The sequence below is a fragment of the Pseudomonas sp. NFACC43 genome (genome assembly GCF_900119645.1).
In the GTDB taxonomy this organism is placed as follows: Bacteria; Pseudomonadota; Gammaproteobacteria; order Pseudomonadales; family Pseudomonadaceae; genus Aquipseudomonas.
Map to the genome: position 1 here is coordinate 284346 of NZ_FPKK01000004.1, position 114298 is coordinate 398643.

General features: G+C 61.8%; 92 protein-coding genes, 3 tRNA genes and 4 pseudogenes (1 of these 99 running past the window's edge). 34 read left to right on the top strand and 65 right to left on the bottom strand.

The window, feature by feature from the left end:
- The 3 genes from BT179_RS10015 to pmbA all read right to left on the bottom strand — a co-directional run.
- Positions 1-1173 carry the 5' portion of a class II fumarate hydratase gene (locus tag BT179_RS10015; RefSeq protein ID WP_072430760.1) on the bottom strand. Its footprint begins 204 nt before the window's first position, so the window shows 1173 of its 1377 coding nt (coding positions 1-1173); the start codon lies at positions 1171-1173; its stop codon lies beyond the left edge, outside the window.
- The gene (locus tag BT179_RS10020) at positions 1166-1561 is read right to left on the bottom strand and encodes a FagA protein (RefSeq protein WP_072388402.1); all 396 of its coding nucleotides are present in this window, start codon (positions 1559-1561) and stop codon (positions 1166-1168) included. Before BT179_RS10020 ends, BT179_RS10015 begins: the two co-directional genes overlap by 8 nt.
- A gap of 182 nt (positions 1562-1743) precedes the next feature.
- A complete protein-coding gene (gene pmbA / locus BT179_RS10025; RefSeq protein ID WP_072388404.1) occupies positions 1744-3090 on the bottom strand; it encodes a metalloprotease PmbA in 1347 nt (448 codons plus the stop codon).
- Between the two features lie 152 nt (positions 3091-3242).
- Here pmbA and yjgA point away from each other — a divergent pair, with 152 nt between their 5' ends.
- Positions 3243-3767 carry a ribosome biogenesis factor YjgA gene (gene yjgA / locus BT179_RS10030; RefSeq protein ID WP_072388406.1) on the top strand — a complete coding sequence of 175 codons (525 nt, stop codon included), beginning with the start codon at positions 3243-3245 and terminating at the stop codon, positions 3765-3767.
- 44 nt (positions 3768-3811) lie between these two features.
- On the opposite strand, the gene tldD is transcribed toward yjgA, so the two are convergent.
- The 8 genes from tldD to mreB all read right to left on the bottom strand — a co-directional run bounded on the left by tldD (position 3812) and on the right by mreB (position 14961).
- Positions 3812-5254: a metalloprotease TldD gene (tldD, locus tag BT179_RS10035; protein ID WP_072388408.1), complete on the bottom strand. Its 1443-nt coding sequence runs from the start codon at positions 5252-5254 to the stop codon at positions 3812-3814.
- A 5-nt stretch (positions 5255-5259) separates the two neighbouring features.
- The gene (locus tag BT179_RS10040) at positions 5260-6123 is read right to left on the bottom strand and encodes a carbon-nitrogen hydrolase family protein (protein ID WP_072430759.1); all 864 of its coding nucleotides are present in this window, start codon (positions 6121-6123) and stop codon (positions 5260-5262) included.
- 78 nt (positions 6124-6201) lie between these two features.
- Positions 6202-10005 carry a YhdP family protein gene (locus BT179_RS10045; RefSeq protein ID WP_072430758.1) on the bottom strand — a complete coding sequence of 1268 codons (3804 nt, stop codon included), beginning with the start codon at positions 10003-10005 and terminating at the stop codon, positions 6202-6204.
- A 61-nt stretch (positions 10006-10066) separates the two neighbouring features.
- On the bottom strand, positions 10067-11524 hold the full coding sequence (gene rng, locus BT179_RS10050) for a ribonuclease G (RefSeq protein WP_072388413.1): 1458 nt from the start codon (positions 11522-11524) through the stop codon (positions 10067-10069).
- A gap of 56 nt (positions 11525-11580) precedes the next feature.
- The gene (locus tag BT179_RS10055; RefSeq protein ID WP_072430757.1) at positions 11581-12177 is read right to left on the bottom strand and encodes a Maf family protein; all 597 of its coding nucleotides are present in this window, start codon (positions 12175-12177) and stop codon (positions 11581-11583) included.
- A 32-nt stretch (positions 12178-12209) separates the two neighbouring features.
- Positions 12210-12698 carry a rod shape-determining protein MreD gene (gene mreD / locus BT179_RS10060; RefSeq protein ID WP_072388417.1) on the bottom strand — a complete coding sequence of 163 codons (489 nt, stop codon included), beginning with the start codon at positions 12696-12698 and terminating at the stop codon, positions 12210-12212.
- Positions 12695-13783 carry a rod shape-determining protein MreC gene (gene mreC, locus BT179_RS10065; RefSeq protein ID WP_072430756.1) on the bottom strand — a complete coding sequence of 363 codons (1089 nt, stop codon included), beginning with the start codon at positions 13781-13783 and terminating at the stop codon, positions 12695-12697. Before mreC ends, mreD begins: the two co-directional genes overlap by 4 nt.
- A 140-nt stretch (positions 13784-13923) precedes the next feature.
- Positions 13924-14961 (bottom strand): rod shape-determining protein MreB, encoded by a 1038-nt coding sequence (gene mreB / locus BT179_RS10070; protein WP_002555108.1) that lies wholly within the window; start codon positions 14959-14961, stop codon positions 13924-13926.
- Between the two features lie 371 nt (positions 14962-15332).
- Between mreB and gatC the strand changes: the two genes are divergently transcribed.
- The 6 genes from gatC to BT179_RS10100 all read left to right on the top strand — a co-directional run bounded on the left by gatC (position 15333) and on the right by BT179_RS10100 (position 20559).
- Positions 15333-15620, top strand: a complete 288-nt coding sequence (gene gatC / locus BT179_RS10075) for an Asp-tRNA(Asn)/Glu-tRNA(Gln) amidotransferase subunit GatC (RefSeq protein ID WP_072388421.1) — start codon at positions 15333-15335, stop codon at positions 15618-15620.
- 16 nt (positions 15621-15636) lie between these two features.
- A complete protein-coding gene (gatA, locus tag BT179_RS10080) occupies positions 15637-17088 on the top strand; it encodes an Asp-tRNA(Asn)/Glu-tRNA(Gln) amidotransferase subunit GatA (RefSeq protein ID WP_072388423.1) in 1452 nt (483 codons plus the stop codon).
- 10 nt (positions 17089-17098) lie between these two features.
- Positions 17099-18544 (top strand): Asp-tRNA(Asn)/Glu-tRNA(Gln) amidotransferase subunit GatB, encoded by a 1446-nt coding sequence (gene gatB, locus BT179_RS10085; RefSeq protein WP_072388425.1) that lies wholly within the window; start codon positions 17099-17101, stop codon positions 18542-18544.
- Between the two features lie 149 nt (positions 18545-18693).
- On the top strand, positions 18694-19071 hold the full coding sequence (locus tag BT179_RS10090) for a septal ring lytic transglycosylase RlpA family protein (protein WP_072388427.1): 378 nt from the start codon (positions 18694-18696) through the stop codon (positions 19069-19071).
- Between the two features lie 49 nt (positions 19072-19120).
- On the top strand, positions 19121-20182 hold the full coding sequence (locus BT179_RS10095) for a calcium/sodium antiporter (protein ID WP_072430850.1): 1062 nt from the start codon (positions 19121-19123) through the stop codon (positions 20180-20182).
- Positions 20179-20559, top strand: a complete 381-nt coding sequence (locus tag BT179_RS10100; RefSeq protein ID WP_072430755.1) for a carboxymuconolactone decarboxylase family protein — start codon at positions 20179-20181, stop codon at positions 20557-20559. The genes BT179_RS10095 and BT179_RS10100 overlap by 4 nt, the downstream gene beginning before the upstream one ends.
- Before the next feature lie 135 nt (positions 20560-20694).
- Here BT179_RS10100 and BT179_RS10105 read toward each other — a convergent pair whose 3' ends face one another.
- The 5 genes from BT179_RS10105 to kdgD form a co-directional block, all read right to left on the bottom strand.
- The gene (locus BT179_RS10105; protein WP_072430754.1) at positions 20695-21636 is read right to left on the bottom strand and encodes an AEC family transporter; all 942 of its coding nucleotides are present in this window, start codon (positions 21634-21636) and stop codon (positions 20695-20697) included.
- A 258-nt stretch (positions 21637-21894) separates the two neighbouring features.
- Positions 21895-23448: a galactarate dehydratase gene (gene garD / locus BT179_RS10110; RefSeq protein ID WP_072430753.1), complete on the bottom strand. Its 1554-nt coding sequence runs from the start codon at positions 23446-23448 to the stop codon at positions 21895-21897.
- Positions 23449-23461: 13 nt separating this feature from the next.
- Complete coding sequence (locus tag BT179_RS10115; protein ID WP_072430752.1) at positions 23462-24832, bottom strand: MFS transporter; 1371 nt, start codon at positions 24830-24832, stop codon at positions 23462-23464.
- A gap of 84 nt (positions 24833-24916) precedes the next feature.
- Complete coding sequence (locus BT179_RS10120; protein WP_072430751.1) at positions 24917-26362, bottom strand: aldehyde dehydrogenase family protein; 1446 nt, start codon at positions 26360-26362, stop codon at positions 24917-24919.
- Between the two features lie 127 nt (positions 26363-26489).
- Positions 26490-27401: a 5-dehydro-4-deoxyglucarate dehydratase gene (gene kdgD, locus BT179_RS10125; protein WP_072430750.1), complete on the bottom strand. Its 912-nt coding sequence runs from the start codon at positions 27399-27401 to the stop codon at positions 26490-26492.
- Positions 27402-27850: 449 nt separating this feature from the next.
- Here kdgD and BT179_RS10130 point away from each other — a divergent pair, with 449 nt between their 5' ends.
- On the top strand, positions 27851-28282 hold the full coding sequence (locus BT179_RS10130; protein WP_072388449.1) for a hypothetical protein: 432 nt from the start codon (positions 27851-27853) through the stop codon (positions 28280-28282).
- A gap of 49 nt (positions 28283-28331) precedes the next feature.
- Positions 28332-28682, top strand: coding sequence for a hypothetical protein (locus BT179_RS10135; RefSeq protein WP_072430749.1), 351 nt, complete (start codon positions 28332-28334; stop codon positions 28680-28682).
- Between the two features lie 203 nt (positions 28683-28885).
- Here the strand turns inward: BT179_RS10135 and BT179_RS10140 are convergent, their stop codons facing one another.
- The 4 genes from BT179_RS10140 to BT179_RS10155 all read right to left on the bottom strand — a co-directional run bounded on the left by BT179_RS10140 (position 28886) and on the right by BT179_RS10155 (position 33507).
- Positions 28886-29632, bottom strand: coding sequence for a FadR/GntR family transcriptional regulator (locus BT179_RS10140; protein ID WP_072388453.1), 747 nt, complete (start codon positions 29630-29632; stop codon positions 28886-28888).
- Positions 29633-29875: 243 nt separating this feature from the next.
- Positions 29876-31603 carry an ABC transporter ATP-binding protein/permease gene (locus BT179_RS10145; protein ID WP_072388455.1) on the bottom strand — a complete coding sequence of 576 codons (1728 nt, stop codon included), beginning with the start codon at positions 31601-31603 and terminating at the stop codon, positions 29876-29878.
- Between the two features lie 88 nt (positions 31604-31691).
- A complete protein-coding gene (locus tag BT179_RS10150; protein WP_025211826.1) occupies positions 31692-32252 on the bottom strand; it encodes a response regulator transcription factor in 561 nt (186 codons plus the stop codon).
- Entirely contained in the window at positions 32245-33507 is a 1263-nt protein-coding gene (locus BT179_RS10155; RefSeq protein WP_072388458.1) for an ATP-binding protein, read from the bottom strand. Before BT179_RS10155 ends, BT179_RS10150 begins: the two co-directional genes overlap by 8 nt.
- A gap of 227 nt (positions 33508-33734) precedes the next feature.
- Between BT179_RS10155 and BT179_RS10160 the strand changes: the two genes are divergently transcribed.
- Positions 33735-34451, top strand: coding sequence for an SIMPL domain-containing protein (locus BT179_RS10160; RefSeq protein ID WP_072430748.1), 717 nt, complete (start codon positions 33735-33737; stop codon positions 34449-34451).
- 188 nt (positions 34452-34639) lie between these two features.
- Here BT179_RS10160 and BT179_RS10165 read toward each other — a convergent pair whose 3' ends face one another.
- Both BT179_RS10165 and BT179_RS10170 read right to left on the bottom strand, forming a co-directional pair.
- Positions 34640-34948 (bottom strand): Txe/YoeB family addiction module toxin, encoded by a 309-nt coding sequence (locus BT179_RS10165; protein ID WP_072388462.1) that lies wholly within the window; start codon positions 34946-34948, stop codon positions 34640-34642.
- Positions 34914-35198, bottom strand: a complete 285-nt coding sequence (locus BT179_RS10170) for a type II toxin-antitoxin system Phd/YefM family antitoxin (RefSeq protein WP_072388464.1) — start codon at positions 35196-35198, stop codon at positions 34914-34916. The genes BT179_RS10165 and BT179_RS10170 overlap by 35 nt, the downstream gene beginning before the upstream one ends.
- Positions 35199-35597: 399 nt before the next feature.
- Between BT179_RS10170 and BT179_RS10175 the strand changes: the two are divergent.
- The 9 genes and pseudogenes from BT179_RS10175 to BT179_RS10215 all read left to right on the top strand — a co-directional run bounded on the left by BT179_RS10175 (position 35598) and on the right by BT179_RS10215 (position 48223).
- Positions 35598-37199, top strand: a pseudogene (locus BT179_RS10175) (ABC transporter substrate-binding protein).
- Positions 37200-37454: 255 nt separating this feature from the next.
- Positions 37455-39080, top strand: coding sequence for an ABC transporter substrate-binding protein (locus tag BT179_RS10180; protein WP_072388468.1), 1626 nt, complete (start codon positions 37455-37457; stop codon positions 39078-39080).
- Between the two features lie 316 nt (positions 39081-39396).
- Positions 39397-40998: an ABC transporter substrate-binding protein gene (locus tag BT179_RS10185; protein WP_072430747.1), complete on the top strand. Its 1602-nt coding sequence runs from the start codon at positions 39397-39399 to the stop codon at positions 40996-40998.
- 171 nt (positions 40999-41169) lie between these two features.
- Positions 41170-42585, top strand: a complete 1416-nt coding sequence (locus BT179_RS10190; RefSeq protein ID WP_072388472.1) for an OprD family porin — start codon at positions 41170-41172, stop codon at positions 42583-42585.
- A gap of 75 nt (positions 42586-42660) precedes the next feature.
- A complete protein-coding gene (locus BT179_RS10195; protein WP_072430746.1) occupies positions 42661-44256 on the top strand; it encodes an ABC transporter substrate-binding protein in 1596 nt (531 codons plus the stop codon).
- Between the two features lie 75 nt (positions 44257-44331).
- Positions 44332-45342 (top strand): ABC transporter permease subunit, encoded by a 1011-nt coding sequence (locus BT179_RS10200; RefSeq protein ID WP_072388476.1) that lies wholly within the window; start codon positions 44332-44334, stop codon positions 45340-45342.
- A gap of 10 nt (positions 45343-45352) precedes the next feature.
- Positions 45353-46264, top strand: a complete 912-nt coding sequence (locus tag BT179_RS10205) for an ABC transporter permease subunit (protein WP_072430745.1) — start codon at positions 45353-45355, stop codon at positions 46262-46264.
- 10 nt (positions 46265-46274) lie between these two features.
- Positions 46275-47243 (top strand): ABC transporter ATP-binding protein, encoded by a 969-nt coding sequence (locus BT179_RS10210; protein ID WP_072388480.1) that lies wholly within the window; start codon positions 46275-46277, stop codon positions 47241-47243.
- Positions 47243-48223 carry a peptide ABC transporter ATP-binding protein gene (locus tag BT179_RS10215; RefSeq protein WP_072388482.1) on the top strand — a complete coding sequence of 327 codons (981 nt, stop codon included), beginning with the start codon at positions 47243-47245 and terminating at the stop codon, positions 48221-48223. Before BT179_RS10210 ends, BT179_RS10215 begins: the two co-directional genes overlap by 1 nt.
- A gap of 186 nt (positions 48224-48409) precedes the next feature.
- On the opposite strand, the gene BT179_RS10220 is transcribed toward BT179_RS10215, so the two are convergent.
- The 6 genes from BT179_RS10220 to BT179_RS10245 form a co-directional block, all read right to left on the bottom strand.
- Positions 48410-48871, bottom strand: coding sequence for a hypothetical protein (locus BT179_RS10220; RefSeq protein WP_072388484.1), 462 nt, complete (start codon positions 48869-48871; stop codon positions 48410-48412).
- A gap of 170 nt (positions 48872-49041) precedes the next feature.
- Positions 49042-49269 (bottom strand): hypothetical protein, encoded by a 228-nt coding sequence (locus tag BT179_RS10225; protein WP_072388486.1) that lies wholly within the window; start codon positions 49267-49269, stop codon positions 49042-49044.
- 200 nt (positions 49270-49469) lie between these two features.
- Positions 49470-50753, bottom strand: coding sequence for a C4-dicarboxylate TRAP transporter large permease protein DctM (gene dctM / locus BT179_RS10230; RefSeq protein WP_072388488.1), 1284 nt, complete (start codon positions 50751-50753; stop codon positions 49470-49472).
- Complete coding sequence (locus BT179_RS10235) at positions 50750-51382, bottom strand: TRAP transporter small permease (RefSeq protein ID WP_072388490.1); 633 nt, start codon at positions 51380-51382, stop codon at positions 50750-50752. Before BT179_RS10235 ends, dctM begins: the two co-directional genes overlap by 4 nt.
- A 66-nt stretch (positions 51383-51448) precedes the next feature.
- Positions 51449-52444: a TRAP transporter substrate-binding protein gene (locus tag BT179_RS10240; RefSeq protein WP_072430744.1), complete on the bottom strand. Its 996-nt coding sequence runs from the start codon at positions 52442-52444 to the stop codon at positions 51449-51451.
- Positions 52445-52729: 285 nt separating this feature from the next.
- A complete protein-coding gene (locus BT179_RS10245) occupies positions 52730-54313 on the bottom strand; it encodes a peptide chain release factor 3 (protein WP_072388494.1) in 1584 nt (527 codons plus the stop codon).
- Between the two features lie 351 nt (positions 54314-54664).
- Here BT179_RS10245 and BT179_RS10250 point away from each other — a divergent pair, with 351 nt between their 5' ends.
- The 5 genes from BT179_RS10250 (at position 54665) to BT179_RS10270 (ending at position 59861) form a co-directional block, all read left to right on the top strand.
- Positions 54665-55381 (top strand): ABC transporter permease, encoded by a 717-nt coding sequence (locus BT179_RS10250; RefSeq protein ID WP_072388496.1) that lies wholly within the window; start codon positions 54665-54667, stop codon positions 55379-55381.
- Positions 55382-55405: 24 nt separating this feature from the next.
- Entirely contained in the window at positions 55406-56299 is an 894-nt protein-coding gene (locus BT179_RS10255; RefSeq protein WP_072388498.1) for a glycine betaine ABC transporter substrate-binding protein, read from the top strand.
- Positions 56300-56311: 12 nt separating this feature from the next.
- Positions 56312-57004 (top strand): ABC transporter permease, encoded by a 693-nt coding sequence (locus BT179_RS10260; RefSeq protein ID WP_072388500.1) that lies wholly within the window; start codon positions 56312-56314, stop codon positions 57002-57004.
- Positions 57005-57127: 123 nt separating this feature from the next.
- The gene (locus BT179_RS10265; RefSeq protein WP_072388502.1) at positions 57128-58285 is read left to right on the top strand and encodes an osmoprotectant ABC transporter ATP-binding protein OsmV; all 1158 of its coding nucleotides are present in this window, start codon (positions 57128-57130) and stop codon (positions 58283-58285) included.
- 412 nt (positions 58286-58697) lie between these two features.
- A complete protein-coding gene (locus BT179_RS10270) occupies positions 58698-59861 on the top strand; it encodes a type III PLP-dependent enzyme (RefSeq protein WP_072388504.1) in 1164 nt (387 codons plus the stop codon).
- A gap of 88 nt (positions 59862-59949) precedes the next feature.
- On the opposite strand, the gene BT179_RS10275 is transcribed toward BT179_RS10270, so the two are convergent.
- The gene (locus BT179_RS10275) at positions 59950-60714 is read right to left on the bottom strand and encodes a tetratricopeptide repeat protein (RefSeq protein WP_072430743.1); all 765 of its coding nucleotides are present in this window, start codon (positions 60712-60714) and stop codon (positions 59950-59952) included.
- 3 nt (positions 60715-60717) lie between these two features.
- Complete coding sequence (locus tag BT179_RS10280; RefSeq protein ID WP_072430742.1) at positions 60718-61398, bottom strand: Fe2+-dependent dioxygenase; 681 nt, start codon at positions 61396-61398, stop codon at positions 60718-60720.
- Positions 61399-61607: 209 nt separating this feature from the next.
- Here BT179_RS10280 and BT179_RS10285 point away from each other — a divergent pair, with 209 nt between their 5' ends.
- The gene (locus tag BT179_RS10285) at positions 61608-63926 is read left to right on the top strand and encodes a TonB-dependent receptor (protein WP_072388510.1); all 2319 of its coding nucleotides are present in this window, start codon (positions 61608-61610) and stop codon (positions 63924-63926) included.
- A 190-nt stretch (positions 63927-64116) separates the two neighbouring features.
- Entirely contained in the window at positions 64117-66642 is a 2526-nt protein-coding gene (locus BT179_RS10290; protein ID WP_177305106.1) for a PepSY domain-containing protein, read from the top strand.
- 132 nt (positions 66643-66774) lie between these two features.
- On the opposite strand, the gene BT179_RS10295 is transcribed toward BT179_RS10290, so the two are convergent.
- From BT179_RS10295 to ptsP, 4 genes are all read right to left on the bottom strand, one after another.
- On the bottom strand, positions 66775-68316 hold the full coding sequence (locus tag BT179_RS10295) for an alkaline phosphatase D family protein (protein ID WP_072430740.1): 1542 nt from the start codon (positions 68314-68316) through the stop codon (positions 66775-66777).
- A 202-nt stretch (positions 68317-68518) separates the two neighbouring features.
- Positions 68519-70261, bottom strand: coding sequence for a PTS fructose-like transporter subunit IIB (locus tag BT179_RS10300; protein ID WP_072430739.1), 1743 nt, complete (start codon positions 70259-70261; stop codon positions 68519-68521).
- A 14-nt stretch (positions 70262-70275) separates the two neighbouring features.
- The gene (gene pfkB, locus BT179_RS10305) at positions 70276-71217 is read right to left on the bottom strand and encodes a 1-phosphofructokinase (protein ID WP_072388519.1); all 942 of its coding nucleotides are present in this window, start codon (positions 71215-71217) and stop codon (positions 70276-70278) included.
- Positions 71217-74081, bottom strand: a complete 2865-nt coding sequence (ptsP, locus tag BT179_RS10310) for a phosphoenolpyruvate--protein phosphotransferase (protein ID WP_072388521.1) — start codon at positions 74079-74081, stop codon at positions 71217-71219. The genes pfkB and ptsP overlap by 1 nt, the downstream gene beginning before the upstream one ends.
- 292 nt (positions 74082-74373) lie before the next feature.
- On the opposite strand from ptsP, the gene cra reads away from it, so the two are divergent.
- Both cra and BT179_RS10320 read left to right on the top strand, forming a co-directional pair.
- Positions 74374-75369: a catabolite repressor/activator gene (cra, locus tag BT179_RS10315; RefSeq protein WP_072388523.1), complete on the top strand. Its 996-nt coding sequence runs from the start codon at positions 74374-74376 to the stop codon at positions 75367-75369.
- An 18-nt stretch (positions 75370-75387) separates the two neighbouring features.
- Complete coding sequence (locus tag BT179_RS10320; RefSeq protein WP_072388525.1) at positions 75388-76164, top strand: TatD family hydrolase; 777 nt, start codon at positions 75388-75390, stop codon at positions 76162-76164.
- 37 nt (positions 76165-76201) lie between these two features.
- Here BT179_RS10320 and BT179_RS27190 read toward each other — a convergent pair.
- From BT179_RS27190 to BT179_RS10340, 5 genes and pseudogenes are all read right to left on the bottom strand, one after another.
- A pseudogene (locus tag BT179_RS27190) lies at positions 76202-76774 on the bottom strand (methyl-accepting chemotaxis protein); the annotation flags it as partial.
- A gap of 333 nt (positions 76775-77107) precedes the next feature.
- Positions 77108-78199: pseudogene (locus tag BT179_RS27195) on the bottom strand (methyl-accepting chemotaxis protein); the annotation flags it as partial.
- Between the two features lie 324 nt (positions 78200-78523).
- Positions 78524-79360, bottom strand: coding sequence for a regulatory signaling modulator protein AmpE (ampE, locus tag BT179_RS10330; protein ID WP_072430737.1), 837 nt, complete (start codon positions 79358-79360; stop codon positions 78524-78526).
- Positions 79357-79917, bottom strand: coding sequence for a 1,6-anhydro-N-acetylmuramyl-L-alanine amidase AmpD (gene ampD / locus BT179_RS10335; RefSeq protein ID WP_072430736.1), 561 nt, complete (start codon positions 79915-79917; stop codon positions 79357-79359). Before ampD ends, ampE begins: the two co-directional genes overlap by 4 nt.
- A gap of 64 nt (positions 79918-79981) precedes the next feature.
- A complete protein-coding gene (locus BT179_RS10340; protein WP_072388533.1) occupies positions 79982-82186 on the bottom strand; it encodes a DUF1631 domain-containing protein in 2205 nt (734 codons plus the stop codon).
- Between the two features lie 292 nt (positions 82187-82478).
- Between BT179_RS10340 and nadC the strand changes: the two genes are divergently transcribed.
- Positions 82479-83327, top strand: a complete 849-nt coding sequence (nadC, locus tag BT179_RS10345) for a carboxylating nicotinate-nucleotide diphosphorylase (RefSeq protein WP_072388535.1) — start codon at positions 82479-82481, stop codon at positions 83325-83327.
- Positions 83328-83366: 39 nt separating this feature from the next.
- Here the strand turns inward: nadC and BT179_RS10350 are convergent, their stop codons facing one another.
- On the bottom strand, positions 83367-83672 hold the full coding sequence (locus tag BT179_RS10350; protein WP_072388537.1) for a DUF6388 family protein: 306 nt from the start codon (positions 83670-83672) through the stop codon (positions 83367-83369).
- Between the two features lie 300 nt (positions 83673-83972).
- Here BT179_RS10350 and BT179_RS10355 point away from each other — a divergent pair, with 300 nt between their 5' ends.
- Positions 83973-84521, top strand: coding sequence for a hypothetical protein (locus BT179_RS10355; RefSeq protein WP_072388539.1), 549 nt, complete (start codon positions 83973-83975; stop codon positions 84519-84521).
- 11 nt (positions 84522-84532) lie between these two features.
- Here the strand turns inward: BT179_RS10355 and BT179_RS10360 are convergent.
- The 16 genes from BT179_RS10360 to rlmE form a co-directional block, all read right to left on the bottom strand.
- Positions 84533-84608, bottom strand: a tRNA-Thr gene (locus BT179_RS10360).
- Positions 84609-84733: 125 nt separating this feature from the next.
- Positions 84734-86839: a polyribonucleotide nucleotidyltransferase gene (gene pnp / locus BT179_RS10365; RefSeq protein ID WP_072430735.1), complete on the bottom strand. Its 2106-nt coding sequence runs from the start codon at positions 86837-86839 to the stop codon at positions 84734-84736.
- A 175-nt stretch (positions 86840-87014) separates the two neighbouring features.
- Positions 87015-87284: a 30S ribosomal protein S15 gene (gene rpsO / locus BT179_RS10370; protein WP_039592311.1), complete on the bottom strand. Its 270-nt coding sequence runs from the start codon at positions 87282-87284 to the stop codon at positions 87015-87017.
- 144 nt (positions 87285-87428) lie between these two features.
- Positions 87429-88346, bottom strand: a complete 918-nt coding sequence (gene truB / locus BT179_RS10375) for a tRNA pseudouridine(55) synthase TruB (protein ID WP_072388543.1) — start codon at positions 88344-88346, stop codon at positions 87429-87431.
- A 3-nt stretch (positions 88347-88349) separates the two neighbouring features.
- The gene (gene rbfA, locus BT179_RS10380; RefSeq protein WP_072388545.1) at positions 88350-88745 is read right to left on the bottom strand and encodes a 30S ribosome-binding factor RbfA; all 396 of its coding nucleotides are present in this window, start codon (positions 88743-88745) and stop codon (positions 88350-88352) included.
- Between the two features lie 160 nt (positions 88746-88905).
- Entirely contained in the window at positions 88906-91425 is a 2520-nt protein-coding gene (gene infB / locus BT179_RS10385; protein ID WP_072388547.1) for a translation initiation factor IF-2, read from the bottom strand.
- Between the two features lie 27 nt (positions 91426-91452).
- Positions 91453-92934 (bottom strand): transcription termination factor NusA, encoded by a 1482-nt coding sequence (gene nusA, locus BT179_RS10390; RefSeq protein WP_072388549.1) that lies wholly within the window; start codon positions 92932-92934, stop codon positions 91453-91455.
- A 59-nt stretch (positions 92935-92993) separates the two neighbouring features.
- On the bottom strand, positions 92994-93452 hold the full coding sequence (rimP, locus tag BT179_RS10395) for a ribosome maturation factor RimP (protein WP_072388755.1): 459 nt from the start codon (positions 93450-93452) through the stop codon (positions 92994-92996).
- A 139-nt stretch (positions 93453-93591) separates the two neighbouring features.
- Positions 93592-93668 (bottom strand) — tRNA-Met (locus BT179_RS10400).
- A gap of 97 nt (positions 93669-93765) precedes the next feature.
- Positions 93766-93851, bottom strand: a tRNA-Leu gene (locus BT179_RS10405).
- A 22-nt stretch (positions 93852-93873) separates the two neighbouring features.
- Positions 93874-94257 carry a preprotein translocase subunit SecG gene (secG, locus tag BT179_RS10410; RefSeq protein WP_072388551.1) on the bottom strand — a complete coding sequence of 128 codons (384 nt, stop codon included), beginning with the start codon at positions 94255-94257 and terminating at the stop codon, positions 93874-93876.
- Between the two features lie 4 nt (positions 94258-94261).
- Positions 94262-95017, bottom strand: coding sequence for a triose-phosphate isomerase (gene tpiA, locus BT179_RS10415; RefSeq protein WP_072388553.1), 756 nt, complete (start codon positions 95015-95017; stop codon positions 94262-94264).
- Positions 95018-95083: 66 nt separating this feature from the next.
- The gene (gene glmM / locus BT179_RS10420; protein ID WP_072388555.1) at positions 95084-96421 is read right to left on the bottom strand and encodes a phosphoglucosamine mutase; all 1338 of its coding nucleotides are present in this window, start codon (positions 96419-96421) and stop codon (positions 95084-95086) included.
- A 16-nt stretch (positions 96422-96437) separates the two neighbouring features.
- Positions 96438-97289, bottom strand: a complete 852-nt coding sequence (gene folP, locus BT179_RS10425) for a dihydropteroate synthase (protein WP_072430734.1) — start codon at positions 97287-97289, stop codon at positions 96438-96440.
- An 8-nt stretch (positions 97290-97297) separates the two neighbouring features.
- Positions 97298-99208, bottom strand: a complete 1911-nt coding sequence (gene ftsH / locus BT179_RS10430) for an ATP-dependent zinc metalloprotease FtsH (protein WP_072388559.1) — start codon at positions 99206-99208, stop codon at positions 97298-97300.
- 191 nt (positions 99209-99399) lie between these two features.
- Positions 99400-100050 (bottom strand): 23S rRNA (uridine(2552)-2'-O)-methyltransferase RlmE, encoded by a 651-nt coding sequence (gene rlmE / locus BT179_RS10435; RefSeq protein ID WP_053152126.1) that lies wholly within the window; start codon positions 100048-100050, stop codon positions 99400-99402.
- Between the two features lie 106 nt (positions 100051-100156).
- On the opposite strand from rlmE, the gene BT179_RS10440 reads away from it, so the two are divergent.
- Positions 100157-100465 (top strand): YhbY family RNA-binding protein, encoded by a 309-nt coding sequence (locus BT179_RS10440; RefSeq protein WP_072388561.1) that lies wholly within the window; start codon positions 100157-100159, stop codon positions 100463-100465.
- 13 nt (positions 100466-100478) lie between these two features.
- Here the strand turns inward: BT179_RS10440 and BT179_RS10445 are convergent, their stop codons facing one another.
- The 8 genes from BT179_RS10445 to grpE form a co-directional block, all read right to left on the bottom strand.
- Positions 100479-100883: an MFS transporter gene (locus BT179_RS10445; RefSeq protein WP_072430733.1), complete on the bottom strand. Its 405-nt coding sequence runs from the start codon at positions 100881-100883 to the stop codon at positions 100479-100481.
- A gap of 28 nt (positions 100884-100911) precedes the next feature.
- Positions 100912-101388, bottom strand: coding sequence for a transcription elongation factor GreA (greA, locus tag BT179_RS10450; protein ID WP_072388757.1), 477 nt, complete (start codon positions 101386-101388; stop codon positions 100912-100914).
- A gap of 2 nt (positions 101389-101390) precedes the next feature.
- Positions 101391-104612, bottom strand: a complete 3222-nt coding sequence (carB, locus tag BT179_RS10455) for a carbamoyl-phosphate synthase large subunit (protein WP_072388565.1) — start codon at positions 104610-104612, stop codon at positions 101391-101393.
- A gap of 105 nt (positions 104613-104717) precedes the next feature.
- A complete protein-coding gene (gene carA, locus BT179_RS10460; RefSeq protein WP_072430732.1) occupies positions 104718-105854 on the bottom strand; it encodes a glutamine-hydrolyzing carbamoyl-phosphate synthase small subunit in 1137 nt (378 codons plus the stop codon).
- Positions 105855-106110: 256 nt separating this feature from the next.
- On the bottom strand, positions 106111-106917 hold the full coding sequence (dapB, locus tag BT179_RS10465; protein ID WP_072388569.1) for a 4-hydroxy-tetrahydrodipicolinate reductase: 807 nt from the start codon (positions 106915-106917) through the stop codon (positions 106111-106113).
- A 9-nt stretch (positions 106918-106926) separates the two neighbouring features.
- Complete coding sequence (gene dnaJ / locus BT179_RS10470) at positions 106927-108051, bottom strand: molecular chaperone DnaJ (protein WP_072388571.1); 1125 nt, start codon at positions 108049-108051, stop codon at positions 106927-106929.
- A 319-nt stretch (positions 108052-108370) separates the two neighbouring features.
- On the bottom strand, positions 108371-110287 hold the full coding sequence (dnaK, locus tag BT179_RS10475; RefSeq protein ID WP_072388573.1) for a molecular chaperone DnaK: 1917 nt from the start codon (positions 110285-110287) through the stop codon (positions 108371-108373).
- 102 nt (positions 110288-110389) lie between these two features.
- Positions 110390-110956 (bottom strand): nucleotide exchange factor GrpE, encoded by a 567-nt coding sequence (gene grpE, locus BT179_RS10480; RefSeq protein WP_072388575.1) that lies wholly within the window; start codon positions 110954-110956, stop codon positions 110390-110392.
- Positions 110957-111199: 243 nt separating this feature from the next.
- Here grpE and recN point away from each other — a divergent pair, with 243 nt between their 5' ends.
- Positions 111200-112873 carry a DNA repair protein RecN gene (recN, locus tag BT179_RS10485; protein ID WP_072430731.1) on the top strand — a complete coding sequence of 558 codons (1674 nt, stop codon included), beginning with the start codon at positions 111200-111202 and terminating at the stop codon, positions 112871-112873.
- 54 nt (positions 112874-112927) lie between these two features.
- On the opposite strand, the gene fur is transcribed toward recN, so the two are convergent.
- The gene (gene fur / locus BT179_RS10490; protein ID WP_072388579.1) at positions 112928-113332 is read right to left on the bottom strand and encodes a ferric iron uptake transcriptional regulator; all 405 of its coding nucleotides are present in this window, start codon (positions 113330-113332) and stop codon (positions 112928-112930) included.
- A gap of 97 nt (positions 113333-113429) precedes the next feature.
- Between fur and BT179_RS10495 the strand changes: the two genes are divergently transcribed.
- Entirely contained in the window at positions 113430-113957 is a 528-nt protein-coding gene (locus BT179_RS10495) for an outer membrane protein assembly factor BamE (RefSeq protein WP_072388581.1), read from the top strand.
- Between the two features lie 116 nt (positions 113958-114073).
- Positions 114074-114298 (top strand): annotated as a pseudogene (locus BT179_RS10500) (IS110 family transposase); the annotation flags it as partial.

Consider the following 114298-nt stretch of genomic DNA (forward strand, 5'->3'; position numbering starts at 1 on the left):
CCTGGCCTCGTTGACCTTGAAGGTGGCAATGGCCTTGTCCGCCAGCAACCGGCTGACATTGGCCATCAAGGCGATGCTGCTCAGCAGGTTCTGAGCGATGATCGGCAACATCACATTCAGTTCGAAGTTGCCCGACTGGCCGGCCACGGTGATCACCGTGTCGTTGCCGATCACCTGGGTCGCGACCATCGCGGTGGCTTCCGCAATCACCGGGTTGACCTTGCCGGGCATGATAGAGGAGCCCAGCTGCAAGCCCTCCAGTTCGATCTCGCCCAGGCCAGCCAGGGGCCCGGAATTCATCCAGCGCAAGTCGTTGGCGATTTTCATCAACGACACCGCCGTGGTCTTGAGTTGCCCGGAAACCGCCACCGCGGTGTCCTGGGAACCGATCAGGGCGAACAGGTTCTTGCCAGGAGTGAATTGCACCTGGGTCAGCAAGGTCAGCTGCTGGCTGAACAGCTCGGCGAAGCGAGGGTGGGCATTGACCCCGGTCCCCACCGCAGTGCCCCCCTGGGCCAGGGCCTGCAGGCTTGGCAGCAGGTCCTGCAGATGGCCGATATTGGCTTTCAACTGCTGCGCCCATCCCTCCAGCACCTGGCTCAGGCGGACCGGCATCGCATCCATCAGGTGGGTGCGACCGGTCTTGATGAACGGATGAACCGCCACCGCCTTGCGCTCGATCACCTGGACAAGATGTGTCAGCGCCGGCAACAACTGCTCATGCAAGGCCAGTGCGGCGCTGACATGAATGCAGGTGGGAATGATGTCGTTACTGCTCTGCCCGCAGTTGACGTGGTCGTTAGGATTGACCGTCTCTCCCAGCAGCCGGCTGGCGAGGGTGGCGATCACTTCGTTGGCGTTCATGTTGGAACTGGTGCCGGAGCCGGTCTGGAAGATATCCACCGGGAAGTGATCCATGAAATGACCTTCGAGCAACCCTTGGGCCGCATCGACGATGGCTTTGCCCTGGGCCGCGCTGATCTGTCCCAGCTCCACGTTGGCCCGGGCGGCGGCGGCCTTGGCCAGGATCAGTGCGCGAATGAACGCCGCCGGCATGCGCTGGCCACTGATGGGGAAGTTATCCACGGCACGCTGGGTCTGCGCGCCGTACAGGGCATCTGCCGGGACATGGAGCTCGCCCATGCTGTCGCGTTCGATACGGGTATTACTCATCGGGAAATCCTTGTACCGGTTCATTGAGAGAGAGGGAGGGTGCCAGGACACAGGTCGCCAGCGCCCAGGCATGGCTCTGCCAACGCCTCAGGCGACATTGGCAGAGTGATTGGCGTTCGAGATCGCGCAATGGCCGCCAGGCCTGGTCAAGACAGAGCGCCCGCCAGTGCCAGGGCAGCGCGATATCCGAGGCGGTGTCGAGCAGCAAGCGAAAGGCCGTTTCGCCGATCATCCATGGCGAAGTGGCGGTACAACAGGCCAGATAGCGCCCCTCAGCCAGGTAATGCTCAATCAACCGCGGTTCGTCCGGGTTCATCGCGCAACGGATCTGGCGACTCATCCAGCGCCAGCTTTCAAGGTAAGGCTGTTCGTGCAAGGCAGGACTCATGACCGGGGCTCAATCGGCAAATGAGATTCATTATTAGATGATAATAAGAAGCAACACAAGTCTGGAAAGGAACAGATTGTGCCATCGGGAGCCCATGTCCTTGGGCCAGATAGGGTCAAGCGGACACAAAAAAAGGCGCGTCACCCGCTAGGATGACGCGCCGTCCTTATTGCGATGGCAGGTCAGCTGCCCGCCACCGTCATCCGTTCGATCAGCACGGAACCGGTGCGGATGTTGCTGCGCAGTTCCAGGTCGTTCCCCACGGCGAGGATCTGCTTGAACATGTCGCGCATGTTGCCGGCGATGGTCACTTCCTGGACCGGGAACTGGATCTCGCCATTTTCGACCCAGAACCCCGCCGCCCCCCGGGAGTAATCCCCAGTCACCATGTTCAGGCCGTGGCCCATCAGTTCGGTCACCAGCAACCCACGTCCCATGCGGCGCAGCAAGGCCGCCTGGTCCTCTTCGCCATGGCTGACGAACAGGTTGTGCACGCCACCGGCATTGGCGGTACTCGGCATACCGAGCTTACGGCCCGAATAGGTGCCCAGGATGTAGGACACCAGCTCGCCCTTCTCCACGAACGGCTTGGCATAGGTCGCCAGCCCATCGCCGTCGAAGGCCGAACTGCCCATGGCTCGCATCAGGTGCGGCCGCTCATCGATCGTCATCCATTCCGGAAACAGTTTCTGCCCCAGCGCGCCTTCGAGGAACGAAGACTTGCGATACAGATTGCCGCCGGACACTGCCGACAGGAAACTGCCGAACAGCCCACCGGCCAGTTCGGCGGCAAACAGCACCGGCACTTCGCAGGTCGGCACCGGCCGCGCGCCCAGGCGGCTGGCCGCCCGCTGTGCGGCTTTCTGGCCGATGCTCACCGGGTCCGCCAGCAGGTTGCCCTGACGGTTCACGTCGTACCAGTAGTCGCGCTGCATCTGCCCGTCGGCCTCGGCAATCATCACGCAGCTGAGGCTGTGACGGGTCGAGGCGTAGCCACCAATGAATCCGTGACTGTTGCCGTAGACCCGGCAGCCCTGGTGGGTATTGAGCGTCGTACCGTCGGCGTTCCGGATCCGGCTGTCGGCATCGAACGCCGCCGCCTCGCAGCGCAACGCCTGTTCGATGGCCTGCTCGGGCGTGATATCCCAGGCGTGAAACAGGTCGAAATCAGGTTGTTCCTTGCACATCAGCGCCGCATCGGCCAACCCCGAGGCTTCGTCTTCGGACGTGTGCCTGGCAATCGCCAGTGCCGCGGCGACGGTTTCGCGGATGGCATCAGGACCACTGGCCGAAGTGCTGGCCGAGCCCTTGCGCTGGCCCACGTACAAGGTGATACCGAAACCCTGGTCGCGGTTGAACTCGACGGTCTCCACCTCCCGCTGGCGCACCGACGTCGACAGTCCCTGCTCCAGGGACACAGCCACTTCGCAGGCGCTGGCGCCCTGTCGCCGGGCTTCGGCGAGGATCTGCTCGACTTGTTCCTGCAGTGCCGGCAATGCTTGCGGACCGACGCTTTGAACTGCACTCATGGTGTTCTCCACTCAAATTCTGCTTTCGGTCGGGGCCTGCGGGAAAAGTGCCTGCGCGACTTTTCATACAAACCCGAGGCCTTCGAGCGACCGGGCCGGACAAGCGGCCCCCGACTGGTTATCATGGCGGCGTTTCTTTGCGGACTGCCACCATGGTTGATTCTTACGACGACTCCCTCTACGAGGGCGAAAAAAGCAAATCCCAGGTCAAACGCGAGCTGCATGCTCTGGTTGACCTCGGCGAGCGCCTCACGACACTCAAGCCCGACTTGCTGGCCAAACTGCCCCTGACCGACGCCCTGCGCCGGGCCCTGGCCGATGCGCCCAAGCACACCGCGAACATCGCGCGTAAACGGCACCTGCAGTTCATCGGCAAACTGATGCGAGATCAGGACACCAGCGCCATCCTGGTCCTGCTCGATCAACTCGATGCCTCCACCCGGCAATACAACGAACGCTTCCATAACCTGGAGCGCTGGCGTGATCGCCTGATCGCGGGCGACGACGGCACCCTGGAAAAATTCGTCATCGAGTACCCGGAGGCCGATCGCCAGCAATTGCGCTCCCTGATCCGTCAGGCCCAGCACGAACTGGCGCAGAACAAGCCACCGGCCTCGAGCCGTAAAATCTTCAAGTACATCCGTGAGCTGGACGAGACTCAACGCGGTTTGCGCTGAGTCGCGCCACGGGTGGAGGCCTTGCACTCCACCCGACGCTCCCATCATGCGCCCGTGCCACCCACGGTAATCGCATCGATCTTCAGGGTCGGCTGCCCGACACCCACTGGCACCGATTGCCCATCCTTGCCACATGTACCCACGCCGCTGTCCAGCGCCAGGTCGTTACCCACCATCGACACCTTGCTCATCGCCTCCGGTCCGTTGCCGATCAGCGTCGCGCCCTTGACTGGCGCGGTGATCTTGCCGTCTTCGATCAGGTAGGCCTCGCTGGTGGAGAACACAAACTTGCCGCTGGTGATGTCTACCTGGCCGCCGCCGAGGTTGGCGCAGTAGATGCCTTTCTTCACCGAAGCGATGATCTCAGCCGGGTCGCTCTGGCCACCCAGCATGTAAGTGTTGGTCATGCGCGGCATGGGCAGGTGCGCGTAGGATTCCCGGCGCCCGTTGCCGGTGCGGGCCACGCCCATGAGCCGGGCGTTGAGCTTGTCCTGCATGTAACCCTTGAGCACGCCGTTTTCGATCAGCGTGGTGCATTCGGTCGGGGTGCCTTCGTCATCGACGCTCAATGAACCGCGCCGTCCGGCCAGGGTGCCATCATCGACAATGGTGCAGAGTTTCGAGGCGACCATCTCGCCCATGCGTCCGCTATAGGCCGAACTGCCCTTGCGGTTGAAATCCCCTTCCAGGCCATGGCCCACCGCTTCATGCAGCAGCACGCCGGACCAGCCGGACCCCAGCACCACTGGCAACGTGCCAGCCGGCGCCGGAATCGCTTCCAGGTTGACCAGGGCCTGGCGCAACGCCTCGCGGGCGTAGCCCATGGCGCGGTCTTCGCTGAGGAAATAACGGTAGTCGGTACGTCCGCCACCGCCGTGGCCGCCACGCTCGCGGCGACCGTTCTGCTCGACGATCACGCTGACGTTGAAACGCACCAGTGGCCGTACGTCCGCCGCCAGGCCGCCATCGGTGGAGGCCACCAGGATCCGCTCCCAGACCCCGGCCATGCTCACCGACACCTGCTGGATACGTGGGTCCAGGGCACGGGTGGCGACGTCGATACGCTTGAGCAGCTCGACCTTTTCGGCGCGGCTCATCACCTCAAGCGGGTTGTCCGGCGCATACAACTGCGCGACGTCCTGGCGGGTGAATGTCTGGACCTTGCCGTTCTGCCCGGCACGGGAAATCGAGCGGGCCGCGCGGGCGGCAGCTGCGAGGGCTTCCAGGGTGATGGCGTTGCTGTAGGCAAAACCGGTCTTTTCCCCGGACTGGGCCCGTACACCCACCCCCTGGTCAAGGTTGAAACTGCCTTCCTTGACGATACCGTCTTCCAGGGACCAGGACTCGGAAATCTGCCCCTGGAAATACAGGTCGGCTGCATCGATGCCCGGGCCGGCCAGGTCGCCCAGCACGCTCTGCAGGCTTTCCAGGGTCACGCCGCCGGGGGCTAAAAGGTGTTCGCTGACTGAGGACAACAACCCGCTCATATGTTCTACGCCTTGAATTCGTCGTCTTGGACAGGCCGCTGTCGAGCGCCCTGCGAGAAAAAGCGCCGATGGCTTGCCACCGGCATGCGCGCCCTGATGGACGCCTGTTCGCTGCTGTCCAACTCGGCCAGCAGCACGGCTTCGCCTTGATCCTGGTGCGCCAGCACCCGCCCCCACGGGTCGACGATGGCGGCGTGGCCAAAGGTTTCACGTGGCCCCGGATGCACGCCACCCTGTGCGGCCGCCAGCACGTAGCACTGGGTTTCAATGGCCCGGGCGCGAATCAACACCTCCCAATGAGCGGCACCGGTGACCGCCGTGAACGCCGAGGGCGCGGTGATCAGCTCGGCCCCGGCAGCCCGGAGCTCGCTATAGAGTTCCGGAAAACGCAAGTCATAGCAGACCGTCAGGCCCACACGCCCTACGGGCGTATCGGCGACCACCACGTTACCGCCATAAGCATAGTCATCCGACTCACGATAGCGTCCCCGATTGTCCGCCACGTCCACGTCGAACAGGTGCAGCTTGTCGTAGCGCGCCACCACCTGGCCCTGATCGTCCATCAACAGCGAACAGGCATGGGCCTTGGCCTCGGGCCGATCCACCGGCGGCAAGGGCAACGTCCCGGCCACGATCCATAACCTGAGGTCGCGGGCGACCTGTTTCAACCAGGGCAGGATCGGCCCCTGACCAAAGGCTTCGGCGCGACCGATGTCGGCAATGTCACGCCGTCCCATGGCCGCGAAATTCTCGGGCAGTACCGCCAGTCTCGCGCCGCCGGCAGCGGCCTGCTCCAGCAGTACCCGGGCGCGGGCCAGATTGGAGAGCACATCGCTCTGGCTGACCATTTGAATCACGGCGACTGGCATGGTGTTTCCCTCATTTTCTGCATCATTCTCCTGTGGGGGCGAGCAAGCTCGCTCCCACGGGAGTTATCCCATCGTCCATCAGAACGGCTTGTCGAAGGTGATCTTCGGCTCCTTCCAAGGCCCTTTGACGTCGTATCTTACGCTGGCGAACCGCGCCACGCGGTCGCCGATCAGTTTATCGATCAGAAACAATGCGCCTCCCACCGCCGGTGCGCCGACAATCAGCGCGGCAATCGGCAGGTTATTGGTCACCGGCAGCGTCACCAGCAGCTTGGCGTCGACCCGGTCGCCCACCATGTCCAGCGTTCCGTTGAGTTCCAGGTTGCTCGACGGCCCCGTCAGCGTAATGGGTTCACGGGTCACGTAGACACCATCGCTGGCCACCAGCAGCCCCTTGACCCGGTCATAGCTCAGGCCCTTGCCGAACAGATCGGAGAAATCCAGGCGCAGCCGTCGGCCGATGGAGTTGAAGTTCAGCAAACCGAATACCCTCAGCGCCTGGGCGCTGCCTTCGATCTCGACGAACTGGCCCTTGCTCAGCGAGGCATCGAGGCTGCCGGAAAAGCGCTTGGTGGCGACCCACGCCGGCGAGCCGGGCCAACGGCCATCGACATCCAGGCGGAATTCCTGGCTGGTCACGCTGGGGGCGAAGCCCCAACCCTTGAGCACGTCGGCCAGGTTCTTGCCGCTGATGCGTCCCTTGTACCAACTGCTGGTGGCGCCTGGCGCACCTTCCCAACCGCCGCTGCCGTTCAAGACCATGCCCTTGAGCCCCATGTCCAGGTTGCTCAGCGCGATGCCCTTGGCAGTCGGCCGTACTTTCAGAGACCACGCGCCGATCAGGTCAGTGCCCTGGAACAATTGGCCGATGGCGATATCCATGGCCGGGATCCGGGTGGGATCGACCGATGCCAACGGGTCTGGGGCATTTTCGTCGGCCTGTACCGTCGGGTCCGCAGCCGGCAGGCGGACATAATCCAGCTTGATGCCGATGGGCGCGGCCTTGGCGTCCGGCAGGCTGACATTGCCCTTGGCCTGCTGGCTGTCGAGGCGCAAGGCCCAGGCGTCCGGCTTGCGGTCGAGCTGCAGCGCCACCTGGTCCAGGGTCGTGCCCATGGCCGTGAGCTTGCCCACCTTCAGGTCGGCGCCGCTGAGCAGTTGCCTGGCGCTGCCGCCCGGGTCGTGACCTGCGTATTTGTTCACCAGTTCCTGCCAGGGCTCCACGTCCAGCTCAGGCAGCGAGCCTCGCAGCCGTATGCCCTTGGCGCCCGGCAACACGGCATCGCCATCCCCCAGCAGCAGCTCGCCACGCCCTTCGGCCACCTTGCCGCTCGGTGCCGCATAGGTGAAATTGGCCACATCGCCGTAGTCCACCCAATAGCGTCGCTCCGCGCCTTGCAGCGTCATGCGAAACACCGTGTCACGGCCGACATCGGCTGCCAGGCCAAAAGGCGCGGGCAGGTTCACGGCCACGCCCTTGAGATTGGAGTTGACCGACAACTGGCTGTCGGCGCCGTCCAGGATGACTTGCAACTGATACGGAATCACCCCGGATACGGGCAACGCCTGGGTGACGCCCAGCCAGTCGGTGAGCTTCTTGGTCTCCACCCGTCCGGACGCCGTTATCCGGGTATTGAGCGCACCGGCACGGCCTTCGGCAAAGATCTGCGCCGTCACGGGCCGGTCGAATGCCTGGGCGGAAATGTTCTTGCCGCTCAGCCCCTTGCTGCTGTCGAAGCGCAAGTCGCCTTTGAGCTGGGTCAACTCCAGCGCCGGCTCGCTGAGCTTGAGCCGGGCCTTGTCGGTATTGAAGTCCACGAGAATCTTGGGCTGCTCGCCCTTGACCAGGGGAATGTCCAGCTTCACATTGCCTTGCAGGCTCCCCTCGCCTTCCCATCCGGCGAACGTCTCGGCGGTGCCGATCGGTGCCGTCTGGAGGATTTTCAGACCGTCTCCCAGGCCGCCAGCGAACCCGCCGTCCAACAGCAGATGCGAAGGTTGCCCGCTCGGGGCATGGGGAATTTCCACCGTGACGTCCTTGACCTGCGTGTCCAGCAACTGGCCCTGGCTGGCATAGATGCGCACGCCGCTGTCCTCGACGAAGACGTCGCCACTGACCTTGCTGACCGAAGGCCAGCCCGGCTGGAACGCCAGTTCGGCGTCATGAACCTTGAAAAACAGGCTGATGCTGCGGGCCGCGTCTCCGGCACCGTGGTTAAGCGAGCCTTGGTACTGGAAAAAACCCTGGTCTACCGCCCCTTTGACGATGGCCGTACGCAGCCACTCGTCCAGGGCCGGGCTCAGGACCGCCGGCAGATACTTGGCGGTGTAGCGACCGTCGCCATCCACCAGGCCCACTCGCAGGTCCATGTAGTCTTCCTGGCTGTGGTCCAGGTGCAGGCGAATCAGGAAATCGCCGGCGATCCTGCCCTCTTCTCCCAGTACCTTCAGGTAGGGCGCGATCAGGGTGAAGCTTTGCTTGTCCAGTTTCCAGGTCAACCGTGCGTTGGCCTGCAGGTACTGCCACGGCTTGGCGAAGATCGGGTCCAGGTGCAGGACGAAATCCTTGCTGTCCATGCGCAGCTCACCGCCACCGAGGTCGCCACTGAGGCTGCCCGAGACGTTGCGCGCCGCCGGTGCGCCGCGATAGGCATCGAACCCGACGGTATCCAGGTTGGTGGCGAAGCTGACCTTGCGGTCGCCAGCGTTCTGTGGACGGTAGTCCAGCAGCACGTTGCGCAAGGCGCCGGTCACCTTGAGCCGGTCGATCGCCGTCGCGACGCCTTCGGGCAACGGTGCCAGGGAATGGAGCAGGGGCGTGAGCGGGGTCAGGTCGAGGCGGTCGGCCTGCAGGTGCCAGAGTTCTTCGGCCTTCTCGGTGGCGGCACTCTGTTGCAATTGCAGGCGCGACTCCCAGCGGGTTTCCCCCAGGCTCATCGCCAGGGAGTCGAACGTCGCGGTAAAACCGTCCGCGCCACGCTGGAAATACCCATCGAGCGCCAGGTTGCGGACCTGCACCGGCTTGCGCTCGGCATAGGCCCCCGTGAGCTGCGGCGCATTCAAGCGTACGGCCGCACTTTGCAGCGTCCCCGCGCCCCAGCTCAACCAGAGTTCACCGCCCGCCTTGATCTGGGAGAAATGCCATTGTCGGGTCAGGCCTTTGGGCAGCCATTTCGACCAGTCACTCTGGGGCAGGCTCAGGTAGGCTTCGGCCTGACCGTTCTTCCAATCGCTGGCTCGGATGCGGGTGCGCAGGTTGAGCGCCACCGGTTGGCCGTCGGGCAGGGTCAGGCGGGCATCCAGGCGCTGACGGGTGGCCCCGGTCTTCAGGCTCAGGCCGACATAGGTCAGGGTCAGCGGCGATTGTTCCAGGGGTTGCAAGGTGACCTGGCTGTCGAGGATCGAAAGCCTGGAGATCATCTGCATGCGCTCCAGCAACTGCTGCGGATCCAGGGGCTGGTCGTCCTTCACCGGCAGGCCTTCCAGGGCCCACTGGCCGTCCGCGCCTTCCTTGAGGCTGACTTTCAGGCCGCCAAGCTCCAGATGAGCGATGCGCACCTGACGCGCCAGCAGGCTGCCCCACAAGTCGGGTACGGCCCGCACCTGGTCCAGGTGCAGGGCATTGGCGCCGTCTCCCACCGTCACGTCGTGGGCCGACAGGATCGGCGCCAATGCGCTCCAGCCACCCTCCAGGCTGCCAATGTGCACGGGCATGCCCAAAGCATCGCCGGCCCGGGTCTCGACCTCTGCGCGATACTCCGCCACCAGGGGCGCCAGCTCCCGGCCAAGGCTGACATACAATGCCAGCAGTACCAACAGCAGCGCGCACAGACCCAGCCCCCAACGGGTCAGCGTGGCCAAAATGCGTATCAAACGCTCCATGTCAGCAGACTCCCCTGGCAATGGTGTTCAAATCAGCGAGATCGCTGTTTCAGGAGCCACGTCAGAGCAGCACAACGTCGTATTGTTCCTGGGAATACATGGTTTCGACCTGGAAGCGAATCGTTCGCCCGATAAAGGCCTCCAACTCCGCGACATTACCCGATTCCTCGTCGAGCAGGCGGTCCACCACTTTCTGGTTAGCCAACACTCTATAGCCGGTGGCCTGGTAGGCGCGCGCTTCCCGGAGAATTTCCCGGAAGATTTCGTAACACACGGTTTCCGGGGTCTTGAGCTTGCCCCGTCCCTGGCAGCTGCTGCATGGTTCGCACAGCACTTGCTCGAGGCTTTCACGAGTGCGCTTGCGGGTCATCTGCACCAGGCCCAGCTCGGTGATACCGATGATGTTGGTCTTGGCGTGATCGCGCTCGAGTTGTTTCTCCAGCGTCCTCAACACCTGGCGCTGATGCTCTTCGTCTTCCATGTCGATGAAGTCGATGATGATGATCCCGCCCAGGTTGCGCAGGCGCAATTGCCGGGCAATGGCCGTGGCCGCCTCGAGGTTGGTCTTGAAGATGGTTTCTTCGAGGTTGCGGTGGCCGACGAAGGCACCGGTATTGACGTCGATGGTGCTCATGGCTTCGGCCGGGTCCACCACCAGGTACCCGCCGGACTTGAGCGGCACCTTGCGCTCGAGGGCTTTCTGGATCTCGTCCTCGACGCCGTACAGGTCGAATATCGGCCGCTCGCCGGGGTAATGCTCGAGACGGTCGGCGATTTCCGGCATCAGCTCGGCCACGAACTGAGTGGTCTTCTGGAAGGTTTCCCGGGAATCGATGCGGATTTTCTCGATCTTGGGGCTGACCAGGTCCCGCAGGGTCCGCAGTGCCAGGCCCAGATCCTCGTAGATCACGCTGGGAGTGGCGATGGTCTTGATCTGGGCGGCAATCTGGTCCCAGAGCCTGCGCAGGTAGCGGATATCCATGAGGATCTCATCGGCCCCGGCCCCTTCGGCGGCGGTGCGCAGGATAAAGCCGCCGGTCTCCTTGATGCCTTCTTTTTCCACACAGTCGCTGACCACCTGCTTGAGGCGCTCGCGCTCGGCTTCGTCCTCGATCTTCAGGGAAATCCCGACGTGGGCGGTACGCGGCATGTACACCAGGTAGCGCGACGGAATGGACAGTTGCGTGGTCAGGCGCGCGCCCTTGGAGCCGATGGGGTCCTTGGTGACCTGCACCACCAGGCTCTGGCCTTCATGGACCAGGGCGCCGATGCTTTCCACCGCCGGCCCCTCGCGCATGGAGATTTCCGAGGCATGGATGAACGCCGCGCGGTCCAGGCCGATATCGACGAATGCCGCCTGCATGCCCGGCAACACCCGCACCACCTTGCCCTTGTAGATATTGCCGACAATGCCGCGCTTCTGCGTACGCTCGACATGAACCTCTTGCAACACACCGTTTTCAACCACCGCCACGCGCGATTCCATCGGCGTGATGTTGATCAGGATCTCTTCACTCATGGCAGGGTCTCGTTCAGGCATGTTCACGATAATGGCCGCATCAGGTCGGACGGCGCTCAACGCGCATTGAAGGTTTGCCAACAGGGTATGCCGAAATGGCCCAACAGTTCTGCGGTTTCGCACAGCGGCAGGCCGACCACCGCCGAATAGCTGCCCTCGAGCCCGGCGACGAACACCGCTCCCAGCCCCTGGATACCATAGCTGCCGGCCTTGTCCCGGGGTTCACCGCTGGCCCAATAGGCAAGGGCCTCCCGTTCAGTGATCGTGCGAAAACGCACCCGACTGCCGACGACACGAGACTCGCAGCGCTGCCCGTCCAGCACGGCGATGGCCGTCAACACCTGGTGGTCGCGACCGGACAAGGCCATCAGCATGGCCAGGGAATCCGCCTGATCCAGCGGTTTGCCGAGGATCCGCCCATCCAGTACCACGGCGGTATCGGCTCCCAGCACACAGCCGTCATCGCCGACGGGCATGGCCCGCCGCCCGGCCTCGGCCTTGCCGCGCGCAAGGCGTTCGACATAGGCCGATGGGCTTTCGTTGTCCTGGGGAGTTTCGTCGATATCCGCTGCGATAGCGGTAAAAGTCACGCCGATCTGCGTGAGCAGTTCACGTCGGCGCGGTGAGCCGGAGGCGAGGTAAAGCGATTTCATCAAGACACTTTCCTCTCAAATGCCCGAACGAATCAGTTGATTTTGAAACGCAGGCGCAGGCCGCGCAAACCGAAGCTGATCCATGGCCAGAGCAACGCACTGACCAGGGCGGGCAATACCAGCGCCAGGGTCGGCTGGCGATTGCCGGTCAGGGCGCTGAGCCATAGTTGCACCAGTTGCGCCAGGCCGAAGATCACCAGGATCACCAGGCTTTGCTGCCACATCGGGAACATCCGCAGGCGTTGCTGCAACGACAGCACCAGAAAGGTGATCAGGGTGAGGATCAGCGCGTTCTGGCCCAGCAGCGTGCCGTAGAGCACATCCTCGGCCAGCCCCAGGCACCAGGCGGTGACCATGCCCACCTTGTGCGGCAGCGCCAGGGCCCAGAAGGCCAGCAGCAGCGCCAGCCACAGCGGGCGCAGGATTTCCATGAACTGCGGCAAGGGCGAAACGCTGAGCAACAGGCCGAGGGCAAAGGTCAGCCAGACCATCCAGCCGTTACCGGATTGAGTACTGCTCATTCTTCTCGTGCTCCCCTGGTGGCCGGCGTGGCGGCAGGTGGCTTGGTCGCGGGACGGGGCGCCGGCGCATGGGCGGCAGGCCTGGCCGGTGTGGCCGCGGGTGCAGCGGCCGGTGGGGTTGGCGAGGCAGGCGCGGCTGGTGCGGGTGTCGATGGGCTCGGCGTCGCGGCCGGGGTCGCGCCGCCAGGAGTCGCGGCGTCACCACCCTGCCGGTCCTGGGCTTCCTGGGCCACGGCAGCGTCGTTGGCGCGCTCTTCCGGCGTACGGTTGTCGCTGAACACCAGCAGCAGGTAGCGACTGCGGTTCAGCGCGGCCGTCGGTACCGCACGAACGATGGCGAATGGCTGGCCGGAGTCATGGATGACTTCCTTGACCGTCGCCACCGGATAACCGGCCGGGAACCGCTGGCCGAGGCCGGAGCTGACCAGCAGGTCGCCTTCCTTGATATCGGCGGTATCAGCCACGTGCCGCAACTCCAGTCGCTCGGGGTTGCCGGTGCCGCTGGCAATCGCCCGCAAGCCGTTGCGGTTGACCTGCACGGGAATGCTGTGGGTGGTGTCGGTCAGCAGCAGTACACGGGATGTGTAGGGCATCAACTCCACCACCTGGCCCATCAGGCCACGGGCGTCGAGCACCGGCTGGCCAAGGACCACGCCGTCGCGCTCACCCTTGTTGATGATGATGCGATGGGTGAAGGGGTTGGGGTCCATGCCGATCAACTCGGCCACTTCGACCTTTTCGTTGACCAACGCGGAAGAATTGAGCAACTCGCGCAGCCGCACGTTCTGCTCGGTGAGGGCTGCCAGCTTTTGCATGCGCCCCTGCAGCAGCAGGTTTTCAGTCTTGAGTTTCTCGTTTTCGGCGACCAGCTCGGTGCGGCTGCCGAACTGGCTGGCCACACCTTGCCACAACCGTTGCGGCAGGTCGGTGATCCAGTACGACTCCATCAGGACCAGGGACATCTGGCTGCGCACGGGCTTGAGCAGCGTGAAGCGGGCATCGACCACCATCAGCGCGACCGATAGCACGGCCAGCACCAGCAGGCGCACACCCAGCGAGGGGCCTTTGGCAAAAAGCGGTTTAATAAGCCGCTCCTCCCAGGCAAACGTTCTCTTTATTCATACGGTATCGAACCGGCCTGGATACGAATGACAGAAGATAAACGCCAACAGGCAGCACTGCAAAGTGCTGCCTGTGCGCGCCCCCATGTAACGCAATCCGGCGATTATTCGCTGGAGAGCAGGTCCATGGTGTGCTTGTCCATCATCTCCAAGGCACGGCCACCGCCGCGGGCAACGCAAGTCAGCGGGTCTTCGGCCACGATCACCGGCAGGCCTGTTTCCTGGGCCAGCAGCTTGTCGAGGTCACGCAGCAGCGCACCACCACCGGTCAGCACCAGGCCGCGCTCGGCGATGTCCGACGCCAGTTCCGGCGGCGACTGCTCCAGGGCGCTCTTGACGGCCTGAACGATAGTGGCCAGGGATTCCTGCAGCGCTTCCAGAACTTCGTTGGAGTTCAGGGTGAAGGCCCGTGGAACGCCTTCGGCCAGGTTACGGCCACGAACGTCGACTTCGCGAACTTCGCCGCCCGGGTAGGCCGTACCGATTTCCTGCTTGATGCGCTCGGCGGTGGACTCACCGATCAGGCTGCCGTAGTTGCGACGCACGTAGGTGATGATCGCTTCGTCGAAACGGTCGCCGCCCACACGCACGGATTCGGCGTAGACCACCCCGTTGAGGGAGATCAACGCGATTTCGGTGGTACCGCCGCCGATGTCGACGACCATCGAACCACGGGCCTCTTCCACCGGCAGGCCGGCACCGATGGCCGCGGCCATCGGTTCTTCGATCAGGAACACTTCGCGGGCACCGGCGCCGAGGGCCGACTCACGGATGGCCCGACGCTCTACCTGGGTAGACTTGCATGGAACGCAGATCAGCACACGAGGGCTGGGCTGCAGAAAACTGTTTTCGTGAACCTTGTTGATGAAATACTGCAGCATCTTTTCGCAGACGCTGAAATCGGCGATCACGCCGTCTTTCATGGGACGAATGGCTGCGATGTTGCCCGGTGTACGGCCCAGCATGCGCTTGGCTTCCGTACCGACAGCCACGACACTCTTCTGGTTGCCGTGGGTGCGGATAGCCACGACCGAGGGTTCATTCAGGACGATACCGCGCTCGCGCACGTAAATAAGGGTGTTGGCAGTGCCCAGGTCGATGGAGAGATCGCTGGAAAACATGCCACGCAGTTTCTTGAACATGGGAAAGGGACCCTAGGCAACGCGTGGGTAAAAAAGTGCGGCAAACTCTAACAACGACAGGGATTTTGGGCAAGGCGCCAATATGTTAAATTGGCCGCTTTTCTATGCACCAAACCCCACGATCGCGGCCAGTGCCCTGTTTTGCAGATACGTTCCTTTTTGACGAGCGGCTATTGTCGGCAGGCAAGACGCCGCGAAGAGTCATCGCCCGCCAAGGCGAGAAGCGGCAACGCAGCATGATGGCAACAGACGCCGTCAGAAAAGGGACAGAATTCGTGATACAGGGCACTGGACCGTAGAAATGCGGTAGTGTTCCGACAATCTAACACACGGACAGACTGCGTCCGTTTTGTTTTCCACTGGAGAAACCCATGGCGCTTGAACGCTCCGACGTGGAAAAAATCGCTCATCTGGCCTGCCTGGGCCTCAATGAAGCCGATCTTCCACACATCACTTCCGCCCTGAACAGCATTCTGGGGCTGGTCGACGAGATGCAGGCCGTCGATACCGACGGTATCGAACCCCTGGCCCATCCACTGGAAGCCAGCCAGCGCCTGCGCGCCGACGTCGTGACCGAATCCGATAACCGCGAGGCCTATCAGTCCATCGCACCAGCGGTCGAAAACGGCCTGTACCTGGTTCCGAAAGTCATCGACTAAAGGGAAAGAGCCTCTCATGCATCACATGACACTGGCCGAGATCGCCCGCGGACTCGCCGATAAAAAGTTTTCCTCCGAAGAGCTGACCAAGGCCCTGCTGGCGCGTATCGCCCAGCTCGACCCACAGATCAACAGCTTCATCAGCCTTACCGAAGAATTGGCCTTGAGCCAGGCCAAGGCCGCCGATGCCCGTCGCGCCAACGGTGAAAGCGGTGCCCTGCTCGGCGCGCCGATTGCCCACAAGGACCTGTTCTGCACCCAGGGCATCCGCACCAGCTGCGGCTCGAAGATGCTGGACAACTTCAAGGCGCCCTATGACGCCACCGTGGTCGCGAAGCTGGCCGCCGCCGGGGCCGTGACCCTGGGCAAGACCAACATGGACGAATTCGCCATGGGCTCGGCCAACGAGTCGAGCCACTACGGCGCCGTGAAGAACCCGTGGAACCTGGAACACGTGCCGGGCGGTTCATCCGGTGGTTCCGCCGCCGCCGTGGCCGCGCGCCTGCTGCCGGCCGCCACCGCCACCGACACCGGCGGCTCGATTCGCCAACCTGCGGCCTTCACCAACCTCACCGGCCTCAAGCCCACCTACGGCCGGGTTTCGCGCTGGGGCATGATCGCCTACGCTTCCAGCCTCGACCAGGGCGGCCCGCTGGCCCGTACCGCCGAAGACTGCGCGATCCTGCTGCAAGGCATGGCCGGCTTCGACCCGAACGATTCCACCAGCATCGATGAGCCAGTGCCCGACTACAGCGCCAGCCTCAACGGCTCGCTGCAAGGCCTGCGCATCGGCGTGCCGAAGGAATACTTCGGCGCCGGCCTCGACCCGCGCATCGCCGAGCTGATCCACAACAGCATCAAGGAACTGGAAAAGCTCGGCGCGGTGGTCAAGCAAATCAGCCTGCCGAACATGCAGCACGCCATTCCTGCCTACTATGTCATCGCCCCGGCGGAAGCCTCCTCGAACCTGTCGCGCTTCGACGGCGTGCGTTTCGGCTACCGCTGCGAGAACCCGCAGAACCTGGTGGACCTGTACAAGCGCTCCCGTGGCGAAGGCTTCGGCGCCGAAGTGCAGCGCCGGATCATGGTCGGCACCTACGCGCTGTCCGCTGGCTACTACGACGCCTACTACCTCAAGGCGCAGAAAATCCGCCGCCTGGTGAAAAACGACTTCATGGCCGCCTTCGACGAAGTCGACGTCATCCTCGGCCCGACCACGCCGAACCCGGCCTGGAAACTCGGCGCCAAGAACAGCGACCCGGTCGCCGCGTACCTGGAAGACGTCTACACCATCACTGCCAACCTCGCCGGTTTGCCGGGCCTGTCCATGCCGGCCGGCTTCGTCGATGGCCTGCCGGTGGGCGTGCAACTGCTCGCGCCGTATTTCCAGGAAGGTCGCCTGCTCAATGTGGCGCACCAGTACCAGCTCAATACCGACTGGCACACCCGCACCCCAACCGGCTTCTGAGGAGAAACACATGCAATGGGAAGTCGTGATCGGGCTGGAGATTCATACCCAGCTCGCCACCCGATCGAAAATCTTTTCCGGTAGCGCCACCACGTTCGGCTCCGAGCCCAACACCCAGGCCAGCCTGGTCGACCTGGGCATGCCCGGCGTACTGCCGGTGCTCAACGCTGAAGCGGTGCGCATGGCGGTGATGTTCGGCCTGGCCATTGACGCCGAGATCGGCCAGCACAACGTGTTTGCCCGCAAGAACTACTTCTACCCGGACCTGCCCAAGGGCTACCAGATCAGCCAGATGGAGCTGCCGATTGTCGGCAAGGGCCACCTGGATATCGCCCTGGAAGACGGCACGGTCAAGCGCGTCGGCATCACCCGTGCCCACCTGGAAGAAGACGCCGGCAAGAGCCTGCACGAGGAATTCAACGGCGCTTCCGGCATCGACCTGAACCGTGCCGGCACCCCGCTGCTGGAAATCGTTTCCGAGCCGGACATGCGCAGCGCCAAGGAAGCCGTGGCCTACGTCAAGGCGATCCATGCACTGGTACGCTACCTGGGCATCTGCGACGGCAACATGGCCGAAGGCTCGTTGCGCTGCGACTGCAACGTGTCGGTCCGCCCCAAGGGCCAGGTCGAGTTCGGCACGCGCTGCGAGATCAAGAACGTCAACTCGTTCCGCTTCATCGAGAAGGCGATCAACAGCGAGATCCAACGCCAGATCGAACTGATCGAGGACGGCGGCAAGGTCATCCAGCAGACCCGCCTGTACGATCCGAACAAGGACGAGACCCGTCCGATGCGCAGCAAAGAGGAAGCCAACGACTACCGTTACTTCCCCGACCCGGACCTGTTGCCGGTGGTCATTGAGGACTCGTTCCTCAACGACGTGCGCGCCACCCTGCCGGAACTGCCACCCCAGAAGCGCGAGCGCTTCCAGGCGCAGTTCGGGTTGTCGAGCTATGACGCCAATGTCCTGGCCAGCAGCCGCGAGCAGGCCGACTACTTCGAGAAAGTCGTGAGCATCGGTGGCGACGCCAAGCTGGCGGCCAACTGGGTGATGGTCGAACTGGGCAGCCTGTTGAACAAGCAGGGGCTGGAGATCGACGAGTCGCCGGTCTCGGCCGAGCAACTGGGCGGCATGCTGCTGCGGATCAAGGACAACACCATTTCCGGCAAGATCGCCAAGATGGTCTTCGAAGCCATGGCCAATGGTGAAGGCAGCGCCGACGAGATCATCGAGAAGCGCGGCTTGAAGCAGGTCACCGATACCGGCGCCATCTCTGCCGTGCTCGATGAAATGCTCGCGGCCAATGCCGAGCAGGTCGAACAGTACCGTGCGGCGGACGAAGCCAAGCGCGCCAAGATGTTCGGCTTCTTCGTCGGCCAGGCCATGAAAGCCTCCAAGGGCAAGGCCAACCCGCAACAGGTCAACGAACTGCTGAAAAGCAAGCTCGAGGGCTGATGGACATGGAGCCAGTCTTGCTGTCTGGCTCAATTCCCTGTGGGAGCGAGCTGGCGCGCGATAGCGGCATGACAGTCAACACCGATGTTGAATGTGATGCCGCTATCGCGAGCCAGCTTGCTCCCACATCTGGATCTGGAAAACCCTACATGAAGCGTCTCCTCGGCGCCTGCGCGCTGCTGTCCCTGCTGGCCGGCTGTGCCAGCCAGAGCGGGACGGTCGATCCACACGGCTACGACCAGACCGGCGTTGCCTCTTATTACGGTGCTCGCCACCATGGCAAACGCACCGCCAGCGGCGAGCGTTTCGACCAGCATGGCCTGACCGCCGCCCATCGCCAGTTGCCGTTCGGCACACGGGTGAAAATCACCAACCTGGGTAACAACGACAGCGTCGTGGTGCGTATCAACGACCGTGGTCCGTATTCCCGCGGGCGCCTGATCGACGTATCCCGCGCAGCGGCCGAGCAACTGGGCATGCTGCGCAGCGGTACCGCACGGGTGCGTGTGCAAGCCCTCGACGATTGATAGACGGAGCCTGGCCATTTCCCTACTGACTGCCCTGCCCCTGCTCAGCCTGCTCGAACTGTCCGGTGGCTTGCTGTTGCTGATCACCGGCGCCGAGCTGCTGGTGCGAGCCGCCGTCGGCCTGGCGGCACGCCTGCAAGTGCGTCCACTGATCATCGGCCTGACGGTCGTCGCCTTCGGCAGCAGCGCGCCGCAGATGGCCGTCAGCCTGCAGGCGACCCTGGCGCAGAACGCCGATATCGCCGTGGGCAGCGTGATCGGCAGCGGCATCTTCAATATTCTCGTTACCCTCGGGCTGTCGGCGCTGATCATTCCGCTGCGCGTCTCGCGCCAGTTGGTGCGCCTGGATATTCCATTGATGATCGGCGCCAGCCTGCTGGTCTTCGTGCTGGCGTGGAACGAGACACTGACGCAGCTGGACGGCGTCCTGCTGCTGGCGGCCCTGGCGATCTATCTCGGCCTGCTGTTGCGCCAGTCACGGCATTCGGGGCGCCCCCATGCGGTGGCGGTCGATGTGACCCCGGCGTCCTGGTTCAAGAGCCTGTCGATGATCGTGCTGGGGCTGGCCATGTTGATCTTCGCCGGGCACCTGCTACTGGGCGCGGCGGTGGAAGTGGCCACCGATCTCGGGCTGTCGGAACGCATCATCGGCCTGACCATCGTGGCCGTCAGCACCTCGTTGCCGGAGCTCGCCACTTCGCTGATCGCCGCCCTGCGGGGCCAGCGGGACATCGCCGTGGGCAACGTGATCGGCAGCAACCTGTTCAACCTGCTGGGGGTCCTGGGGGTGACGGCCCTCGTCGCGCCCTCGCCGCTTTCGGTCTCCCCCAACGCCCTGGACTTCGACCTGCCAGTGATGCTCGGCGTGGCAGTGCTGTGCCTGCCGGTGTTCTATTCCGGCTACCGCGTCACCCGCGCCGAAGGCCTGTTGTTCCTGGGCCTGTATCTGGCCTATGGGCTGCACGTGGTGTCGTTCACTACCGGCATGCCCCTGGCCGGCCAGCTGGAACGCTTGATGCTGTTCCATGTCCTGCCGGCGCTGCTCGCCTTTTTGCTCTACACCTCCGTGCGCGCCTGGCGCCGCCAACACCACAAGAGGGATTTGCCATGACCGACACTCCAAAGACTGGCCTGGACATGCGACGCCAGGTGATGGGCGACGCATTCGTCGACCGCGCCCTGGGCAATGCCACCGAATTCACCCAGCCGCTGCAAGACTTCGTCAACGAACATGCCTGGGGCAGCGTCTGGAGCCGCGAAGGCCTGCCGCTGAAAACCCGCAGCCTGATCACCCTCGCCGCCCTCACCGCTCTCAAGTGCCCGCAGGAACTCAAGGGGCATGTTCGCGGCGCGCTGAACAACGGCTGTACGGTGCAAGAGATTCGCGAGGCATTGCTGCATTGCGCGGTGTACGCCGGCGTGCCGGCGGCGATCGATGCGTTTCGGGCGGCGCAGGAAGTGATCGATAGTTATCAAAAACCGGAGTGACCGTCAGATCGCTATCGCGAGCAAGCTCGCCCCCACAGGAGGTTCGTGGCGTACACACATTTTGTGTTCAGCGCCGGTCAACTGTGGGAACGAGCTTGCTCGCGATTGGACCTCAAGAGCACCGCAAGCCCAAGGCTAGATCCACCCCCCCCACTGCAACACAAAGATCCCCAGGTTGGTGGTAATCGCTGCCATCAAAGTGGTGATGACGATGATTGCCGCCGCCAGTTCATGGTTGCCGTCGGCGGCCCGGGCCATGACGAAGCTGGCGGCCGCGGTGGGGCTGCCGAAGTACAGGAACAGGATCCCCAGTTCCGCGCCGCGAAAGCCCCAGAGCCAGGCCCCGAGGGTGGTCACCAGCGGTAGGCCGACCATCTTCACCAGGCTCGAACTCAGGGCCATCTTGCCGCTCTTGCGCAGGGCCGCCAGCGATAGCGTGCCGCCGATGCAAATCAGCGCCAGGGGCAAGGTCATTTGCGACAGGTATTTGGCCGAGGTCTCGAACCAGTTCGGCACGCCGATCTGCCAATAGGCGAACGGCGCGGCGACGATCACGCTGATGATCAGCGGATTGCTGATCACGCTCTTGCAGATGCTCCACGGATCGGACTTGATCACCGGGCTGTAGACCGCCAGCACGATGGTCGACAGGGTGTTGTAGAACAGGATCACCAGCGCCGCGAGGATCGCGCCCAGGGAAATCCCGTAGTCGCCGTACATGCTCGCCGCCAGCGCCAGGCCGATGACACCGTTGTTGCCGCGAAATGCACCCTGGGTGTAGATGCCGCGATCTTCCCGCGGGCAACGCCAGATCGCCCAGCCCCAGGCCATCGCGAAACTCAACAGGGTCGCGATGCAAAAGTAGATCAACAGATCCGGCTGCAGCGCTGCATGCAGATCCGCGTGCAGGATGCCGAGAAACAACAGCGCCGGCATGGTGACGTTGAATACCAGGGACGAGGCGATGTGGATGAAATTGTCGTTGATCCAGTCGATGCGCTTGAGCAACACCCCCAGAAACAGCATGGCGAACACCGGCGCGGTGACGTTCAGGGTTTCGAGGAAAATTGCCAGCATGCCGGGGGACCTTGAGAGGGGTGTCGTTAGGAGGCTAATGATAAGCCACTAACGACGTTGGCGTCTGGTGAAGCGCTATCGCGAGCAGGCTCGCTTCCCTGTTTTTGGGTGAATACAGAACCTGCATTCGCCACAAATCCCCTGTGGGCGCGAGCTTGCTCGCGATAGCGGTGTTTCAGCTTGCACAAATATCGAATGTGCCACCGCCATCGCGAGCAAGCTCGCTCCCACACCGGGTCTGCGGCGATCACCAAATCATCAGGTAATCGGCGCCGGGTTGAACAAGGTAATGTCGTTGTACAGCTTGTGCCGCTCGGCCCAGGTCTGCTTCTTGCCGCTGGCCACGTCCAGGTAGTAGTGGAACAGCTCCCACCCCAGCTCTTCGATGGAGGCCCGGCCGGTGGCGATCCGTCCGGCATCGATGTCGATCAGGTCCGGCCAGCGCTGGGCCAGTTCGGTGCGGGTCGAGACCTTCACCACGGGGGCCATGGCCAAGCCGTATGGCGTGCCCCGGCCGGTGGTGAACACATGCAGGTTCATCCCCGCCGCCAGTTGCAAGGTACCACAGACAAAATCACTGGCCGGTGTGGCACAGAAGATCAGGCCCTTTTGCTTGAAGCGCTCGCCCGGGCCGAGCACGCCGTTGATCGCACTGCTGCCGGACTTGACGATCGACCCCAGGGATTTCTCGACGATGTTCGACAACCCGCCCTTCTTGTTCCCCGGCGTGGTGTTGGCACTGCGGTCGGCCTCGCCCTTGGCCAGGTAACGGTCGTACCAGTCCATTTCCCGCACCAGCTCTTGAGCAACTTCCCGGGTCTGCGCCCGGGAGGTCAGCAGGTAGATCGCATCGCGCACTTCGGTGACTTCGGAAAACATCACCGTCGCCCCAGCACGCAGCAGCAGGTCCGAGGCATAGCCCAGCGCGGGGTTGGCGGTGATGCCGGAAAACGCATCGCTGCCGCCGCACTGCATTCCCAGGATCAGCTCCGAAGCCGGCACGGTCTCGCGACGGCGCTGGTCGAGTTTTTTCAGGCGGGTCTCGGCCAGTTCCATGATCTGCTCGATCATTTCGGTGAAGCCGTGGCTGGAATCCTGCAGGCGATACAACCACGGCTCGCTCAAGTCCACCGAAGTGTCGTTCTCGTGCATCACCTGCCCGGCCTGCAATTTCTCGCAGCCCAGGCTGATCACCAGCGCTTCTCCCCCCAGGTTCGGGTTGCGTGCCAGGTTGCGCACGGTACGAATCGGGATGTAAGCGTCGGTGGCGGTGATCGCCACGCCACAGCCGTAGCTGTGGGTCAGCGCCACCACGTCATCGACGTTCGGGTACTTGGGCAGCAGCTCATCCTTGATGCGCTTGACCGCATGGTCCAGCACCCCGGTCACGCACTGCACGGTGGTGGTGATGCCCAGGATGTTGCGCGTGCCGACGGTACCGTCGGCGTTGCGATAACCCTCGAAGGTATAGCCTTGCAGTGGCGCATCGGCCGCCGGCACGTCGGTGGACAGCGGCAGGCTGTCCAGCGGCGGCGCGGTGGGCATGCGCAGCTGGTCTTCCTTGACCCAGCTGCCACGGGGGATCGGTTGCAGCGCATAGCCAATCACCTGGCCGTAGCGGATCACCTCGCCACCCTCGGGGATGTCCTCCAGGGTGACCTTGTGGCTCTGGGGCACGAAGTCCACGGTAACCAGGCCGTCCGGGAACTCGGTCCCGGCCGGTACGCCCTGGTCGTTGACGACGATTACCACGTTGTCCCGCTCATGCAGGCGGATGTAACGAGGCGAGTCGGCATGTTCAATCAGTTGCATCGACACGGCTCCTTCAGGATTTGGCTTCGGACAGACTGGAAAGGCCGGCATCCTTGGCAGCAGGCTCCTTGAGCACCACGCGCTTGATCGGCCCGACGATGACCAGGTAGCTGAAGACTGCCATCAGCGCGTTGCAACCCACGAACACCAGCGCCCACTTGAACGAACCGGTGGAGCTGATGATGTAGCCGATGACGATCGGCGTGGTGATCGATGCCAGGTTACCGAAGGTATTGAACAGGCCACCGCTCAAGCCGGCAATCTGCTTGGGCGATGTGTCGGACACTACGGCCCAGCCCAGCGCGCCGACGCCTTTGCCGAAGAAGGCCAGCGCCATGAACCCCACCACCATCCATTCGATGTCCACGTAGTTGCACGCCACGATGCTGCTGGACACCAGCAGGCCGGCGATGATCGGCGTCTTGCGGGCGAAGGTCAGCGAGTGCCCCTTGCGCAGCAGGTAATCGGAAATCACCCCACCCAGCACACCACCGATGAAACCGCAGATGGCCGGCAAGGAGGCGATGAAACCGGCCTTGAGGATGGTCATGCCACGCTCTTGAACCAGGTACACCGGGAACCAGGTGAGGAAGAAGTAGGTGATGCCGTTGATGCAGTACTGGCCCAGGTACACGCCAAGCATCATGCGGTTGGTCAGCAGTTGGCGGATGTAGTCCCACTTCGGGCCTTCGGTTTTCTTGTCCTTGCCCTTGTCCTGGTCCTGGTCCATGTCGACCATCGCCCCATTGGATGCGATGTGATTGAACTCGGCTTCGTTGATCATCGGGTGCTGGCGCGGGCTGTAGATCACTTTCAGCCAGATCAGCGAGAACACGATGCCAATCAGGCCCATCACGATGAACACGTGCTGCCAGCCGAAGCGATAGACGATCCAGCCCATCAGCGGCGCGAACAGTACGGTGGCGAAGTATTGGGCCGAGTTGAAGATCGCCGATGCCGTACCGCGCTCGGCGGTAGGGAACCAGGCCGCGACAATGCGCGCGTTCCCCGGGAACGATGGGGCTTCGGCCAGTCCTACCAGGAAGCGCAGCATGAACAGGGCGACCACGGCGGTGGAGAGGCCGAATTCACCGACGTAGCCTTGCAGCACGGTGAACAGCGACCAGGTGAAGATGCTCAGGGCATAGACTTTCTTCGACCCGAACCGGTCGAGCAGCCAGCCGCCGGGGATCTGCCCGGCCACGTAGGCCCAGCCGAAAGCGGAGAAGATATAACCGAGGGTGACGGCATCGATGCCGAGGTCTTTCTGCAGGCTGGAGCCTGCAATGGCGATGGTGGCACGGTCGGCATAGTTGATCGTCGTCACCAGGAACAGCATGAGCAGGATCAAATAGCGGACGTGTGTCGGCTTGGTCGCTTGCATCTAGAGGTACTCCCACTATTTATTTTTATGCGGGTCAGCAGATTGTACGTCCGGGCTGGAAGACCAGCCCGGACGGTGTTGCAGTCAGGAACCGATGTATGAAGTTTTCACCACGGTGTAGAACTCTTGCGCATAGCGACCCTGCTCGCGCGAACCATAGGACGACCCTTTGCGCCCGCCGAACGGCACGTGGTAATCCACGCCGGCGGTTGGCAGGTTGACCATCACCATGCCCGCCTGGGAATGGCGCTTGAAGTGATTGGCGTATTTCAACGACGTGGTGGCGATACCCGCCGATAGGCCGAACTCGGTGTCATTGGCCATGGCCAGCGCCGCCTCGTAATCCGCCACACGCACAACGTTGGCCACCGGGCCAAAGATTTCTTCACGGCTGATGCGCATCGAGGCCTCGCTGTCGGCAAACAGCGTCGGCGCCAGGAAATAACCTTCGGTGTCGCAGGTTACCAGGCCGCCGCCGCTGACCAGCCGCGCACCTTCGCTCTGGCCGATGTCGATGTATTTCAGGTCCTGGCTGAGCTGGGCTTCGGAAACCACCGGGCCGATATCGGTGCCGGCCTTCAACGCATGGCCAACCTTGATCGACTGCATGCGCTCGGCCATGGCCGCGACGAACTTGTCGTGGATGCCGGCGGTGACGATCAGGCGGCTCGAGGCGGTGCAACGCTGGCCGGTGGAGTAGAACGCGCTCTGCACCGCCAGTTCGACAGCCTGCTTGAGGTCGGCATCGTCGAGGATGATCTGCGGGTTCTTGCCGCCCATTTCCAACTGCACCTTGGCCTGGCGCGATACACAGTTGACCGCGATCTGCCGACCTACGCCCACGGAACCGGTGAAGCTGATGCCATCGACTTTCGGGCTGTTGACCAGGACGTCGCCGACTACGCGACCGCTGCCCATCACCAGGTTGAACACACCGGCAGGGAAGCCGGCGCGGGAAATGATTTCGGCCAGGGCCCAGGCACATCCTGGCACCAGTTCGGCGGGCTTGATCACCACGCAGTTGCCGTAGGCCAGGGCGGGGGCGATTTTCCAGGCCGGAATCGCGATCGGGAAGTTCCACGGGGTGATCAGGCCGACCACACCGAGGGCCTCACGGGTGACTTCGACGTTGACGCCCGGACGCACCGACGGCAGGTAATCGCCGGACAGGCGCAGGCATTCACCGGCGAAGAATTTGAAGATATTGCCGGCGCGAGTCACCTCGCCGATGGCTTCGGGCAGGGTCTTGCCCTCCTCCCGGGCCAGCAATTGGCCGAGTTCCTCACGGCGGGCGAGGATCTCGGTGCCGACCTTGTCCAGCGCATCGTGACGCGCCTGGATACCCGAAGTCGACCAGGCCGGGAATGCGGCGCGTGCCGCGTCGATGGCGGCGTTGACTTGGGCGGCGTCAGCCTTGGCGTATTCACCGATGACATCGGACAGGTCGGACGGGTTGATGTTGGCGCAATAGTCGGCACCGGCTACCCACTGACCGTTGATGTAGTGATCGAAACGCTTTGAATCTGCCACGTAGCTACTCCTCTTACAAAGCTGTCTGGGAACGCAGAGCGTCCCTGGCTGCACTCCCACGCCGGGCATGGGAACGCTCAAGCCTTACGCAAAAAGCCGCTGATTGCTCAGCGGCCTTGTCGGTCTGTTATTGCTTGCCTTGCTTGTCGATCAGCGCGGCCAGGGCTTCGTATTCTTCTGGCAGCAGGTCGGTCAGCGGCGTGCGCACAGGGCCCGCGTCGTGGCCAACGATCTTCGCGCCGGCCTTGACGATGCTCACTGCGTAACCGGCCTTGCGGTTGCGGATGTCCAGGTAAGGCAGGAAGAAGTCGTCGATGATCTTGCCAACAGTTGCGTGATCATCACGAGCGATGGCGTTGTAGAAGTCCATGGCGGTCTTCGGAATGAAGTTGAACACCGCCGAGGAATAGACCGGCACGCCCAGGGCCTTGTAGGCCGCGGCGTAGACTTCGGCGGTCGGCAGGCCGCCCAGGTAGCTGAAACGGTCGCCCAGGCGACGACGGATCGACACCATCAACTCGATATCGCCCAGGCCATCCTTGTAGCCGATCAGGTTCGGGCAGCGCTCGGCCAGGCGTTCCAGCTGAACGGCGTTCAGGCGGCAGACGTTGCGGTTGTACACCACCACGCCGATCTTCACCGATTTGCACACGGCTTCAACGTGGGCGGCGACGCCGTCCTGGCTGGCTTCGGTCAGGTAGTGCGGCAGCAGCAACAGGCCCTTGGCGCCCAGGCGCTCGGCTTCTTGAGCGTATTCGATGGCCTGGCGGGTGGCACCGCCAACACCGGCAAGGATTGGCACGCTGGTGGCGCAAGTGTCGACGGCGGTCTTGATGACTTGCGAATACTCGCTGGCGGCCAGGGAGAAGAATTCACCGGTGCCGCCTGCTGCGAACAGCGCAGAAGCGCCGTACGGGGCCAGCCACTCGAGGCGCTTGATGTAGCTGTCGCGATTGAAATCGCCTTGGACAGTGAAATCGGTGACCGGGAACGACAGCAGGCCAGACGAGAGGATGGACTTCAGTTCTTGTGGATTCATTATTCGAACACCCTGGGACGCAAGTTGTGTGTATGAAAGGTAAGCTTCTGTCAGAAGTTGTAAGTCATCGTACAACTTAAAATGAGAACGTCAACTGCATTTCATCTTTTGTGTGGAGCGCCACTGCTCGGAATCCATCAGGGGCCTTGTAGACCGCGCTTTTGAGCGTGGTCCAGGTGACAGCTACGAAGGTGAAGATTCCTGGAGCCGCCCGAGGTGAAGACCGTTGGTCGTCACTGTCAACTCTGTCAGTAGGCGTCGTCATGGGATGGGAGGATAACGCAGCTGTGGCTGTTCAGCGCCGACGGGTAAGGCGTGAGCAAGCCCTCTTAGGAAGAGCCTGTGTGAAGCAGCTGGTCGCGCGTGGTCAGGTTCCTTCCTGCATTCGAAATGAAGCTGCAAGTGAGTCGCCCCCTCGATGCAAAGGCGACTCCTTAAGGAGAGACCCCATGTCGGACGACAATGACAGTGCAAAGACCCAAGAGAGATTCGAGAAACCCATTCTCACGCAATTTCCTGCCGAACAGCTCTGCGAAGAAGTGACGGTCAGCCTGTCGAAGCTTGGCGATGGGCTAACGGTCCGGATTCCGTATCCGAACAAGATCTCGGTCACCTCATCGTGTCGGTTGGTCCTGGAGTCCGAGACGCACCCTGGATGGGAAGACACCCACGCTGAAGCGATGGGTGTCTACGACAAGGATCCGGAGACTCATCCGGATGATTTCGACGTGCCTTCGCCCCGAAAGGATGTGTTGATGAGCGTATCCAACGATGTATTGAAAGCCTACATCGGCACATCGGTGAAGCTGCGCTACCGGTGTTCGAACGAGAGCTATGACCCGGATAACTCCAAGCCGATCACGTTGAAAATCGTACCCTAAGGCCATGGTACGAGCTGCGCGCCAATCCATTCCTGTAAAGGAAACCATCATGAAAACGTCGAGACAACCGGAAAAACCTTACTTCTCACATGCCACAGAGGGTGTGGTTGACGTACCCAAACTCCCCGACCCTGCGAAGGCAGAGGTTCGACAATACGAAAACCATCGGGCAGGCGACGAGGTTAGATTCACCGTGACGACCAGCACCGGTAATACCTGGACTGACAGTGTTGCTTTAACCGCTGACCAGCGCTTCCCACTGGGCTTCGCAATTCCAAAATCGACGTTCGAGAAAGGGCTGACGGCTGGAGCGACAGCCAAAATGCAGTACACCGTTATTAACTACAATACTGGCAACCCAACACGCTCTGAAATCCTGGAGCTTTCGTTGGTGCTGTAGGGGCTTTCTGCGTCCCCTTACGCCAGCCCCGTTGTGCGGGGAGCCGCTGAACCTGCTTATCGTTGGAGTTGACCATTGCGTTGTCCTCTTGCCCCATCAATGGGGAGGTGCGTTCATTCGCACCGCCAGTCAAGGGCAAATAGGGACAGCGATCGAACTGTCAGGACTGACAGTTGCGACGGTCGGTATCGTTCAACTTTCAGCTAGCCCTGCGCCTGGGCCTCTTCATGGGCCTGGCGCAACCGCTCGCGGCTGTTGGTCAGGTGCAAGCGCATCGCGGCACGGGCGGCGTCGGAGTCCTGGCGGGCGATGGCCTCGTAGATTTCCTCGTGCTCACGGCTCAGGCGGTCCATGTAGTGTTGCTGGTCGTCATGGGCCAGGCGCGCCGAGTTCACGCGGGTGCGCGGGATGATGCTGGTGCCCAGGTGGGTCATGATGTCGGTGAAATAACGGTTGCCGGTGGACAGGGCGATTTCCAGGTGGAAGGCGAAGTCCGAGGCCACCGCATCGGTGGCGTGGGCCGCGCTCTCGCTCAAGGCATCGAGGGCGGCGCGCATCGTTGCCAATTGCTCGTCGGTGCGACGCTGGGCGGCGAGCCCGGCCGACTCCACCTCCAGGCTGATGCGCAATTCCAGGATCGCCAGCACATCACGCAACGTGACCACCGTGGCCGGATCGATACGGAAACCGCTCGGGCTGGGCGTGTCCAGCACGAACGTGCCGATGCCATGGCGGGTTTCCACCTGGCCGGCCGCCTGCAAGCGGGAAATCGCCTCGCGAACCACGGTACGACTTACACCGTGGGCCTCCATGATCGCCGACTCGGTGGGCAGTTTATCGCCCCGCTTGAGCACGCCGTCGCGGATCTGCTCGGACAACACCGTCACCAGCTCCTGCGCCAGGCTGCGGCGCTTGCGGGGGAGGCGTGGTAAATCGATGGGGTTTTCCATGGGTCAGTGTCTCGGCAGGCGGCTAATGGTCATCATCATAGCGCAACGTGGTTGTACGATCACCGTCCTACCGTACAGCCCTCGTTGGGAATTGTCGTTGTGGCGAGGGGATTGTCCCCACCGGGGCGCGAAGCGCCCCTATCAAATCAAGCGCAACACCGTGGCGTATATAGGTAGAGCAAGGGCTGCTGCGCAGCCCGGCGGGGATAAATCCCCTCGCCACAGTAATGTTCGGCATGGTCATCAAGCGGTCACGGTGTGCTCCACCAGTTGGCCATTTTCGATGCGCACCTGTCGTGGGTGGAAACGTTTCAAACTGCTTCGGTGGCCGACGCTGACAATGCTCAATCCCGGCAACTGATCGATGAGCGCCTGGTACAGCGTCGCTTCGTCTTCCTCGTCCATGGCCGACGTGGCCTCGTCCATGTACAACCACAGCGGGGCATAGAGCAATGCCCGGGCAAAGGCCAGACGCTGCTGTTCACCCGGCGAGAGCATGCGCTGCCAGTGATTGCTTTCGTCCAGTCGAGAAACCAGGTGTGGCAGACGACAGGTTTCCAGCACCTGTGCATAACGCTCGTTGGGGTATACATCCCCGGGCTGTGGATAACTGAGCACTTCGCGCAGGCTGCCGATCGGCAGATAGGGTTTCTGCGGCAGGAACAGGTAACGCGCCGCCGGCAGCAGGATGCGCCCGTGCCCGGTGGGCCACAGGTGTCCCATCGCCCGGAACAGCGTGGATTTACCGCTCCCGGAGCGGCCGCTGAGCATCACCCGCTCGCCGGGTTCGACGGTCATGGCGGCGTTGCTGAGCAGATGCCGACCGTCGGCCACATCCAGCCCCAGGTTCTCCACCTTCAGCAGGCTGCCCTGGTTCTCCACTTCGATGGCCGGCACCCGCTCTTCGTTGTCGCTCATGGCCTGGCGGAAGCTCAGCAGACGATCGCACGTGGCGCGCCACTCGGCGAGCTGGGCGTAGGCATCGATGAACCAGCTGAAATTCTCCTGCACATTGCCGAACGCCGAGTTGATCTGCATGAGCTCGCCCAGTTGGATCTTGCCGGCGAAGTAACGCGGTGCAGCAACCATGAATGGGAAGATGATCGCGATCTGACCATAGCCGGAAGTGAAGAAGGTCAGCCGCTTGGACACCCGCATGATGTCCCAGAAGTTATGCCAGACCAGGCCGAAACGCCCGCTCAGGCGTCGGTTCTCGTTGGGCTCGCCGTTATAGAGCGCAATGCTCTCGGCGTTTTCGCGCACCCGCACCATGGAAAAACGCAGGTCCGCCTCGAAGCGTTGCTGGTTGTTGTTCAAGCCGATCAGCCGGCGACCGATCAGGTGCGTCAGCCAGCTGCCCACCGCGGCATACACCAGGGCGCACCAGAACATGTAGCCAGGGATGGTGTAGCCGAACACTTCGATGCTGCCCGACACGCCCCACAAAATGATCGAGAACGACACCAGGCTGACCACGGTGCGCAGCAGGCCCAACCCCAGGCCCAGGGTGTTGGTGGTGAAACTGTTGAGGTCTTCGGAAATCCGCTGGTCCGGGTTGTCGGTATAGCCGCCCTGCTCCAGTCGGTAGTAATTCTTGTTGTTCAGCCAGCGGGCGAAATGCTGTTCGGTGAGCCAGGCCCGCCAACGGATGGTGAGCATCTGCGTCAGATACAGCCGGTATACCGCCCCCAGGATCGCCACGGCGGCAATGCCGCAGAAATACAGGATCAGTTGCCAGAATGCCGTGTCGTTCTTCTCTTGCAGGGCATTGTAGAAATCCTTGTACCAACTGTTGACCCACACCGAGATCGCCACGCTGAACAGCGACAGCGCGATGACGGCGATCAGCAGCGTCCAGGCCTTTCCCTTCTCCTCGCTACGCCAGTACGGAGTGGTCATTTGCCAGACACGACGGAAAAACTGTCCGCGCACCGCATCGTTGACCGCGGAATATTCAGCGTTCTGATTCATGGTTTAAAGCCCGATCAAAAGAATCGGGCCGATCATAGAGCATCGGCCCGATTTATCGCGAGAGGGAGAACATCCGTTCAGCGCTGGTTCAGCGGCGCACCGGACGCTTCTGCAATTTGCGCTGCAAGGTGCGCCGGTGCATGCCCAGGGCGCGAGCGGTGGCGGAGATATTGCCTTCGTGCTCGGTCAGCACCCGCTGGATGTGCTCCCATTGCAGGCGATCCACCGACATCGGGTTTTCCGGCACCAGGGTGTCGAGGTCGGCATGCTCGGACAGCAGCGCGGCCAGCACGTCATCGGCGTCCGCCGGCTTGCACAGGTAGTTGCAGGCGCCGCGCTTGATGGCTTCGACCGCCGTGGCGATGCTCGAATAGCCGGTGAGGATCACCACGCGCATTTCCGGGTCCAGCTCCAGCAGCTTGGGCAGCAGCACCAGGCCCGAGTCGCCGTCCATCTTCAGGTCCAGGGCCGCATAGTCCGGCAGGTCGGCCTGGGCGATGGCCAGGCCTTCTTCAGCGGAACCGGCGGTGCTGACGCGAAACCCGCGACGGGACATGGCGCGGGCCATGACGCGGGTGAACGTGGCGTCATCATCAACCAGCAACAGGTGCGGCAGCTCTTCGCCGTCGACTTGGATCTCGTCACTCATGTTCGTCTCCTCGGTCGGCACGGGGCAGGCGCAGCTCGGTGAGCGTGCCGCCTCCCTCATGGGGGTAGAGTTTCACCGAGCCGCCGGCGCGTGTCACGCTGGCTTTGCTCAAAAACAGGCCCAGGCCCAAACCTTTGCCCTTGGTGGTAAAGAATGGCTTGCCGATCTGTTCGGCAATCGCCAGCGGCACGCCGGCGCCGTGGTCGCGGATGCAGATGGTCATCTCGTAGGCGTTCCAGTCCAGCGCCACTTCCAGGTTGTCGGGACAGGCATCGGCGGCATTGTTCAACAGGTTCAGCAACGCCTGGGTCAGGTCCGGCGGCGGCGCCATGCGCGGTACCACGCCCTTGCCCAGGTGTTGCAAGCGATAACTGGCTTCCGGACGCATCAGGTGCCAGCGGTTCAGGGCCTCGTCGAGCCAGAAAGTCACCGCCTGCATGTCGATGTCCAACCGGCGGTTCGCCTCGGCGGCGCGCACCAGGTACTGCAGGGTTTCCTTGCAGAGCTTGACCTGGTCCTGCAGCACGCCGAGGTCGTCCTGCAGGGCCGGGTCGGGATGGTCCTGGCGCATTTCCTTGAGCAACACGCTCATGGTCGCCAGCGGTGTTCCCAGCTCATGGGCAGCGCCAGCCGCCTGGGTGGCCACGGCCAGCAGTTGTTCGTCCCGCAGGCCTTCCTCACGACGAATGGCCCGCAACTCTTCCTGACGGCGCAGTTCCTCGGCCATGCGCGCGGCAAAAAACGTGATGACCGCCGCGGCCAGGGCGAAACTCAGCCACATGCCATAGATCTGCAGGTTTTCCCGGGCGATGGGGAAGGTTTCCAACGGATAGAAGCGCGCCAGCAGCAAGGTGTACAGCGCCAGGGCGATGCCGGAGAGAATCAGCGAATAACGCCACGGCAGGGTCACCGCGGCGATGGTCAGCGGCACCAGGTAATAGGACACGAACGGGTTGGTGGAACCGCCGGAGAAGTAGAGCAGCGCACTGTGGATAAACAAGTCGAAGGCCAGTTGCACCGCGTATTCCAACTCGGTCACCGGCCAGGACGTGCGCAGGCGGATGACCGTCAACACGCACAACCCCATGGAACAGGCCAGGGTGATCCCCAGTTGCAGCCAGGGCAACGGCAGCAGGTCGAACCAGTAGGCAAGCCCTACCGAGCCGGCCTGGGCGGCCAGGACCAGGATCCGGATGAACGTCAGGCGCCAGAGGTTCTGGCGAGAGGCGGAAGTCATTTGCAAAGGGACGAGCATGAGCTCTCCTGATGAGCGCTCCAGGCGAATCGCACGGAGTATAACCAAGGCATGGGCGGCACAGACAGCTATGCGGCAAAGCGCCACAGCTTCGAAATGACACACTGCCCACTCTGGCAGGTATCTGTATAGAAGTTGTAACTGTGCGAACCCGCCCATAAAAGCTAGAGTCTTATCCTTCACGCAGGCCCGGACCTCACCCCTGCGCCTCATTCCAAGGAGCTTTCATGCACACGTTCAGTCGCCACGCCGCCCTGCTCGCCGTCAGCCTCGGCACCGTCGCCAGCCTGCCGGCCATGGCCGCCGACGAGCTTCACTACAACCAGATTTCCCTGCGCGCCGAAGCCAGCCAGGAAGTGGCCCGTGACCTGATGATCGTCACCCTCTACACCGAGGACCAGAACGCCGACCCGGCCAAGCTCGCCGCCGCCGTCAGCACGACGCTGAACAAGGCCATCGGCCAGGCCAAGCAGGTCAAGGACATCACCCTGCGCCAGGGCAGCCGCAACAGCTACCCGATCTACGACAGCAAAGGCCAGAAAATCACCGGCTGGCGCGAACGCGCCGAACTGCGCCTGGAAAGCGCCGACTTCGCCGCCCTGTCCAAGCTGACCGGCGAACTGCTCACCGACATGAAAATGGGCGGCATGGACTTCGCCATCTCCACCGCCACCCGCCAGAGCAGCGAAAACGCCCTGCTCAAGGACGCGGTCAACGCCTTCAAGGCCCGCGCCCAACTGGCCACCGAGGCCTTGGGCGGCAAGGGTTACAAAATCGTCAACCTGAACCTCAACACCAACGGTTATCCACAACCCTTCATGCGCCCGCAAATGATGATGAAAGGCGCGTCCATGGATGCGGAGTCCGTGACGCCGGAAGTGGCACCCGGTACCAGTCAAGTGAGCATGACGGCGGATGGGGCGATTGAGGTGTTGATGCAGTAATCGATGGACTGACTGTGCCATCAGCCCAGAGAAGCCCTTGTGGCGAGGGGATTTATCCCGCTGGGCTGCAATCAGCCCCCCTGACACCGCAATGTGTCAGATGAATGGCAGCAGGGCCTCTGCAAGAGCTCCACCGCTCAAGGCACCACAAATACAAAAGCCCGCAACCGCGGGCTTTTTGTCGGGCATTACTTCGTGTAGTGGAAGCGACATGAAATGACTGTCAGCGTGTCATTCTCATAGGCGTAGACAAAGCGATGCTCTTTGTCGATACGGCGTGACCAATAGTCCGTTAAATCCCCTTTCAACGGTTCAGGTCGACCAACCCCCTTGAATGGGTCGCGAAGACAGGCCTCGATAAGCTCATCTACCGTCGCGTGTTTGGTTGGATCGTTTGCGTCCCAGTATTGGTAGTCTTCCCAACCGTCTGGCACAAATGCAATTACCACGTTCTCGCGGGCGTTAGCTTTGTTCTTCTGTTTCTGTTTTGCCGACATTTAAAGGAAGCTCCCTGGCAAAGGCTTTCCCGGCTTTGTGCAGTGCAACAGAACGGCGTAAGCGCGTGGCATTCGACTCTGTACCTAACAGATACATCGTCTCGGCCATAGAGTTGTAGTCCTCCAAGGAGAGGATCACTACATGATCACCACGCTGACGGGTGATGACCGTCGGCTCATGATCTCGGCATACATCGTCCATCGTCTGCTTCAGGGCGGCACGAGCCTGGCTGAAAGTTATTACATGCATCGTCTAATTCCCTCCTGAGGCCAGCTCAGGCGAAACCAGGACCGCCCTGGTGGTTTGAGAGTTTCCCGCGGAACAACAGCGGGGCACTTGTCTCCTCCGCTGAGAAGCGGAGTCCTTGAATCCACGCCGCAAGCGGGGGTATCAAGGTAAATCTGGCACTTGGCTAAACCTCGATGCCTTCTCAGTCGTCCAGCAAAAGCGATGACGGCCGAGCGCGCACATAGTACAACGTTCTGTACAATTTCAAAACTCTGCGCCGGACAACTCGACTCGTACGAAATGCCTTCAAGCACTGCACGGTATATCCAAATCCACCAGTCCCTCGCACTTTTGGCTATTTCCCCCGTCCCACCCCAACCGCTACCCTCAGGAAAATCGTCACCACCGCCAAGGGATTTCATGGACAGAACCACCTTCAAACCACTCCTACTCACCCTCGCCCTGATCGGCAGCATTCCAATGGCCCAGGCCGCCACCACCCTGGTCTACTGCTCCGAAGCCAGCCCCGCCGGGTTCGATCCCAGCCAGTAAACCAGCGGCACCGACTTCGACGCCTCGGCTGAGACCGTCTTCAACCGCCTCACCCAATTCAGACGCGGTGGCACCGAGGTGGAACCGGGGCTGGCGACAAGCTGGGAGGTGTCGGCCGACGGCCTGGCCTACACCTTCCACCTGCGCGAGGGCGTCAAGTTCCACACCACCGACTATTTCACCCCCACCCGCGAGTTCAACGCAGACGACGTGGTGTTCACCTTCCAGCGCCTGCTCGACCCGCAGCATCCGTTCCGCCAGGCCTACCCCACCGAGTCGCCGTACTTCACCGACATGGGCCTGAACACCACGATCAAGCGCGTCGAGAAAATCGACCAGCACACCGTACGCTTCGACTTGAACAACGTCGATGCGGCCTTCGTGCAGAACCTGGCGATGAGTTTCGCCTCGGTCCAGTCCGCCGAATACGCCGCGCAGCTATTGAAGGAAGGCAAGGCCGGCGACCTCAACCAGAAACCGGTCGGCACCGGCCCGTTCGTGTTCAAGCGCTACCAGAAGGACTCGCAGATCCGCTACGCCGGCAACAAGGCCTACTGGAAACCCGAGGATGTGAGGATCGACAACCTGATCTTCTCCATCACCCCCGACGCCGCCGTGCGCCTGCAGAAGCTCAAGCGCAACGAATGCCAGGTCAGCGGCTACCCGCGTCCGGCCGACATCGAAGTGATGGAACAGGACCCCAACCTGCAAGTGCTCAAGCAGCCGGGATTCAACCTGGGCTTCCTGGCCTACAACGTCACGCACCCGCCCCTGGACCAGCTCAAGGTCCGCCAGGCACTGGACATGGCCATCGATAAGCCGGCGATCATCAAGGCTGTCTACCAGGGCGCCGGCCAACTGGCGCAGAACGCCTTGCCGCCGGCGCAATGGTCGTTCGATCCGGCCATACGCGATGCGCCCCATGACGTGACCAAGGCCAAGGCGCTCCTCGAGGAGGCCGGGGTTGCGCCAGGTACTACCATCGACTTATGGGCGATGACGGTGCAGCGCGCCTCCAACCCCAACGCCCGGATGTCGGCGCAGATGATCCAACAGGATTGGGCCAGGATCGGCATCAAGGCCAACATCGTCAGCTATGAGTGGGGCGAGTACATCAAGCGCGCCAAGAACGGCGAGCACGACGCGATGATCTACGGCTGGACCGGCGACAGCGGCGACCCCGACAACTGGCTGGGGGTGCTCTACAGTTGCGCGGCGGTCAAGGGCAGCAACTACGCCAAGTGGTGCGACCCGGCCTATGACCGCCTGGTCCAGCAAGCCAAGGTCTCCACCGACCGCCAGCGACGGATCGACCTGTACCGCCAGGCGCAGCAGATCCTCAAGCAACAGGTGCCCATCACCCCCATTGCCAACTCCACGGTGTTCCAACCGATAAACAAACAGGTGGTGGATTTCAAGCTCAGTCCGTTTGGCCTGACACCCTTCTACGGCGTGGGTTTGCACAAGTAAAACCCGCCCCGAACCGGTGCCCGGCCACGCCGCCGCGCACCGATAAAGGGCGCGTTTTGCACCGAAAAAACCCGCGCAAACGATCAACCGCGTCAGAAGTTACACAGATGCGACATTAAGGTACGTTCGTGCCACTGTTTCAGATTTGCAACCGCTCTGGATCTTGCATTGGGTATGGGGCCTGCATAAGTATCCGCAGGACGACTCACGAGGTCGCCCTCAAATCCAAAAATGACAACAAATCATGAGGCCAACATGCTTAAACACGCGGTCATTCCGTTTTTAGTCGGCGCCAGCTTATTAGCCAGCGCACCCTTCGCCCAAGCGGCGGCTAACCTGGTGTTCTGCTCCGAGGGCAGCCCGGCCGGTTTCGACCCGGGTCAATACACCACCGGAACCGACTTCGACGCCTCAGCCGAAACCATCTTCAACCGTCTGACCCAGTTCGAGCGTGGCGGTACCGCCGTGATCCCGGGCCTGGCGACCAAGTGGGACATTTCCGAAGATGGCCTGACCTACACCTTCCACCTGCGTGAAGGCGTCAAGTTCCATACGACCCCGTACTTCAAGCCGACCCGTACCTTCAACGCCGATGACGTGCTGTTCACCTTCAACCGCATGATCAGCAAGGACGATCCGTTCCGTAAGGCGTACCCGACCGAATTCCCGTACTTCACCGACATGGGCATGGACACCAACATCGCCAAGGTCGAGAAGCTGGACGACAAGACCGTCAGGTTCACCCTCAATGCCGTCGACGCTGCGTTCATCCAGAACATGGCCATGCACTTCGCCTCCATCCAGTCGGCCGAATACGCCGCTCAGCTGCTCAAGGAAGGCAAGCCCGCCGACATCAACCAGAAGCCCATCGGCACTGGTCCGTTCGTCTTCAAGAGCTACCAGAAAGACTCGAACATCCGCTTCACCGGCAACAAGGAATACTGGAACCCGGATGACGTGAAGATCGACAACCTGATCTTCGCCATCACCACCGACCCGTCGGTGCGTATCCAGAAGCTGAAGAAAAACGAATGCCAGGTCACCCTCTTCCCGCGTCCGGCCGATCTCAAGGCCATCCGTGAAGACAAGAACCTGAAGATGCCGGACCAACCGGGCTTCAACCTGGGCTACATCGCCTACAACGTGATGGACAAGATCAAGGGCAGCGACCAGCCCAACCCGATGGCCCAGCTGAAAGTGCGCCAGGCACTGGACATGGCCGTCAACAAGCAGCAGATCATCGATTCGGTGTACCAGGGCGCCGGCCAACTGGCCGTCAATGCCATGCCGCCTACCCAGTGGTCCTACGACACCACCATCAAGGATGCGCAGTACAACCCCGAGAAAGCCAAGGAACTGCTCAAGGAAGCGGGCATCAAGGAAGGCACCGAGATCACCCTGTGGGCGATGCCGGTCCAGCGCCCCTACAACCCGAACGCCAAGCTGATGGCCGAAATGCTGCAGTCCGACTGGGCCAAGATCGGCATCAAGGCCAAGATCGTGACCTACGAGTGGGGCGAGTACATCAAGCGTTCCAAGGGCGGCGAGAACGGCGCGATGCTGATCGGCTGGAGTGGCGACAACGGTGACCCGGACAACTGGCTCAACGTGCTGTTCGGTTGCGACTCGCTGCAGGGCAACAACTTCTCCAAGTGGTGCGACAAGAAGTTCGACGACATCGTCAAGCAGGCCAAGCGCACTTCGGACCAGTCCAAGCGCACCGAGCTGTACAAACAGGCACAACACATCCTCAAGGATGCGGTGCCGATGACACCTATCGCTCACTCGACGGTGTTCCAACCCATGCGCACCAATGTGCAGGACTTCAAGATCAGCCCGTTTGGCTTGAACTCCTTCTACGGTGTCAGCGTCGACAAATAAGGTATGCAACGGCGACGTTTCTTGACGTCGCCGTTGCTTTATCTGCCGAGACCCAGGAAATCGCCTACGTCCCTCAGGCCCTGTCCCAGGCTGCGACTTTCGCAAGCCTGACAGCAAGACCAGGACTATCGCCCTTTCTTACAAGTCTTTCAGGCGTTACGCATTTACGACCCGGCCCGCGACTCATACCGTCGAATCCTGGTCGATCTGCCGGCACCTGTGTCATCGCTGCACGCAATGGAATGAACCCAGTGACCCGGCCCTTCGGAAGGTTGCCGCCTCACTGTCAAACACCCCGAACGAGAGAGGGAGCGTCATGCGCCATACCCTGGTTTTATCCGCATTGCTGAGTACCGGCCTGCTGGCCACGACATCCGCGGCCCTGGCCGCCAACGGCAGCCTGGTGTTCTGCTCCGAAGGCAGTCCCGCCGGCTTCGACACGGCGCAATACACCACCGCCACCGACAACGATGCCGCCGAACCGCTGTACAACCGCCTGGCCGAGTTTGAAAAGGGCGCGACCAATGTCGTCCCAGGCCTGGCGACGAGCTGGGACATTTCCGAAGACGGCTTGAAATACACCTTCCACCTGCGCGAAGGCGTGAAATTCCATACCACCGACTACTTCACCCCGACCCGGGATTTCAACGCCGACGACGTGGTGTTCACCTTCACCCGCATGCTCGATCCGCAGCATCCGTTCCGCAAGGCCTACCCCACCGAGTTCCCCTATTTCAACGGCATGAGCCTGAACAAGAACATCGCCAAGGTGGAAAAGACCGGGCCGTTGACGGTGGTCATGACCCTCAACAGCGTGGACGCCGCGTTCATCCAGAACATCGCCATGAGCTTCGCCTCGATCCTGTCGGCCGAGTACGCCGACCAGTTGCTCAAGAACGGCAAGCCGAGCGACATCAACCAGAAACCCATCGGCACCGGGCCTTTCGAGTTCAAGAGCTACCAGAAGGATTCCAACATCCGCTACGTGGCCAACAAGCAGTACTGGGCGCCGGAGCGGGTCAAGCTGAACAACCTGATCTTCTCCATCAACACCGACGCTTCGGTGCGGGTGCAGAAGCTCAAGGCCAACGAATGCCAGGTCACCCTGCATCCGCGCCCGGCCGACGTGCCGGCGCTGAAGAACGACCCCAAGCTGCAGTTGATCGAACGACCCGGCTTCAACCTTGGCTATATCGCCTACAACACTCGCCACAAACCGTTCGACCAGGTCGAAGTACGCCGGGCACTGGACATGGCGGTGAACAAGCAGGGCATCCTCAATGCCGTGTACCAGGGCGCGGGGCAACTGGCACAGAACGCCATGCCACCGACCCAGTGGTCCTACGACGACACCATCAAGGACGCGCCCTACAACCCGGAAAAAGCCAAGGAGCTGCTCAAGGCCGCCGGGGTCAAGGAAGGCACCGAAATCACCCTGTGGGCCATGCCCGTGCAGCGCCCCTACAACCCCAACGCCAAGCTGATGGCCGAGATGCTCCAGGCCGACTGGGCGAAGATCGGCTTGAAAGTGAAGATCGTCAGCTACGAATGGGGCGAGTACATCAAGCGCACCAAGAACGGCGAACACGACATCAGCCTGATCGGCTGGACGGGCGACAACGGGGACCCGGACAATTGGCTCGGCACGCTGTACAGCTGTGATGCCATCGGTGGCAACAACTACTCCATGTGGTGCGACCAGGACTACGACAAGCTGATCAAGCAGGCCAAGGTCGTCACCGACCGCGACCAGCGCACCGTGCTCTACAAACAGGCCCAGCAGTTGCTCAAGCAGCAAGTGCCGATCACCCCTGTCGCTCACTCGACGGTCAACCAGCCGTTGAGCGCCAAAGTCGAAGGATTCAAGGTCAGCCCCTTCGGACGCAACGTGTTCTCCGGCGTCAGCCTGGCGCCATAACCCAACCATGCATTGGCGGGGGTCCCTTGCGGGACCCTCATGCAGCCGTTTTGCCTGAATTCGCCATTCAGACACCCAGCAAACGTTTGCGAACTGTGATGAGTTGTAAAACCAAAGCCGTATCACCAAAAAAGACCGGCGTTAAATAAAGAAAGAAAAAGGAGCTTCACAATGAAATTGAGCAGCAGCGCGTTACTGGCCCTGGCCATCAGCAGCGTTACCGCGACCGCCTATGCGGAGTCGCAGAGCCAGGCGGTCACTCCTGTGACCCTCAAGACCACCAGCGCGCAAAGTGAAGCCACTGGTTTCATCGAAGGGCAATCGGTGACCGGCACTACCCGTAACTGGTATGCCAACGAGCAGTTCAAGCGCGGTACGAAACTCACCTATCGCAAGAACGGCGAAGCCCGTGAGACCGACCGCCGCATCAACTGGGTACAAGGCACCATCGTCAAGTACAACTCCGGTTTCACCGAAGGTACCGTGGGCTTCAGCACCGAATTGGCGGCCTACAACGCCATCGCCCTGGACCAGGACCGCAAGGACCTGGCGTCCAACAACGGCGGTGCCCCGACCACCCGTCCTGGCGCCGGCAACAACCGTACGCTGACCCGTGAAGGCGGCGACGCCGTCGGCCAATGGAGCAAACTGGGCCTGGCCAACGTCAAGGCGCGCGTTTCCAATACCACCCTGACCGCCGGCCGCCAGAACTTCAGCAGCCCGATGGTCGACGTCATCGGCAACCGTGCACTGCCCTCCAGCTTCCAGGGTGTGAGCCTGCACAGTGAAGAGTTCGAGAACCTGGCTTTCGATATCGCCACCTTCGACCGTAACTCGCCACGTACCGAACAGAGCCAGCGCAAGTTCCGCTCCGAATACGGTGACAGCAGTGTCGAGACCGATCACGTCAACACCGCCGGTATCACCTACCAGCCACTGGCCAGCCTGAAGACCAGTCTCTGGGCGACCGAAGCCGAGGACATGTGGAACCAGTACTACTTTGGCGCCACCCATGAACTGGGGGACAGCTCGGTGCTGAGCCTGACCACCGGCCTGAACTACTACAAGACCGTGGACTCGGGCAAAAGCAAGCTGGGCGAGATCGACAACGACACCTACTCCCTGTCGTTCGGACTGACCCACCAGGCCCACAGCCTGACGTTCTCCTACCAGGAAGTGAACGGCAACGAGTACTTCGACTACCTGCACGAGACCAACGGCATCTACCTGGCCAACTCCCTGCTGTCGGACTTCAACGGCCCGAACGAGAAATCCTTCCAGATCGCCTACGGCCTGAACATGGCCGAGTACGGCGTGCCTGGCCTGAAGTTCAACATCTACCAGGCGCGCGGCTGGGGTATCGACGGTACCCACTACAACAGCACCGGATATAGCGATGTGCGGGCGATGGACGGTGAACACCACTACGAGTACGGCATCGGCGCGTCCTATGCCGTGCAGAGCGGCCCTCTGAAAGCCACTGCTATCCGAGCGACCTATACTGCCCACCGCGCCAGTGAAAACCAGGCCGACGGCAGCCTCAACGAGTTCCGCCTGGTCACCACCATCCCGTTCAACATTCTGTAAACCCTGCGCCGGGCGGTCGACTCACGAGGTCGGCCGCCCGGCTTTACCGTTACATCGATTGCAGAGGATTTGACGATGAACATGATTCCCCTACGCGCAGCCATCGCCGCCGCGTTGCTGAGTGTCGCCGTTGGCGCCACGGCCAAGCCCCTCGTGGTTTGCACAGAAGCCAGCCCGGAAGGCTTCGACATGGTCCAGTACACGACTGCAGTCACTGCCGACGCCGTGGCAGAAACCATTTTCAACCGCCTGGCCGACTTCAAGCCCGGCACCACCGAAGTGATTCCGGCCCTGGCCGAATCCTGGGACATCAGTGACGATGGCCTGACGTACACCTTCCACCTGCGCAAGGGCGTCAAGTTCCACACCACCGAATACTTCAAGCCGACCCGCGACATGAACGCCGACGACGTGGTCTGGAGTTTCCAGCGCCAGCTGGACCCGAACCACCCGTGGCACAAGCTGTCGAGCGTGGGCTTCCCCTACTTTGAAAGCATGGGTTTCAAAGAGCTGCTCAAAAGCGTCGAGAAAGTCGACGAACACACGGTCAAGTTCAGCCTGACCCGTCGCGAAGCGCCGTTCCTGGCCGACATCGCCATGGCCTTCTCCTCGATCTACCCGGCCGAATACGCCGACCAGTTGCTCAAGTCCGGCAAGACCGGCGATCTCAACAGCAAGCCGGTGGGCACCGGGCCGTTTGTCTTCCAGCGCTACAACAAGGATGCCCAGGTACGCTTCAAGGCCAACCCGGATTATTTCCGCGGCAAGCCGCCGGCCGATGCCCTGGTACTGGCCATCGCCACCGACAACAACGTCCGCCTGCAGAAACTCAAGGCCAACGAATGCCAGGTCGCGCTGTATCCCAAGCCCGATGACATTCCAAGCATCAAGAAAGACCCCAACCTGAAAGTCGATGAACTGGACGCCATGACCGTGTCCTACGTTGCCATGAACACCCAGCACAAGTACCTGAGCGACGTCCGGGTCCGCAAGGCCATCGACATCGCCTTCGACAAGGAAGCCTACGTCAATGCCCTGTTCGGCAAAGGCAACGCCACCGTCGGCGTCAACCCGTACCCGCCGACACTGCTGGGCTTCAATCATGAGCTGAAGAACCCGCCGCGGGACCTGGACAAGGCCCGCCAGTTGCTCAAGGAAGCCGGCGTGCCGGAAGGCACCGTGCTGACCCTGTTCACCCGCAACGGCGGCGGCCCGACCAACCCCAACCCGATGCTCGGCGCACAGATGATGCAGGCCGACCTGGCCAAGATCGGGCTCAAGGTGGACATCCGTGTGATGGAATGGGGCGAAATGCTCAAGCGCGCGAAAAACGGCGAGCACGACATGGTGTCCGCCGGATGGGCGGGCGACAACGGCGACCCGGATAACTTCCTGACGCCTATGCTCAGTTGCGAGGCGGCCAAGAACGGCGAAAACTACGCCCGCTGGTGCAACGAGAAATTCCAGGCGCTGATCGACCAGGCCCGCGCCACAGTGAACCCCGAAGAGCGGATCAAGCTCTATGAACAGGCCCAGGTGATTTTCAACCAGGACCAGCCATGGATCAGCATGGCCCACACCCGGATGTTCACGGCAATGCGCAAGAACGTAGAGGGCTACTCCATTAGCCCGCTCACCACCAATAACTTCGCCACCACCCAGGTGAAGTAGATAAGAAGATGCCCCGGCATCCCTGACCCCAGGGCTGCCGGGCACGCCTAACCGGCTGATGAGGTACACCTGAAGATGTTTAGTTTTATTGCCCGCCGACTGGGATTATTGATCCCCACGTTCTTCGGCATCACCTTGCTGACCTTCGCGTTGATTCGCATGATCCCCGGCGACCCCGTGGAAGTGATGATGGGCGAACGTCGGGTCGATCCCGAAATGCATGCTCAGGCAATGGAACGCCTTGGCCTGAACAAGCCGCTGTACGCCCAGTACCTGGACTACATCGGCAAACTGGCCCACGGCGATCTCGGCGAATCGCTGCGCACCCGTGAAAGCGTATGGACCGAGTTCAGCTCCCTGTTTCCCGCGACCCTGGAACTGTCCATGGCCGCCCTGTTGTTCGCCGGTATCCTGGGCCTGCTGGCCGGGGTGATCGCGGCACTCAAGCGAGGGTCCCTGTTCGACCATGGGGTGATGGGCGTCTCCCTGGCGGGTTATTCCATGCCGATCTTCTGGTGGGGCCTGATCCTGATCATGTTCTTCTCGGTGTCCCTGGGCTGGACCCCGGTGTCCGGACGGATCGACCTGCTCTACGACATCGAGCCGAAAACCGGCTTCATGCTGATCGACACCTTGCTGGCCGATGAGCCGGGCGCCTTCCTCGATGCCTTGCACCACCTGATCCTGCCGGCCATCGTGCTGGGCACCATTCCGCTGGCGGTGATCGCCCGGATGACCCGCTCCTCGATGCTGGAAGTGCTGCGCGAGGACTACATCCGTACCGCCCGGGCCAAAGGCCTTTCGCCGGCGCGCGTGGTATTCGTCCACGGCCTGCGCAACGCGCTGATCCCGGTACTGACCGTGGTCGGCCTGCAAGTCGGCACCCTGCTGGCCGGCGCGGTCCTGACCGAAACGATCTTCTCCTGGCCGGGCATCGGCAAGTGGCTGATCGAAGCCATCGGCGCCCGGGATTATCCCGTGGTGCAGAACGGCATCCTGTTAATCGCCTGCCTGGTGATTCTGGTCAACTTCGTCGTGGACATCCTCTACGGCTTTGCCAACCCACGTATCCGTCACCAGCGCTGAGATCAAATCAATGAGTACTCCAACTACCTCGGTAGCAGTCGATCAAAGCCTGCTGTACCCGTCCCCCTACAAAGAGTTCTGGCAGGCGTTTTCCCGCAACAAGGGCGCCGTGGCCGGGCTGATGTTCATGATCCTGGTGGTGTTCTGCGCGATCTTCGCGCCTTGGGTCGCCCCCCATGACCCGAGCGAGCAGTACCGCGACTTCCTGCTGACTCCGCCGGCCTGGCTCGAAGACGGGCAGATCCAGTTCCTGCTGGGCACCGACGAACTGGGTCGCGACCTGCTGTCGCGCCTGATCCAGGGTTCGCGCCTGTCGCTGCTGATCGGTTTGTCGTCGGTGGTGATGTCGCTGATCCCGGGCATCCTGCTGGGGCTGTTCGCCGGGTTCTTCCCGCGGGTCCTCGGCCCGACCATCATGCGCCTGATGGACATCATGCTGGCCCTGCCTTCGCTGCTGCTGGCCGTGGCCATCGTCGCCATCCTCGGCCCAGGCCTGATCAACACCGTGATCGCCATCGCCATCGTTTCCCTGCCGTCCTACGTGCGCCTGACCCGCGCCGCGGTGATGGGCGAACTGAACCGCGACTACGTGACCGCCGCACGCCTGGCCGGTGCCGGCCTGCCGCGCCTGATGTTCATCACCGTGCTGCCCAACTGCATGGCGCCGCTGATCGTCCAGGCCACCCTGAGCTTCTCCTCGGCGATCCTCGACGCCGCCGCCCTGGGCTTCCTCGGCCTTGGCGTCCAGCCGCCCACCCCGGAGTGGGGCACCATGCTGGCTTCGGCCCGCGACTACATCGAACGCGCCTGGTGGGTGGTGAGCCTGCCCGGTTTGACCATTTTGCTCAGCGTGCTGGCAATCAACCTGATGGGCGACGGCCTGCGCGATGCGCTGGACCCGAAACTCAAGAATGCCGCCTGAGGAGATTCCCATGTCACTGCTAGAAATCAAGAATCTCAACGTCCGCTTCGGCGATGCCAACGCCGTTCCAGTGGTCGACGGCCTGGACCTGACCGTGGAAAAGGGTGAAGTGCTGGCCATCGTCGGCGAGTCGGGATCCGGCAAGTCCGTGACCATGATGGCGTTGATGGGTCTGATCGATCATCCCGGTATCGTCACGGCCGACGCGCTGAACTTCGACGGCAAGAACATGCTCAAGCTCAACAGCCGCCAGCGTCGGCAGATTGTCGGCAAGGACCTGGCGATGGTGTTCCAGGACCCGATGACCGCGCTCAACCCCAGCTATACCGTGGGTTTCCAGATCGAGGAAGTGCTGCGCCTGCACCTGAAGATGACCGGCAAGGCGGCCCGCAAGCGCGCCATCGAACTGCTGGAAAAAGTCGAGATCCCCGGCGCCGCCAACCGCATGGACGCCTACCCTCACCAACTGTCCGGTGGCATGAGCCAGCGCGTGGCGATTGCCATGGCCATCGCCGGCGAACCGAAGCTGCTGATCGCCGACGAACCCACCACCGCCCTGGACGTGACCATCCAGGCCCAGATCATGGACCTGCTGCTGGCGTTGCAGAAAGAGCAGAACATGGGTCTCGTGCTGATTACCCACGACCTAGCCGTGGTGGCCGAAACCGCCCAGCGCGTGTGCGTGATGTATGCCGGGCAGGCCGTGGAAGTGGGCAAGGTCCCGCAGTTGTTCGACATTCCCGCCCACCCGTACAGCGAAGCGTTGCTGGCGGCGATTCCGGAACACAGCATGGGTGCCGAGCGCCTGGCCACACTGCCGGGCATCGTCCCCGGTCGCTACGACCGTCCCCAGGGCTGCCTGCTGTCGCCGCGCTGTCCGTACGTGCAGGATAACTGCCGCCAGCAACGTCCCGCCCTCGACCCGAAAACCAACAGCCTCGCCCGCTGCTTCTACCCGTTGAACCAGGAGGTGGCGTGATGGCCGTCGTACTTACCGCCCGTGACCTGACCCGTCACTACGAAGTGTCCCGCGGCATGTTCAAGGGCCACGCCACCGTGCGCGCCCTCAATGGCGTGTCGTTCGAACTGGAGGCCGGCAAGACCCTGGCCGTGGTGGGCGAATCCGGTTGCGGCAAATCCACCCTCGCCCGGGCCCTGACGCTGATCGAGGAGCCGACCGCCGGTTCCCTGAAAATCGCCGGGCAGGAAGTGGCCGGCGCCAACAAGGCCGAGCGCAAGCAGTTGCGCAAGGACGTGCAGATGGTGTTCCAGAGCCCCTATGCGTCCCTCAACCCACGGCAGAAGATCGGCGATCAACTGGCCGAGCCGTTGTTGATCAACACCAGCCTGTCGGCTTCCGAACGGCGGGAAAAAGTCCAGGCGATGATGAAGCAGGTGGGCCTGCGCCCCGAGCATTACCAGCGCTATCCGCACATGTTCTCCGGCGGCCAGCGCCAGCGCATCGCCCTGGCCCGCGCCATGATGCTGCAGCCTAAGGTACTGGTGGCGGACGAACCGACTTCGGCCCTGGACGTGTCGATCCAGGCCCAGGTGCTGAACCTGTTCATGGACCTGCAGCAGGAATTCAACACCGCCTATGTGTTCATTTCCCACAACCTGGCGGTGGTGCAGCACGTCGCTGACGATGTGATGGTGATGTACCTCGGCCGTCCGGTGGAAATGGGCCCCAAGGAAGCCATCTACAGCCGCCCGCTGCACCCGTATACCCAGGCGCTGCTGTCGGCTACCCCGACCATCCATCCGGACCCGAACAAGCCGAAGATCAAGATCGTCGGCGAGCTGCCCAACCCGCTCAACCCGCCACCCGGCTGCGCCTTCCACAAGCGCTGCCCTTACGCCACCGAGCGCTGCAAGACCGAAGAGCCGGCCCTGCGCCTGCTGGATAACCGTCAGGTAGCGTGTCACTACGCCGAGCAGTTCCTCGGCGGTGCGGCATAAGAGCCTGATTGGAAGGGCGGTATTGTCTATCAATGACACACCGCCCTTGTGGCGAGGGGATTCATCCCCGTTGGGCTGCGCAGCCCCCCTGAAAACTGACCATTCAATGTTCCAGACAAAAATCATGTCTGAAGTTTTGGGGGCTGCTTTGCAGCCCAGCGGGGATGAATCCCCTCGCCACAGGGTTCAGGCCAAGGCAAACCGCTGACGCATGCTCTTACCCCAGGGCGATGCCCCAATGGCCTGCCCCTCTCCTTTAATCCACACAGCCTGCCCATCGAGATTGACTTCAAAATTGAACCCCAGCAGCACCTGCCATTGCGCTGAGTCGGACGACGTAAAATCCACCCGCTCCCGGGTAATGGAACCGCCCTGCCAGTCCATGGTTCGCTCTCCCGCGATCTCATAGTAGGCGCCCGCGCCTTCAATAGAAGGAAACCGATAGACCTTCGGCTCCCGACCGCGCTCGGGAATATAGAAGATCAGCTCTCTCTGACGCCCATCGCCGCCTCTCCAACTGGCCTGGATCACAAAATCCTCACTGCTCTCGTCAGCCATCAACGTGAGCGAAGTTGAATCAAACGCGACGCCGCCTACCCATCCCTTCAAGTATCCCATCGCTTGTGCTGATTGGTCGTTGATGCTCATTTTTCTGCTCTCCACTCCCAGCTGAATCGCATTCGAGTTATAAGAGCCAACCGCACAAGCGTCTACTGTCAGACCTGACAGTGAATGATGGGTTTACCCGGACGCACACATAAAAAACGCCCTGTTACCAGGGCGTTTTTTATTGAAAGCAGCGAACCGCGACGCCTGGATCAGGTCTGGCTATCGCCCTCTTCATCCGTATCGATGGACGAGTCGTCATCGTCCGTATCGCCGGATGTCCCTTCGTCATTCGTCGCGATCATCATCGCGCCCTGCGTCACCTGGCCATTGAGCGCCTGCTTGTCATGTTCATCGCACTCGGCCCAGGCGAGCGATGAACCGAGGGACAGCATCACCAGCACTTTCAATACGAACATCATGTGCAGAAACCTGTTCATAGCCGATTCCTCTTGTCTGAAATGAAGCCGTGACCCGACGGCATCCGGGATACCACTCCCCTAGAGGCTGGCTCCTAAGGATTAGGACGCGCAACCCGAGGCAGAATGCCCTGAACCTACAGACCACTTTCGAATAACGCTTATTTCCAAGCGTTATGCTGTGTAGCGGCCCGCAGGCCGGTCTCCCGACAGAATCAGGCTCAGCTCATGCCCATCCAGTTAGGCAGCACCAGGGAAATCCACGGCACATAGGTAATCAGGACCAGGAACGCCAGCAGAATCATCAACCAGGGCATGGCCGCCCGAATGGTGGCGGGCAGGGACATGCCGGTCACGGCCGACGTGACGAACAGGTTCAGCCCCACCGGCGGCGTGATCAAGCCGATTTCCAGGTTCACGACCATGATGATGCCCAGGTGGATCGGATCTATGCCCAGCTTCATGGCGATGGGAAACAGGATCGGTGCCAGGATCAGGATGATCGCCGAAGGCTCCATGAACGCACCGGCAATCAGCAGCACGATGTTCACCACCAGCAGGAACGTCACGGGGGTCAGGCCGGCATCGAGCACCCACGCGGTGATTTGCTGCGGCAATTGCTCGGTGGTCAGCACATGAGCGAAGAGCATGGCGTTGGCGATGATGAACATCAGCATGATGCTCAACTTGGCCGATTCCAGCAGCACCTTGGGCGTCTCGCGGAACGAGAGGTCCTTGTAGACGAACAATGCGATGAACGCCGAGTACACCGCAGCCACGGCGGCCGCCTCGGTCGGTGTGAACATTCCTGAATAGATCCCGCCAAGAATGATGACCATCAGCAACAGGCCCCAGATCGCCTGGCGCGCGGTGCTCAGCCACTCCCGCAGTGTCGCCCTGGGCATGGCCGGCAGGTTTTTCTTCACCGCGACGATGTAGATCGCCACCATCAATGCAAACCCCAGCAGCAGGCCTGGGACGACACCGGCCATGAACAGCTTGCCCACCGACGTTTCTGTCGCGGCGGCATAGACCACCATGACGATCGATGGCGGGATCAATATCCCCAGGGTGCCAGCATTGCACACGATGCCCGCCCCAAACGCCTGTGGATAACCCGAGCGCACCATCCCCGCAATGGCGATGGAGCCAACCGCCGCCACGGTTGCCGGGCTGGAGCCCGAGAGTGCCGCAAACAGCATGCACGCCAGCACCGCCGCGATCGCCAGCCCGCCACGGATATGTCCGACGCAGGCGTTGGCGAAATCGATCAGCCTTCGTGCCACGCCGCCCGTGGTCATGAACGCACCCGCCAGCAGGAAGAATGGAATCGCCAGCAACGTATAGTGTTCGGACGTTTCGAACAGCTTGATCGCCAGCGAACGCACCGAGTCGGGGCTGAAGAAGATGATGGTCAGCGAACCGGCCAACCCCAACGAAATCGCAATGGGCACGCCGATGAACATCAGCACGAACAGCGCCACGAACAGGAAGGCAATGGTCATGGTCTGTCTTCCTCGTGTTCGGTCAGCTTGACGGCTTCGGCCGCTTCATCGGCCAGGCCCAGGCCCGTCTGGCGATTGCCCAGGATCCGGACAAGAATTTCGGCGAACCGGATGAACACCAGGGCGAAGCCGACCGGCACGATCAGGCCGATGTGCCATTGCATGATGCCGAAATGGCCCAGGTCCTCGGCGCCGATCTGGGCAATCATCAGGGTGTTGATCCATTCGAAGCTCGCCACCGCCAGCAACCCGGCGTAAGCGAGGCAGCACAGGCAAGCGATGACACCGATGAAGCGTTGCACCGGCTTGCTGGCCAGTTTCACCAACGCATCGACACCGATGTGCCCGGCGGTGCGGACACCGTAGGACAGCCCGAAAAAAATCAGCCAACCAAACAGTGCCTTGGTCAGGGACGTGCTCCAGGTCATGGCCTGAGCCATGGCCATGATGGAATCGCCCGTGGCGAACAGCAGCTCACTGGCGCCCGGCCAACGGTCACCCAGGCTGTAGAAGACGCTGTAGAGATTGTTGAGCACCACATAGACGAAGGTAACCAGCGTCATGGCGGCGAGGAGGAAGGCGATGAACCCTTCCTCGAAATGTTCCCAGGTGCGCCGAAGGGCGTTCATGGCGTGACCTCTGCTGTGGAAGACGACGACAGGCCGACGCTGCCGGACGGCAGCGCGGCCAACCAATCACTGGGCCTTGTTGGAGGCTTCGGCCGCCTTGATCAGGTCAGCGCCGATATCGCTTTCGAACTTTTTCCACACCGGCTTCATCTTGTCGCGCCATGCGTTGCGCTCTTGCGGGGTGAGCGTAATGATCTCGGTGGTCTTGGCGTCGAGGATGCGCTGCTTGTCGTGCTCGTTCAGTTGCGCCGCTTCCTTGTTCACGTGGGCAGTGACTTCGACCAGGATCTTGTCCAGCTCAGTGCGGATGTCCGCCGGCAGGTCGTTCCAGAACTTGGTGTTGGTGATCAGCATGTAGTCGAGTACACCGTGGTTGGACTCGGTGATGTACTTCTGCACTTCATGCATTTTCTGGCTGTAGATGTTCGAGTACGGGTTTTCCGCACCGTTGACCACACCGGTCTGCAACCCTTGGTACACCTCGGCAAAACTCATCTTGCGCGGGTTGGCATTGACGGCCTTGAATTGCTCCTCCAGAACAGCCGAAGCCTGTACCCTGAATTTCAGGCCACGCGCATCCTTGGGTTCGCGCAGCGGTTTGTTGGCCGACAACTGTTTCATCCCGTTGTGCCAATAAGCCAGACCCGTGATGTTCTTGCTCTCCATGGACTTGAGCAACTTCTGCCCCTCGGGGCTCAACTGAAAACGGTCCACCGCGGCAATGTCATCGAACAGGAACGGCAGGTCGAACAACTGCACCGTCTTGGTGTACTGCTCGAACTTGGCCAGCGAGGGCGCAATCATCTGCACGTCCCCCAACAGCAGGGCTTCCATTTCCTTGCCGTCGCCGAACAGCGAGGAGTTGGGGTAGACCTCCACCTTCACCTTGCCTGGCAGCCGCTCTTCCACGAGTTTCTTGAACATCAGCGCGCCTTGGCCTTTGGGCGTCTGCTCGGCGACCACATGGGAAAACTTGATGACCACCGGATCTGCGGCCATGACCGTGCTCAACGCACTGAGGGCCAACATGCAGACGAGCGCTTTCCATACAGGTTTGAACATGGCAGGACTTCCTCTTGGTTTTATTTTTTTCGTACGGCTCATTCAAAACGCGGTGCACGGCGAAACAATCTGAGTCTAGGCAGAAAAACGGCTTGCCGGAGGGCGATGAAGATTTTCAAACGGTTGGCGAACAAACGCCGCAGGGGAGGCAAGCCACGGAGGCAGGCCCCTATGACGCACAGATTCGGATCTGATGGGATTTTTCGGCGATTCGACGGTATCGCCTGGATGGACTTGGAATGGGGGGAGCCAGGCCAGCCCCCCCATTTTTTGCCGCTTTGACGTTTAGTGATGCTCGCGGGTCGCGCGGAATTTCACATCCGGCCAGCGCTCTTCCATCAGCGCCAGGTTGACCCGGGTCGGTGCCAGGTAGGTCAGGTGACCGCCACCGTCCAATGCCAGGTTTTCCACGGCCTTGTTGGAAAATTCCTCGAGCTTCTTCTTGTCGCTGCAATCGACCCAGCGGGCCGAGTACACGGTGATCGGCTCATAGGAACATTCGACCTTGTATTCCTCTTTCAAGCGACTGGCGACCACATCGAACTGCAGCACACCCACGGCGCCGAGGATGATGTCGTTGCTGCGCTCCGGGAAGAACACCTGGGTGGCACCCTCTTCGGCCAGTTGCTGCAAGCCCTGGCGCAGCTGCTTGGACTTGAGCGGGTCCTTCAGGCGTACGCGGCGGAACAGCTCCGGGGCGAAGTGCGGGATGCCGGTGAAGCCCAGGGTTTCGCCTTCGGTGAAGGTGTCGCCGATCTGGATGGTGCCATGGTTGTGCAAACCGATGATGTCACCGGCGAAGGCTTCTTCCAGCTGCTCGCGTTCCGAGGAGAAGAAGGTCAGGGCGTCGCCGATGCGCACGTCCTTGCCGGTGCGCACGTGGCGCATCTTCATGCCTTTCTCGTATTTGCCCGAGCAGATGCGCATGAACGCGATACGGTCGCGGTGCTTGGGGTCCATGTTCGCCTGGATCTTGAAGATGAAGCCCGAGAACTTCTCCTCCACCGGTTCCACGGTGCGCTCGTTGGCAACCCGTGGCAGTGGACGCGGGGCCCAGTCCACCACGGCATCGAGCACATGGTCCACGCCGAAGTTGCCCAGGGCGGTGCCGAAGAACACCGGCGTCATCTGGCCGTCGATGAAGGCCTGCTGGTCGAATTCGTGGCAGGCGCCCTGCACCAGCTCCAGTTGCTCGATGAAGCGTTCGTACTCGTCCCCCAGGTGCGCGCGCGCCTCGTCGGAGTCCAGGCGTTCGATGATCTTGGTTTCAGTGCGCTCGTGGCCGTGACCGGCGGTGTAGACGATGATGTAGTCGCCAGCCAGGTGGTACACGCCCTTGAAGTCGCGGTAGCAGCCGATCGGCCAGGTGATCGGCGCCGCCTTGATCTTGAGCACCGCTTCGATCTCGTCGAGCAGCTCGATCGGATCACGGATGTCGCGGTCGAGCTTGTTGATGAAGCTGACGATCGGGGTATCGCGAAGGCGGCAGACGTCCATCAGGGCGATGGTCCGCGGCTCGACGCCCTTACCGCCGTCGAGGACCATCAGCGCCGAGTCCACCGCCGTCAGGGTGCGGTAGGTATCCTCGGAGAAGTCTTCGTGGCCCGGGGTGTCGAGCAGGTTGATCATGTGATCGCGATACGGGAACTGCATCACCGACGTGGTAATCGAGATACCCCGCTGCTTTTCCATCTCCATCCAGTCGGAGGTGGCATGACGGTCGGACTTGCGGGATTTCACCGTGCCGGCGACCGCAATGGCCTTGCCCATCAGCAAGAGCTTTTCGGTGATGGTGGTCTTACCCGCGTCGGGGTGGGAAATAATGGCGAAAGTGCGGCGTTTCGCGACTTCGGCGGCCTGTTTGGTCATGGGAAATCGCCTGGCAGGTGGTTCAAAAAAGGGCGGCGAGTATAGCCCAAAACCACTGCCCTGGACCACCGTACGTAAGGGCAGCCCCCGCCCGGACGCCCAATCTGCCGGAGCCCGACGACATCCCGGGAGGGAACCTTTTCGACAGCACGCACGTCCACTCCCCTGTTACGGCTTCGCCAGGGCCTGAAAAATCAGCACGTTAGCCTGGCGAGGCTGCGCTCATGGCTCCAATGACCTGCCGTTCGCCGGCATTGGCAGAGCCGCTTCTCGCGCCCCTTTTCCCGACACCCCTCATGGGGCTGCCGCCAGGGAAAGCGGGTGCCGACCGAAAGAAAAAGGAGTCCGCCTGTGGCTATCCGCTATGGCAAAGGGCTGACAGGAGGCGTGGTCGTCGTCGCGCTCCTGGCCCTGTTGGTCCACTGGATCGGCATCGATACGATCCAACATTATCGCGACGACTTGCTGTTCTATCTCCAGGCTCACCTGATGCTGGTCGTGGTTTCCATGCTGGCGGCCCTGGTCGTCGGCCTTCCCGCCGGCGTCGTCCTCAGCCGTCCCGCCATGGCCGGGCGCGCCGAGCGCTTCATGCAACTGTTCAACATCGGCAACACCGTGCCGCCCCTGGCCGTACTGGCCATCGCCCTGGGCATCCTGGGCATCGGCAGCGGGCCCGCCATCTTCGCCCTGTTCCTCGCCTCGCTGCTGCCCATCGTGCGCAACACCTATGAGGGTCTGAAGAACGTCCAGGGTTCTCTCAAGGAAGCCGCCACCGGCATCGGCATGACCCCGCGCCAGGTGCTGTGGAAAGTCGAGCTGCCCAACGCCGTGCCGATCATCGTCGGCGGCGTGCGCGTGGCACTGGCCATCAACGTCGGCACCGCACCGCTGGCCTTCCTGATCGGCGCCAACAGCCTCGGCAGCCTGATCTTCCCCGGCATCGCCTTGAACAACCAGCCGCAACTGCTGCTCGGCGCGGCCTGCACCGCCCTGTTGGCGCTGCTGCTCGACGGCCTGGTGACACTGGCCAGCCGCCTCTGGCTGGAACGCGGCCTGCGCCCGTCATAAACCGGGTTGGATAAAGGAATCGTGATGAAGAAGACAAGCTTGTTGCTGGGCTGCCTGCTGCTGTTCGCAGGGATAGCCCAGGGCGCGGAAAAACCACTGATCCGCCTCGGCGCCCGGGTGTTCACCGAACAGACCCTGCTGGCGGAAATCACTGCCCAGTACCTGCGCGCCAAAGGCTACGACGCGCAGATCACCGGCGGCCTGGGCAGCAACCTGGCCCGCAGCGCCCATGAGACCGGGCAACTGGACCTGCTTTGGGAATACACCGGGGTGTCACTGGTGTCCTACAACCATGTCACGGAAAAACTCGACAGCGCCCAGTCCTATGCCCGGGTGAAAGAACTCGATGCGAAAAAAGGCCTGGTCTGGCTTTCGCCGTCGAAATTCAGCAACACCTACGCACTGGCCTTGCCCGAGAAAGTCGCCCGGCAGTACCCGCAGATCAACAACATCAGTCAGCTCAACGCCGTGCTGCAGGCCGAAGCCGACGACAATCACCTGGTGGCGCTGGATACCGAATTCGCCAACCGCTCCGACGGTCTGGCGGGCATGGTGGAACAGTACGGCATGAACCTGACCCGCAAGAACATTCGGCAGATGGATGCGGGCCTGGTCTATACCGCGCTGCGCAACAGCCAGGTATTCGCCGGGCTGGTCTACACCACCGATGGCCGGCTGAACGCCTTCAAGCTGAAACTGCTGGAAGACGACAGGCACTACTTCCCCGACTACACCGCCGCGCCGGTGGTGCGCCAAGCCTTCCTTGACGCGCATCCGCAACTGGCTGCCCAGCTCAAGCCACTGGCCGAACTGTTCGATGACCAGACCATGCGCCAGCTCAACGCCCGTGTGGACGTCGACCACGAGAGCCCTTCCGCTGTCGCCGCCGATTTCCTGCGCCAACACCCAATCGACTGAGGAGGAAAAGTCATGGAATTATTGAACGCCTTTTCCCATCTCGACTGGCAACAGGTCCTGCACCTGACCTGGCAACACATCACCCTGGTCGGCATTGCCGTGACCCTGGCGATCGTCATCGGCGTACCGCTGGGCATTTTCATGACCCGTTTCCCTGCCCTCGCCGGCCCGTTGCAGGCCAGCGCCACCGTACTGCTGACGATTCCGTCGATTGCCCTGTTCGGCCTGCTGCTGCCGTTCTATTCCACTTTCGGCCAGGGCCTGGGACCGCTGCCGGCGATCACCGCAGTGTTCCTTTATTCCCTGTTGCCCATCATGCGCAACACCTACCTGGCCCTCACGGGCGTGGAGCCGGGCATCCGTGAAGCCGCCCGAGGCATCGGCATGACCTTTGGCCAGCGCCTGCGCATGGTCGAACTGCCCATCGCCGTGCCAGTGATCCTGGCCGGTGTGCGCACCGCCGTGGTCATGAACATCGGCGTCATGACCATCGCCGCCACCATCGGCGCCGGTGGCCTGGGCGTGCTCATCCTCGCTTCCATCAGCCGCAGCGACATGTCGATGCTGATCGTCGGCGCCGTGCTGGTCAGTCTCCTGGCCATCTTCGCCGACCTGCTCCTGCAATGGCTGCAACGCTCGCTGACAAGTAGGGGGTGTTCGCCGCAAATGACGGGCGCGCCGACGCCCCACAAAGCGCAAGACTAGGCGCGAGGAGAGAAGTTTGGTTTTTTCAAATGAACGACGAGCAACGACGGATTGCGCTTTGTGGGGCTCGGCTCCAACGCGCCCGTCATTTGCGGCGAACACCCCCTATACAGGACTCCTCAAATGATCGAACTTCAAAACCTCAGCAAAACCTTCAAGAGCAACGGCAAGGACGTCAAGGCCGTGGACTCGGTGAACCTGACCGTCAACGAAGGCGAGATCTGCGTGTTCCTCGGGCCGTCGGGCTGTGGCAAGAGCACCACCTTGAAGATGATCAATCGCCTGATCCCGCCCACCTCGGGCAAGGTATTGATCAACGGCGAAGACACTACCAACCTGGACGAAGTGACCCTGCGCCGCAACATCGGCTACGTGATCCAGCAGATCGGCCTGTTCCCGAACATGACCATCGAGGAAAACATCACCGTGGTCCCGCGCCTGCTGGGCTGGGACAAGCACAAATGTCACGACCGCGCCCGCGAGCTGATGAGCATGATCAAGCTCGAGCCCAAGCAGTACCTGCATCGTTATCCCCGTGAACTGTCGGGTGGCCAGCAGCAGCGGATCGGGGTGATCCGCGCCCTGGCGGCCGATGCGCCGTTGCTGCTGATGGACGAACCCTTCGGCGCGGTGGACCCGATCAACCGCGAGATGATCCAGAACGAGTTCTTCGAGATGCAGCGGGCACTGAACAAGACCGTGATCATGGTCAGCCACGACATCGACGAAGCCCTCAAGCTGGGGGACAAGATTGCGATCTTCCGTGCCGGCAAGCTGATCCAGTGCGATCACCCGGACACCCTGCTGGCACATCCGGCGGATGAGTTTGTCAGCAACTTCGTCGGCCAGGACAGCACCCTCAAGCGCCTGCTGCTGGTCAAGGCCGAGGACGCGGCGGACAACGCGCCGTCGGTCAGCCCGCAAACGCCGGTGGCCGAAGCGCTGGAGCTGATGGACGAGCACGACCGCCGCTACGTGGTGGTCACCTGTGCCCAGAACAAGGCCCTGGGTTATGTCCGACGTCGCGACCTGCATCGCCAGACCGGCACCTGCGCCCAGTTCCTGCGTGAGTTCAATGCCACGGCGGCGTATGACGAGCACCTGCGGATCCTGCTGTCGCGCATGTACGAGTTCAACCGCTCGTGGCTGCCGGTCATGGACGCCGAGCGGGTGTTCCTCGGAGAAGTGACCCAGGAATCCATCGCCGAGTACCTGAGTTCCGGTAAGTCCCGTGGGGGCAAGACCAGCATCGTTTCGCCGGCGGAGATTGCGCAGGTCTGATCACCCCAACGAACCCACAGTTTCCGGGGCGGTCACCAAAATGGTGTCTCTGCCCGAAACGCACCGATTATCCATCCAGCGGGAACATCAATCCGTCACACAGGTCGGTTACATCAGGAGCTGTCGCGCGCCGCACGACAGACGCGTGCAAAAACGCGACATTTTTAGTTGATCTCAGGCCCCTCACGCCCTAAAGTTCGCGCCGAACGTCCATGCTGGAAACGATCCATCCGGCTCAAGTACTGACGACGAGACAGCAAGGCCAAGGGAACATGCGTCCCATGGCCTTTTTGCTTTCGGCGACATGCCTTGGGAAGTAGGCGAACCAAAGTGGGGATACGGAGGACGTTCACGAGGGCTGCCAGCCCTCAAACCCATTGATCCTGATGTTTGCCAGTAGGAGTCCCAACGTATGTCGATCCAGGTCGAAGATTATTTCGCGCGCGAAACCTTTCAGAAAATGAAGGCTTTCGCCGACAAGCAGGAAACCCCGTTCGTAGTGATCGACACCGCGATGATCGCCCAGGCCTATGACGACCTGCGCGCCGGTTTCGAATTCGCCAAGGTCTACTACGCCGTCAAGGCCAACCCGGCGGTGGAAATCATCGACCTGCTCAAGGAAAAGGGTTCGAACTTCGACATCGCCTCGATCTACGAGCTGGACAAGGTCTTGAGCCGCGGTGTGGGACCCGAGCAGATCAGCTACGGCAACACCATCAAGAAATCCCGGGACATCCGCTACTTCTACGACAAGGGCGTGCGCCTGTACGCCACCGACTCCGAAGCCGACCTGCGCAACATCGCCAAGGCCGCGCCGGGCTCGAAAGTCTATGTCCGCATCCTCACCGAAGGCTCGACCACCGCAGACTGGCCGCTGTCGCGCAAGTTCGGTTGCCAGACCGACATGGCCATGGACCTGCTGATCCTGGCCCGTGACCTGGGCCTGGAACCGTACGGCATCTCGTTCCACGTCGGCTCGCAACAGCGCGATATCAGCGTCTGGGACGCGGCGATCGCCAAGGTCAAGGTGATCTTCGAGCGTCTGAAGGAAGAAGATGGCATCGTCCTGAAGCTGATCAACATGGGCGGTGGCTTCCCGGCCAACTACATCACCCGCACCAACAGCCTGGAAACCTATGCCGAGGAAATCATCCGCTTCCTCAAGGAAGACTTCGGCGAAGATCTGCCGGAAATCATCCTCGAGCCAGGCCGCTCGCTGATCGCCAACGCTGGCATCCTGGTGAGTGAAGTGGTGCTGGTGGCGCGCAAGTCCCGCACCGCGGTGGAGCGTTGGGTGTACACGGACGTGGGCAAGTTCTCCGGCCTGATCGAAACCATGGACGAAGCCATCAAGTTCCCGATCTGGACCGAGAAGAAAGGCGAGATGGAAGAAGTGGTCATCGCCGGCCCGACCTGCGACAGCGCCGATATCATGTACGAGAACTACAAGTATGGCCTGCCACTGAACCTGGCCATCGGCGACCGCCTGTACTGGCTCTCGACCGGAGCCTACACCACCAGCTACAGCGCCGTGGAATTCAATGGCTTCCCGCCGCTGAAGTCGTACTACGTATAACGCGTCGCTGGCCTGAGCTGAAAAAGCCCGTGACGGTTGTCACGGGCTTTTTTCATGCCTGCGATCCGGTCGATGTCCCCCCTGGCGCTCAAGCGCGAGCCGAATCTTCCAATACACCCAGCCGCGCCTGGTAGGCCTCGATGAGTGCCCCCAGGCCGGGCAACCGGGCGCCCTGCAGGATGGGCGTGGCGCGGCGAAGGAAGTTCAGATTGCCGGCGTGCAGCGCACGCCACAACCACACCAGGCCCTCTTCGAACTGTCCTTGCGCCAACAGCACGCAACCGTGGCTGAACTGCCCACGAAAATCGCCGGCCTCGGCCGAACACCGGTACCAGTATGCTGCCGCCAACGGATCCGCCGGACAGTGGCGACCGTCTTCCAGATAACGCCCCAAGAGATTCATCGACTTCGCATGGCCCAACTCCGCGGCTCGCCGATAGAGGGCCAGGGCTTGAGCCTGGTCTTGCATCACGCCGCGCCCGGTGGCCAGCAGGTTGGCGTAGTTGTACATCGCCCAGTCCAACCCCGCCTCGGCGGCCAGGCGATAGTGCGCTGCGGCGGTGGCGGCATCGCTGGCGCACCCCCAACCGTGTTCATGACAGCGCCCCAGCATATTGCGCGCCATCAGGTGTCCGCGTCGGGCCGCGATGCCGAACCAGCGCACCGCCAGCGGTTGGTCCTGGGCGATGCCACGGCCGTCGAGCAGAATCTGCCCCAGCAAAGCCTGGGCATCGAGCACGCCCTGGCCGGCGGCGAGCAGAATCGCCTGGGCCGCTCGCGAAGGGCTGTCGTCGAGCATGGCAGCCCAGTCGTTAGCGTCGAGCACCTGCTGGCGGCGCAGACGCAAATCCATGCCCTATACCTCTACCCAGCGACGCAGCAGATTGTGGTAGGTGCCAGTCAGGCGGATCAGCGAGGGGTGGTCGGGCATGTCGCGGGTCAGCTCCTGGATCGCCCCGTCCATTTCGAAAAGCAACGCTCGCTGGCTGTCTTCGCGTACCAGGCTCTGGGTCCAGAAGAAGGAGGCATAACGCGCGCCGCGAGTGACCGGGTTGACCTTGTGCAGGCTGGTGCCTGGGTAAAGCACCATGTCCCCCGCCGGCAGCTTGACCCGCTGGGTGCCATAGGTGTCCTGGATTTCCAGCTCGCCGCCGTCGTAGTCCTGCGGATCACTGAAAAACAGCGTGGCGGAAAGATCGGTCCGGACCCGCTCGGCGCTGCCCTTGGGCTGACGCACCGCGTTGTCGATGTGAAAGTCGAAACTGCCGCCGGCGGTGTAGCAATTCACCAGCGGTGGAAACACTTTGTGGGGTATCGCCGCCGACATGAACAGAGGGTTCTGCCACAGCCGCTCGATCATGGCCGCGCCAATCTCCTTGGCCAGGGGATGGCCTTCGGGCAGTTGCAGATTGTGCTTGGCCTTGGCCGATTGATAGCCGGCGGTGATCTTTCCATCCGCCCACTCGGTGTGCTCCAGCGCCTCGCGGATGCGCTGCACTTCTTTTGGAGAAAACACGCCGGGAATGTGCAGCAACATGACATCGGGCCCTGTGGATAAAATTGGGCGCAAATGATAGTGATTCTTATTGACCGTGTACAACCCCCATGACGTATCAGAACTCAAAACCGTATGAAATCTGTGTGAATAAAATGTAAAGCCATCTCAAATAGCAATGTATCTCAATTGATATATAAAACCATTTACCCTATATTCCGCCGCCTCGAAACCCTGGGGAGGGGAATTTCATGTCGCGTCAATCGATACAATTACCAGCCAATTCGCCGCGTTTGCTGGCGTCCGCCATCGGCGTCGCCCTCAGTGCGACATCCGTGACACAAATGGTTCAAGCGGCACAAAACAACGATGAGCAGGCCCCGCGCGAGGCCATTTCCCTGGAAGCCACCAGCATCACCGGCGAGATTCAGGACAACACTTCCTATCAGGTCGAGAAAGCCTCGTCGCCCAAGTACACCGCCCCGCTGGTGGATACGCCGCGCTCGGTGACGGTCATCCCGCAGCAGGTCCTCAAGGACACCGGCGCGCTCAACATGCAGGACGCATTGCGCACAGTGCCGGGCATTACGTTCGGTGCCGGGGAAGGCGGCAACCCCCAGGGGGACCGTCCGTTCATCCGGGGTTTCGATGCCCAGGGTGACACTTACCTGGACGGCGTGCGCGACACCGGTTCGCAAAGCCGTGAAATCTTTGCCGTGGAGTCCATTGAAGTCAGCAAGGGCCCGAATTCGGCCATTGGCGGACGCGGCGCCGCAGGTGGCACCATCAACCTGGTGAGTAAAAAAGCGCACCTGGGGAATTCCTTCGACGGTGGCTTCACCTGGGGAACCGACCAGACCCAGCGCTATACCCTGGATGGCAACTACCAGTTCAGCGACACCGCCGCCGGCCGCCTGAACCTGATGAGCCACGAAAGCAACGTCGCCGGCCGCGACAAGATCAACTACGACCGCTGGGGCGTTGCCCCTTCGCTGGCGTTCGGCCTGGGCACCGACACCCGGGTCAACCTCGACTACTACCACTTGGAAAGCAATGATCTGCCGGATGCTGGCATCCCCTACTCCATGCCCGCATCGGGCAGGACGGCCGATCGCAACAAGTCCAATCCGGACAAGCCCAACGACGGCGGCGACAGCAGCAACTTCTACGGCCTGACCGACCGTGACATGCGCAAGACCCGGACCGACACGGCGACCTTCGCCATCGAGCACGACCTGAACGATGCGCTGACCGTCAAGAATACCCTGCGCCACGGCTCCAGCATGCAGGATTACATCCTGACCCAGCCCGACGACAGCAAGGGCAATGTCAACAACGGCAGCGTCTGGCGCCGGGCCAATACCCGGGTCAGCAATGTCGATACCACCACCAACCAGACCGACCTGTTCGGGGATTTCTACATCGCCGGCTTCAAGAACAGTTTCTCCACCGGCATCGAGCTGAGCCGCGAGAAAGGCGAGAAATCCTCCTATACCGTCAACACCGACACCGTGCCCGGCACGACTGCCGCGAACACCAACTGCACGCCATCGACGATCGGGGCACCGAGCGGCTACAACTGTACGTCGCTGTCGAACCCGAACCCGGACGATCCATGGAACGGCAGGATTGCCCGCAACTATGCCGGCACCGACACCACCAGCGTCACCCGTGCGATCTACGCATTCGACACCCTGGAGCTGTCACCGCAATGGCTGCTGAACATGGGCCTGCGCTACGACCACTTCGACACGAAATACAAAACCTACAACGCCGCCGGCACCACCACGTCCAAGGGCGATGACGTGAGCGAATTCGTCACCGGTCAGTTGGGCCTGGTGTGGAAACCCGCGGACAACGCCAGCCTCTATGTCTCCTACGCCACCTCGGCCACACCGCCGGGCAACATGGTTGGCGAAGGCCAGGAAGGCAATCCGCTGGGCGGTACGCCGGACCGCAACGGCAACCTGCTCAAGAGCGACATGGAGCCGGAAACCACCAAGAACTACGAGATCGGCACCAAGTGGGACCTGCTGGGCAGCCGCCTGTCGTTGACCGCCGCGGTGTTCCGCACCGAGAAGGAAAACGCGCGGGTCCAGGTCGATACCACCACGTACGAGAACGCTGGCAAGACCCGTGTCGATGGCATCGAGCTTTCGGCCAGCGGCAAGATCACGGATAAATGGCAGGTGTTCGCCGGCTACAGCTACCTGGACAGTGAACAGGTCGATGGTGGCCCCTTGAGCGTCACCGACGGCAACCAGCTACCCAACACGCCGAAAAACAGTGCCAGCGTCTGGACCACCTATGCGGTCACACCGAAGCTGACCCTCGGTGGCGGCGCCTTCTATGTCGACGACGTGTTCGGCAACGTCGCCAACACCACCATGGTCGATTCCTATGTGCGCTACGACGCCATGGCCAGCTACAAGGTCAGCAAGCACCTGGACCTGCAACTCAACGTGCAGAACCTGACGGACGAAACCTACTACGACAAGGCACTGGGCAACCACTTCGCCAACCAGGCAGCCGGACGGACCGCGTTGGTGAGCACCAACTTCCATTTCTGACCGGCAGCCATACGGCTCGTGGCGAGGCAGCCTGCTCTCGCCACATGTTTCCAACAGCCGGCCAACAGCGTGCCCGAGCCCCGTTCATACGAATGATCGGGGCTTTTATACGTGTTTATGAATGCTTCTCGATAACACACGGCATAATACGCGCCGTGATGAAACGTAATACATGAACAAGGCGAGCGATGTGTTGAAGAAAACCCTGTTCCAGTTGCACTGGTTCTTTGGCATCAGTGCCGGCCTGGTCCTGGCATTCATGGGCATTACCGGTGCGGCGGTGTCGTTCCAGGATGAGATCCTGAGGGCATTGAACCCCCATGTGCTGGTGGTCCCGAAACAGCCGGCCGGCGTCCTGCCGCCGGCCGAACTGGTGGAACAGATCGAAGCCGCCTCCGGCAAGACCGTGAACATGCTCTGGGTCGAGACCGACAGCGGCAATGCCGCGCGGGTGATCTTCACCGCCCCGCCCGGGGAAAAACGCGGGGCCATGCGTTATTTCAATCCCTACAACGCCCAGTTCATGGGCGACGTGGTGGGCCAGGACTTCTTTGTCCTGGTGCTCAAGCTGCATCGCATCCTGGCCCTGGATGACGTGGGCCGGCAGATCACCGGGGCGTGCACGCTGATCCTGGTGTTCTTCTGCCTGTCCGGGCTTTATCTGCGCTGGCCGAGGCAATGGAAGAACTGGCGCGCCTGGCTGACCCTCGACTGGGCGAAGAAAGGCCGCGGCTTCAATTGGGACCTGCACTCGGTGGCCGGCACCTGGTGCCTGGTGTTCTACCTGCTGGCCGCCCTGACCGGCCTGACCTGGTCGTACGAGTGGTACAACAAAGGCGTGACACGTCTGCTCTCCGACTCACCCAAGGACGAAAGGGTGCGCAACCGGGGGCCGGCACCGGAAGGCCCGCCGCCGGTGGCCGACTACCGGGCCATGTGGAGCAGCATCTACAGCCTCGCAGGGCCGGACCTGTCCGCCTATAACGTACGCATGCCACCGGTGGCCGGGCAACCGGCGACGGTGTTCTACCTGCTGAAGAATTCGCCTCATGATCGCGCGTTGAACCAGATCATGCTCGACCCGGCCACCGGCGCCATCACCCGACACAGCCGCTACAGCGACAAGAGCCTCAAGGCACAACTGCTGACCAGCGTCTATGCCCTGCATGTCGGCAGTTATTTCGGCCTGCCCGGGCGGATCCTGGTGACGGTTGCCGCGCTGGCCATGCCACTGTTCTTCATTACCGGCTGGTTGCTGTACCTGGACCGTCGTCGCAAGAAACGCCAGGCCAGGCAGGCGCGCCAGGCGCTGTCCAGCCAGCACGGCGATGCGCCGGCCTGGCTGATCGGGTTCGCCAGCCAGAGCGGCTTCGCCGAACAACTGGCTTGGCAGACCGCCGGTCAACTCCAGGCCGCCGGGGTGCCGGTGAATGTCCGGCCGCTGGCCGGCGTCAGCGAACAGGACCTGAGCCACTCCACCCATGCCTTGTTCGTGGTCAGTACCTTTGGCGACGGTGAAGGACCGGACAGCGCCCGTGGGTTCGAGCGCAAGGTGCTGGGCCAGACCCTGAGCCTGGAACGCCTGCACTACTCGGTGCTGGGCCTTGGGGATCGACAGTACGAGAACTTCTGTGGCTTCGCCCGGCGCCTGCACGCCTGGTTGGCCGAGCACGGCGGCAAGACGTTGTTCGCCCCGGTGGAAGTCGACAGCGGCGACCCGTACGCCCTGCGTCACTGGCAGCAGCAATTGGCCGAACTGACCGGCCAGGCGCCGGCCGATACCTGGAAAGCCCCCGACTTCGAAAACTGGACGTTGAACCAGCGCACTCTGCTCAACCCCGACAGCAGCGGCTCGGGCGTGTACCTGTTGGGGCTCACCGCCCCTGGCCCGAGCAGTTGGCTGGCCGGCGACCTGGTGCAGGTGTTGCCACGCAACGACCGCTGGGCCATCGAGCAGTTCCTCGATGGCCTGGGCATCGCCGGCAATGCCAAGGTGCAGGTCGACGGCCTGCCGCACAGCCTGGAACAGGCCCTGGCCACCCGTCAGTTGCCGGCCAACCGCGCTCACCTGGTGGGACTGCATGCCCAGGCCCTGTTCGATGCATTGGCGCCCCTGGCCATACGCGAATATTCCATCGCCTCGATCCCGGCCGATGGCTCGCTGGAGCTGATCGTACGCCAGGAACGCCACGCCGATGGCAGCCTGGGCATCGGCTCCGGCTGGCTCACCGAACACGCCTTGCTGGGCAGCGCCATCACCCTGCGCGTGCGCCGCAACAGCGGTTTCCATCTGCCGCCCCAGGGCGTACCGATGATTCTGCTGGGCAATGGCACGGGCCTGGCGGGCCTGCGCAGCCTGCTCAAGGCCCGGGTCGCCGAGGGCATGCAGCGCAATTGGTTGCTGTTTGGCGAACGCAACCGCGAACACGATTTCCACTGCCGCGACGAGTTGCAGGAATGGGTGACCTCCGGCGACCTGGAGCGCCTGGACCTGGCCTTTTCCCGGGATCAGGAACAGAAAATCTACGTCCAGGACCGCCTGCTGGAATCGGCCGCGCTGCTCAAGCAATGGATGGCCGACGGCGCGGTGATCTATGTCTGCGGCAGCTTGCAGGGCATGGCGTCAGGGGTGGATCACGTGCTCAACCTGGTGCTGGGCCGCGAGGACGTGGAACGGCTGATCGAGCAGGGGCGGTATCGGCGGGACGTCTACTGATCCTGGCCGCAACATCGACCCTGTGGGAGCGAGCTTGCTCGCGATAGCGCAGCTTCAGTCAACGCCTCATTGACTGACACACTGCCATCGCGAGCAAGCTCGCTCCCACAGGGGGCGTTGCATGGCTGACATTCAAACCGGCTGCAACTTCTTCTCGAATACCGCCACCCCTTGCAGATCCCGCAGCACCACGCTCATCTCCCCGCTCTGCCCGTCGATGTTCACCTCACCGAAGAACTGGTAGCCGGCGAACGGCGAGGTGTTCTGCGCTGGCGGGGCCTTCTGGAACACCACCTCGGGCCCGAAGGTCTTGTCCAGGGCGTTGGGTCCGAAGCTGCCAGCATTCAAGGGCCCGGCGACAAACTCCCAGAACGGCTCGAAGTCCTGGAATGCGGCCTGCTCCGGGTGGTAATGGTGGGCGGCGCAATAATGGACATCGGCGGTCAGCCAGACGTAGTTGCGCACTTGATGCTTGCGCAAGTAGCCGAGCAGCTCGGCGATTTCCACCTCGCGCCCCTGGGCCTGGCCCGGGTCACCATTGGCAACCGCCTCCCAGCGCGGTACACCGGGGCTGACCTCCCCGTCAGGCACACCCAGGCCGATGGGCATGTCGGCGGCGATGACTTTCCATTGGGCACGGGACTGCTTCAATTCGCGCTTGAGCCAGTTCAGCTGCTCGCGGCCAAGGAACGGTTTGGCTGCGCCCAGGTTGGCGTCGTTGGCTTCGCGGTAACTGCGCATGTCCAGCACGAAGACATCCAGCATCGGCCCATAGCCGAGCTTGCGGTAGATCCGCCCGCCGCCGTCGGCCTTCTGCAGGCGCATCGGCGCGTATTCCAGCCAGGCCTGCCGTGCACGCCCCACCAGGGTGTGGATGTCCTTGGTCTGGTAGCGCTCATCCAGCTGTTTACCGGGTGACCAGTTGTTCACCACTTCGTGGTCGTCCCATTGCCAGATCTGCGGCACCTCGGCATTGAAGCGCCGCAGGTTCTCGTCCATCAGGTTGTAACGATAGTTGCCACGGTATTCATCCAGGGTCTCGGCGACCTTGCTCTTGGCTTCGGTGGTGAGGTTGCGCCAGATACGACCGCCTTCGGTGGTGATCTGCGCCGGGACCGGACCGTCGGCATAGATGGTGTCGCCGCTGTGGATGAAAAAATCCGGCAGGCGCAGGCGCATGGCCTCGTAGATCCGCATGCCACCGATATCCGGGTTGATACCAAAGCCCTGGCCGACGGTATCGCCGCTCCAGACAAAGCGGATGTTGCGCTTGAATTGCGGCACGCTGCGCAAGTGACCGAGCCAGGGTTCGCTGGCAACGCCGTATTGGGCGTCTTCGAAACGCACGCGATAGAACACAGCCTGGTCGGGCGGCAATCCGCTGAGCTCCACCCGCGCCGTGAAATCGCTGCGGCTGTCCACCACAGGCGAAACGACCTGCCGGGGGTTGTGGAACCGGCTGCGGGTATCCCATTGCACCACCATCCGTGCCGGACGATCGCAACGGCTCCAGATCATCGCCCGGTCACCGCGCAAGTCGCCGGACTGCACGCCGTCGGTGATCAGCGGACGATCCTTCACCGAAGCGATCACTGCCGGTGCCAGCCCCGGCAATAACAACCCCGCCCCCACGGCTTGAATCACACGACGACGGCCCCGGTCGAATTCGCTCATGGTGTTCTCCCTTGAAATGGGAAAACTAAAGCATGGGTGTGTGAAGTGGGTGTGACAGGGAATTCATGCCCGCCCCAAAAGCAATGTGGGAGCTAGCGTGCTCGCGATGGCGGAGTGTCAGGCAACCCAGTTGTCCACCGATACACCGCTATCGCGAGCAAGCTCGCTCCCACAGGGGAATTTCATTGTTTCAAAGAAGCGATCAGGCCTTGGCCGGCTCCAACGTCATTTCCACCCCCTCAGGCCGCTTGAGCAACGCATACACCACCGCCGTCAGCAAGCTACCCGCCACGATCGCCAGCAGGTACAGCAGCGCATGATTGATGGCATTGGGGATCAGCATCACGAACAGACCGCCGTGGGGTGCCATGAGTTTGCAGCCGAAGTACATCGACAACGCACCGGTCAGCGCACCACCGGCAATGCTGGCCGGAATCACCCGCAACGGGTCCTTGGCGGCGAATGGAATGGCGCCTTCGGAGATGAAGCACAGCCCCAGCACCAGGGCCGCCTTGCCGGCCTCGCGTTCGGTCCGGGCGAACTTGCGCCGGGCGATGAAGGTGGCGATACCCAGGCCAATCGGCGGCACCATGCCGGCGGCCATGGTCGCGGCCATCGGTGCGTAACTCTGGGAAGCCAGCAGGCCCACCGAAAACGCGTAGGCGGCCTTGTTGATGGGCCCACCCAGGTCGATGCACATCATCGCGCCCAGCAGCACGCCCAGCAAAATGGCATTGGCGGTGCCCATGCTATCGAGGAAATGGGTCAGGGCATCCAGCATGCCCGCCACTGGCTTGCCCACCACGTAGATCATCACCAGGCCAGTGAACAGGCTCGCCAGCAGCGGGATGATCAGGATCGGCTTGAGCGCTTCCAGGCTCTGGGGCAGTCGGGCGTAGCGATTGATCGCCTTGGCCGCATAACCGGCCAGGAAACCGGCGATGATGCCGCCGATGAAGCCGGCCCCCAGGGTGCTTGCCAGCATTCCCCCGATCATTCCCGGCGCCAGGCCCGGACGGTCGGCGATGGAATAGGCGATGTAGCCGGCCAGCAGCGGCACCATCAGCTTGAACGCCGTGTCGCCGCCAATCTGCATCAGCGCGGCCGCCAGGGTGCCAGGCTCCTTGAAGGCCTCGATGCCGAACACGAACGACAAGGCGATCATCAAACCACCGGCCACCACCATCGGCAGCATGAACGATACGCCGGTCAGCAGGTGCTTGTAGGCGCCGGTCTTTTCCGACTTGGCCGGGGCGCTGGCGCCGCTCGAGGCGCTTTCCTGGCGACCTTCGACCAGCGCTTTGTTCAGCGTCGCTTCGGCCTGTTTCAAGGCCACGCCAGTGCTGCAACGATAGATCTTCTTGCCAGCAAACCGCTCGGTGGCGACTTCAATGTCGGTCGCCAGCAGCACCACGTCCGCTTCGGCGATGGCCTCGGCGCTCAACGGATTGCGCGCACCGACCGAGCCCTGGGTTTCCACCTGCAGGTCGTAGCCCAGTTTCGTCGCCGCCTGCTGCAAGGCTTCGGCGGCCATGAAGGTATGGGCAACGCCCGTTGGGCATGCGGTGATGGCAACCAGGCGCGGGGCACGCTCGGCCGACGCCGCCGGTTCTTGTGCGAACGCGTCGGCCTCGCCCAGAACCTCAGCTTCTACGGCGCCACGACGCAGCACCGCATCAACGTCCTGCAGGGCCTGGGCCGGTGTGCTGCGAAATACCCGCTTGCCGACGAATCGCGACAGATCCACCGGGCCGCTGGCAACCAGCAAGATCCATTCGGCGGCTTCAAGGGTCGCCGTCGACAACTGGCGTTCCGGATGGGTCGCGTCATGCACCTCGACGCTGGTGCTCCATCCCTGGCGCTGGGCCGCCGCGTCCAGCAGGCGGGCGCACAACACACTGGTGACCATGCCGTTCGGGCAGGCCGTCACAATGGCTAGTTTCATACTTGCGAACCCTCTTATTGTTCTGTCAGGGGGCGCACGCGCACGCCCTGTTCAAGCGACGCCAGCAACGCGGTGTCACGGATGCCGAAACCGATCTGCGTCACGGCCATGGCGGCGATGGCCGTGGCGGTGCGCAGGGTCTGCTCGGGGGTGTGCGCGCCCAGCAGGCCGTGGAGCATGCCCGCCAACAGCGAGTCCCCGGCGCCCACGGTGCTGGCGACGGTGACCCGGGGCGGCGAGGCATGCAGCGCCGATCCGGCACTGAACCAGTTCACCCCGTCGGCGCCATGGGAAATCACCACCTGCTCGACGCCCTGTGCGTGCAGGCGCTGCGCAGCCTCGACCTGGGCCGATTCGCTCACTACATCACACCCCAGCGCATCGGCCAGTTCCTCGGTGTTCGGCTTGATCAGCCAGGGTCCGGCCGCCAGTGCGACGCGCAAGGCTTCGCCGCTGGTGTCCAGGGCCACTTTCAGGCCGAGTGTCTTCAAGCGCGTGATCAGGGCTTGCAACCATTGCGGGCTGACCCCACGGGGCAAGCTGCCCGCCACCACCACGGCATCGTGACCGGGGGCGATCCGTTCCAGCCGCTCGAGCAATGCCTGTTGCGCGGCGTCATCGACCTTCGGCCCCGGACCGTTGAGGTCCGTGATGCGCCCATCCTGCTCGGCCAGCTTGATGTTGCTGCGGGTTTCACCGGGCACCCGGATAAAGGCATCGGTAAAGCCGCGCTGGGCGAACAGCGTCTCGAACGCCTGGGCGTTGTCTTCGCCGAGAAAACCGCTGACGGTCAGCGTATGCCCCAGGTCGGCCAGGACCTGGGCCACGTTCACGCCTTTACCGGCGGCGTGGCTGTGCATGGCATCGCTGCGGTTGACCTGCCCCGGCTCCAGACGCGCCAGTTCCACCGTGAGGTCGAGCGCCGGATTGAGGGTCAGGGTAAGAATCTTCGCCATTACAGCGCCTCCACTAATGTGCGCACGTCATTGGCGCTGCCCACGGCCAGCGCCTCCTGGGCGAGGGCCTTGGCCTGTTCGAGGGTCAATTCGCGTACCCGTGCCTTGACCTCGGCGATGCTACGGGCTGAAACACTCAGTTCGTCCACACCCAGGCCTACCAGCACCGGCACCGCCAGCGGGTCGGCCGCCAGCTCACCGCACACACCGACCCACTTGCCGTGGGCATGCGCGGCGCGCACGGTGATGTCGATCAGTTGCAGCACCGCCGGGTGCAGGCCATCGGCCTGGGCCGAGAGGCTCGGGTGGCCACGGTCGATGGCCAGGGTGTACTGGGTCAGGTCGTTGGTGCCGACGCTGAAGAAATCCACTTCCTTGGCGAGTACCGGGGCCAGCAGCGCAGCGGACGGCACTTCGATCATGATCCCCAGCTGCAGGTCCGCCACAGGGATTTCCCGGCGCAGGCGCTCGGTCATGTCCCGGGCCTGGCGCCACTCTTCGACGCTGCCCACCATGGGAAACATGATCCGTAGCGGACGGTTGTCCGCCGAACGCAGCAAGGCCCGCAATTGCGCCTCCATGATCTGCGGACGCTGCAGGGTCAGACGAATGCCCCGCACGCCGAGGAAAGGGTTTTCCTCTTTGGCTATCGGCCAGTACGGCAGCGGCTTGTCGCCCCCCACATCGAGGGTGCGCACCACCAGTGGTCGACCGGCCAGGCCGTCGAGCACCTTGCGGTATTCGGCTTCCTGGATGGCCTCGTCCGGCGCCTGGGTGTGGGCCATGAAAATCAGCTCGGTGCGCAACAGGCCGATGCCCTCGGCGCCCTGCTCCACAGCGCTGGCGACCCCGGCGCTTTCGCCGATGTTGGCGAACACTTCCACCGCGTGGCCATCACGGGTCAATGCCGGTTGGTGACGCTGTTGGGCGGCGACCTTGAGGCGCTGTTCGCGGGTGTCGCGCTCCTCGACAGCGCGTTGCAAAGTGGCGGCGTCCGGATCGACATGCAGGCGGCCGCGCTGCCCGTCCAGCAACAATGGCGTGCCCGGCGCCAGCAGCAACACCGCGGCGCCGGCCCCCACCAGCGCCGGGATGCCCAGGGCACGGGCGACGATAGCGCTATGGGCAGTGGCGCCGCCCCGGGCGGTGAGGATCCCGGCCACGCGGCTCGGATCCAGACGAGCCACATCGGACGGCCCCACTTCGTCCATCACCAGGATGTACGGCTGCTCGGGTTCGTTCGGGGTTTCGACGCCACACAGTTGCGCCAGCACCCGACGGCCAACGTCCCGCAGGTCGGCGGCCCGCTCGGCCAGCAAGGCATCCTGCAAGGCCTCCTGCTCTTTGGCGGCGGCTTCGATCACGCCCATCCACGCCGCCTGCGCACTCTCGCCCAGCTTCAAGCGGGTGTCGACTTCGTCGGTCAGCTCCGGGTCGTCGAGCATTTCCTGGTGGGTGATGAAGATCTCGCGAACAGCCTTGGCCTTGGCGCGTTCGATCAGGCCCTGGATGTCGCGCCGCACCTGGCTCAAGGCGTTCTGCAGGCGCTCGCGCTCGATGGCCGCCGATTCACCGCGCAGCGGATAGTCGATGGCCTGCAGTACCTGGATATGGGCCGGGCCGATGGCGATGCCCGGGGCGGCGGCGACGGCCTGGATCAGGCTGCCGGATTCAGGCGCCAGCATGACGGTCGCGACCTCGGCCATCACGGTTTCCCGTGGCGCACTCGGTGGCGGCAACGGTTCGACCTCTTCGCCCAGGCCTTCTTCAATGGCCGCCAGCAGTGCCGGCAACGCATCGTTGGCAATGCTCGGTTCGGCAATGAACTCCAGGACCTGGCCGCGCCGGGCGCCCAGGCTCAGCAGCTTGCTCAGGCTCTTGGCCGACACGGCGCTGTCCTGGCCATCGACGATCCGCACGCGAATCTCGCCTTCGAAGCTCTTGGCCAGTTGCGCGAGGATCTTGGCCGGACGCGCATGCAAGCCATGGGCATTGGCCAGGCCGATGCGGGCGCTGGGCCAGTCGGCGGGCAACTCGCCGCCCAGCACTTCCAGTACCTTGCGACTGCTGGTGGCCCGCCCCAGTTCGTGGCCGCGCCCTTCGATCAACAACGCACACAGGCGTTCGAGCAGCGCCTGGTGCGCCTCGCCGAGACTGGCCAGGCAGAACAACCCGCTCAGGGGCTGGCCGAGATAACGGATGGGTTTGTCCGGCGTCACGAACGCCAGGCCCGGACGCTTGACCGTCTGTTCGCTGTGCAACCACCACAGGCCATCGCCCAGGGGCAGCGCATCGACTTGCTGCAAGACCCCGGCAAACCCATTGCTGACGCAATCGGCCTGGCGCAGCAGGCGGGCGCCACGCCAGACCAGTTCTTCGAAATCATCGGCCGACACACCCAGGCCGATCATCTGTGCGTCCAGGGCCAGTTCCTGTGGCGCCCCTTGCAGCAGCTTCAACAGCGCCTCGGCGGAACTGGCACGGCGCAGGGCCTGGCCCAGGTCGGTCTCGCCCAGGGCCCGGGTCAGCAATTGCAGCAAACGCAGGTGTTCGTCGGATTTGGCCGCGATGCCGATCGCCAGGTAGACGATCTGTCCATCGCCCCAATCCACCCCGTCGGGGAACTGCAGCAAGCGCACGCCCGTGGAGTGAACCAGGTCGCGGGTCTGCGGCGTACCGTGGGGAATGGCGATACCTTGGCCAAGAAAGGTCGAGCCCTGTGCTTCGCGGGCCTGCAAGCCGGCGAGATAACCTTCGGCCACCAGGCCATCGGCAACCAGTTTGTCAGCGAGCAATTGCAGCGCGGCGGCTTTATCCACAGCCGTCTGGGCCATGGATATCTGCTCTGGATTGAGCTCGAGCATGCTTTCTCCTTTTTGGCGTCCGGTGGTCGCCAGGTATTGTTTTGAATGAATCAGCTTAGGCTTTGTACCCTAACGCGACAGGACAGCATTTGGCGGGATCGCGGCAGAGTCGCCAAAATTTCTGTCAGCCTTGAAAATACGCTTGCTGAAACGTTTAATCTAGAAAGATTGGCACGTTACTCGATAATCTTTCATCCTTGAAGTGCAACTTGTCGAAAGCGTCCGTCACCCACAATCGGGTAGGATGGCTGCTCATTGTCGGGGCAACCTCGAAAAAACAAGGAAAACCGGGTTGAAACTCAGTGATATCGCCCAACTGGCCGGTGTGTCCGTCACCACCGCCAGTTATGTCATCAACGGCAAGGCCGAACAGCAACGCATCAGCAACGCGACCGTCGAGCGGGTGCGCGCGGTGGTCGAAGAACACGGCTTCACGCCCAACCCCCAGGCCGCCGGGCTGCGCAGCCGGCACACCCGTACCCTGGGCTTCATCCTGCCGGATCTGGAAAACCCCAGTTACGCCCGCATCGCCAAGCTGCTGGAACAAGGCGCCCGGGCCCAGGGCTATCAGTTGCTGATCGCCAGCTCCGACGACGCGCCCGACAGCGAGCGCCAGCTCTTGCAGCTGTTCCGCGCCCGCCGCTGCGATGCGCTGATCGTCGCCAGCTGCCTGCCCGCCGGCGATGACAGTTATCGCCAGCTGCAGGCCAAGGGCATCCCGATCATCGCCATCGACCGGGTAATGGAACCGGCCCACTTCTGCTCGGTGATCAGCGACGATCGCCAGGCCAGCCTGCAATTGACCCGCAGCCTGCTGGAAACACAGCCCCGGCAGATCGCGCTGATCGGCGCTCGCCCAGAGCTGAGCATCAGCCAGGAACGGGCCGCCGGTTTTCGCCAGGCACTGGCCGGGTTCGACGGCCAGGTATTGATCGAACACGGCGAGTCGTTCAGCCGGGAATGCGGTCGCCAGTTGATGGAGGAGTTGCTCGAACGCCTCGGTCACTTGCCCGATGCACTGATCACCACGTCCTACGTCCTGCTGCAAGGGGTGTTCGACGCCCTGCACGACTTCCCGCTCAAGGCGCGCCCGCTGCGCCTGGGTACGTTCGGCGACACACAACTGCTGGACTTCCTGCCACTGCCGGTCAACGCCATGTCCCAGCAACATCAACTGATTGCCGACAAGGCACTGGAACTGGCCCTGGCAGCCATCGAAAACGATGAATACCAGCCGGGTGTGCAAGCCATCGCGCGGACATTCAAACAGCGCATCCACCAGGGTTGAGCATTTCAGGGCCGGAACATGGAGCTGATCGACACCCACACCCACCTGGACTTTCCCGACTTCGACGCGGACCGGCCGGCGCTGCTGGCCAATAGCCGCGCGCTGGGCGTCCGGGAGATGGTGGTGCTGGGGGTGCATCGGGACAATTGGCAGCGCGTCTGGGACCTGGTGCAGAGCGACCCGGACCTGCACGCCGCGCTGGGCCTGCACCCGGTCTACCTGGACCAGCATCGCGCCGACGACGTGACGCAACTGCACGACTGGCTGGACCGCCTGGCCGGGCATCGGCAACTGTGCGCGGTAGGTGAAATCGGCCTGGATTACTACATCGAAACCCTCGACCGCGAGCGCCAGCAGACGCTGTTCGAGGCGCAGTTGCAACTGGCGGCGCAATTCCGCCTGCCGGCGCTGATCCATGTACGCCGCAGCCACGCCGCCGTGATCGCGACCCTCAAGCGCTTCGCCCTGGAACGCACAGGCATCATCCACGCCTTCGCCGGCAGCTACGAAGAGGCACGCGAATACATCAAGCTAGGCTTCAAGCTTGGCCTGGGCGGTGCCGCGACCTGGCCCCAGGCCCTGCGCATGCACCGCGTGCTGGCGAAACTGCCCCTGGACGCCGTCGTGCTGGAGACCGACTCACCGGACATGGCGCCGGCGATGTTCCCCGGTCAGCGCAACAGCCCTGCGCATCTACCGGCTATCTGCGAGGCACTGGCCGGGATCATGGCGGTGACGCCTGAGCGACTGGCCGAGGCCAGCACCGCCAACGCCCGCCAACTCTTCAACTGGTAAAACCTGTGGGCGCGAGCAGGCTCGCTCCCACAACGGTCTACACCCGAAACGCATTGATCAATTGCTTGAGCTGCACCACCTGGGCTGACAATGCCCGGCTGGCATCCTCGGTCTGGTGTGCACCTTCGGCGGTGCGTTCGCCGGCGCGGTTGATCTCGACGATGTTCTGGTCGATGTCATGGGCCACGGCCGTCTGCTGTTCCACGGCGGCGGCGATCTGCTGGTTCTGGTCGACGATCATGCCCACGGCGCCGAGGATATTTTCCAGGGCCTGCTGGACCTGTTCCGATTGGCCTACCGTGCCGCTGGCCATTTCATGACTGGTGCCCATGGCCCGGACCGCAGCCCCCACGCCGCCGTGCAGGCGACTGATCATCGCTTCGATTTCTTCGGTCGATTGCTGGGTGCGCTTGGCCAGCGTCCGCACTTCGTCGGCCACCACCGCGAAGCCGCGCCCCTGCTCACCGGCCCGGGCCGCTTCGATGGCGGCGTTGAGGGCCAGCAGGTTGGTCTGCTCGGCGATGCTCTTGATCACGTCCAGCACGCGGCTGATGGCCTGGCTGTCGGTCGCCAGTTGATTGATGACCTGTACCGACTGGTCGATCTCGCTGGCCAAGCGGGCAATGCTGCCCTGCTGGGATTCCACCAGGCCTCGGCCGCTGAGGGTTTCGTCGTTGACGCTGTGGGCGCTGCTGACCGCCGCCGCGGCACTGCGAGCCACTTCCTGGGCGGTGGCCGACATCTGGTTCATGGCCGTGGCCACCAGCTCGATCTGGCTCCGCTGGCCGGCAACCGCCTGGTTGCTGCGGGCCGAGACGGTTTCCACCTGCCCGGCCTGGCGCTCCACCTCGGCGACCGTGCGGCCCACCTGTTCGATCAGGTCGTGGATCTTCGCCACCGTGCCATTGAACACCGCGCCCAATTCGCCCAGCTCATCCTTGCTGCTGGCCACGAAGTTGACCGTCATGTCCCCGGCCGCCACCTTGTCCATCATCTGCCCCAGGCGCTGGAGCGTCGTACGGGTCGAGGCATAGAAGCCGGCGTACAGGTAGAAAATCAGCAGGAATACCGCCGCCAGCGCCACGGCTTGCAGCACCATGTGGCTGCGATTCTGCTCCAGGCGATGCTGCAGTTGGGCGCCGAGAAAGCCCAGGGTCGATTCGTTCAACCGGTAGGTCTGGGCCATCAGCCCACTGACCTGATCGTAGAAGGCCGACCAGGGTGCATCGAGGGTGTCGGCCATCACCACTTGTTCTTCGATCAGTTCCGCCGCTTGCCTGAGGGTGTTCTTGCTGCTGGCCGCCGGCTCGGCCAACGCCTGCCCGGCCGCCTTGCTCGAGCCCAGGGCGTCCTGCAATTTCAGATCGTATTCGCCCTGAAGCTTTTCGACCTGTGCCAGCCACTCGTCGAACCGGGTGCTCGACGAGGAGTTGAGAAACCCCAGCCCCAGGGATGACGCGCCCAACGCGCGGCCTTCACCCAGGATCTGGGTCACGTTGGGAGTCACAGCGGTGATCAGTTCGCTGAGTTGACGGATATCACCCTGCCCATCGCGGCTCAGGCCTGCCTGGCTGGCGATGATCTGGCTCAGCATTTGCGCGCTATTGAGCAGCTTGCCGATCAAGGCGCTTTTGCTTTGCAGGGAACTCTCGGCCTGCTGGGCCTTGAACGCAGCGACCATTTCGTCGCGCTTGGCAACGAAGGCCTCTGCCTGCTCGGGTTCCACGGCCATGGCGGTCATGCCCTGCAGGCGGGCGAGGACCTGTTGTTCGAGCGTGCCGATCTTCGCTTCCACATCGCCGGCCTTGCCGGATTGGCCCAGGCTGGCATTGATCTGCACCAGGTTGTTCAGGGTTTCCAGGTCGCGGCGCAGGCTCAGGCTGCTGCCCAGCAGGTCGAGGCTCTGCAACTCCACATGGGTGCCCTGCAATTCCCGATAGGACTCGCGCACCAGAAAGAAGTTGGTCACCAGCATCGGCACTAGAAACAACACACTGATCAGGCTGAACTTCATGCCAAAGCTCAGACGGTTCATCAGGGCGACGGCGGGCCAGAGCAAACTCTTCACAGGAAAGCCTCCCGGTAGTGTTTTTATTTTTATGAGCACGCGCACAGCGACAGCAGAAAGCCACCATTGGTGGTGCTGTCCCTGTATAGCCTAAATCGGAAGGAAGATTTGTAACTTAAGGTTAACGGGAACGATCGTGAGGCGATCCCGCGTACCGGGGGCTTGCTGCAGCCGGCCTGCGAAGCAGATCCCGGGGCGCTTCAGGAAATGCCCACGCACGTTCGCGATTGCCCGCAACCGGGCGCAGGCAAGCCCTCGGGTCACAGGCCTGGCGGCGTGGTCTCGCGCCCGTCAGGCCAGTACGGTCCACACCGCAAACCCGGCGTACCAGAGCACCGCCGCACGCAGCAGCAACTCCCAGAGCCGATCCAGGTTATTGATGCCCTCGGGCCCTGCCAGGGGAGCGGAAATTTCCCCAGCCGCCAGGCCGACCTTATCGATCAGTTGCGCAGCACTGATGTTCCAGTTCAGCAGTTCATGCAGCATGATCCGGCTGACCCCGACGAAGTTGCCCACCAAGGCGAAACTGGCCGCCAGCAGCCGGACCGGCACCCAGTCGAAGGCATGGCGCAATTGCGCCGCCCGCTCCGCCACGCCAGGGTTCTGGCTATGTTCGGCAGCCAGCGCCAGCAAGCGATAACTCAGGGCCGCCACCGGCCCCAAGAGGAAGTACCAGAAGATCACCGCAAAAAAGCTCTGGTAGGCCTGCCACAGCAGATGGCCCTGGACCCTGCCCAGCAATTGCTCGCCATTGTCGGCTTCGATAGCCAGGTCGCGCTTGGCCACATGAGTCGCCGCCTGCAGGTCTTCGCGTCGCCAGGCATCGCGAAAGGGGCCCAGCTCGGCCAGCAGGTCACCGCGTCCCAGGCTGTAGATCACCACCAGCAGGTGCACCGGCAATGCCAGCAGACCATAGGCCACCGGCTCCAGCACCCACAGCAACAAGGCCAGCAACGCCACGGGGGCCAGTACCATCACTCCCAGCACCAGCCACGGCCGATTCACCCAGCGAGGGCTCGCCTCGATCCTGTTCAGCTCACGCAGCCATCCGCCGTCGCGCTGGATCCGCTGGCGCAAGGCCGAGAACTTCTCGATCCACACCGCCAGCAGCAACACCAGAAAACTCATTGTCCTTCCCCTTCTGTCAGGGCCGCACGGTAGCGTGCCCAGTCGAATGCCGGCCCCGGGTCAGTCTTGCGGCCCGGCGCAATGTCGCTGTGCCCGCAGATGCGCTCTACAGTGATCGAGCTGAACGCCGCCTGCAACTGCCGTGTCACGTCCACCAGGGCGGCATATTGCGCGTCGGTGAAAGGCAGGTCGTCGGTGCCCTCCAGCTCGATGCCTATGGAGAAATCATTGCAGGTCTCCCGGCCTTCGAAGCACGAAACCCCGGCGTGCCACGCACGCTCTAGACAAGAGACGAACTGGGTTATGGCGCCATCACGCTCGATCAGGAAATGCGCGGAAACGCGCAGGTCGGCGATACCGGCAAAATAGGGATGTTCCGTGACATCCAGGCGATTCTGGAAAAATTCCTGGACCTTGCCCGTGGCGAACTGGGCAGGCGGCAAACTGATGTTATGGATCACCAGCAGGGAAATCTCGCCCTCGGGGCGCGCATTGAAGTTGGGCGACGGGCAATGACGCACGCCGTGGCACCAACCGCTCGCGGGGTCCAGCTGCATACAGGTTCCTTCGATGACGACGATCAATGCCGCCAGTATGCCGTGATCGGCCTCGCCAGCGCGATCACTTGCCGCGATTGAGTTGTCGCAGGTTGCCCAGCACGGATTCCAGGGCCCTGTCGAACAGCAGGGTGTCGTCCAGTACCCGTGCCGCTCCGCGACGGAACTCCAGGGCCAGGCTGGTACGGCTGTGCTCCTGCACCTTGAGCCCGGTGCGGTTGACGAAAACGTATTTGCCGGTGCTCTCGATGATCGCCGCCAGCTTGCAACGCAGGCTGTTGTCTTCATCCTCCTGGAATTCCACCCAGCTTCCCAGGCGCAACTGGTCGACCTGGCGCAGCCCTACGTCATCGGCCGGCAAGCGAACCGCCGCGCTGTCGGCTGGCGCCTTGTGCGGAGGCCGCAAGACAATTCTTTCCTTCACTTCGATCATTTCCGGCGAATCGGACGCCTGGGCCTGCTCCGTGGCCTGGCCCATGCGCTGCAGCGCCTGTACATGCAGGAGCTCCAACTCGCTGAAAAACTCGCTGGTGGCGAACGGATCGAACGCCGAACGGCTCAGGCCCTCGCGCAGCGCCTTGAGCAACTCCGGCACCATCGCCAGCAAGCGCAGGCCGGCATCGGATTCGTCGTGGTACTGGACGCTCCAGATCAGTTGCTCCAGGGTCAGGACATCGGCGCGCCACTCGGCGGACTCCTCGCCATGCTTGAAGCCGGTCAACAGCAGCACCTGGCTCCAGGCCTGCTGCACAAACTCCACCACGGCCAGGGGCAGGGTCTTGCCCAGCATCACCTGGTTCAATACGCCTTCGACCCGCAAACGCGCCAGCTCGGCCTTCGCCCGCCCCTCTTCGGCGTCACGAATGCGCTGTTCGAGCAGCTCACAGCGACGCCGCTCGTCGCTGGTAAAGGCCAGGAAATCCGCCAGCACTTCGGAAAAGATCGCCGGGTCATCGATGAAGTCGTTCAGCAAGCGCTGGACCACCTGTTCGATACGCACGTAGAGATTGTCCCGCTGATGATCGTCGCAATCGCCCCAGCCCATGGCTGCGTCGGCAATTTCATTGAGCAACCGTCGAGCCGGATGATTGCCGCGGCTGAAGAAACTCTTGTCCAGCACCGCCACCTTGAGCATCGGGATCTGCAGGCGGCCGATCAGCGCCTTGAGGGTCTCGGGCAGGTTATGGTCGTCGAGAATGAACTCGAACATCATCGAGATCAGGTTGATCACATCTTCATCAGCACCTTCGACCACCCGAGACTTGCCACTCTTGACGCTGACACGGGTGAGCAGTTGTTCGAGCTGGCTGCGCAGGTCGAACTCATCCTGCTGGGTGGGCGCTGGCACATACTGCTGCAGGTGGGACAGCAGACGCAGCAGGTCCCGAGTGGAAATCGGCTGGGCCGGCGCACTGGGCTCCAGGGTCGGCGCCACGCTGCCTCGCACCTGCGCCAGCAGCTTCTGCAACGCGGCGAACACCTCCTGCACGCTGTCATCGACTTCAGCGACCGTCGGCCTGGCTGCCCTTTCCGGCAAGGATCGGGTGGGCTCCTCGATGCGATCCGACGCCCGCCGGGAGGGCGAAATCTTGAGGTCCGGCAGAATGCCCGTGGCGGCCAGCAACTGGTTGGCCTCGGCATAGAGCTGGTCGCATTCGCTGAGCACATAACGCTCGAACAGCTTGAGCAGGATCAGCTTGACCTTGATTCCCACCCCCAGGTTGCGCCCGGCCTGCAGGAAGTTTTCACACAGCAGTGCGGGGCTCAGAGGATTCTGCGAATTGGCCATGGGCCGGGCCAGCAGCACGCTGAGGCGTGCCGTCAACTGATCCAGGGAAGCTCCGTCGCGGCTCAGCACCCGAGTGACCATGGCCTCCACCGCCAGGTGGCGCTCCAGGTCGTCGCGGCTCGATCGCGCCTGGGCCAGGGCCGGCGTCAACGTAGCCTGGGTCAGGTCGTACTGGGCCAGGCTGACGAACGCCTCGAAAAACTGCTCGATGAACTCGCGCTCGATGCTTTTGCGTTTCAGGCGCAAGTCGCGCATGGCTTCGAAGTACAGGTTCTGTTCGACATCGTTGCGCGCCCGGTCGGCCATTTCGAACAATGTGTCGTCGGCGTTATCGAACAGCCCTTGCAAGCCCAGGCGCAGTTGCTGGGCGGCCTTGTCGCGGACCTGAAGCAGAATCACAGGCAAACGGGCGAGCGGCGAACGATTCGCCTGATCGGTAGAAACCTTGTGCAAAGGCACTACATTCCCGTCGTTGTGCATCCTGGCCTCCTGAAACGGTGTTCTTCGGTCGTAAACGTCAAAGCCATGACGTCAATCGAAAGGCGGATTATCTGGTAAAAGAACCCCGTCGCACCAGAGGACTCTGTGACCCAGCTCGAAATACATCGAAATAAGTGACCGGAAAATCGGGAAAATGTTGCGCGCAGGCGACCAAATGCAGGTCGCCAGCCCCAGGACGACATGACAATCAGGGGCGCCGTCGGGAAGGAACAATGCTTGTGGGACAGGACACTGGCCCTATAATCGGGCCACTTTGTCTGTGGAGCCCGTTATGCCGAACCTACGTCTCGCCGACCTGACCGCTGAAATCGAAGCCAATGTGCGCCGCGCGTTGCTCGAAGACGTCGGCAGCGGCGACATCACCGCGCAACTGATCCCCGCCGAACGCCTGGCCAAGGCCACCATCATTACCCGGGAAGCCGCGACCATCAGTGGCACCGCCTGGGTCGATGCCGTGTTCCGGCAACTGGATCCGCGCGTGGCGGTACATTGGCAGGTGCGCGACGGCGACCGGGTCAGCCCCGACCAGGCGCTGTTTCACCTCGAGGGCCCGGCCCGCTCGCTGCTGACCGGCGAACGCAGTGCGCTGAATTTCCTGCAGATGCTCTCGGGCGTGGCCACCCGGGCTCGCTACCTGGCGGACTTTGTCGCCGGCACCCAGGTCAAGCTGCTGGACACCCGCAAGACCTTGCCCGGGCTGCGCCTGGCCCAGAAGTACGCAGTGACCTGTGGCGGCTGCCACAACCACCGCATCGGCCTCTACGATGCCTTCCTGATCAAGGAAAACCACATCGCGGCCTGCGGCGGCATCACCCAGGCCATTGCCGCCGCCCACAAGATCGCACCGGGCAAACCGGTGGAGGTCGAGGTCGAAAGCCTGACGGAATTGAAGGAAGCCCTGGCGGCCGATGCCGACATCATCATGCTCGACGAACTGAGCCTGGACGACATGCGCGAGGCCGTACGCCTGAACGCCGGGAAGGCGAAGCTGGAGGCCAGCGGTGGCATCAACGAAAGTACCTTGCGTCCGATTGCCGAGACCGGCGTGGACTACATCTCGATCGGCGCAATGACCAAGGATGTGAAAGCCGTGGATCTGTCGATGCGACTGAGCCTTTGATACGAAAAAACGCCAGCCCCGAAGAGGCTGGCGTTTTTCTCAGACCACCAGATTATTCATCTCGCAGTACTCTTCCCACTCCACGCCCAACACCTCGGCCGCTTCCTTGTGCAGGGCCAGGCGCTGCGCCTCGAACTCCTCAGGCGTGCTGGTGTACTTGAGCGTCAGTTCCCAAGGCTGCAGCCCCTGGGCTTCGGCTTCGTCCTCGAACGCCCACTGGATCTGGTCTTTCTGATCGTCGGCGCTCAGGTCCTTGATTTCTTCCATTAACTGAGGCGTATCCAGGGCGTATTTGCGCAGGGCTTCTTCGTGTCTGGCTTCTTGCGTCAGTTCTTTAGCCGTCATGTCGTTCTCGCTGATCGGAGGAATGGGGATGGGTCTGGATCATCAAGGATCTCTCTGACGCAGAAAACCGTTAACAAGCCCGGTTTACCTGGCCTTCGGAACCATTCGGGGATCATCTGAAAACTGCTGGGCGATACACATGCAGCACGAATATAGGTTGTTTTACCGACGATTTACACGGCTCTTTACATCTATCCCACAAAAAACCTGTGCAGAAGAAATCGAGCGGGCCCTGGAACATCTGTCAAAACAACCAGTCATAGCCATGTGCCATACCGGCAAATCACAAGGACCCCAGCGATGCGCAGCTTTGCGAAACGTTCGTCAATCCAACTGGCTACCGCAACTTTGCTGCTCGGCAGCCTGGCCCTGGCCGACATCGCTCACGCGGCGGTTGAAGTTTCTTCCAACGGGCCGTCTTACTCCGACGTCATTCCTGCCCTTCATCATGAGGCGTTTGATAAGTACACACTCGTCAGGACCAACATCAGCGCCAGTGCCTTGGAAAACCTGCCAAAAACCGTGAAGGACAATGCCGACGAACTGGAAAACCAGAAGCGCACCCTCGCCGAGCAGGCCCGCCAGATCGAGGAGCTCAAGCGCAACAGCGGCTCGAGCTCCACCTCCAGCAGCAGGGAGATTGACGATCTCAAGCGCACCATCAAGGAACAGGAACGCGAACTGAGCGACCTCGGCAAGCAAGTGGAGGAACTCAAGCGCAATGGCGGGTCCAGTGCGAGTGCGAGCAACAGCGAAATTTCCTCGCTGAAACAGGAACTCGGCAACCAGGATCGCGAGATGGATCAGCTCAAACGCACAGTCGAGGAATTGAGCCGGAAGGTGAAGTAGCGGAGGGATGATGGTGCCCGAGACAGGAATCGAACCTGCGACCTTCGCGTTACGAGTGCGCTGCTCTACCGGCTGAGCTACACGGGCGGTGGCTAAACCTAGCATCGTCGCCTGTGGCCAGGCAACCCGCGACAAAAGGATTTTCGCCACACAGCAAAACGCCCCGAACCAGTCGGGGCGTTTGCTTGTTCAGCGGTCAGGCGCGGGGGTGATTAAACGCCCGATGCCTTGGCTGCTGCGACGTCCTTGATGGACAGCTTGATACGGCCGCGGTTGTCCACGTCCAGTACCAGCACTTCCACTTCCTGGCCTTCCTTGAGGATGTCGGTCACTTTCTCGACGCGAGCATCGCTCAGCATGGAGATGTGAACCAGACCGTCCTTGCCCGGCAGGATGTTGACGAAGGCGCCGAAGTCGACGATGCGCTCGACCTTGCCGACGTAGATCTTGCCGATCTCGGCTTCGGCAGTGATGCCCAGGACGCGCTGGCGTGCAGCCTCTGCCGCTTCCTTGGTTTCGCCGAAGATCTTGATCGAACCGTCGTCCTCGATGTCGATCGAAGCCTTGGTTTCCTCGCAGATCGCACGGATGGTCGCGCCGCCTTTACCGATGACGTCACGGATCTTGTCGGTGTCAATCTTCATCGCGATCATGGTCGGAGCGTTTTCCGACAGTTCGGTACGGGACTGACCGATGACCTGGTTCATCTGACCGAGGATGTTCAGGCGCGCTTCCAGGGCCTGGCCCAGGGCGATCTCCATGATCTCTTCGGTGATGCCCTTGATCTTGATGTCCATCTGCAGCGCGGTCACGCCCTTGGCGGTACCGGCTACTTTGAAGTCCATGTCGCCCAGGTGGTCTTCGTCGCCCAGGATGTCGGTCAGGACGGCGAACTTCTCACCTTCCTTCACCAGGCCCATGGCGATACCGGCAACCGGCGCCTTCATCGGAACGCCTGCGTCCATCAGTGCCAGGGAAGCGCCGCAGACCGAAGCCATGGAGCTCGAACCGTTGGACTCGGTGATTTCCGAAACCACGCGGATGGTGTACGGGAACGAATCGGTGTCCGGCAGCATGGCCTGGACGGAACGGCGGGCCAGGCGGCCGTGACCGATTTCGCGACGACCGGCGCCACCCATGCGGCCACACTCGCCCACCGAGAACGGCGGGAAGTTGTAGTGCAGCATGAACGGGTCTTTCTTTTCGCCTTCCAGGGTGTCCAGCAGTTGCGCGTCACGGGCGGTGCCCAGGGTTGCAACGACCAGGGCCTGGGTTTCACCACGGGTGAACAGCGCCGAACCGTGGGTCTTCGGCAGCACGCCGACTTCGATGTTCAGCGGACGTACGGTGCGGGTGTCGCGACCGTCGATACGTGGCTTGCCGTTGACGATGTTTTCGCGAACGGTGCGGTATTCGATTTCGCCGAAAGCCGCCTTGACGTCGCTGGCCGATGGCTGGCCTTCTTCGCCGGAGAACCGCGCCACTACCTGGTCACGCAGCTCGCCCAGGCGCGCATAACGGTCGGCCTTGATGGTGATGGTGTAGGCCTGGGAAATCGCTTCGCCGAACTCGGCACGGATCGCGCCCAGCAGCTCGGTGGCTTCCGGTTGCGGCGCCCAGGTCCAGGTTGGCTTGGCAGCTTCGGCGGCCAGTTCCTTGACGGCGTTGATCACGACCTGAAACTCGTCATGGGCGAACAGTACGGCGCCCAGCATCTGGTCTTCGGTCAGTTCCTTGGCTTCGGATTCAACCATCAGCACGGCTTCGGAAGTACCGGCCACGACCATGTCCAGGCTCGATGCCTTCAGTTGCTCGTAGGTCGGGTTCAGCAGGTAGCCGGTGCTTTCGTGGAAGGCCACGCGGGCAGCGCCGATAGGACCGTCGAAAGGAATGCCGGAGATCGCCAGCGCGGCCGAGGTACCGATCATCGCAGCGATGTCCGGATCGGTTTTCTTGCTGGTGGAAACGACGGTGCAGACCACCTGCACTTCGTTCATGAAACCTTCAGGGAAAAGCGGACGGATCGGACGGTCGATCAGGCGGGAAGTCAGGGTTTCCTTCTCGGAAGGACGGCCTTCGCGCTTGAAGAAACCACCCGGGATCTTACCGGCGGCGTAGGTCTTTTCCTGATAGTGGACAGACAGAGGGAAGAAGCCCTTGCCTGGATCGGCCTGCTTGGCACCGACAACGGTCACCAATACGCTGACGTCGTCGTCAACGGTGACCAGCACTGCGCCGGATGCCTGACGGGCGATACGGCCAGTCTCGAGGGTAACGGTCGACTGACCGAACTGGAATTTCTTGATTACCGGGTTCACGGTGTCCTACCTTCTTTGTGGCTCTTGGGGAAACTTGTCTTCTTGCGAAATTCTTGGGCAGTGCCGGGAATCGGCCCAACGACTGTCCAGATAAAACTTGAGGCTGGGAGCCTGCCGGTCGCCGACGCGAACGCGGGCAACTGGCAGACAACCAACCTCATAGCGCAATCGCTGATTAGCGACGCAGGCCCAGGCGGCCGATCAAGGTGCTGTAACGATTGACGTCCTTGCCCTTGAGGTAGTCCAGCAGCTTGCGACGCTGGTTTACCATGCGGATCAGACCACGACGGGAGTGGTGATCTTTACCGTTGGCCTTGAAGTGACCTTGCAGTTTGTTGATGTTGGCGGTCAGCAGTGCAACTTGCACTTCTGGCGAACCAGTGTCACCAACAGCTTGCTGGTAGTCGGTCACGATCTGAGCTTTTTCTTCAACGCTGAGTGCCATGTGGCTTTCCTCTTGTTCAAGGTACCGTTTCCGAGGAAACCGCACCAACAGGCCAGGGACAGATCCCTGTATCTATAAATGAGTGATGACCGTGCCTGTTGACAGCCACACTCGCCCGCCTGCTGTTACACAGACGGGTTCCGGTCATTCCGACCGAATCAATCGACGTGGCGCAATGCGCCCGTCTTCGCTCACTTCACCGATACCGATGAAGCGACCGTTGTGATCCTGTACCCGTACCATGCCGAATTTCGGCGCGTCCGGGGCGCGTACCGGCTGGCCGTTGAGCCAGTAGAAAGCGCTGTGTTCGGAGAACTGCAGCAGCGGCCAATCCAGCAAGCCACTGTCCGATGGCATCAGGAAACGGTCCACCGCTTCGTTGCCACCTTCGGCATGTGCCGCTTCCAGCTCTTGCAACGTGACCGTCTGGGCCAGCGCGAAAGGACCGGCCTGGGTCCGTCGCAGTTCTGCCACGTACGCACCACAGCCGAGCTGCTCACCGATATCCTCCACCAGGGTACGGATATAGGTGCCTTTGCTGCAATCCACGGCAAGCCGGACAGTATTACCGTCAAAAGCCAGCAATTCCAAGCGCGCAATAGTAACAGAACGCGGTTCACGCTCCACTACTTCGCCTGCACGAGCCAGCTTGTACAGCGGCTGTCCGTCCCGCTTGAGCGCGGAGTACATCGGCGGTATCTGACTGATTTGCCCGCGGAAACGCGGCAGTACCGCTTCGATATCCGCCTGACCAACGGTCACCGGGCGCTCGCGCAAAACCTCGCCTTCGGCATCTGCCGTGGTGGTGGTCTTGCCCAGTTGCGCCAGGGTTTCATAGCCCTTGTCGGAATCGAGCAGGTACTGGGAGAACTTGGTCGCCTCGCCGAAGCACAACGGCAGCACGCCGGTGGCAAGCGGATCGAGGCTACCGGTATGCCCGGCCTTCTCGGCATTGAGCAGCCAGCGAACCTTCTGCAATGCCGCGTTGGAGGTAAACCCCAGCGGTTTGTCGAGCAGGATGATGCCGCTCACGTTACGACGGATACGTTTGACCTGAGCCACCGGTTACTCCTTGGTGTCTTCGGGTTCAGCCGCGTGCTGACTGTCTTCAGCCACGGCGCGCTCGATCAGGGCCGACAGATGCGCCCCGCGCGCGACGCTTTCGTCGTAGTGGAAATGCAACTGTGGAACACTGCGCAACTTCATTTCGCGGGCCAGCTGCATGCGCAGGAAGCCGGCGGCCGAGTTGAGCACCTTGATGCTCTGGCCGATGTCTTCGGCATTGTCCTGGCCCATCACGGTGATGAAGATCTTCGCATGACCGACGTCACGACTGACTTCTACCGCGGTGATGGTCACCAGGCCGACACGTGGATCCTTGACTTCGCGACGGATCAACTGCGCCAGCTCACGCTGCATCTGATCGCCGATGCGTTGGGTACGGCTATATTCTTTTGCCATGTCTTGTTACCTGTTACTGCCCCACGGTGAAACCCGCAAGGTCTGAAAGCGGCAAACGCCCGGCCTGGCAAAAAGCCGGACCGGGCGTTGCGTTTAGAGTCCGCCGGCGACGGCGCGCATGTGCATGCGACCAGCCACCAGGGCTCTTGAAGTGCGCGAGTCAGAGGCTGCGAGCAACCTGGACCTTCTCGAAGACTTCGATCTTGTCGCCGACCTTGACGTCGTTGTAGCTCTTGACGCCAATACCGCATTCCATGCCGGCACGTACTTCGGAAGCGTCATCCTTGAAGCGACGCAGGGATTCCAGCTCGCCTTCGAAGATCACGATGTCTTCACGCAGTACACGGATCGGACGGTTACGGTGAACGACACCTTCGATCACCATGCAACCGGCGATCGCGCCGAACTTCGGCGAACGGAACACATCGCGTACTTCGGCCACGCCCAGGATGTTCTCCCGCACGTCGCTGCCCAGCATGCCGGTGAGGGCTTTCTTGACGTCTTCGATGATGTCGTAGATCACGTTGTAGTAACGCATATCCAGACCTTCCTGCTCGACGATCTTGCGAGCGCCGGCATCGGCACGCACGTTGAAGCCGAACAGTACAGCGTTGGAAGCCAGTGCCAGGTTGGCGTCGCTTTCGGTGATACCACCGACGCCGCCGCCGACCACACGCACCTGCACTTCGTCGTTGCCCAGGCCGTTCAATGCGCCCTGCAAGGCTTCCAGCGAGCCACGGACGTCGGACTTGAGGACGATGTTGAGCGTCTTCTTCTCTTCCTGGCCCATGCTTTCGAAGATGTTTTCCAGCTTGCCGGCGTGAGCGCGAGCCAGTTTGACTTCGCGGAACTTGCCTTGACGGAACAGAGCCACTTCACGGGCTTTCTTCTCGTCGGCCACAACGCTCATCTCGTCGCCAGCGTCCGGGGTACCGTCCAGGCCGAGGATTTCGACCGGAATGGCCGGACCGGCCTCCTTGATGGCCTTGCCGTTCTCGTCGAGCATGGCACGCACGCGGCCATAGTTCGAACCGACCAGCACCATGTCACCCTGACGCAGCGTACCGTCCTGAACCAGGACCGTTGCCACCGGACCGCGGCCCTTGTCCAGGCGCGATTCGACTACGACACCACGGCCAGGAGCCGATGGCGTGGCGGTCAGTTCGAGCACTTCAGCCTGCAGCAATACCGCTTCGAGCAGCTCGTCGACGCCAGTACCCATCTTCGCGGAAACCGGGACGAATGGCGTGTCGCCACCCCAGTCTTCGGAGGTCACGCCGTGAACCGACAGTTCGCTGCGGATGCGATCGAGGTCGGCACCCGGCTTGTCGATCTTGTTCACCGCCACCACCAGCGGAACACCGGCCGCCTGGGCGTGCTGGACAGCCTCGACAGTCTGAGGCATCACGCCGTCGTCCGCCGCGACCACCAGGATCACGATGTCGGTCGCCTTGGCACCACGGGCACGCATAGCGGTAAACGCGGCGTGGCCCGGGGTATCGAGGAAGGTGACCATGCCACGTTCGGTTTCAACGTGGTACGCACCGATGTGCTGGGTAATGCCGCCAGCTTCGCCAGCCGCTACCTTGGCGCGACGGATGTAGTCGAGCAACGAGGTCTTACCGTGGTCGACGTGGCCCATGACGGTCACGACCGGTGCACGAGGAACCGCTTCACCTTCGAACTTCAGGGACTCGGCCAGGGAATCTTCCAGGGCGGTGTCGCTGATCAGGGTCACTTTGTGGCCCAGCTCTTCGGCAACCAGTTGGGCAGTTTCCTGGTCCAGTACCTGGTTGATGGTGGCCGGGGTACCCAGCTTGAACATGAACTTGATGATTTCAGCAGCCTTGACCGACATCTGCTGGGCCAGGTCGCCCACAGTGATGGTCTCGCCGATCTTCACTTCGCGCACGACAGGACCGGTAGGGCTCTGGAAACCGTGGGCGTTGCGCTTCTTCAGCTTGGCCTTGCCACGACCGCCGCGACGGAAGCCATCGCTTTCTTCGTCGGTGGTGCGTGGTGCAACCCGCGGGGCCGGTGCCTTTTCCTTGACCGACGCGCGATGAGGAGCATTCTTGCGCTCGCCATCACCACCACGACGGTTTTCGTCGGCACGCGACTTGTCCGGGCGACGCTGTTCGTCACGCTTGCGGGTATCCGCCACAGGGGCTGGAGCCGGAGCCAGTACCGGCGCGCTTTCACGCACAGGCTCGACAACCTCGGCAGGTTCCGCGACCGCTTCGACCGGAGCGGCTTGCTCCGCAGGAGGCTGGCGACGCGCTTCTTCTTCGGCGCGGCGCTTGGCTTCTTCTTCAGCCTTCTGGCGCGCAGCATTTTCCGCTGCACGACGTTCTTCCAGCTCGCGTTTGCGCTCGGCTTCGATTTCTTCCGGGCTGCGCTGCACGAAAACTTTCTTCTTGCGCACTTCTACGCTGATGCTCTTGCTACCGGCAACACGCAGGGTGCTGGTAGTTTTACGCTGCAGCGTGATCTTGCGCGGTTCTTCCACTTTTGCCTTGTGACTGCTCTTCAAGTGAGTCAGCAGGGACTGCTTCTCACTGTCGGTCACATGTTCCTCGGCGGCGGTGTGCGGCAGACCTGCCTCACGCATCTGCTGCAACAGGCGCTCTACCGGTGTTTTGACCTCATCGGCCAGTTGTTTCACCGTGACTTGCGTCATGCACTTCTCTCCTCAGGCCGCGCCTAATTACTCGAACCAGTGGGCTCGGGCGGCCATGATCAACTTGCCGGCACGATCATCGTCAATGCCGTCGATGTCGAGCAGATCGTCAATAGACTGCTCGGCCAGGTCTTCGCGGGTAATTACGCCGCGCACCGCCAGTTCCATCGCCAAATCCTTGTCCATACCCTCAAGCGAGAGCAGGTCTTCGGCCGGATGGGCGTCTGCCAGCTTTTCCTCAGTAGCGATGGCTTTGGTCAACAAACGATCCTTGGCCCGAGCGCGAAGCTCGGTGACGATATCTTCGTCAAAGCCATCGATGTTGAGCATCTCTTCCACCGGCACGTAGGCAATCTCTTCCAGGCTGGTAAAGCCTTCATCCACCAGCACCTGTGCCAACTCTTCATCGACTTCGAGCTCTTCGATGAAATTGCGCAGGATGTCGCCGGTTTCAGCTTGCTGTTTGGCCTGGATGTCCGATTCGGTCATCACGTTCAAGGTCCAGCCTGTCAGTTGGCTGGCCAGACGTACGTTCTGACCACCGCGACCGATGGCCTGGGCCAGATTGTCTGCGCCAACGGCGATGTCCATGGCATGGGCATCTTCGTCGACGATAATTGCCGCCACTTCGGCAGGCGACATGGCATTGATCACGAACTGGGCCGGGTTATCGTCCCACAGCACGATGTCCACGCGCTCGCCGCCCAACTCGCCGGATACGGCCTGGACACGCGAACCGCGCATGCCGATGCAGGCACCTTGCGGGTCGATACGCTTGTCCTTGGAACGGACCGCGATCTTGGCACGCGAGCCCGGATCCCGGGAGGCGCCCATGACTTCGATCAGGCCTTCGGCGATTTCCGGCACTTCGATGCGGAACAACTCGATCAGCATTTCCGGCGCGGTACGCGACAGGATCAACTGCGGGCCGCGGTTCTCGGTGCGGATTTCCTTGAGCAGCGCACGCAGACGCACCCCCACCCGGAAAGTCTCGCGGGAAATGATGTCTTCCCGAGCCAGCAGCGCCTCGGCATTGTTGCCCAGGTCGACGATCACGTTGTCGCGGGTAACCTTCTTCACGGTGCCGGAGATGATTTCACCCAGCTTCTCGCGATAGGCGTCGACGACTTGCGCACGCTCGGCTTCGCGAACTTTCTGCACAATGACCTGCTTGGCAGTCTGTGCAGCGATGCGACCGAACTCGATGGATTCGATCTTTTCCTCGACCACGTCACCCACCTTGGCGCCAGGATGCGTTTGCGCAACCTTGCTCGGCCAGGTTTCGATCGCCGGGTCATCCAGGTCGGCTTCCTCGACTACCGTCCAACGACGGAACGTCTCGTAGGCACCGGTGTGGCGATTGATCTCCACACGCAAGTCAACTTCGTCTTCAAACCGCTTCTTGGTAGCAGTGGCCAGAGCCAACTCCAGCGCTTCAAAAATCACGCCAGCCGGTACGCCCTTTTCATTGGATACCGACTCAACAACCAGCAGTACTTCTTTGCTCATCGTACGCCTCGCCTTTCGCAAGCCATTGGATCCGCGGGATCCGCAGTATCTGGCACGTATCAGTCAAAACTGGGAATAATGTTGGCCTTGTCGATCATATCGATCGGCAACAGGAACTCATGGTCATCTACCTGCACCACGACGTCCTGCTCTTCTACACCGCGCAGAAGGCCTTGAAAGTTGCGTCGTCCTTCAAAAGGCGAGCGCAGCTTGATCTTTACTTGTTCCCCGGCAAACGAGGCAAACTGTTCGAGAGTGAACAGAGGGCGCTCCATGCCAGGCGAGGAAACTTCAAGGGTGTATTCGCTGCTGATAGGATCTTCAACATCCAGTACACCGCTGATCTGACGGCTGACGATGGCACAGTCGTCCACCAGCACGCCGCCTTCCTTATCGATATAAACGCGCAACAGTGAGTGGCGACCTTGAGCCGAAAACTCAATACCCCAGCATTCATAGCCAAGGGCCACGACCACCGGGGCCAACAAGGCCTGCAACTGTTCTAGCTTGCTCGACACCTGAACCCCCTCGTGCATGTTTGTGCATGCTGTGCAAATAAAAAAAAATGGGCGAATCGCCCATCCCTGAAACGCCGTTGAACAGCGGCGTTGTAAAGTGTCCAGCTAACAAAAAGCCCCTTGGAAGGGGCCCTGAAACTGGTTGCGGGAGCCGGATTTGAACCGACGACCTTCGGGTTATGAGCCCGACGAGCTACCAGGCTGCTCCATCCCGCGACAAAGCTGGGGCAAAAGTATACGACTGATCCCTTATAGGGTCAATGTAACCTTCCACCTACAAGAAAGCCCGCAACTGCGGGCTCTCCTGTTCAATTGGTACCGAGAAGGGGACTCGAACCCCTACACCCTATGGGCACAACCACCTCAAGGTTGCGTGTCTACCAATTCCACCACCTCGGCAAATACTGCGCTTGAAACCTTCTTACTTCTGCTCTTGAGCTGGAGGCACGTCAGTCGCCGAGTTGGCCGACTTTTGCTCTTGAAGCACCGGGACATCATCAGAAGCCGGTTGTTGCTTTGGTACTTCCAATACTGCCGGGTTTGGCAAACCTACTTGAGTCAGCTCTTGAGCTTTCTCTTTAGCAAAGTAACCTAACCCTAAGCTGGTCAAGAAGAAACCGGCGGCGAGTATAGCAGTAAACTTACTAAGAAAGGTAGAGGAACCTTGGCTTCCGAATACAGTATTTGAAGCACCTGCACCGAAAGACGCACCAGCATCCGCACCTTTACCCTGCTGCAGCAGTACGAGAGCAACTACACCCAGTGCACCCAGCAGATGAAAAACGACTACGACTGTTTCCAGCATTTTTTCAGTTTCCCGCGGCGCGACAGATCGCACCGAACTCATCTGCATTCAGGGACGCTCCACCAATGAGCCCCCCATCGATATCCGGCATGCCGAACAGTTCGGCCGCATTGGCCGCCTTCACGCTGCCGCCGTATAGAAGCCGCACACCTCGTGCCACTTCAGAATTCTCTTCCGCCAACTGCGCGCGGATGGCGGCGTGCACATCCTGCGCCTGTTGCGGCGAAGCCGTCAGCCCGGTACCAATGGCCCAGACAGGCTCGTAGGCAATGACTGCCTTTGCAAAAGCACCGACACCCAGGTCTTCGATGATGCTGCCGAGCTGACGCCCTACAACCTCAATGGTCCTGCCGGCCTCACGATGCGCGAGGGTTTCCCCTACGCACAACACCGGGATCAGACCACAGGCCTGAGCTGCAGCAAACTTGCGGATCAAGGTCTTGTCCTGCTCGCCCATGATCTGGCGACGCTCGGAATGCCCAACCAGGACCAGGGAGCAGCCTGCATCCACCAACTGACTCGGCGCAATCTCGCCCGTCAACGCACCCTGCATGGATTCCACCGCAGAGTTCTGCGCGCCGACCGAGATCGACTTGCCTTTCAAGCCATCAACCACTTGGTTGATATACAAGCAAGGCGGGAATACCGCGACATCAACACCGCTTGGCAAGGCCAGATGACGAAGGCCGTTGATCAGCTCAGCGACGCTGGCGCGGGTACCGTGCATCTTCCAGTTACCAGCTACCATAGGGCGACGCATGCTGTACCTCGTCGGTCAAAGTGGGCGCAGATGTTACCCAACCGATTCATGACTGGCAAGCCGAATTCAGGCAGAAACTTCACTAACAAGCTTCGCCAGCTCTTCGGCATAACCGCGGACCTGTATTTCATCCTCGCCTTCGACCATGACGCGCACCAGGGGCTCCGTACCGGACTTGCGCAGCAACACGCGCCCACGTCCCGCCATCGCCTGGGTCACGCGCTCGCTGGCCTGCTTGACCGTCTCATGCTCGAGCGGGTTCGCACCACCACCGAAACGCACATTGATCAGCACTTGCGGGCATTTGCGCAACGCTTGACGCGATTGGGCCAGACTTTCATTGCGCGCCTTGAGCGCCATCAACACCTGCAAGGCGGCGATGATCGCGTCGCCGGTCGTGGTGTGGTCGAAGCACACGATATGGCCGGAGTTTTCACCACCGATGACCCACTCGCGCTCCAGCAGCTCCGAAATGACATAACGGTCGCCGACGTTGGCTCGCACGAACGGGATATCCAGGTCCGCCAGGGCCAGCTCGAGCCCGAGATTGCTCATCAGGGTACCGACCACACCGCCCTTCAGCTTGCCGCGCTCATGCAGATCGCGAGCGATGATGAACAGCAGCTCGTCCCCATCCACGACCGTGCCGGTGTGATCGACCATCAGGACCCGATCTCCATCGCCATCGAAGGCGATCCCGATATCGGCCTGCTCTGCCAGGACCGCAGCCTGCAAGGCGTCGGTATGAGTGGAGCCACAGTTGTGGTTGATGTTCAGCCCGTTCGGCTGGGCAGAAAGCACCACGACATCGGCACCCAATTCGCGGAATACACTCGGTGCGACTTTATAGGTGGCGCCATGAGCGCAATCGACGACGACTTTCAGCCCGGAGAAGCTGGTACCGGTGGGCACGCTGCCCTTGCAGAATTCGATATAGCGACCCGATGCGTCGTTGATCCGCGATACCTTGCCGATCTTGCTCGACTCGACCACCGTCATCGGGGTATCCAGCAGCTCTTCGATCATCAGCTCGACTTCGTCCGGCAGCTTGGTGCCCTTGCCGGAGAAAAACTTGATGCCGTTGTCATCATGGGGATTATGAGAAGCACTGATGACGATACCCGCCTGCGCATGGAAGGTACGCGTCAGGTAGGCAATGGCCGGCGTCGGCATCGGCCCCAGCAGCATCACATCGGCACCCGCCGAGGTCAGACCAGCCTCAAGAGCCGACTCGAACATGTAGCCGGAAATGCGCGTGTCCTTGCCGACCAGCACCTTGCAGGCGCCCATCTTGCGGAACGCCATGCCAGCGGCCCAGCCGAGCTTGAGCATGAAATCAGGTGTAATGGGGTACTCGCCGACCCGACCACGAATGCCGTCGGTGCCAAAGTATTTCTTGCTCATAAGTGCTCCGTCATTCTTATTCGGCTGATTCCACCGCTGCGATCATCCGTACGATATCCATCGTTTCGGCCACATCATGCACCCGCAGCAGGCGCGCGCCTTTTGTAACAGCCAGGGCCGCGAGCGCAAGACCGCCATACAGGCGCTCTCCCACCGGTCGACCCAGGGCATTGCCTATCATGCTCTTTCGCGAGACGCCGACCAACAACGGCCGCCCCAGGGCACGCAATGCCTCCATGTGCTTGAACAGGCTCAGGTTGTGAGCCAAGGTCTTGGCAAAACCGAACCCGGGATCCAGCACGATCTTTTCGGCAGGGATACCCGCCGCGACGCACTGCTTCAGGCGTTCCGCGAGGAACTCGCCCACCTCCCGGGTCACGTCACCATAACGAGGATCGTCCTGCATGGTTCCGGGCTCGCCGAGCATATGCATCAGGCACACCGGCAGGCCGGTAGCCGCCGCGGCATCCAGGGCTCCATCGCGCCGCAAGGCGCGGACGTCATTGATCAGCCCCGCCCCAAGTCGCGCGCTTTCGCGCATGACCGCCGGCGTGGACGTATCGACCGAAATTATGACATCAAGTTCGCGATGGATGCGTTCGACAATCGGCGCCACCCGCTCCAGCTCTTCGACGGGCGAGACGGCTCGTGCGCCCGGCCGGGTCGATTCGCCGCCGACATCGATCAGCGTCGCGCCGGCCGCCACCATGCCTTCGGCATGCCGCAGCGCAGCATCGAGCTGGCTGTATCGGCCACCATCGGAAAAGGAATCGGGGGTGACATTGAGAATGCCCATGACATGCACACGGGCCAAATCAAGAACCCGGTTGCCGCAAAGCAACCGGGTCGAGGACTGTACAGAAGTCATTTCAAGCCTTAGACATCAGCAGCCGGACCACCGATCGGTGTTTCCGGGCGCTCGCCCTGTACCGCTGGAGGAGTACCTGGAGTACCGGTACCACCCGACCAGTCGCGAGGTTCACGAGGAGGACGGCCCGCCATGATGTCGTCGATCTGCTCGGCATCGATGGTTTCATATTTCATCAACGCATCGGCCATGGCATCGAGCTTGTCACGGTTGTCCGTAAGGATCTGCTTGGCGGTGCCGTAGCACTGGTCGATGATGCTGCGTACTTCGGAGTCGATCAGCTTGGCGGTATCACCCGAGAAACTGGCGTGCTGGCCGGTACCACCACGACCGAGGAACACCTCGCCCTCTTCTTCCGCATACATCAGAGGCCCCAGTTTTTCGGACAGGCCCCACTTGGTGACCATGTTCCGGGCAATCTGGCTGGCACGCATGATGTCGTTGGACGCCCCGGTGGTCACACCATCGAAGCCCAGGGTCATTTCCTCGGCGATACGACCGCCGTACAACGAACAGATCTGGCTGATCAAGGCACGCTTGGACAGGCTGTAGCGATCCTCTTCCGGCAGGAACATGGTCACGCCCAGCGCACGACCACGGGGGATGATCGAAACCTTGTAGACGGGATCGTGCTCAGGCACCACCCGGCCCACGATGGCATGCCCCGCCTCGTGATAGGCGGTGTTGCGCTTTTCCTTTTCCGACATGACCATGGTCTTGCGCTCGGCGCCCATCATGATCTTGTCCTTCGCCAGCTCGAATTCCTTCATTTCCACGACGCGCTTGCCGGAGCGGGCAGCGAACAACGACGCCTCGTTCACCAGGTTGGCCAGGTCGGCACCGGAGAAGCCCGGCGTGCCGCGAGCGATGACCGCAGGAGCAACGTCGTCACCCATTGGCACCTTGCGCATGTGAACCTTGAGGATCTGCTCCCGACCACGAATGTCCGGCAGCCCTACCACGACCTGGCGGTCGAAGCGGCCTGGACGCAACAGTGCGGGGTCGAGCACGTCAGGACGGTTGGTCGCGGCAATCACGATGATGCCGTCGTTCATTTCGAAGCCATCCATCTCCACCAGCAACTGGTTGAGGGTCTGCTCGCGTTCATCGTGACCGCCCCCCATGCCGGCGCCACGGTGGCGACCAACGGCGTCGATTTCGTCGATGAAGATGATGCATGGCGCATGCTTCTTGGCCTGTTCGAACATGTCGCGAACACGGCTGGCACCCACGCCGACGAACATCTCGACGAAGTCGGAGCCGGAAATCGTGAAGAACGGCACCTTGGCTTCGCCGGCAATCGCCTTGGCCAGCAAGGTCTTGCCGGTACCGGGCGGGCCGACCATCAGCACGCCACGAGGGATGCGGCCACCCAGGCGCTGGAACTTGCCCGGATCACGAAGGAATTCCACCAGCTCGCCGACTTCTTCCTTGGCTTCGTCACAACCAGCGACGTCAGCCAGCGTGGTCTTGACCTGGTCTTCGGAAAGCAGGCGCGCCTTGCTCTTGCCAAAGCTCATCGGCCCGCCCTTGCCTCCGGCACCGCCCTGCATCTGGCGCATGAAGAACATGAACACCGCGATGATCACCAGGATCGGGAAGCTGGCCACCAGGAGCTGGGTCCAGATGCTTTGCTGCTCAGGCTGCTTGCCTTCGACCACGACATGGTTGTCCACCAGGTCGCCGATCAGACCATTGTCCTGGATGGCCGGACGAATGGTCTTGAAGCTGTCGCCATCGGTACGCTTGCCGGTGATCACATAGCCATCGACGGCAACGCGCTCGACCTTGCCATCCTTGACCTGCTGAATGAAGTCGGAATAGTTGAGGGTCTGCGGCTCGTTAGGGCTGGAGAAGTTGTTCATCACCGTCACAAGGACAGCGGCGATGATCAACCACAGGATCAGATTCTTTGCCATGTCGTTCAATTAACTACCCTCTGAAGCTGGCTCCGCTGACGGCGCGCGCCTCGCATGATATTCACCGGCCTAACTTACTACATTACCTACGACCCTGGCAGGCGCCGTCTGTAACCCTTTGTGAAACTTTGACCGCATAATTTTCGTTACGCGACGTTTGCAATGCGAAATAAAAAAACCTATCGACCCTTTCAAAGACGCTCATCGCTGGCCGAACCCTCGATCCCGCGGAAGCCACGCGCCAACAGATACTGTTCGCGGGAGCGGTCGCGAGACGACAATGGCTTGCGCATCTGCACCTTGTCGAACAACTTGCGGATGCCCTTGTGGTATTCGTCGAAGCCTTCGCCCTGGAAGACCTTGATCAGAAAATCACCGCCTGGACGCAGAACCCGCCCGGCGAGATCCAGGGCCAGTTCGCTGAGAAACATCGCACGGGGCATGTCGACAGCCGCCAATCCACTCATATTGGGGGCCATATCGGAAATCACAAGGTCCACCTGCGTATTTCCGACGGCCTCCAGGATTTTCGCCAGCACGGCGTCTTCTGTGAAATCGCCCTGGATGAAGGTCACATCGGGGATGCTGTCCATCTCCAGGATGTCGGAAGCGATCAAGCGACCTTGCCCGCCAATCAGACGACTGGTCACCTGGGACCACCCGCCAGGCGCCGCGCCGAGGTCGATTACGGTCATGCCGGGACGGATGAGCCGGTCCTTTTCCTGGATCTCCAGCAGCTTGTAGCTGGCACGCGAGCGATAGCCGTCTTTCTGCGCCATCTTGACGTATGGATCGTTGAAATGCTCTTTGAGCCAGTTCTGGCTAGTCTTGGAACGGGCCACAGGCCACCTCTGAATAAAAACGGGTCGTGATTAAGTGGGCGGTCCCGGACGCGCTCGGGTAAACTGGCCGCCGCTTTTTTACAAGATCAGACGCAGGGGTCAGATTATGCCGCTCACTCAAGAGCAGAAGAAACAATACAAATCCATTGGCCACCATCTGAAACCGGTTTTGACTGTGGCTGACAACGGTTTGACTGAAGGTGTACTGGCCGAGCTGGAACGCGCCCTGAGCGATCATGAGCTGATCAAGATCAAGCTCAACATCCTCGATCGCGAAGCCCGCCTGGCTGCCATCGCTGAACTGTGCAAGGCCGGCAAGGCCGACCTGGTGCAGGTCATCGGCAAGATGGCGTTGATTTATCGCAAGAATTTCAGCGTCAACAAGCAACTGTCGAACGTTCACCGCTTCAAGTAACGCCAATCAAAGCTCAAGGGTGCGCTTCGCGTACCCTGCCGCTCCACCCCGGAACCGGCTGCAGCACCAGCGCCAAGCCAGAGAAACCCAGCACCAGGTAACTGAATACCTGCCACCGACTCGCATCCGGCCAGCCGAGACGCACCGCGAAGAACATCCCGCACGCATACAGCGCCATGAGCAGCAACTGCCCACGAATGTCGCGCCATAGGCTCGAAAGGCCCTCGACCTGAACCAGTACCAAGGCCTGGAATACGACACACACTGCCGAGAAGATGACCAGCAGCAGCGTCAGCATGCCAGCTATTTCATCGATCAGCAGCGGCGCCAGGCCGATCCGAGCCAGCACCGGCAGCATACCGATGTGCAGCAACCAGAGGCCGCCCACCCATAACATCTGGGTCAGCTGCCAAAGCATGGCGCCCGCTTTAAGCAGGCGGCCTCGCTCAGATGTGGCGGACTTCGACAATCTCGTACTCGATGACGCCACCCGGCGTCTTTACCGCGACCACATCCCCTTCCTCCTTGGCAATCAAGGCGCGGGCGATGGGCGAACCAACGGATATCTTGCCGAGCTTGATGTCTGCTTCGTCCTCACCAACGATCTGGTAGGTCACGCTTTCATCGGTTTCGACGTTGGCGATTTCCACGGTGGTACCGAAAATCACCTTGCCCGTATGCTCAATCGTCGTGACGTCGATGATCACGGCGTTCTGCATGCGGCCTTCGATATCCCGGATACGCGCCTCGACCATGCCCTGTTCCTCGCGGGCGGCATGGTATTCGGCGTTTTCCTTGAGATCGCCCAATTCGCGGGCCTCACCGATAGCCTGGCTCAAGCGCGGACGCTCGACCTTGGTCAGGTGGGCCAGCTCGGCTTCCAGGGCGCGAGCGCCCTGAACGGTCATGGGGTACTTGGTTATGCTCATGCCTTCAATCCTGCATGTAGATCCTGCAAGCGGCGCACGGTCTTCTCGGGACCGAACTTGAGCGCTTCGCAGATCGCTTCGCCCGCAGCAATGGTCGTTGTGCAATAGATCTTGTGCTGCAGTGCATTGCGACGAATGGAATAGGAATCGGCGATCGACTGGCGACCCTCAGTGGTGTTGATGATCAGCGTGACTTCGTCATTCTTGATCATGTCGACCACATGCGGACGCCCTTCGGTCACCTTGTTCACGCGGCGCACTTTCAGGCCCGCCGCCTCGATCACTTTGGCGGTACCGGCAGTGGCAACCACTTCGAAGCCCAAGTTGATCAGATCACGGGCCACGCCTGCAACCAGTGGCTTGTCGTCATTACGCACGCTGATGAACGCCGTGCCGCCTGTTGGCAGGACTTCGCTGGCGCCCATCTGGGCCTTGGCGAAAGCCTCGCCGAAGGTGTCGCCCACCCCCATCACTTCACCGGTGGACTTCATTTCCGGGCCGAGGATCGGGTCCACACCAGGGAATTTGGCGAATGGGAACACCGCCTCTTTCACGCTGTAGAAGTTCGGAATGATTTCCTTGGTGAAGTTCAGTTCGGCCAGGGTCTTGCCGGCCATGACGCGCGCCGCGATCATCGCCAGGGAAACACCGATGCACTTGGACACGAACGGCACGGTACGGGACGCGCGCGGGTTGACCTCGATGACGTAGATGTCTTCGCCCTGAAGCGCCAGCTGCACGTTCATCAGGCCGACCACACCCAGTTCCAGGGCCATTTTCTTGACCTGCTCGCGCATTTCGTCCTGCAGGTGCGCCGGCAACGAGTACGGCGGCAGCGAACAGGCCGAGTCGCCGGAGTGAACGCCAGCCTGCTCGATGTGCTGCATGATCGCGCCGATCACCACGTCCTTGCCGTCACAGACCGCATCCACGTCCATTTCGATGGCGCAGTTGAGGAAATGGTCCAGCAGCACCGGGCTGTCGTTGGACACCTGGACCGCTTCGCGCAGGTAGCGCTTGAGCTCTTCCTCTTGATAGACGATTTCCATCGCCCGACCGCCCAGTACATAGGATGGACGCACCACCAGCGGATAACCGATCTTGGCGGCGGCACGAATCGCTTCGTCTTCGCTGCGCACGGTGGCGTTAGGTGGCTGACGCAGGTTCAGGCGCTCGACCATCTGCTGGAAGCGCTCACGGTCTTCGGCGCGGTCGATCGCATCCGGGCTGGTACCGATGATCGGCACGCCGGCGGCCTCCAGGGCACGGGCCAGTTTCAGCGGCGTCTGGCCGCCATACTGGACGATCACGCCCTTTGGCTTCTCGACGCGAACGATTTCCAGCACGTCTTCCAGGGTCACTGGCTCGAAGTACAGGCGATCGGAGGTGTCGTAGTCGGTGGATACGGTTTCCGGGTTGCAGTTGACCATGATGGTCTCATACCCGTCGTCGCGCAGGGCCAGTGCGGCGTGTACGCAGCAATAGTCGAACTCGATACCCTGGCCGATCCGGTTCGGACCGCCGCCCAGGATCATGATCTTGTCACGGCCCGATGGCGCCGCCTCGCACTCTTCCTCGTACGTGGAGTACAGGTAGGCGGTGTCGGTGGCGAATTCGGCGGCGCAAGTGTCGACGCGCTTGTAGACCGGGAACACTTCGAGCTTGTGGCGATGCGCACGCAGGCTCTTCTCGGTCACACCCAGCAGCTTGGCCAGGCGCATGTCGGAGAAACCCTTGCGCTTGAGGCGGAACATGGTATCGCGGTCGATACTGGACATGCCCAGGGTCTTGACCTTTTCCTCTTCCTTGACCAGATCTTCGATCTGCACCAGGAACCATGGATCGATCATGTTCATGCCGAAGATCTGCTCGACAGTCATGCCGGCACGGAAGGCGTCGGCCACGTACCAGATACGCTCGGCACCCGGCACGGTCAGCTCGCGCTTGAGCTCGCTCATGCTTTCCGGGTTGTTCAGGTCGACCTTCGGATCGAGACCGCAAACACCCACTTCCAGGCCACGAAGCGCTTTCTGCAGGGATTCCTGGAACGTCCGGCCGATGGCCATGACTTCACCCACCGACTTCATCTGGGTCGTCAGGCGGGCGTCGGCCTTGGCGAATTTCTCGAAGGCGAAACGTGGCAGCTTGGTAACGACGTAGTCGATGGACGGTTCGAAGGATGCCGGGGTCTTGCCGCCGGTGATGTCGTTCGACAACTCGTCCAGGGTGTAGCCGACGGCCAGCTTGGCGGCGACCTTGGCGATCGGGAAGCCGGTCGCCTTGGAGGCCAGGGCCGACGAACGGGACACCCGCGGGTTCATCTCGATGACCACCATCCGGCCAGTGTTCGGGCAGATGCCGAACTGGACGTTGGAACCGCCGGTTTCCACGCCGATCTCGCGCAGTACCGCCAGGGAGGCGTTACGCAGGATCTGGTATTCCTTGTCGGTCAGGGTCTGGGCCGGCGCGACGGTGATCGAGTCACCGGTGTGCACACCCATCGGGTCGAAGTTTTCGATGGAGCAGACGATGATGCAGTTGTCCTTTTTGTCGCGGACCACTTCCATCTCGTACTCTTTCCAGCCGATCAGGGATTCGTCGATCAGCAGTTCCTTGGTCGGCGACAGGTCCAGGCCACGGGAGCAGATCTCTTCGAATTCTTCACGGTTGTAAGCGATGCCACCACCGGTGCCACCCATGGTGAAGGAGGGACGGATGATGCAAGGGAAACCGAGGCGCTCCAGCACGGCGTTGGCTTCTTCCATGCTGTGGGCGATGCCCGAGCGCGGGCATTCCAGGCCGATGGATTTCATCGCCTTGTCGAAACGCGAGCGGTCTTCGGCCTTGTCGATGGTGTCGGCATTGGCGCCGATCATTTCCACACCGAACTTCTCCAGGACGCCTTCACGCTCGAGGTCCAGGGCGCAGTTCAGCGCGGTCTGGCCACCCATGGTCGGCAACAGCGCGTCCGGGCGCTCCTTTTCGATGATCTTGGCAACGGTCTGCCACTTGATCGGCTCGATATAGGTGGCGTCGGCCATGGCCGGGTCGGTCATGATGGTGGCCGGGTTGGAGTTCACCAGGATGACGCGGTAGCCCTCCTCGCGCAGGGCCTTGCAGGCCTGGGCGCCGGAATAGTCGAACTCGCAGGCCTGGCCGATGACGATCGGGCCAGCGCCGAGAATCAGGATGCTTTTTATGTCTGTACGTTTTGGCATGGGTTTGTCACTCAAATCCGCAGGTCTGTCGGCTAGGCCGTCGAACAATCTTTGAAGCGCCCGCAGGGGCCTCCGCATGCGGGGCCGCCCTCGGGCTTCACGCGGTCAGCGTCGCTTGGCCATTTCATTGATGAAGCGATCGAACAGCGGAGCCACATCGTTCGGGCCCGGGCTGGCTTCAGGGTGGCCCTGGAAGCTGAAGGCGCTCTTGTCGGTTCGCTCGATGCCTTGCAGCGTGCCATCGAACAGCGACTTGTGGATTGCCCGCACATTGGCCGGCAGGGTCGCTTCGTCCACGGCGAAGCCGTGGTTCTGGCTGGTGATCATCACGACACCGGTATCCAGGTCCTGGACCGGGTGGTTGGCGCCATGGTGGCCGTGGCCCATCTTCAGCGTCTTGGCGCCCGAGGCCAGGGCCAGCAACTGGTGACCGAGGCAGATGCCGAAGACCGGAATCTCGGTTTCCAGCACATCCTTGATCGCCTGAATTGCATAGTCGCAAGGCTCGGGGTCGCCCGGGCCGTTGGACAGGAACACACCGTCGGGCTTGAGGGCCAGGACGTCGGCCGCCGGGGTCTGCGCCGGGACCACGGTCACACGGCAGCCGCGCGCCACGAGCATGCGCAGGATGTTCAGCTTGACGCCGTAGTCGTATGCAACGACGTGGTACGGCAATTCGGACGCTTCGATCGTCGGATGGCCGTCGATCTTCAGGTCCCAGACCGAGGAGCGCCACTCGTACTGCTGCTTGGTGCTGACCACCTTGGCCAGGTCCATGCCCTTCAGGCCAGGGAAGCCTTGGGCGGCGGCGATGGCCGCTTCTTCGCAAATGTTGTCTCCGGCCATGATGCAGCCGTCCTGCGCGCCTTTTTCCCGGAGGATGCGAGTCAGGCGACGGGTGTCGATTCCAGCGATCGCCACGACGTTGTTGGCTTTCAGGTAGTCGGACAGGGACATGGTGTTACGCCAGTTGCTCGCTACCAGCGGCAGGTCACGGATGACCAGGCCAGCGGACCAGACACGATCGGACTCGGCGTCTTCCGGCGTGGTGCCGGTGTTGCCGATGTGCGGGTAAGTCAGGGTAACGATCTGCTGGGCGTAGGAAGGATCGGTAAGAATTTCCTGATAGCCGGTCATTGCGGTGTTAAACACCACCTCACCAACGGTCTGACCGTCGGCTCCAATGGCTTCGCCGCGAAAAATGCTGCCATCAGCAAGGGCGAGTATGGCTGGCTTAGTCAAGAAGACCTCCCGTAAATAAAGCCTGAAAGGGCGATCGCAGGTTGTAAAAAAGCGGAGTGACGTATGGACACGTCACCCCGCTTCTTTACACTGAATTATTCTGCGCGCTTTTAGTGGACACACTAAAGCTGTAGCTTACAGAAAAAGGCTTTTTTGGTCCACCGCTAATGAGCCTTAAAGGCAGGGGAATGCGACAGGGCGTCGCGAAGCGGTGCAAAACGGGGCTCAGTGTAACCCGAACCCCGCCTCGAAGACATCAACGCAGGTCGAGGACGTCCTGCATGTCGTACAGCCCAGGCTCGCGCCCATCCAGCCACAGCGCGGCACGCACGGCGCCCTTGGCGAATGTCATCCGACTGGAAGCCTTATGGGTGATTTCCAGGCGCTCGCCTTCGGTGGCGAACAGCACGGTATGGTCACCTACCACATCCCCACCACGCACGGTCGCGAAACCGATGGTGTCCCGCTCCCGCGCGCCGGTGTGCCCCTGGCGCCCATAGACCGCCACTTCCTGCAGGTCACGCCCCAGCGCATCGGCAATCACTTCCCCCATGCGCAAGGCGGTGCCCGATGGCGCATCGATCTTGTGCCGGTGATGCGCCTCGATGATTTCGATATCCGCATCATCCCCCAGCACGCGAGCGGTCAGGTCGAGCAATTTCAGCGACAGGTTCACGCCGACGCTGAAGTTCGCCGCGAACACGATCGGAATATCCTTGCCAGCATCCGCGAGCAATTGCTTCTGCGCGGCATCCAGGCCAGTGGTACCGATGACCATGGCCTTACCGTGCTTGCGGCAGACGGCGAGGTTCTTCAGCATGACATCCGGCAGCGTGAAATCGATCAGGACATCGAACTCGTCCAGCACCTTTTCCAGGCCACCGGACATCGGGACACCGATACGCCCAAGGGAGGCCAGTTCACCGGCATCAGCCCCCACCAGGGTGCTGTCAGGCCGAACGATGGCCGCCGTCAGCCCCGAGAGCGGCGAACGCTGCTGCACGGCCTCGACCAACGCCTTGCCCATGCGCCCTGCAGCGCCCATCACAGCTATACGTCGCATGCGACCTCCTTACAGATCGCCGAAGAAGCGCTTCACGCCTTCGAACCAACCGGTGGTTTTCGGTGAGTGACTGTTGTCGTCGGCCAGCGAGCTGCGGAACTCTTCCAGCAATTCGCGCTGACGACGACTCAGATTCACCGGCGTCTCTACCGCGACACGACACATCAGGTCACCGGCACCGCCGCCACGCACGGGAGCGACGCCCTTGCCGCGAATCCGGAACTGCTTGCCGGTCTGCGTCCCCTCGGGGATCTTCAGCTTCACCCGGCCATCCAGGGTCGGGATCTCGAGTTCGCCACCCAGCGCTGCGTCGACGAAGCTGATCGGCACCTCACAGAACAGATGCTTGCCGTCGCGCTGGAAGATCGAGTGCTCACGCACGTTGATCACCACATACAGGTCGCCAGTCGGGCCACCCTGGGCACCCGCTTCGCCTTCACCGGACAGGCGGATGCGGTCACCGGTATCGACACCGGCCGGCACCTTGACCGACAGCGTCTTGTATTCTTCGACACGGCCTTCGCCATGGCAGGAATCGCACGGGTCGGAAATGATTCTGCCTTGGCCATGGCAACGCGGGCAGGTCTGCTGCACCGAGAAGAAGCCTTGCTGCATGCGAACCTGACCGATACCGCCGCAGGTCGGGCAGGTAACCGGCGAGGACCCTTTCTTGGCCCCCGAACCGTCGCACGGCTTGCAATTGACCAGCGTCGGCACGCGGATGTTGACGGTGGTGCCGCGCACCGCTTCTTCCAGGTTCAATTCCAGCGTGTAGCGCAAGTCGCTGCCACGCTGGGCGCCGCCCCGGGCACCGCCGCGACCGCCACCGAAGAAGTCACTGAACACGTCGCCGAAGATATCGGAGAAGTTCTGACCGCCGAACCCGGCACCGCCACCGCCCATGCTCGGATCGATACCGGCATGGCCATACTGGTCGTAAGCCGCACGCTTGCTGGAGTCGGACAGCACTTCGTACGCTTCGTTGGCTTCCTTGAACAGCTCTTCCGACGCTTTATCGCCGGGATTACGGTCCGGGTGATGCTTCATTGCCAGGCGACGATAAGCCTTTTTCAGCTCCGCCTCGCTGGCCCCCCGCTCTACACCCAATACTTCGTAAAAATCACGCTTCGCCATTAGTCTTTGCACTCTTATAGGACGTCCGGCAAAACTCTCCTGAGCCTCGCCCAACTCGTTGAGCCCCCAAAACAGGCTCGGACCCAACGCCGATTCAACGATCCTGGTCTTAAATCTTTCAGCCAGGTACCCGGCCAAAACGCAGCGCCTGTCGTTCGGAAAGCAGGAGCATTCCCGATCACGCCACCAGCACCCGAACGCTGTCGCATGCTGTAAAAATTCGTTGGCTCCAGACACGCCAACGCGGGAGCAAGCCCCCGCGCGGCGACATCCTACCAGTCACCGCACAAACGCAGTCAACCGGCCAACCAACAAGCAATTACTTGTTTTCTTTCACTTCTTCGAACTCGGCATCGACGACATCGTCAGCCTTGCCAGCCGATTCGCCTTGCTGCGCAGCACCTTCAGCCGGCTGAGCCTGTTCGGCGTACATCTTCTGGGCCACTGGAGCGGAGACTTTGGACAGCTCCTCGATCTTCGCTTCGATGGCAGCCTTGTCGTCGCCTTTGACGGCAGCTTCCAGGGCAACCACGGCCGCTTCGATCGCAGTCTTCTCTTCAGCGGTCACTTTGTCGCCGGCATCCGCCACCATCTTGCGAGTAGAGTGCACCAGCGCATCACCCTGGTTACGGGCACTGGCCAGCTCTTCGAACTTGCGGTCTTCCTCGGCGTTGACCTCGGCATCGCGAACCATCTGCTGGATTTCTTCCTCGGACAGACCGGAGTTGGCCTTGATCACGATCGACTGAGTCTTGCCGGTAGCCTTGTCCTTCGCACCTACGTGCAGAATGCCGTTGGCGTCGATGTCGAAGGTCACTTCGATTTGCGGCACGCCACGTGGAGCCGGTGGAATCTCGGCCAGGTCGAACTTGCCCAGGGACTTGTTCTGGGCAGCCTGCTTGCGCTCACCTTGCAGCACGTGGATGGTCACCGCGCTCTGGTTGTCATCGGCAGTCGAGAACACCTGGGATTTCTTGGTAGGAATCGTGGTGTTCTTCTCGATCAGCGCAGTCATCACGCCGCCCATGGTTTCGATACCCAGGGTCAGCGGGCTGACGTCGAGCAGCAGAACGTCCTTCACGTCACCGGCCAGAACGGCGCCCTGGATGGCAGCACCCATGGCAACGGCTTCGTCCGGGTTAACGTCCTTGCGTGGCTCCTTGCCGAAGAAATCGGTAACCAGCTTCTGGACCAGCGGCATACGGGTCTGACCGCCGACGAGGATCACGTCGTTGATCGCGCCAACGTCGATACCGGCATCCTTCATCGCAATGCGGCAAGGTTCGATGGTGCGCTGAACCAGGTCTTCAACCAGTGCTTCGAGCTTGGCACGGGAGATTTTCACGTTCAGGTGCTTAGGACCGGTGGCGTCTGCAGTGATGTACGGCAGGTTCACGTCGGTCGACTGGCTCGAAGACAGCTCGATCTTGGCTTTCTCGGCAGCTTCCTTCAGACGCTGCATCGCCAGCGGGTCACCCTTGAGGTTCATGCCGGTTTCTTTCTTGAACTCGTCGACCAGGTAGTCGATCAGGCGGATGTCGAAGTCCTCGCCACCGAGGAAGGTGTCACCGTTGGTGGCCAATACTTCGAACTGGTGCTCGCCATCGACTTCCGCGATTTCAATCACGGAAACGTCGAAGGTACCACCACCCAGGTCATACACGATCACGGTGTGATCGCCCTTGGCCTTGTCCATGCCGTACGCCAGGGCGGCGGCAGTCGGTTCGTTGATGATACGTTTTACGTCCAGGCCCGCGATGCGGCCGGCGTCCTTGGTAGCCTGACGCTGGCTGTCGTTGAAGTAGGCCGGTACGGTGATGACCGCCTCGGTCACAGCCTCGCCGAGGTAATCTTCGGCGGTCTTCTTCATTTTCTTCAGGATTTCAGCCGAGATCTGTGGCGGAGCCATTTTCTGGCTGTTCACTTCGACCCAGGCGTCACCGTTGTCGGCCTTGGCGATCTTGTACGGCACCATCTTGATGTCTTTCTGAACGACTTCTTCGTCGAACTTGCGACCGATCAGACGCTTCACCGCGTACAGGGTGTTGTGCGGATTGGTCACTGCCTGGCGCTTGGCCGACTGGCCCACCAGGATTTCGCCGTCGTTGGCGTACGCGATGATCGACGGCGTGGTACGCGCGCCTTCAGCGTTTTCGATAACCTTGGCCTTGCCGTTTTCCAATACGGAGACGCACGAGTTGGTGGTCCCCAGGTCAATACCGATGATCTTGCCCATGTTAACTCTCCCGGAACTTGGATTTTGTTGCCGCAGCAGTGGTGGCTAACTGCGGTAGCACTTAAACGCTTGACTTCTTAAATGGGGCCGCTGCGCCCGATTTCAAGCCTGCTCGTCAATAGAAGGTGAAACCGGTGCCGGCGCCTTGCTGACCACGACCATGGCCGGACGCAACAGGCGGCCGTTGAGCAGGTAGCCTTTCTGGAAAACTTTCAACACGCTGTTCGGCTCGACGTCGGCACTTTCCTGCATCGCCATGGCCTGGTGGTGCTCGGCGTTGAAGGGTTCGCCGTGAGGATCGATGGCTTCCAGCTGATAACGCTTGAGGGTGTCCTGGAACATCTTCAGGGTCAGCTCGATGCCTTCGCGCATCGGACGAATGTTCTCGTCGTCCGGGCTGGACAGTTCCAGGCCGCGCTCCAGGCTGTCGATGATCGGCAGCAGGTCGCCGGCGAACCGCTCCAAGGCGAATTTGTGAGCCTTTTCAACATCCTGCTCGGCGCGACGGCGAACGTTCTGCAGGTCGGCTGCGACACGCAACGCCTGATCCTGCGCACCCGCCAGTTGCTCCTCGAGCACTTGCACACGTGCCGCCAGGTCTTCGCCCGAATCCTGGGGAGCCTGATTGGCGTCTAGATTTTGCGTATCCGGTGTCTGTTCGTCAGCCATAGATTTCTCCTTTCAATTTCGTCCGCGAGGCTCGACTCGCGCTTCTGCCCCCGTATATGGGGCCGGGTTTTCCAGCTTCAAGGGCCGACCGACGAATTGACCTTACAAAAAACAGCTGCATATCTATTACCGGTCGCGCTAAGAAATCCCACTACCCAAGCAAATCGAGCTAAGCGAAGGCATTGTCAGTCCAAAACAAAACACTGTATAAATAACCAGACCTGAAGCCTGGGAGCGGCCTTTATGCTGGTTCACCTGTCCGTACACAATTACGCCATCGTCGAACACCTCGACCTTGAACTCGATCGAGGCATGAGCGTGATCACCGGTGAAACCGGCGCCGGCAAGTCCATCATGCTGGACGCCCTGGGCCTGACCCTGGGCGACCGCGCCGACAGCGGCGTCGTGCGGCCCGGGGCGGACAAGGCCGACATCCTGGCCACCTTCGACCTGGTGGATATCCCCGAGGCCAGCGCCTGGCTGGCCGAGCGCGACCTGGATACCGACGGTCTGTGCATCCTGCGCCGGGTCATCACCGCGGAGGGGCGTTCCCGGGGCTACATCAATGGCACGCCCTGCCCCCTGGGTGATCTCAAGGCCCTTGGCGAGCTGCTGATCGACATTCACAGCCAGCACGAACACCAGTCCCTGCTCAAGACCGATACCCATCGCCGCCTGCTCGATGAATACGCCGGCGCGACCGACCTGGCCCGCCAGGTCCAGCTGGCCGCCCAGCGCTGGCGCCAGACCCGGCAGGAACTGGACCGGCTCTCCAACTCCGGCGACGAACAACGTGCCCGCCATCAATTGCTGAGCTACCAGCTCGAAGAGCTGGAAAACCTGGCGCTGGGTGAAAACGAGCTGGAGGAGCTGGAGCAGGAACACAAGAACCTGACCAATGCCGAAACCCTGCTGGGCATCTGTCGGCAAGTGGTCGAGCAATGCAGCGAAAGCGATTCGGGCAACGTCCTCAGCGCCCTGACCGCCAGCCTGAACCGGCTCACCAGCGTGAACAATTCCGTCGGCTCGCTGAGCGAAGCGACCAACCTGCTGACCAGCGCCCAGATCCAGGTCGAGGAAGCCGTCGGAGAACTGAACCGGTTCCTCGATCACTTCGACGCCGACCCGGCGCGCCTGCAATACCTGGAAGAACGCCTGGACACGATCTATACGCTGGCCCGCAAGCACCGTGTCCAGCCGACCGACGTCATCGAGCTGCAACAGCGCCTGCTCGATGAACTCGAAACCCTGAACGCCAACGATGAATCCATCGAACGCCTGGGCGACGAACTGGCCTCCTATGCCCGCCACTATCAGGAAAAGGCCAAGGAGCTCAGCGAGCTGCGCCACCAGGCCGCGACGAAGCTGGCCAGCGCCGTGGAGCAGGAGATCCAGCGCCTGGGCATGCCAGGCGGCCGTTTCACCATCGAATTGCACCCCAACGCCGGCGACGAACTGCAGCCCAACGGACTGGAGCAGGTGGAGTTACTGGTCAGCGCCAACCCGGGACAACCGCTCAAGGCGTTGGCAAAAGTCGCATCCGGCGGCGAATTGTCTCGGATCAGCCTGGCCATCCAGGTCATCACCGCGCAGACCTCACGCGTACCGACCCTGGTATTCGACGAGGTGGACGTGGGCATTGGCGGTCCCACGGCGGAAATTGTCGGTCAGCTGCTACGCCGTTTAGGCGAACGCGGCCAGGTCCTGACGGTGACCCACCTGCCCCAGGTTGCCGCACAGGGGCATCAGCACCTGTTTGTCCACAAGGTAAGGGGCGAGGAAGACACTCGTACCGCCGTGTCCAAGCTCAACAAGAGCGAGCGAGTCGAAGAAGTGGCGCGCATGCTCGGGGGCATCGACCTGACCAAGGAGTCCTTGGCTCACGCGAAGAAAATGGTCGTCGCGACAAAAATCTGAAGAGCTGAAATGTAAAAAGGCGACCCCAGGGTCGCCTTTTTACATTTCGAAAGCTTATTTCTTTTTACGTACGTGCAAGACGAGATGGTGATCGATCAGCTCGAAACCATAGTCTTCAGCAATTGCTTTTTGCAGCTTTTCGATTTCAGGACTGACGAATTCGATGACCTCACGGCTTTCCACGTCCACCATGTGATCGTGATGTTCCCCGTCAGCCAGTTCGAAAACCGCATGACCGCCATCGAAATTATGACGAGCCACAAGCCCGGCAGCCTCGAATTGAGTCAGTACACGGTAAACCGTGGCCAGACCGACGTCCTCGCCAGCTTCCATGAGGGCCTTGTAGACGTCTTCGGCACTCATGTGCCGCTGCTCGGCGGAGTCGAGCATTTGCAGAATCTTGACCCTTGGCAAGGTCACCTTGAGGCCTGCTTTGCGTAGTTCGCTATTTTCAACCATGGTCAGCTTTCTCGCGATGCTGCTTCGCAGCTTCTCTTAATGCGGGTATGATCGGCGTTTACGTTGTCCCAGCCAAGATAGTGGAAGTCGCCCACCGATGCAAAACACCAAGCTCTTGCTAACCAGTTTCACCTTCGTGGGACTGCTCGCACTCGCCGGTTGTTCATTCCCCGGGGTTTACAAAATCGACATCCAGCAGGGCAATGTCGTCACGCAGGACATGATAGACCAGTTACGCCCCGGAATGACCCGTCGGCAAGTACGGTTTATCATGGGTAACCCCCTGTTGACCGACACGTTCCACGCCGATCGCTGGGATTATCTCTACAGCTTGCAGCCTGGCGGCGGTGAGCGCCAGCAGGAACGCATCAGCGTTATCTTCAATGCCAATGACCAACTCGTCAGCCTGTCGGGCGATTTCATGCCTGGCGTAAGCCGTGACGAAGCCATCATGGGCAAGGAAAGCGGTACTACCGTCACCGATCCGACCAAGAACACCGAGCAGCAGGAATCGGAAAAACCGGCCAAGCCAGGCTCGTTGCTGGACCAGATCCAGAAGGACGTCGACAGCGTCGAGACCGTACCGGTCCCGACACCGGAGCCACTGGACACGTCGCCGCAATAAACCGCATCTAAATAAAAAACCCGGCATGCCGGGTTTAATGAGATGGTCAGCCTGACCGAGAAGCCCTGCAGGTTTACGCTTGCAGGGCTTTTCTCGTTTTCGGCGGAGGATCTCTCATGAACACGATGACGCTTCTCGGCATCGACATTGGTAAACACAGTTTCCATCTGCACGGCCAGGACGCCAAAGGTCATCAGGTTTTGCGCAAGAAAACCAGCCGCAGCCAATTGCTCGGCACATTGGCCCAACTGCCGGCCTGCACGGTGGTGATGGAGTCGTGTGGCGGTGCCCACTGGCTGGCTCGACAGGTTGAGGCATTGGGCCACGAGGTAAAACTGATT

What these genes read in the sequence shown, in the direction of transcription:
- BT179_RS10020 (WP_072388402.1), bottom strand. Translation starts at nt 1,561, where the DNA reads ATGAGTCCTGCCTTGCACGAACAGCCTTACCTTGAAAGCTGGCGCTGG.
- pmbA (WP_072388404.1), bottom strand. Translation starts at nt 3,090, where the DNA reads ATGAGTGCAGTTCAAAGCGTCGGTCCGCAAGCATTGCCGGCACTGCAG.
- yjgA (WP_072388406.1), top strand. Translation starts at nt 3,243, where the DNA reads ATGGTTGATTCTTACGACGACTCCCTCTACGAGGGCGAAAAAAGCAAA.
- tldD (WP_072388408.1), bottom strand. Translation starts at nt 5,254, where the DNA reads ATGAGCGGGTTGTTGTCCTCAGTCAGCGAACACCTTTTAGCCCCCGGC.
- BT179_RS10040 (WP_072430759.1), bottom strand. Translation starts at nt 6,123, where the DNA reads ATGCCAGTCGCCGTGATTCAAATGGTCAGCCAGAGCGATGTGCTCTCC.
- BT179_RS10045 (WP_072430758.1), bottom strand. Translation starts at nt 10,005, where the DNA reads ATGGAGCGTTTGATACGCATTTTGGCCACGCTGACCCGTTGGGGGCTG.
- rng (WP_072388413.1), bottom strand. Translation starts at nt 11,524, where the DNA reads ATGAGTGAAGAGATCCTGATCAACATCACGCCGATGGAATCGCGCGTG.
- BT179_RS10055 (WP_072430757.1), bottom strand. Translation starts at nt 12,177, where the DNA reads ATGAAATCGCTTTACCTCGCCTCCGGCTCACCGCGCCGACGTGAACTG.
- mreD (WP_072388417.1), bottom strand. Translation starts at nt 12,698, where the DNA reads ATGAGCAGTACTCAATCCGGTAACGGCTGGATGGTCTGGCTGACCTTT.
- mreB (WP_002555108.1), bottom strand. Translation starts at nt 14,961, where the DNA reads ATGTTCAAGAAACTGCGTGGCATGTTTTCCAGCGATCTCTCCATCGAC.
- gatC (WP_072388421.1), top strand. Translation starts at nt 15,333, where the DNA reads ATGGCGCTTGAACGCTCCGACGTGGAAAAAATCGCTCATCTGGCCTGC.
- gatA (WP_072388423.1), top strand. Translation starts at nt 15,637, where the DNA reads ATGCATCACATGACACTGGCCGAGATCGCCCGCGGACTCGCCGATAAA.
- gatB (WP_072388425.1), top strand. Translation starts at nt 17,099, where the DNA reads ATGCAATGGGAAGTCGTGATCGGGCTGGAGATTCATACCCAGCTCGCC.
- BT179_RS10090 (WP_072388427.1), top strand. Translation starts at nt 18,694, where the DNA reads ATGAAGCGTCTCCTCGGCGCCTGCGCGCTGCTGTCCCTGCTGGCCGGC.
- BT179_RS10100 (WP_072430755.1), top strand. Translation starts at nt 20,179, where the DNA reads ATGACCGACACTCCAAAGACTGGCCTGGACATGCGACGCCAGGTGATG.
- BT179_RS10105 (WP_072430754.1), bottom strand. Translation starts at nt 21,636, where the DNA reads ATGCTGGCAATTTTCCTCGAAACCCTGAACGTCACCGCGCCGGTGTTC.
- garD (WP_072430753.1), bottom strand. Translation starts at nt 23,448, where the DNA reads ATGCAACTGATTGAACATGCCGACTCGCCTCGTTACATCCGCCTGCAT.
- BT179_RS10115 (WP_072430752.1), bottom strand. Translation starts at nt 24,832, where the DNA reads ATGCAAGCGACCAAGCCGACACACGTCCGCTATTTGATCCTGCTCATG.
- kdgD (WP_072430750.1), bottom strand. Translation starts at nt 27,401, where the DNA reads ATGAATCCACAAGAACTGAAGTCCATCCTCTCGTCTGGCCTGCTGTCG.
- BT179_RS10130 (WP_072388449.1), top strand. Translation starts at nt 27,851, where the DNA reads ATGTCGGACGACAATGACAGTGCAAAGACCCAAGAGAGATTCGAGAAA.
- BT179_RS10135 (WP_072430749.1), top strand. Translation starts at nt 28,332, where the DNA reads ATGAAAACGTCGAGACAACCGGAAAAACCTTACTTCTCACATGCCACA.
- BT179_RS10140 (WP_072388453.1), bottom strand. Translation starts at nt 29,632, where the DNA reads ATGGAAAACCCCATCGATTTACCACGCCTCCCCCGCAAGCGCCGCAGC.
- BT179_RS10145 (WP_072388455.1), bottom strand. Translation starts at nt 31,603, where the DNA reads ATGAATCAGAACGCTGAATATTCCGCGGTCAACGATGCGGTGCGCGGA.
- BT179_RS10150 (WP_025211826.1), bottom strand. Translation starts at nt 32,252, where the DNA reads ATGAGTGACGAGATCCAAGTCGACGGCGAAGAGCTGCCGCACCTGTTG.
- BT179_RS10155 (WP_072388458.1), bottom strand. Translation starts at nt 33,507, where the DNA reads ATGCTCGTCCCTTTGCAAATGACTTCCGCCTCTCGCCAGAACCTCTGG.
- BT179_RS10160 (WP_072430748.1), top strand. Translation starts at nt 33,735, where the DNA reads ATGCACACGTTCAGTCGCCACGCCGCCCTGCTCGCCGTCAGCCTCGGC.
- BT179_RS10165 (WP_072388462.1), bottom strand. Translation starts at nt 34,948, where the DNA reads ATGTCGGCAAAACAGAAACAGAAGAACAAAGCTAACGCCCGCGAGAAC.
- BT179_RS10170 (WP_072388464.1), bottom strand. Translation starts at nt 35,198, where the DNA reads ATGCATGTAATAACTTTCAGCCAGGCTCGTGCCGCCCTGAAGCAGACG.
- BT179_RS10180 (WP_072388468.1), top strand. Translation starts at nt 37,455, where the DNA reads ATGCTTAAACACGCGGTCATTCCGTTTTTAGTCGGCGCCAGCTTATTA.
- BT179_RS10185 (WP_072430747.1), top strand. Translation starts at nt 39,397, where the DNA reads ATGCGCCATACCCTGGTTTTATCCGCATTGCTGAGTACCGGCCTGCTG.
- BT179_RS10190 (WP_072388472.1), top strand. Translation starts at nt 41,170, where the DNA reads ATGAAATTGAGCAGCAGCGCGTTACTGGCCCTGGCCATCAGCAGCGTT.
- BT179_RS10195 (WP_072430746.1), top strand. Translation starts at nt 42,661, where the DNA reads ATGAACATGATTCCCCTACGCGCAGCCATCGCCGCCGCGTTGCTGAGT.
- BT179_RS10200 (WP_072388476.1), top strand. Translation starts at nt 44,332, where the DNA reads ATGTTTAGTTTTATTGCCCGCCGACTGGGATTATTGATCCCCACGTTC.
- BT179_RS10205 (WP_072430745.1), top strand. Translation starts at nt 45,353, where the DNA reads ATGAGTACTCCAACTACCTCGGTAGCAGTCGATCAAAGCCTGCTGTAC.
- BT179_RS10210 (WP_072388480.1), top strand. Translation starts at nt 46,275, where the DNA reads ATGTCACTGCTAGAAATCAAGAATCTCAACGTCCGCTTCGGCGATGCC.
- BT179_RS10215 (WP_072388482.1), top strand. Translation starts at nt 47,243, where the DNA reads ATGGCCGTCGTACTTACCGCCCGTGACCTGACCCGTCACTACGAAGTG.
- BT179_RS10220 (WP_072388484.1), bottom strand. Translation starts at nt 48,871, where the DNA reads ATGAGCATCAACGACCAATCAGCACAAGCGATGGGATACTTGAAGGGA.
- BT179_RS10225 (WP_072388486.1), bottom strand. Translation starts at nt 49,269, where the DNA reads ATGAACAGGTTTCTGCACATGATGTTCGTATTGAAAGTGCTGGTGATG.
- dctM (WP_072388488.1), bottom strand. Translation starts at nt 50,753, where the DNA reads ATGACCATTGCCTTCCTGTTCGTGGCGCTGTTCGTGCTGATGTTCATC.
- BT179_RS10235 (WP_072388490.1), bottom strand. Translation starts at nt 51,382, where the DNA reads ATGAACGCCCTTCGGCGCACCTGGGAACATTTCGAGGAAGGGTTCATC.
- BT179_RS10240 (WP_072430744.1), bottom strand. Translation starts at nt 52,444, where the DNA reads ATGTTCAAACCTGTATGGAAAGCGCTCGTCTGCATGTTGGCCCTCAGT.
- BT179_RS10245 (WP_072388494.1), bottom strand. Translation starts at nt 54,313, where the DNA reads ATGACCAAACAGGCCGCCGAAGTCGCGAAACGCCGCACTTTCGCCATT.
- BT179_RS10255 (WP_072388498.1), top strand. Translation starts at nt 55,406, where the DNA reads ATGAAGAAGACAAGCTTGTTGCTGGGCTGCCTGCTGCTGTTCGCAGGG.
- BT179_RS10260 (WP_072388500.1), top strand. Translation starts at nt 56,312, where the DNA reads ATGGAATTATTGAACGCCTTTTCCCATCTCGACTGGCAACAGGTCCTG.
- BT179_RS10265 (WP_072388502.1), top strand. Translation starts at nt 57,128, where the DNA reads ATGATCGAACTTCAAAACCTCAGCAAAACCTTCAAGAGCAACGGCAAG.
- BT179_RS10270 (WP_072388504.1), top strand. Translation starts at nt 58,698, where the DNA reads ATGTCGATCCAGGTCGAAGATTATTTCGCGCGCGAAACCTTTCAGAAA.
- BT179_RS10275 (WP_072430743.1), bottom strand. Translation starts at nt 60,714, where the DNA reads ATGGATTTGCGTCTGCGCCGCCAGCAGGTGCTCGACGCTAACGACTGG.
- BT179_RS10280 (WP_072430742.1), bottom strand. Translation starts at nt 61,398, where the DNA reads ATGTTGCTGCACATTCCCGGCGTGTTTTCTCCAAAAGAAGTGCAGCGC.
- BT179_RS10285 (WP_072388510.1), top strand. Translation starts at nt 61,608, where the DNA reads ATGTCGCGTCAATCGATACAATTACCAGCCAATTCGCCGCGTTTGCTG.
- BT179_RS10295 (WP_072430740.1), bottom strand. Translation starts at nt 68,316, where the DNA reads ATGAGCGAATTCGACCGGGGCCGTCGTCGTGTGATTCAAGCCGTGGGG.
- BT179_RS10300 (WP_072430739.1), bottom strand. Translation starts at nt 70,261, where the DNA reads ATGAAACTAGCCATTGTGACGGCCTGCCCGAACGGCATGGTCACCAGT.
- pfkB (WP_072388519.1), bottom strand. Translation starts at nt 71,217, where the DNA reads ATGGCGAAGATTCTTACCCTGACCCTCAATCCGGCGCTCGACCTCACG.
- ptsP (WP_072388521.1), bottom strand. Translation starts at nt 74,081, where the DNA reads ATGCTCGAGCTCAATCCAGAGCAGATATCCATGGCCCAGACGGCTGTG.
- BT179_RS10320 (WP_072388525.1), top strand. Translation starts at nt 75,388, where the DNA reads ATGGAGCTGATCGACACCCACACCCACCTGGACTTTCCCGACTTCGAC.
- ampE (WP_072430737.1), bottom strand. Translation starts at nt 79,360, where the DNA reads ATGAGTTTTCTGGTGTTGCTGCTGGCGGTGTGGATCGAGAAGTTCTCG.
- ampD (WP_072430736.1), bottom strand. Translation starts at nt 79,917, where the DNA reads ATGCAGCTGGACCCCGCGAGCGGTTGGTGCCACGGCGTGCGTCATTGC.
- BT179_RS10340 (WP_072388533.1), bottom strand. Translation starts at nt 82,186, where the DNA reads ATGCACAACGACGGGAATGTAGTGCCTTTGCACAAGGTTTCTACCGAT.
- nadC (WP_072388535.1), top strand. Translation starts at nt 82,479, where the DNA reads ATGCCGAACCTACGTCTCGCCGACCTGACCGCTGAAATCGAAGCCAAT.
- BT179_RS10350 (WP_072388537.1), bottom strand. Translation starts at nt 83,672, where the DNA reads ATGACGGCTAAAGAACTGACGCAAGAAGCCAGACACGAAGAAGCCCTG.
- BT179_RS10355 (WP_072388539.1), top strand. Translation starts at nt 83,973, where the DNA reads ATGCGCAGCTTTGCGAAACGTTCGTCAATCCAACTGGCTACCGCAACT.
- rpsO (WP_039592311.1), bottom strand. Translation starts at nt 87,284, where the DNA reads ATGGCACTCAGCGTTGAAGAAAAAGCTCAGATCGTGACCGACTACCAG.
- rbfA (WP_072388545.1), bottom strand. Translation starts at nt 88,745, where the DNA reads ATGGCAAAAGAATATAGCCGTACCCAACGCATCGGCGATCAGATGCAG.
- infB (WP_072388547.1), bottom strand. Translation starts at nt 91,425, where the DNA reads ATGACGCAAGTCACGGTGAAACAACTGGCCGATGAGGTCAAAACACCG.
- nusA (WP_072388549.1), bottom strand. Translation starts at nt 92,934, where the DNA reads ATGAGCAAAGAAGTACTGCTGGTTGTTGAGTCGGTATCCAATGAAAAG.
- secG (WP_072388551.1), bottom strand. Translation starts at nt 94,257, where the DNA reads ATGCTGGAAACAGTCGTAGTCGTTTTTCATCTGCTGGGTGCACTGGGT.
- tpiA (WP_072388553.1), bottom strand. Translation starts at nt 95,017, where the DNA reads ATGCGTCGCCCTATGGTAGCTGGTAACTGGAAGATGCACGGTACCCGC.
- glmM (WP_072388555.1), bottom strand. Translation starts at nt 96,421, where the DNA reads ATGAGCAAGAAATACTTTGGCACCGACGGCATTCGTGGTCGGGTCGGC.
- folP (WP_072430734.1), bottom strand. Translation starts at nt 97,289, where the DNA reads ATGACTTCTGTACAGTCCTCGACCCGGTTGCTTTGCGGCAACCGGGTT.
- ftsH (WP_072388559.1), bottom strand. Translation starts at nt 99,208, where the DNA reads ATGGCAAAGAATCTGATCCTGTGGTTGATCATCGCCGCTGTCCTTGTG.
- BT179_RS10440 (WP_072388561.1), top strand. Translation starts at nt 100,157, where the DNA reads ATGCCGCTCACTCAAGAGCAGAAGAAACAATACAAATCCATTGGCCAC.
- BT179_RS10445 (WP_072430733.1), bottom strand. Translation starts at nt 100,883, where the DNA reads ATGCTTTGGCAGCTGACCCAGATGTTATGGGTGGGCGGCCTCTGGTTG.
- carB (WP_072388565.1), bottom strand. Translation starts at nt 104,612, where the DNA reads ATGCCAAAACGTACAGACATAAAAAGCATCCTGATTCTCGGCGCTGGC.
- dapB (WP_072388569.1), bottom strand. Translation starts at nt 106,917, where the DNA reads ATGCGACGTATAGCTGTGATGGGCGCTGCAGGGCGCATGGGCAAGGCG.
- dnaJ (WP_072388571.1), bottom strand. Translation starts at nt 108,051, where the DNA reads ATGGCGAAGCGTGATTTTTACGAAGTATTGGGTGTAGAGCGGGGGGCC.
- dnaK (WP_072388573.1), bottom strand. Translation starts at nt 110,287, where the DNA reads ATGGGCAAGATCATCGGTATTGACCTGGGGACCACCAACTCGTGCGTC.
- grpE (WP_072388575.1), bottom strand. Translation starts at nt 110,956, where the DNA reads ATGGCTGACGAACAGACACCGGATACGCAAAATCTAGACGCCAATCAG.
- recN (WP_072430731.1), top strand. Translation starts at nt 111,200, where the DNA reads ATGCTGGTTCACCTGTCCGTACACAATTACGCCATCGTCGAACACCTC.
- fur (WP_072388579.1), bottom strand. Translation starts at nt 113,332, where the DNA reads ATGGTTGAAAATAGCGAACTACGCAAAGCAGGCCTCAAGGTGACCTTG.
- BT179_RS10495 (WP_072388581.1), top strand. Translation starts at nt 113,430, where the DNA reads ATGCAAAACACCAAGCTCTTGCTAACCAGTTTCACCTTCGTGGGACTG.